General features: G+C 66.1%; 80 protein-coding genes and 1 pseudogene (1 of these 81 running past the window's edge). 58 read left to right on the top strand and 23 right to left on the bottom strand.

Going from position 1 to position 115,343, the window contains the following annotated elements; translation table 11 throughout:
- Together ACIBW7_RS38535 and ACIBW7_RS38530 are read left to right on the top strand one after the other, a co-directional pair.
- Positions 1-1,613, top strand: the 3' portion of a protein-coding gene (locus ACIBW7_RS38535) for an ABC transporter ATP-binding protein (RefSeq protein WP_397055293.1). The gene continues 274 nt to the left of window position 1, outside the view; only the last 1,613 of its 1,887 coding nucleotides appear in the window; the start codon falls outside the window, past its left edge; the stop codon is at positions 1,611-1,613.
- Entirely contained in the window at positions 1,610-3,346 is a 1,737-nt protein-coding gene (locus ACIBW7_RS38530) for an ABC transporter ATP-binding protein (RefSeq protein ID WP_397055290.1), read from the top strand. Before ACIBW7_RS38535 ends, ACIBW7_RS38530 begins: the two co-directional genes overlap by 4 nt.
- Positions 3,347-3,398: 52 nt before the next feature.
- On the opposite strand, the gene ACIBW7_RS38525 is transcribed toward ACIBW7_RS38530, so the two are convergent.
- Positions 3,399-4,106 carry a siderophore-interacting protein gene (locus ACIBW7_RS38525; RefSeq protein ID WP_397055288.1) on the bottom strand — a complete coding sequence of 236 codons (708 nt, stop codon included), beginning with the start codon at positions 4,104-4,106 and terminating at the stop codon, positions 3,399-3,401.
- Positions 4,107-4,214: 108 nt separating this feature from the next.
- On the bottom strand, positions 4,215-4,685 hold the full coding sequence (locus ACIBW7_RS38520; protein WP_397055286.1) for a hypothetical protein: 471 nt from the start codon (positions 4,683-4,685) through the stop codon (positions 4,215-4,217).
- Positions 4,686-4,835: 150 nt separating this feature from the next.
- Here ACIBW7_RS38520 and ACIBW7_RS38515 point away from each other — a divergent pair, with 150 nt between their 5' ends.
- From ACIBW7_RS38515 to ACIBW7_RS38480, 8 genes are all read left to right on the top strand, one after another.
- Positions 4,836-6,143, top strand: coding sequence for a SidA/IucD/PvdA family monooxygenase (locus ACIBW7_RS38515; RefSeq protein WP_397055284.1), 1,308 nt, complete (start codon positions 4,836-4,838; stop codon positions 6,141-6,143).
- Positions 6,144-6,174: 31 nt separating this feature from the next.
- Positions 6,175-7,110: a methionyl-tRNA formyltransferase gene (locus tag ACIBW7_RS38510; RefSeq protein WP_397055282.1), complete on the top strand. Its 936-nt coding sequence runs from the start codon at positions 6,175-6,177 to the stop codon at positions 7,108-7,110.
- Between the two features lie 45 nt (positions 7,111-7,155).
- Positions 7,156-12,264 (top strand): amino acid adenylation domain-containing protein, encoded by a 5,109-nt coding sequence (locus ACIBW7_RS38505; protein ID WP_397055280.1) that lies wholly within the window; start codon positions 7,156-7,158, stop codon positions 12,262-12,264.
- Positions 12,264-16,808 carry an amino acid adenylation domain-containing protein gene (locus ACIBW7_RS38500; protein WP_397055278.1) on the top strand — a complete coding sequence of 1,515 codons (4,545 nt, stop codon included), beginning with the start codon at positions 12,264-12,266 and terminating at the stop codon, positions 16,806-16,808. Before ACIBW7_RS38505 ends, ACIBW7_RS38500 begins: the two co-directional genes overlap by 1 nt.
- A gap of 39 nt (positions 16,809-16,847) precedes the next feature.
- On the top strand, positions 16,848-17,594 hold the full coding sequence (locus tag ACIBW7_RS38495; protein WP_397055276.1) for a thioesterase II family protein: 747 nt from the start codon (positions 16,848-16,850) through the stop codon (positions 17,592-17,594).
- Between the two features lie 8 nt (positions 17,595-17,602).
- Complete coding sequence (locus tag ACIBW7_RS38490; protein WP_397055337.1) at positions 17,603-18,913, top strand: polyketide synthase; 1,311 nt, start codon at positions 17,603-17,605, stop codon at positions 18,911-18,913.
- Complete coding sequence (gene nbtC / locus ACIBW7_RS38485) at positions 18,861-23,174, top strand: nocobactin polyketide synthase NbtC (protein ID WP_397055274.1); 4,314 nt, start codon at positions 18,861-18,863, stop codon at positions 23,172-23,174. The genes ACIBW7_RS38490 and nbtC overlap by 53 nt, the downstream gene beginning before the upstream one ends.
- A 73-nt stretch (positions 23,175-23,247) precedes the next feature.
- The gene (locus tag ACIBW7_RS38480; RefSeq protein ID WP_397055272.1) at positions 23,248-24,321 is read left to right on the top strand and encodes an MAB_1171c family putative transporter; all 1,074 of its coding nucleotides are present in this window, start codon (positions 23,248-23,250) and stop codon (positions 24,319-24,321) included.
- Here ACIBW7_RS38480 and ACIBW7_RS38475 read toward each other — a convergent pair.
- On the bottom strand, positions 24,293-25,669 hold the full coding sequence (locus tag ACIBW7_RS38475; RefSeq protein ID WP_397055270.1) for a SagB family peptide dehydrogenase: 1,377 nt from the start codon (positions 25,667-25,669) through the stop codon (positions 24,293-24,295). The two genes, ACIBW7_RS38480 and ACIBW7_RS38475, sit on opposite strands and share 29 nt — an antisense overlap.
- Before the next feature lie 10 nt (positions 25,670-25,679).
- Entirely contained in the window at positions 25,680-26,660 is a 981-nt protein-coding gene (locus tag ACIBW7_RS38470) for an ABC transporter substrate-binding protein (RefSeq protein WP_397055268.1), read from the bottom strand.
- A 176-nt stretch (positions 26,661-26,836) separates the two neighbouring features.
- On the opposite strand from ACIBW7_RS38470, the gene ACIBW7_RS38465 reads away from it, so the two are divergent.
- The 4 genes from ACIBW7_RS38465 to ACIBW7_RS38450 all read left to right on the top strand — a co-directional run bounded on the left by ACIBW7_RS38465 (position 26,837) and on the right by ACIBW7_RS38450 (position 30,631).
- A complete protein-coding gene (locus ACIBW7_RS38465) occupies positions 26,837-28,606 on the top strand; it encodes an MFS transporter (protein ID WP_397055266.1) in 1,770 nt (589 codons plus the stop codon).
- A 45-nt stretch (positions 28,607-28,651) separates the two neighbouring features.
- Positions 28,652-29,713 (top strand): MAB_1171c family putative transporter, encoded by a 1,062-nt coding sequence (locus ACIBW7_RS38460; protein ID WP_397055264.1) that lies wholly within the window; start codon positions 28,652-28,654, stop codon positions 29,711-29,713.
- 244 nt (positions 29,714-29,957) lie between these two features.
- Positions 29,958-30,296: a hypothetical protein gene (locus ACIBW7_RS38455; RefSeq protein WP_397055262.1), complete on the top strand. Its 339-nt coding sequence runs from the start codon at positions 29,958-29,960 to the stop codon at positions 30,294-30,296.
- A 41-nt stretch (positions 30,297-30,337) separates the two neighbouring features.
- The gene (locus ACIBW7_RS38450) at positions 30,338-30,631 is read left to right on the top strand and encodes a Uma2 family endonuclease (RefSeq protein WP_397055260.1); all 294 of its coding nucleotides are present in this window, start codon (positions 30,338-30,340) and stop codon (positions 30,629-30,631) included.
- Between the two features lie 21 nt (positions 30,632-30,652).
- Here ACIBW7_RS38450 and ACIBW7_RS38445 read toward each other — a convergent pair whose 3' ends face one another.
- Positions 30,653-32,689, bottom strand: coding sequence for a M13 family metallopeptidase (locus ACIBW7_RS38445; protein ID WP_397055258.1), 2,037 nt, complete (start codon positions 32,687-32,689; stop codon positions 30,653-30,655).
- 98 nt (positions 32,690-32,787) lie between these two features.
- On the bottom strand, positions 32,788-34,833 hold the full coding sequence (locus tag ACIBW7_RS38440) for a M13 family metallopeptidase (RefSeq protein ID WP_397055256.1): 2,046 nt from the start codon (positions 34,831-34,833) through the stop codon (positions 32,788-32,790).
- Between the two features lie 346 nt (positions 34,834-35,179).
- On the opposite strand from ACIBW7_RS38440, the gene rplN reads away from it, so the two are divergent.
- The 4 genes from rplN to ACIBW7_RS38420 are packed head-to-tail and all read left to right on the top strand — an operon-like array spanning position 35,180 to position 36,622.
- Positions 35,180-35,548, top strand: coding sequence for a 50S ribosomal protein L14 (rplN, locus tag ACIBW7_RS38435; RefSeq protein WP_209884040.1), 369 nt, complete (start codon positions 35,180-35,182; stop codon positions 35,546-35,548).
- Between the two features lies 1 nt (position 35,549).
- On the top strand, positions 35,550-35,867 hold the full coding sequence (rplX, locus tag ACIBW7_RS38430) for a 50S ribosomal protein L24 (RefSeq protein ID WP_397055253.1): 318 nt from the start codon (positions 35,550-35,552) through the stop codon (positions 35,865-35,867).
- Position 35,868: 1 nt separating this feature from the next.
- The gene (gene rplE, locus ACIBW7_RS38425; RefSeq protein WP_397055251.1) at positions 35,869-36,432 is read left to right on the top strand and encodes a 50S ribosomal protein L5; all 564 of its coding nucleotides are present in this window, start codon (positions 35,869-35,871) and stop codon (positions 36,430-36,432) included.
- Positions 36,433-36,436: 4 nt separating this feature from the next.
- Complete coding sequence (locus tag ACIBW7_RS38420; protein ID WP_062983162.1) at positions 36,437-36,622, top strand: type Z 30S ribosomal protein S14; 186 nt, start codon at positions 36,437-36,439, stop codon at positions 36,620-36,622.
- Positions 36,623-36,907: 285 nt separating this feature from the next.
- On the opposite strand, the gene ACIBW7_RS38415 is transcribed toward ACIBW7_RS38420, so the two are convergent.
- Positions 36,908-37,123, bottom strand: a complete 216-nt coding sequence (locus ACIBW7_RS38415) for a hypothetical protein (protein WP_397055248.1) — start codon at positions 37,121-37,123, stop codon at positions 36,908-36,910.
- 81 nt (positions 37,124-37,204) lie between these two features.
- The gene (locus tag ACIBW7_RS38410) at positions 37,205-39,976 is read right to left on the bottom strand and encodes an ATP-binding protein (RefSeq protein WP_397055246.1); all 2,772 of its coding nucleotides are present in this window, start codon (positions 39,974-39,976) and stop codon (positions 37,205-37,207) included.
- Between the two features lie 275 nt (positions 39,977-40,251).
- Between ACIBW7_RS38410 and rpsH the strand changes: the two genes are divergently transcribed.
- The 9 genes from rpsH (at position 40,252) to map (ending at position 45,742) form a co-directional block, all read left to right on the top strand.
- Positions 40,252-40,650 carry a 30S ribosomal protein S8 gene (rpsH, locus tag ACIBW7_RS38405; protein WP_062983150.1) on the top strand — a complete coding sequence of 133 codons (399 nt, stop codon included), beginning with the start codon at positions 40,252-40,254 and terminating at the stop codon, positions 40,648-40,650.
- 14 nt (positions 40,651-40,664) lie between these two features.
- Positions 40,665-41,204, top strand: coding sequence for a 50S ribosomal protein L6 (rplF, locus tag ACIBW7_RS38400; protein WP_397055244.1), 540 nt, complete (start codon positions 40,665-40,667; stop codon positions 41,202-41,204).
- Between the two features lie 2 nt (positions 41,205-41,206).
- Positions 41,207-41,614 carry a 50S ribosomal protein L18 gene (rplR, locus tag ACIBW7_RS38395; RefSeq protein ID WP_397055242.1) on the top strand — a complete coding sequence of 136 codons (408 nt, stop codon included), beginning with the start codon at positions 41,207-41,209 and terminating at the stop codon, positions 41,612-41,614.
- 31 nt (positions 41,615-41,645) lie between these two features.
- Complete coding sequence (rpsE, locus tag ACIBW7_RS38390; protein ID WP_063046902.1) at positions 41,646-42,308, top strand: 30S ribosomal protein S5; 663 nt, start codon at positions 41,646-41,648, stop codon at positions 42,306-42,308.
- A gap of 2 nt (positions 42,309-42,310) precedes the next feature.
- Positions 42,311-42,490: a 50S ribosomal protein L30 gene (gene rpmD, locus ACIBW7_RS38385; RefSeq protein WP_397055240.1), complete on the top strand. Its 180-nt coding sequence runs from the start codon at positions 42,311-42,313 to the stop codon at positions 42,488-42,490.
- Position 42,491: 1 nt separating this feature from the next.
- Complete coding sequence (gene rplO / locus ACIBW7_RS38380) at positions 42,492-42,935, top strand: 50S ribosomal protein L15 (RefSeq protein ID WP_063046903.1); 444 nt, start codon at positions 42,492-42,494, stop codon at positions 42,933-42,935.
- A 138-nt stretch (positions 42,936-43,073) separates the two neighbouring features.
- The gene (secY, locus tag ACIBW7_RS38375) at positions 43,074-44,396 is read left to right on the top strand and encodes a preprotein translocase subunit SecY (RefSeq protein WP_397055237.1); all 1,323 of its coding nucleotides are present in this window, start codon (positions 43,074-43,076) and stop codon (positions 44,394-44,396) included.
- Positions 44,393-44,938 (top strand): adenylate kinase, encoded by a 546-nt coding sequence (locus ACIBW7_RS38370; protein ID WP_397055235.1) that lies wholly within the window; start codon positions 44,393-44,395, stop codon positions 44,936-44,938. Before secY ends, ACIBW7_RS38370 begins: the two co-directional genes overlap by 4 nt.
- 6 nt (positions 44,939-44,944) lie before the next feature.
- Complete coding sequence (map, locus tag ACIBW7_RS38365; protein WP_397055233.1) at positions 44,945-45,742, top strand: type I methionyl aminopeptidase; 798 nt, start codon at positions 44,945-44,947, stop codon at positions 45,740-45,742.
- 845 nt (positions 45,743-46,587) lie between these two features.
- Here map and ACIBW7_RS38360 read toward each other — a convergent pair.
- The gene (locus tag ACIBW7_RS38360) at positions 46,588-47,409 is read right to left on the bottom strand and encodes a class I SAM-dependent methyltransferase (protein WP_397055231.1); all 822 of its coding nucleotides are present in this window, start codon (positions 47,407-47,409) and stop codon (positions 46,588-46,590) included.
- A 119-nt stretch (positions 47,410-47,528) separates the two neighbouring features.
- Between ACIBW7_RS38360 and ACIBW7_RS38355 the strand changes: the two are divergent.
- Positions 47,529-47,717 (top strand): annotated as a pseudogene (locus ACIBW7_RS38355) (zinc ribbon domain-containing protein); the annotation flags it as partial.
- Between the two features lie 301 nt (positions 47,718-48,018).
- On the opposite strand, the gene ACIBW7_RS38350 reads toward ACIBW7_RS38355, so the two are convergent.
- Both ACIBW7_RS38350 and ACIBW7_RS38345 read right to left on the bottom strand, forming a co-directional pair.
- A complete protein-coding gene (locus ACIBW7_RS38350; protein WP_397055229.1) occupies positions 48,019-49,245 on the bottom strand; it encodes a fatty acid desaturase family protein in 1,227 nt (408 codons plus the stop codon).
- A gap of 20 nt (positions 49,246-49,265) precedes the next feature.
- Complete coding sequence (locus ACIBW7_RS38345; RefSeq protein ID WP_397055227.1) at positions 49,266-49,439, bottom strand: hypothetical protein; 174 nt, start codon at positions 49,437-49,439, stop codon at positions 49,266-49,268.
- A 263-nt stretch (positions 49,440-49,702) separates the two neighbouring features.
- On the opposite strand from ACIBW7_RS38345, the gene ACIBW7_RS38340 reads away from it, so the two are divergent.
- Positions 49,703-50,425, top strand: coding sequence for a TetR/AcrR family transcriptional regulator C-terminal domain-containing protein (locus ACIBW7_RS38340; RefSeq protein WP_397055335.1), 723 nt, complete (start codon positions 49,703-49,705; stop codon positions 50,423-50,425).
- Positions 50,426-50,436: 11 nt separating this feature from the next.
- Here the strand turns inward: ACIBW7_RS38340 and ACIBW7_RS38335 are convergent, their stop codons facing one another.
- Positions 50,437-51,153 (bottom strand): TetR/AcrR family transcriptional regulator C-terminal domain-containing protein, encoded by a 717-nt coding sequence (locus ACIBW7_RS38335; protein WP_397055225.1) that lies wholly within the window; start codon positions 51,151-51,153, stop codon positions 50,437-50,439.
- A 343-nt stretch (positions 51,154-51,496) separates the two neighbouring features.
- On the opposite strand from ACIBW7_RS38335, the gene ACIBW7_RS38330 reads away from it, so the two are divergent.
- Together ACIBW7_RS38330 and ACIBW7_RS38325 are read left to right on the top strand one after the other, a co-directional pair.
- Complete coding sequence (locus ACIBW7_RS38330; RefSeq protein ID WP_397055223.1) at positions 51,497-51,880, top strand: DUF5994 family protein; 384 nt, start codon at positions 51,497-51,499, stop codon at positions 51,878-51,880.
- Complete coding sequence (locus ACIBW7_RS38325) at positions 51,877-52,371, top strand: DUF5994 family protein (protein WP_397055221.1); 495 nt, start codon at positions 51,877-51,879, stop codon at positions 52,369-52,371. Before ACIBW7_RS38330 ends, ACIBW7_RS38325 begins: the two co-directional genes overlap by 4 nt.
- 17 nt (positions 52,372-52,388) lie before the next feature.
- Here the strand turns inward: ACIBW7_RS38325 and ACIBW7_RS38320 are convergent, their stop codons facing one another.
- On the bottom strand, positions 52,389-53,480 hold the full coding sequence (locus ACIBW7_RS38320; protein WP_397055219.1) for a glycosyltransferase family 4 protein: 1,092 nt from the start codon (positions 53,478-53,480) through the stop codon (positions 52,389-52,391).
- A 246-nt stretch (positions 53,481-53,726) separates the two neighbouring features.
- Between ACIBW7_RS38320 and ACIBW7_RS38315 the strand changes: the two genes are divergently transcribed.
- From ACIBW7_RS38315 to ACIBW7_RS38305, 3 genes are read left to right on the top strand one after another with little or no spacing between them, the layout of a single operon-like run.
- Positions 53,727-54,908, top strand: a complete 1,182-nt coding sequence (locus ACIBW7_RS38315) for a glycosyltransferase (protein ID WP_397055217.1) — start codon at positions 53,727-53,729, stop codon at positions 54,906-54,908.
- Positions 54,905-55,915 carry a glycosyltransferase gene (locus ACIBW7_RS38310; protein WP_397055215.1) on the top strand — a complete coding sequence of 337 codons (1,011 nt, stop codon included), beginning with the start codon at positions 54,905-54,907 and terminating at the stop codon, positions 55,913-55,915. Before ACIBW7_RS38315 ends, ACIBW7_RS38310 begins: the two co-directional genes overlap by 4 nt.
- Positions 55,915-57,207, top strand: coding sequence for a glycoside hydrolase family 130 protein (locus ACIBW7_RS38305; protein WP_397055213.1), 1,293 nt, complete (start codon positions 55,915-55,917; stop codon positions 57,205-57,207). Before ACIBW7_RS38310 ends, ACIBW7_RS38305 begins: the two co-directional genes overlap by 1 nt.
- A gap of 63 nt (positions 57,208-57,270) precedes the next feature.
- Here ACIBW7_RS38305 and ACIBW7_RS38300 read toward each other — a convergent pair whose 3' ends face one another.
- From ACIBW7_RS38300 to ACIBW7_RS38290, 3 genes are all read right to left on the bottom strand, one after another.
- Complete coding sequence (locus ACIBW7_RS38300; RefSeq protein WP_397055211.1) at positions 57,271-58,773, bottom strand: hypothetical protein; 1,503 nt, start codon at positions 58,771-58,773, stop codon at positions 57,271-57,273.
- Positions 58,774-59,029: 256 nt separating this feature from the next.
- Entirely contained in the window at positions 59,030-59,461 is a 432-nt protein-coding gene (gene dtd / locus ACIBW7_RS38295) for a D-aminoacyl-tRNA deacylase (protein WP_397055209.1), read from the bottom strand.
- A gap of 53 nt (positions 59,462-59,514) precedes the next feature.
- Positions 59,515-61,272, bottom strand: coding sequence for a hypothetical protein (locus ACIBW7_RS38290; RefSeq protein ID WP_397055207.1), 1,758 nt, complete (start codon positions 61,270-61,272; stop codon positions 59,515-59,517).
- A gap of 239 nt (positions 61,273-61,511) precedes the next feature.
- On the opposite strand from ACIBW7_RS38290, the gene ACIBW7_RS38285 reads away from it, so the two are divergent.
- From ACIBW7_RS38285 to ACIBW7_RS38260, 6 genes are all read left to right on the top strand, one after another.
- A complete protein-coding gene (locus ACIBW7_RS38285; protein ID WP_397055205.1) occupies positions 61,512-62,423 on the top strand; it encodes a cupin-like domain-containing protein in 912 nt (303 codons plus the stop codon).
- A gap of 150 nt (positions 62,424-62,573) precedes the next feature.
- Positions 62,574-62,888, top strand: a complete 315-nt coding sequence (locus tag ACIBW7_RS38280) for a hypothetical protein (protein ID WP_397055203.1) — start codon at positions 62,574-62,576, stop codon at positions 62,886-62,888.
- Positions 62,889-62,898: 10 nt separating this feature from the next.
- On the top strand, positions 62,899-63,414 hold the full coding sequence (locus tag ACIBW7_RS38275; protein ID WP_397055201.1) for a YbaB/EbfC family nucleoid-associated protein: 516 nt from the start codon (positions 62,899-62,901) through the stop codon (positions 63,412-63,414).
- A gap of 16 nt (positions 63,415-63,430) precedes the next feature.
- The gene (locus ACIBW7_RS38270) at positions 63,431-84,730 is read left to right on the top strand and encodes a hypothetical protein (protein ID WP_397055199.1); all 21,300 of its coding nucleotides are present in this window, start codon (positions 63,431-63,433) and stop codon (positions 84,728-84,730) included.
- Between the two features lie 186 nt (positions 84,731-84,916).
- Positions 84,917-85,570 (top strand): hypothetical protein, encoded by a 654-nt coding sequence (locus tag ACIBW7_RS38265; RefSeq protein WP_397055197.1) that lies wholly within the window; start codon positions 84,917-84,919, stop codon positions 85,568-85,570.
- Between the two features lie 178 nt (positions 85,571-85,748).
- Positions 85,749-87,356, top strand: coding sequence for a hypothetical protein (locus ACIBW7_RS38260; protein ID WP_397055195.1), 1,608 nt, complete (start codon positions 85,749-85,751; stop codon positions 87,354-87,356).
- On the opposite strand, the gene ACIBW7_RS38255 is transcribed toward ACIBW7_RS38260, so the two are convergent.
- On the bottom strand, positions 87,353-88,018 hold the full coding sequence (locus tag ACIBW7_RS38255) for a response regulator transcription factor (RefSeq protein ID WP_397055193.1): 666 nt from the start codon (positions 88,016-88,018) through the stop codon (positions 87,353-87,355). The two genes, ACIBW7_RS38260 and ACIBW7_RS38255, sit on opposite strands and share 4 nt — an antisense overlap.
- A gap of 553 nt (positions 88,019-88,571) precedes the next feature.
- Between ACIBW7_RS38255 and ACIBW7_RS38250 the strand changes: the two genes are divergently transcribed.
- From ACIBW7_RS38250 to ACIBW7_RS38195, 12 genes are all read left to right on the top strand, one after another.
- Positions 88,572-89,843, top strand: coding sequence for a hypothetical protein (locus ACIBW7_RS38250; RefSeq protein WP_397055191.1), 1,272 nt, complete (start codon positions 88,572-88,574; stop codon positions 89,841-89,843).
- Positions 89,844-90,325: 482 nt separating this feature from the next.
- Complete coding sequence (locus tag ACIBW7_RS38245; protein ID WP_397055189.1) at positions 90,326-92,146, top strand: hypothetical protein; 1,821 nt, start codon at positions 90,326-90,328, stop codon at positions 92,144-92,146.
- The gene (locus tag ACIBW7_RS38240; protein ID WP_397055187.1) at positions 92,143-92,922 is read left to right on the top strand and encodes an ESX secretion-associated protein EspG; all 780 of its coding nucleotides are present in this window, start codon (positions 92,143-92,145) and stop codon (positions 92,920-92,922) included. The genes ACIBW7_RS38245 and ACIBW7_RS38240 overlap by 4 nt, the downstream gene beginning before the upstream one ends.
- An 18-nt stretch (positions 92,923-92,940) precedes the next feature.
- Complete coding sequence (locus ACIBW7_RS38235; RefSeq protein WP_397055185.1) at positions 92,941-93,282, top strand: hypothetical protein; 342 nt, start codon at positions 92,941-92,943, stop codon at positions 93,280-93,282.
- A 28-nt stretch (positions 93,283-93,310) separates the two neighbouring features.
- Complete coding sequence (locus ACIBW7_RS38230) at positions 93,311-93,610, top strand: YbaB/EbfC family nucleoid-associated protein (RefSeq protein WP_397055183.1); 300 nt, start codon at positions 93,311-93,313, stop codon at positions 93,608-93,610.
- Between the two features lie 138 nt (positions 93,611-93,748).
- Positions 93,749-94,060 carry a type VII secretion target gene (locus ACIBW7_RS38225; RefSeq protein ID WP_397055181.1) on the top strand — a complete coding sequence of 104 codons (312 nt, stop codon included), beginning with the start codon at positions 93,749-93,751 and terminating at the stop codon, positions 94,058-94,060.
- A 2-nt stretch (positions 94,061-94,062) separates the two neighbouring features.
- Positions 94,063-95,346 (top strand): hypothetical protein, encoded by a 1,284-nt coding sequence (locus ACIBW7_RS38220; protein ID WP_397055179.1) that lies wholly within the window; start codon positions 94,063-94,065, stop codon positions 95,344-95,346.
- Between the two features lie 26 nt (positions 95,347-95,372).
- On the top strand, positions 95,373-95,705 hold the full coding sequence (locus ACIBW7_RS38215) for a PE family protein (protein WP_397055177.1): 333 nt from the start codon (positions 95,373-95,375) through the stop codon (positions 95,703-95,705).
- Positions 95,706-95,734: 29 nt separating this feature from the next.
- Positions 95,735-96,715: a PPE domain-containing protein gene (locus ACIBW7_RS38210; RefSeq protein WP_397055175.1), complete on the top strand. Its 981-nt coding sequence runs from the start codon at positions 95,735-95,737 to the stop codon at positions 96,713-96,715.
- Complete coding sequence (locus ACIBW7_RS38205; protein ID WP_397055173.1) at positions 96,712-97,518, top strand: ESX secretion-associated protein EspG; 807 nt, start codon at positions 96,712-96,714, stop codon at positions 97,516-97,518. Before ACIBW7_RS38210 ends, ACIBW7_RS38205 begins: the two co-directional genes overlap by 4 nt.
- 130 nt (positions 97,519-97,648) lie before the next feature.
- Entirely contained in the window at positions 97,649-97,951 is a 303-nt protein-coding gene (locus tag ACIBW7_RS38200) for a WXG100 family type VII secretion target (protein WP_329415619.1), read from the top strand.
- Positions 97,952-97,999: 48 nt separating this feature from the next.
- Positions 98,000-98,290 carry a type VII secretion protein EsxR gene (locus tag ACIBW7_RS38195; RefSeq protein WP_397055171.1) on the top strand — a complete coding sequence of 97 codons (291 nt, stop codon included), beginning with the start codon at positions 98,000-98,002 and terminating at the stop codon, positions 98,288-98,290.
- Positions 98,291-98,386: 96 nt separating this feature from the next.
- Here the strand turns inward: ACIBW7_RS38195 and eccE are convergent, their stop codons facing one another.
- Positions 98,387-100,117: a type VII secretion protein EccE gene (gene eccE, locus ACIBW7_RS38190; RefSeq protein WP_397055169.1), complete on the bottom strand. Its 1,731-nt coding sequence runs from the start codon at positions 100,115-100,117 to the stop codon at positions 98,387-98,389.
- A 223-nt stretch (positions 100,118-100,340) separates the two neighbouring features.
- On the opposite strand from eccE, the gene eccB reads away from it, so the two are divergent.
- The gene (gene eccB / locus ACIBW7_RS38185; RefSeq protein ID WP_397055167.1) at positions 100,341-101,846 is read left to right on the top strand and encodes a type VII secretion protein EccB; all 1,506 of its coding nucleotides are present in this window, start codon (positions 100,341-100,343) and stop codon (positions 101,844-101,846) included.
- Between the two features lie 4 nt (positions 101,847-101,850).
- On the opposite strand, the gene eccA is transcribed toward eccB, so the two are convergent.
- Positions 101,851-103,671, bottom strand: coding sequence for a type VII secretion AAA-ATPase EccA (eccA, locus tag ACIBW7_RS38180; RefSeq protein ID WP_397055333.1), 1,821 nt, complete (start codon positions 103,669-103,671; stop codon positions 101,851-101,853).
- Positions 103,672-103,941: 270 nt separating this feature from the next.
- On the opposite strand from eccA, the gene eccD reads away from it, so the two are divergent.
- Genes eccD through eccCa form a run of 3 tightly spaced genes read left to right on the top strand, consistent with a single transcriptional unit; the run spans position 103,942 to position 110,911 of the window.
- Positions 103,942-105,417: a type VII secretion integral membrane protein EccD gene (gene eccD, locus ACIBW7_RS38175; protein ID WP_397055165.1), complete on the top strand. Its 1,476-nt coding sequence runs from the start codon at positions 103,942-103,944 to the stop codon at positions 105,415-105,417.
- A complete protein-coding gene (gene mycP / locus ACIBW7_RS38170; protein WP_397055163.1) occupies positions 105,414-106,847 on the top strand; it encodes a type VII secretion-associated serine protease mycosin in 1,434 nt (477 codons plus the stop codon). The genes eccD and mycP overlap by 4 nt, the downstream gene beginning before the upstream one ends.
- A gap of 8 nt (positions 106,848-106,855) precedes the next feature.
- Positions 106,856-110,911 carry a type VII secretion protein EccCa gene (gene eccCa / locus ACIBW7_RS38165; RefSeq protein ID WP_397055161.1) on the top strand — a complete coding sequence of 1,352 codons (4,056 nt, stop codon included), beginning with the start codon at positions 106,856-106,858 and terminating at the stop codon, positions 110,909-110,911.
- On the opposite strand, the gene ACIBW7_RS38160 is transcribed toward eccCa, so the two are convergent.
- Together ACIBW7_RS38160 and ACIBW7_RS38155 are read right to left on the bottom strand one after the other, a co-directional pair.
- Positions 110,893-111,489 (bottom strand): GNAT family N-acetyltransferase, encoded by a 597-nt coding sequence (locus tag ACIBW7_RS38160; RefSeq protein WP_397055159.1) that lies wholly within the window; start codon positions 111,487-111,489, stop codon positions 110,893-110,895. The genes eccCa and ACIBW7_RS38160 overlap by 19 nt on opposite strands.
- Before the next feature lie 30 nt (positions 111,490-111,519).
- Entirely contained in the window at positions 111,520-112,329 is an 810-nt protein-coding gene (locus tag ACIBW7_RS38155; RefSeq protein WP_397055157.1) for a GntR family transcriptional regulator, read from the bottom strand.
- 174 nt (positions 112,330-112,503) lie between these two features.
- On the opposite strand from ACIBW7_RS38155, the gene ACIBW7_RS38150 reads away from it, so the two are divergent.
- On the top strand, positions 112,504-113,004 hold the full coding sequence (locus ACIBW7_RS38150) for a DUF4254 domain-containing protein (RefSeq protein ID WP_063046526.1): 501 nt from the start codon (positions 112,504-112,506) through the stop codon (positions 113,002-113,004).
- Positions 113,005-113,078: 74 nt separating this feature from the next.
- On the opposite strand, the gene ACIBW7_RS38145 is transcribed toward ACIBW7_RS38150, so the two are convergent.
- Positions 113,079-113,345: a hypothetical protein gene (locus tag ACIBW7_RS38145; RefSeq protein WP_397055155.1), complete on the bottom strand. Its 267-nt coding sequence runs from the start codon at positions 113,343-113,345 to the stop codon at positions 113,079-113,081.
- Between the two features lie 224 nt (positions 113,346-113,569).
- Positions 113,570-114,001: a VOC family protein gene (locus ACIBW7_RS38140; protein ID WP_397055153.1), complete on the bottom strand. Its 432-nt coding sequence runs from the start codon at positions 113,999-114,001 to the stop codon at positions 113,570-113,572.
- A 100-nt stretch (positions 114,002-114,101) separates the two neighbouring features.
- Between ACIBW7_RS38140 and ACIBW7_RS38135 the strand changes: the two genes are divergently transcribed.
- Complete coding sequence (locus ACIBW7_RS38135; protein ID WP_397055151.1) at positions 114,102-115,076, top strand: GlxA family transcriptional regulator; 975 nt, start codon at positions 114,102-114,104, stop codon at positions 115,074-115,076.
- The last annotated feature ends 267 nt before the right edge of the window (positions 115,077-115,343 follow it).

Below are 115,343 nucleotides of genomic sequence, written 5' to 3'. Positions count from 1 at the left end.
TGTGGCGACTGCTGCTGATCGCGGTGGTGGTGCTCGTCGCGCGCGGCCTGCTGCAAGCGGCAGCGCTGACCTGGTCGCATCTGGTCGACGCCGACTACCAGCTGACCTTGCGGCGGCTGCTGGCGAGCAAGCTGACCCGGGTGCCGCTGGGCTGGTTCGGTGAGCGCACCTCGGGCGATGTCAAGCGGTATCTGCGCGACGATGTCGAAGCGCTGCACTACCTGGTGGCGCACGCACGGCTGGAATTCGTCGGTGCGCTCGTCGTTCCGCTGGTGACGCTCGGCTACCTCGGCACGGTCGACTGGCGGCTGACGCTGGTGCTGCTGATTCCGCTGGTCGCCTACGCGGGGCTGTTCAGCAGGATGGTCGATCAGGACGGCCGCGACCGGATCGCGGTCTACAACAACTGGGAGCGGCGCGCTCAGGAGACCGCCATCGAGTTCGTCGACGGTATCCAGGTGGTGCGGGCCTTCGGTCAGGCGGGCAAGGCGCACAACACCTTCCAGGAAGCGGTGGACGGATTGGCGCGCGCCGTACATCGGATGAAGATGCCGATCCTGCGGGTGCAGTCGGCCTCCGAGATCGTGCTGGCCCCGGTATTCGTCATGGTGGTAGTCGTCGTGGCCGGGCTGACCGCGGTCGGCCTCGACTGGCTTGCGCCGTTGGATGTTCTGCCCTTCCTGCTGGTCGGGCTCGGCATCGGTAGTTCGCTACTCGGTCTGTCCTACAGTGGTCAGGCGCTGCGGGCCGCGGGTGCCGCGGCGTTGCGGCTGTACGAACTGCAGGCGACCCCCGAACTGGCTACGTGTGCACTGGATTCCGGAGCCGTGGCCGAGGCGGGGGATCGGGGCGCGGTCCGCTTCGAAGGCGTTTCATTCGGCTACCGGACCGGTCACGATGTGCTGCGGGAGATCGATCTCGAACTGACGCCGGGCACCATTACGGCGCTGGTCGGCCCGAGCGGATCCGGCAAGTCGACGCTGGCCAAACTGCTGCCCCGGTTCTATGACGTCAACGCGGGCCGGATCACCATCGCGGCTCGCGATATCCGTGACTACTCGACCGAAGAGCTATACCGCACAGTCGGATTCGTATTTCAGGATGTGCGCCTGATCCGCGGCTCCATCCGGGACAACCTGTTGCTTGCCCGCTCCGGCGCCGACGATGCCGAACTGGAACGAGCGGCGCGCGCGGCCCAGATCCACGAACGGATCATGGCGTTGCCGCGTGCCTACGACTCCGAGATCGGTATCGACGCCACACTCTCCGGCGGTGAGGCACAACGACTTTCGATCGCCCGCGCACTGCTGGCCGACACTCCGGTGCTCGTCCTCGACGAAGCGACCGCCTATGCGGACCCGGAGTCCGAAGCCGCTGTGCAGGACGCGCTCGCGAAACTGGTAGCCGGCCGTACGGTGCTGGTGATCGCGCATCGATTGCACACCATCACCGGCGTCGACCGAATCCTGGTGCTGGAGAACGGCACCCTGGTCGAACAGGGTGACCACGCGAGCCTGCGCAATGCGGGCGGTACCTATCAACGACTGTTCGAGATCAACGAGGCCGCGCTCGATGTGCTCGCGTCCGTCGGAAGTTCGGAGGTTGCCCAATGATTCGCAAGGTACTCGGGCTCGTTCCCGACGAGTTCGGCCATCTCACCCCTCGGCTGCTGTTCGCGATCGTCGCGCAGGCGCTGGCGCAGGTCGTGGCCTATCTGCTGCTGGTGCCGGTGCTCGAGGCATTGTTCGCCGATGACCTCGGACGCGCCTGGACCTGGACAATGTGGATGCTGGTCGCCGTCGCGGTGCTGATCGTCTTCGGCTATCGGCAGGCCGTGCTCGGATTGCGGATCGGTGTCGGTATGCAGCGCGGACTGCAGACCCGCCTGGGGGACCACTTGAACGCATTGCCGCTCGGCTGGTTCGAATCGCATGAAGCCGGGCCGATTTCGCGAATCGTCGTAGAGAACGTCCGTGAGTTGCAAGGTCTGGTCGCCTATCTGCTGACCAAGGTATTGACCAGCATCATCGTGCCGCTCGGTGTCGCTGTCGGCATGTTGTTCATCGACTGGCGGATCTCGCTGGCCATGCTGCTCGCCGCGCCGGTGCTGTTCGCGGTCAACGGTCTGGGCGGCCGCGCGTACACGCGCTCGGACGAGCGGATGCACCAAGCTGCGGCCGAAGCCGATTCGCGGGTGGTCGAATTCGCGCAGGCACAGCCGGTGCTGCGGGCCTTCGGTGCGGTCGGCGCGGGCAACCGGGCGCTGGACGGCGCACTGGCCCGGCAGCGTTCTGCCATCACCAAGATGATGTTCGGCTCGGTACCTGGCCTGATCGTGTTCTCGCTGTTCGTGCAGGCCGTCTTCCTGGTGCTGGTTTACGTGGTGGTGGGGCGGGTGACCGACGGGGCCGTCTCCGCCGCGGCCGCCATTGCACTGATCGCGGTGAGCTCGCGCTTCATCGAACCGCTGAACCAGGCGGCGCAGTTGGGCAATGCGCTGCGCTCGGCCGCGGCCGCCGCCGATCGGATCACCGGCTTGTTGGCCGAGCCCACACTGCCGGAGGCGGATATGCCGGTCGCACCGGGCGCGGCGGCGGTCGTCTTCGACAAGGTGTCCTTCGGCTATCAAATCGATGCGCCGGTGCTTTCCGACCTTTCGTTCACCGTTGCGGCAGGTACCACGACGGCAATCGTCGGGCCGAGTGGGGCGGGCAAGTCGACACTGTTGCGGCTGGCGGCGCGGTTCCACGACGTGGATTCGGGCCGCGTCGAGGTCGGCGGGCACGATGTGCGCGAGCAGCCCTCGGAGACGTTGCTGAACCAGCTGTCACTGGTCTTCCAGAATGTCTACCTGTTCAATCGCTCTGTCGCGGACAACATTCGGCTCGGCAGGCCGGACGCCACCGACGCCGAGGTACAGCGCGTCGCCGAGGCGGCAAGGGTGGACGAGATCATCGAGCGGCTGCCCGACGGTTACGGCACGTTGGTGGGCGAGGGCGGTACGGCACTGTCCGGCGGTGAGCGGCAACGGGTTTCGATCGCTCGCGCCTTGCTCAAGGACGCGCCGATCGTGTTGTTGGACGAGGCGACCAGCGCGCTGGACCCGCACAGCGAAGCCGTCGTTGTCCGCGGCGTGCACCAATTGACCAGGAATAAGACGGTCATCGTTGTTGCACACCGGTTGACCACCATCGCGCACGCCGATCAGATTCTGTTCATCGACGGCGGCCGCATAGTCGAACGTGGTACGCACCAGGAGCTGTTGGCGGTCGGCGGTCGCTATGCCGACTTCTGGAATGAACGTTCGCGCGCCAGCGGCTGGCGTTTGGAACCGGCGGCCGTTTAACGGGCTTACCGCCTGCCGCGGATTCCGAGCCGCGGCAGGCGAATCGCCGAATCTACTTCCAGTAGGCCTGGTACTTGATGGCCGTTTTGGGCAGATCGTGCGTCAGTTTGAGGGTCTTGACGATCGAGCGGGTGGTGGGGCCGTCGCAGGCGACCCACCCGAATGTGCCGGGAGCACAGGTGATTTCCTGGGCCGTTTCGCGCAGCAGCCGCCCGTCGTCGACCCGTTGCAGCCAGGTCACCTGATGGTGCGGCTTATTGCGCAGCGGTAGAGTCCGATCGGATTCGTACTGCCATTCCAGCCATACCCGGGCCGGCGTATCGCCGATGGCGTCGAGCAGCGAGTTGATCGCGGGCAGTGAAGCCGTGTCCCCGAACATTACGTACTCGCTCGGCGCGGGCTGTGGCAGCTCGAATTTGGAGCCGAGCACCGAAGCATCGAGTACGTCACCGACGGCGGCGTTCTTCGCCCACCGGGTTCCCGGCCCTTCGTGTAGCGCGAATTCGATCGTGCAGCGGTCGCCCGCCGGATCCTGGTCGATCAGGGTGTAGGCCCTATGGTGCAGCTTGTCGCTGTCCGGTTCGGGAATCCACACTCGAATGAACTGTGTGGGATGCATCGGGTGATCCGCGAAGAGCCCGCCGGCGGTGAAGCCCAGCCGCACGTAATTGTCGGTAATGAAGTCGGTCGATGTCACCGTGAGTCGGTAGTCCTGCCCGCCCCACGCCTTGACGATGACGCCGTTGAATCCTCTGCCCATGCGAATTAGGTTAGCCTAAGAATACTTGAGCGTCACGCGTAATCCGCCGTCGCTCAGCCGATGGCCCCCGTCGTCGGCGGGGGCCATCGCGGATAATCCGGTTGCGAATCAGCAGCCTGCGCCGACGAAATTCCCGATGGTGCAGACGGATTCCTGGGTCAGCTTCCAGCTGCCGCCGATCAGTTTCCAGGACAGGTCGAAGGTCCACGGCTCGTAACCATCGGTCGAGGTGAACAGCTTGGCGTTGAGCAGATCGCCGTCCACGCTCACCGGACCGACGATGTCCCAGCGCCAGCTCGGCGGAGCGATCGCGATCAAGGTGGCGGCCCGGTCGAACGCGGGCAGTCCGGCCTCGCCGGTCTCGAGTTCGGCGGCGCGCGCGGATCGCGATGCGCCCGTGTTGAACAGCACTGCCACCTTCGTGCGCAGCTCGCCGGTGCTAGGGGTGGCGACCTGGCGCGGCGCGATGGACGGTGCGGCGTTGGCAACGGGCGCGGTGGTGACGGCGCCGAAGGTGCCGACCAAGGTGGCGGCCGCAATAGCCAGAGCGCTCACCGTCTTTCGGGCGGTTCCGATCATGAGTTCATCCAATCGTTCGTATGCGCGTGCCGACCGATAGCTGTTCCGGCACGTTCGAACATTGTAAGGTAAGCCTATGCAAAGTTAGGGTAGGCACTACTTTGTGCCCACGATAGCGGATACGGCGCAGGCCAGAGAGTTGGAGAACCGGTGGAGACACTTGCAGTGGTCGGCGCGGGGCCCAAGGCGTTGGCCGTGGCGGCCAAAGCACACGTATTGCGCTCGCTGAATCTGCCCGCGCCGCGCGTGGTAGTGATGGAATCCCATGCGGTAGGCGGAAATTGGTTGCCGAGTGGCGGCTGGACCGACGGGCAGCACCGGCTCGGCACCAGTCCGGAGAAGGACATCGGCTTCCCGTATCACTCGACTTTGGTGCGTGGCCGCAATCAGGCCATCAACAAGGCGATGATGGCTTATAGCTGGACCTCGTTCCTGGTCGAGCACGGTACCTACGCCGAGTGGATCGACCGCGGTCGCCCGAGTCCGCAACATCACGTCTGGGCCAAGTACCTGCAGTGGGTATCGGCCAAGATCGAACTCGAATTGGTCTACGGCACTGTGCGATCGATCGCGGCGGCCGCCGACGGATGGTTGGTGACCGCGAGCGATGCGGATGGCACGCCGACCGAGATCGACGCCGACGGGCTGATGATCACCGGACCGGGACGCAGCGGCAAGGCGCTGGCCAGACATCCGAAAGTGCTCAGCATTGCGGAATTCTGGAACCTCGCCGGGAGACGAGAGTTGCCGGTCTCTTCCCGGGTGGCGGTCATCGGCGGCGGCGAGACGGCGGGCTCGGCGCTGGATGAACTCGTCCAGCACGGGATGCTATCGATCTCGGTGATCTCGCCGATGGCGACGATCTACACCCGCGGCGAAAGTTACTTCGAGAATTCGCTTTTCAGCGATCCGATCAAGTGGGCCGCGCTGAGTGCCGCGGAGCGCAGGGATGTCATTCGGCGTACCGATCGCGGCGTCTTCTCGGTGCGGGTACAGGAGAGCCTGCTCGGCGACAATCGCGTGCATCACATGCAGGGCCGTGTGGTGCGCGTGACGGACCAGGGGGACGGTGTCGCGCTAACGCTGCGCAACGAGCTGCGACCTGACCAGGTGCACACCTTCGATCTGGTGATCGATGCCACCGGCGGGCAGCCGCTGTGGTTCCTCGAACTGTTCGATGCGAACGCCGCGGACCTGGTGGAACTCGCGGTCGGCGGCGAGCTCACCCAGGCTCGGATCGAGGCATCGATCGGTTACGACCTCGCGGTATCCGGTTTGGACGCGAAGCTCTACCTGCCCAATTCGGCAGCGCTCGCGCAGGGGCCGGGCTTTCCGAATCTCAGTTGCCTCGGCGAACTCTCGGACCGCGTGCTGCGCTCGGGCCTCTCGTCGTCGGCAGGTGGCGTAGCGGTAACCCAGGGCGTAGTTCCCGCCGGAGCAACAGTTAGGCTAGGCTAGCCTAATTAGAGTTCGGAATGAGGTTCGTTTCATGCGCATTGTGTCGTTCGGCTTTCAGACCTGGGGTCGCAAAACCCTGCAAGCCCTGATCGATTCGGAGCATGAGGTCGTGCTCGCGGTGACCCATCCGGCGAGCGAACAGTCGTACAAGGCGATTTGGTCGGATTCGGTCGAGGAGCTCGCGCGTGCGCACGGTATTCCGCTACATCTGACCGAGCGGGCCGACGCCGAAACCATCGATCTGGTCAAGCGCGCCGAGCCGGACGTCATCGTGGTGAACAGCTGGTACACCTGGATGCCCGCCGAGCTGTACAACCTGCCCCCGCACGGGACGCTGAACCTGCACGATTCGCTGCTGCCCGCGTTCACCGGATTCTCCCCGGTGCTGTGGGCGCTGATCAGCGGCGCGACAGAAACCGGCCTGACCGTGCACCGGATGGACGAAGGCCTGGACACCGGCGACATTCTCGTGCAGCGCTCGATTCCCATCGGCCCCAACGACACCGGCACCGAGCTGGTGCTGCGCGGTATGGAGCTGATCCCGGCCGCGATCAACGAGGCGTTGGCCGCGCTGGAATCCGGTACCGCGGTGTGGCGGCCGCAGAACAGAGCTGAACGCACCTACTTCCACAAGCGTGCCGAGCGCGACAGCCGGATCGACTGGACCTGGTCCGCGGTCGACCTCGAGCGCTTCGTCCGCGCGCTGTCCGAGCCGTACCCGCGCGCGTTCACCCACTACCGGGGTGAGCGCGTAGAAGTGCTGTCCGCACACGTGTCGGAGGCTCGCTACGGCGGCACGCCTGGGCGCGTCATCGTGCAGGAGGGCGGCGGTGCCGTGGTGACCGGCCCGGATGCCATGCGCGGCAACAATCACGGGCTAGTGATCACCCGCGTGCGCACGCCGGACGGCCGCGAGCGCGACGGCGCGGAATTCTTCGTCCGCGGCGGCTACCTCGGCGATCTGTGAGCCGATCCGAACCGCTTGCCCGATTGACGATTTCGAAGGATTGACATGGCAGACGACATTCTGGAGCGCCGCAAGCAGCTGCTGCAAAGACGGATGCGCGAGCAAGGCGTGCAGGCGACGGTCCAGCAGCCCGCCGCGCAGGCCCGCGGCGCCGGCGAACCTGCCCCGCTGTCGGCGGCACAGCAGCGAATGTGGTTCCTACAGAGGCTCGATCCGAGTGACACCACGCTCAACATCTGTGTGGCGTACCGGCTCGACGGACCTCTCGATGCGGAGCGGTTGCGGCATGCGGTCGGCGTCGTCATCGCTCGCCACGAGGTCCTCCGCACCACTTACCACCCGGGCGACAGCGGTGAGCCATATCAGGTATCCCGCGCTGACGCCGAGATTTCCTGGCAGCAGCACGATCTCACCGATCTGGCGGCGGCTGTCCAGGAGCGGCGGGTGGAAGTGCTGGCGCGGCGCGAATTTGCCCGGCCCTTCGATCTGACGGCCGATCTTCCGTTGCGGGCAACCTTGATTCGCACCGGCGCCGAGTCACACGTGCTCGTCCTGGTGATTCATCACATCGGCTGGGATGACGATTCGTGGCCGGTATTCTTCGCCGAGCTCAACGCCGCCTACCGCGGTGCAGGCGAATTGCCCGAGGTCCGAGCACAGTACGTCGACGTCGAGGTACTCGGCGAAACCGGCCGTGATGACAGTGCGGCACTGGAGTTCTGGCGTTCCGCGCTGACCCCGCTGCCGGAGCGCCTGGAACTGCCGAGCCGGCGAACGGGCGGCGCGATGTCCAACAGCGCGGCCCGGTCCGTCCATGCGCTGCCGCAGGAACTCATGGACCTGGTCGCGGCGGTCGGGCGGGAGCAGTCGGCGACACCGTTCATTGTGCTGCTCGCCGGTTTCCAGGCGCTGGTCCAGCGCTACACGGCTGCAACGGATTTCCTGGTCTCGGTGCCGGTGACCGAGCGCCGCGGCGCGAGCGCGGCGGCGTTGATCGGCTACTTCGGCAACACATTGCTGATCCGCGCGACCGGTGACGGCGATGGCACCTTCGCCGAACTTCTCGACCGGACAAAGCAAGCCTGTGTCGGGGCGTTCATGCACCAGCACGTCGGCGTCGATCGGGTGATCCAGGCGGTGAGCCCGGAGCGGGTGGCGGGCAGTGATGCGATGGCGCAGCTGGTCCAGCTCAGCTTCAGTGTGCGCCGCGTGGCGAATGGTTTCGACCTACCCGGGATCACGGCGCACGAACTGTTGCTCGGCAGCGCGGTCGCGCAGGAACCGCTCGGCCTGATGGTCGTGCTCGACGAGGCGGGCGCGCGAGTCGAAGCGACCTATCTTGTCGACCAGTTCGAGCAGGCACTGGTCGCCCAGCTCCTGGACCACTACGTGCAGTTGCTCGGCAGCGCGCTACAGAATCCGCACCTGCGGGTCCGTGAGCTCGATCTGCTCGGTGACGCCGACCGGAAGCACCTGCTCGCCCTATCGCATGGCGCGCTCGTCGATGAGGAGCCGACCACCATGGTCGCCCTGTTCGAGCGACAGGTCACCGTCGCGCCCGAACACATCGCGCTGGCCTCCGATGCGGTCGAGCTGACATACCTGGGGTTGAACGAACGCGCGAACCGGTTGGCGCACTGGCTGATTCGGCGCGGTGCCGGTCCCGAGGAGCTGGTTGCGCTCCGCATGGCCACCTCGGTCGGATTCGTCGTCGCCACCCTGGCCGTGCTGAAGGCGGGCGCCGCGTACCTGCCTATTGATCCCGCCTACCCTGCCGACCGGATCGAATATCTGCTCGGCGATGCCCGCCCGAAGCTGGTTCTGGACGACACGGCGCTGGCCGCGGCCGAGCGGGAAGCGGCGGCTCTGCCGGCGGCGAACCCGGTCGACGCCGATCGCATCGCGCTGCTGCGTCCGTCGAATACCGCGTACGTCATCTACACGTCAGGATCCACCGGCAAGCCGAAAGGCGTTCCGGTGCCGCATTGTGCGATCGCCGAGCACCTGTCGGGTTTCGTCGCGGAATGGGCGGTTACGCCGCAGGACCGAGTGCTGCAATCGACCTCGGTGAGCTTCGACGCCTCCCTGCTCGACATCTACGTGACACTGACCGCCGGTGCGCGCGTGGTGATCCCGAAGCCGAATGCCTACCGCGACATTCCTTATGTCGCGGATCTGGTCACCCGCCAAGGCATCACAGTGCTGCACATGGTGCCGTCCATGCTGGCGACCTTCCTGGTGCTGCCCGAGGTGAACGACTGGCGCACACTGCGGCACGTCCCGGTCGGCGGCGAGGCGCTGCCGGGCGAGGTGGCCGACCGGTTCGCCACCCAATTCGACGCGGAACTGCGCAACCACTACGGTCCCACCGAGGCGGTGGTGAGCTCGACCCACATGCGGGTCGACGGTCCCCAGGGCACCGGAATCGTGCCGATCGGCCTGCCGAACCGCAATGTGCACCTCTACTTGCTCGACGATGCCCTGCAACTGGTGCCGTCGGGTGTGGTCGGCGAGATCTACCTCGGCGGCCGCCAGCTGGCCCGTGGCTACCTACACCGGCCCGGTCTCACGGCGGAGCGCTTCGTCGCCGATCCGTTCCTGCCCGGCGGGCGGCTGTACCGCACCGGTGACCTGGCCCGCCGCAACGCCGCCGGCGCGATCGAATTCATCGGCCGCGCAGACGAACAGGTCAAGGTGCGCGGCCACCGGATCGAGCTGGGCGAGGTCGAGGCCACTCTCACCGATCATCCCGCGGTCGCGCACAGCGTGGTGATCGTCGCCGAGCACGAGACCCTTGGGCCGATCTTGGCGGCCTACGTCGTTGCGGTCCACGGCGCGGAGGTCGACCTCGACCATCTCCGCGACCATGTCGCCGCAGCGCTGCCCGAATACATGGTGCCCGCCACCTTTGTCGTCATCGACGAGATACCGCTCACCGCGCACGGCAAGCTGGACAAGCGGGCCCTGCCCGCACCGGTGCTCGCCGAAGCGCGTGACTACCGGGAACCCCAGACCCCCACCGAGATCCGGATCGCCGGGCTGTTCGGCACGCTGTTCGACCGCGACCGGGTCGGCGCCGACGATTCGTTCTTCGAGCTCGGCGGGCATTCACTGCTCGCGGCGCGGTTGCTCACCATGATCCGGGCCGAATTCGGCGTCGAGATCGAGATGCGGGTGCCGTTCGACAAGCCGACGGTCACCGAACTCGCCGCCCATCTGGTCGCGGCTTTCCGCGATGAGTTCGACATCGACCTCGACGAGATCGACTCGCCTGAGCCGACCGACGAGCAGGCCGATGCGAAGATCGAGGCTGCACCGGTCACCGAAACTCGCGCCACCAAGCCGGATCTGGTACGTAGGCCACGGCCGCAGCGCATTCCGCTGTCCTACTCGCAGCGCGTCTACTGGCTGCAGCGGCGGCTGGAGGGCCCCATCGAGGGCGAGAACGTCAGCTACCCGGTGCGTTTCGACGGCCCTCTCGATATCGCCGCGCTGCGCGCCGCTATCGACGATGTGGTCGCCCGTCACGAATCACTGCGTACCACCTTCCCCGAGCACGAGGACACGCCGTACCAGCTGGTGCACCCGCCCGCGCCGGTGCCGCTGCCGATCGTGCGGCTCACCGGGGACGTCGAGACCGGAGTCGCCGAAGCGCTTGCGGCGGACTGGGATTACGTATTCGACCTGCGGTCCGAACCTATGGTCCGGCTGCGGCTGCTCGAACTCGGCCCGGATACGCATGTGCTTTCGGTGCTGATGCACCACATCATCGCCGATATGCGGTCCTGCCAGATCTTCGTCGACGATCTGCGGGTGGCCTACCAGGCCAGATCGGCAGGCGCCGCGCCGGGGTGGTCCGAATTCGATATCCAGTTCGCCGATTTCGCGATGTGGCAGCGCGACATCTTCGATCGCGGCGCGAACCGCGAAGTCAGCGCCTATGGCCAGGCGCAGCTGGATTACTGGCGCGACGCACTAGCCGGACTGCCCGACGAGATCGCTGTCGCACACGACCATCCCCGTCCGCGGGTGCTCGGCCGCAACGGCCACAGCGCGACGCGGGTGCTGCCCGCCGCGACGTGGAATGCGTTGCGAGCCAGGGCCGAAGCGGTCGGCGCGACCGAATTCACGCTCTGCCAGGCAGTCAGCGCAGTGGTGGTCAACGCACTCGGCGGCGGCGACGACTTCGCTATCGGCGCCGCGGTCGCCAACCGCATCGGTCAGACCACCGATGAACTCATCGGCCTGTTCGCCAATGTGGTGGTGATGCGACATGACGTATCGGGCGATCCGACGCCGCGCACGATGCTCAACCGGGTGCGGGAGACGGCGCTGGACGCGATCAGCCACCAGGGCGTGCCGTTCGAGCGGCTGGTCGAGGCGATCAATCCGGCCCGCACACTGTCCCGAAACCCGTTGTTCCAGGTGATGATGCACTTCCGGCATCGTCCGAAGCCGGAGCTGTTCACCGCGGATGGTGCGACGACGATCAGCGGTATCGCGGGGTACTACGACGTCTCGTTCATGGACTTCCATCTCGACTACTCGGTGGAGACCAACGGTGATCTGATCGCGCGCGTCGTGGTCAACCCTGATCTGTACGAGGCCGCGACCGGTCAGGTGTTCGCCGATGTGCTTGTTGCCGTGCTGCAAGCGTTCGCCGACGAGCCGGATCGTTCCGTCGGCGAGCTCGACGTGCTGCCCGCGGGCTGGGACAAGAGCCGTTCGGTGGTCCGGCAGGCCGCACCTGTACCCGTACCGGCCGAATTCGAAAGCGGCGCACCGCGGACCGATACCGAACGCACGCTGGCGGCGATCCTCGAGGAACTGCTGGAGATCACCGATATCGACCGCGAGGACGGGTTCTTCGGGCTCGGCGGCGACAGCGTCATCGCGATCAAATGGGCGACCAGGGCCGCGGAGGCGGGCCTGCCGCTGACTCCGCAACTGATCTTCGAGTACTTCACCATCGCCGAATTGGCTGCCGCGGTGGACGAGGCCATCGCGAATCCGGCCGCGGCGTCCGGCGAGCACTGGGGGATGGCCGGAGGCGAAGCGGACGGGGCGGGTAAAAACGAGCACGCGCCGATGTCGGTCTCCGGGCTGGACGCGGATGCGCTTGCCGCGCTCCAGAGTTCGTGGGCGCAACGCTGATGAGTGGCGTTCCGGAGATCGACGATGTGCTCGCGCTCAGCCCATTACAAGAGGGGCTGTTTTCGCTGGCGCAACTGGCCGGTGCTGGCGAAGACGTCTACACGGTTCCGTTCGTGGTGGATATCGTTGGGCCACTGGACGTGTCACTGCTGCGGCGCTGCCTGGAGAGTTTGCTGGTACGCCATCCGAATCTGCGTGCCGTGTTCTGGGATCGCGACGTGCCCAAGCCCGTGCAGATCGTGCCGCGACAGGTCGAGTTGCCGTGGACCGAACGTGCGGCGCGCCCCGATGAACTCGACGCCATCGAGGCCGAGGACCGCATTCGCCCGTTCGACCTGAGCCGGGGTCCGGCGCTGCGGGCCACGCTGGTTACGCTGCCACCGGAAGCCGACGGAACCGCGCGGTCGCGGTTGATCCTGATGATCCACCACATCCTCGTGGACGGGTGGTCGCTCGGTGTGCTGTTCGGTGAGCTGCGCGCGTTGTACCGGGCGGGCGGCGCGGTCGATGCGCTGCCGCCGGTTCGGCCCTATCGCGACTACATCGGCTGGCTCGGCGCGAAAGATATGTCGGCGGCGCGGAATTGGTGGGCCGCGCAGTTGGCCGGGCTGAGCGGGCCGTTGATGGTCGCCGACGGCGTGAGCATGGGCATCGCCCGGAGCGGATCGGCGACGGCCGAGGTCATCCGCTTTGTACTGCCCGCCGAGGACACCGCCCGGTTGCGCGCGTGGGCGCGCGAGCACGGACTGACGCTCAACTCGGCGGTGCAGTTCGCCTGGACGATCCTGCTATCCCGGCTGACCGACCGCCGCGACGTCGTGTACGGCACAATCGTCACCGGGCGGCCGGAGCAGATCTCGGGCGTGGAACGCATGATCGGCCTGTTCCTGAACACCATCCCGGTGTTCTTCGAGGTGGACCCTGCGGCCTCCGTCGCGGCCGAATGCGCCCGTCTGCAACGCGAATCGGCGGCCATGCGGGAAAACGGCTATCTGAGCCTCTCATCGGTGCAGCGCGCGGCCGGGTACAGCTCCCTGTTCGACACGATGTTCGTCTTCCAGAACGCTCCGATGGAGGACGCACTCGCGACGAACACCGTCGGTGACGTCACGTTCCGGGCCCTGATGGCCAAGAACCTCACGCACTATCCGCTCACCGTGGTATCGCACGTTCTCGGTGACGAACTGGCCGTGGTGGTGGAGGCGGTGCGTGCGACGGTGCCGTTCATACCGGAGGATATCGGCGCCTGCATGCTCGCCGTACTACGCCGAATGCCGGACAGCGCGCTGACGCACACCGACGACCTCGCGGTTCTCCCGGAACAGGAACTCGCTGAACAGGTCCCGTCCGCCACACCGGGACGTCCCGGATGGGATTCGCAGGCAACGATCTTCGAGCTGTTCGAGCGCCAGGTGGCCGCTACCCCCGACGCGGTTGCGCTCACCACCGACAACTCGAGCCTGAACTATCGCGAATTGCACGATGCGGTGGTACGGCTGGCCGGTGTGCTCATCGCGCACGATGTCGGCCCGGAAGATGTTGTGGCCCTCTATCTTCCGCGCAGTTCGCGGGCGATCATCGCCGTCTTGGCGACGTTCGCCGCCGGCGCGGCCTATGTGCCTGTCGACGTGTCCTTGCCGAGGGCGCGCATCGAGTTGATCCTGCGGCAGTCGCGGCCGAAGCTGGTATTGACCGCGGACGGCTATGGCGCAGGCATCGATTCGGCGATCGACCTCGATGATCCGGCGCTCGCCGCCGCCGGGTCCGCCGCGGTACTGCCGCAGATCGTGCGGCACCCCGCGCACAGCGCCTACATCATCTTCACCTCTGGCTCGACCGGCGAACCGAAGGGTGTCGTCAATTGCCACGCGGCCCTTGTCGGTTACTTCGCCGATCACCGCGAACGGGTCTACCGCCCCGTCACGGCGCGGCTCGGCCGCAAACTGCGGATCGCACATGCCTGGTCGTTGAGCTTCGACGCCTCCTGGCAGCCGTTGGTCGGGCTGCTCGACGGCCACCGCATCCATCTGTTCGACGACGCGGCCATGCGCGACGCACACCGGCTCGTCGACGGCCTCGGCAGGCACAGCATCGACATGATCGATACCACGCCATCGATGTTTCGGCAGCTGGCTGCGGCGGGCCTGCTCGACCAGGGGCTGTCCGTCTTGGCGCTCGGTGGCGAGGCCATCGATACCCAGCTGTGGAACCGCTTGCGCGCCATGGACATCGCGGTGCACAACTGCTACGGCCCGACGGAGACGACCGTCGAGGCGGTGGTGGCCGACGTGACCGCGCCAGGGGCTGTCGGCCAGGACGTGCCGACGATCGGCAGGCCGACCGTCGGAATGTCGGCCTACGTCCTGGATTCCAGGTTGCGGCCGGTGCCGACCGGTGTGCTCGGGGAGCTGTACCTCGCGGGTCCGCAGCTCGCCCGGGGCTACGCCGATCGCCCAGGAATCACGGCGGACCGTTTCGTCGCCGACCCTTTCCACGGCGGCAGGCGGATGTACCGCACCGGCGATCTGGTCCGCAGGCTGCCCGGCGGCGGGCTCGCCTACCTCGGCCGCGCCGACGATCAGGTGAAGATCCGCGGCTACCGCATCGAAATCGGTGAGGTGGAAACGGCTTTGCGAGCGCTGCCTGGTATCACCGCGGCGGCGGCGACGGTGGTGCGCCGCGGTGACTCGGTGAGCCTGATCGGTTTCGTGGTATGCGTGCCTGGCCGGGACGCCGATCCGGTCGGCTTGCGGTCCGCGCTCGCAAATCACCTGCCCTCCTACATGATTCCGGCGCGGCTGGTGAAGTTGCCGCGACTCCCGGTGAACGCCAACGGCAAGCTCGACATACGCGAACTCACGGAGCTCGCGGAGCAGGCACTCAACGGTGCGACTCCGGACGCCGCCGGGCCGAGCACGGCGACCGAGCACACCCTCGCCGCGGTGCTCACCGAGGTCTTCGACGGTCGCACGCCCGGCGTCGCCGAGGATTTCTTCGCCATGGGTATGGACAGCATCGTTGCGATCTCGCTGGTGAACAAGGCACGGCGGCAGGAACTACCGATCGACGTTCGAATGGTCTTGGCCGCACCCACGATTCGCGATCTTGCCGCGCTGATCGACAGCCGTGGGGCAGCCGGATCTGCCCCAACCGCCGGCGACTACGGACCGGTGCCGCCCCTGCCGATCGTGTCGTGGATGTACCGGCAACCGCACTTTCGCCGGATGGCCCAGCACATGCTGCTCACCCTGCCCGACGGCATCGCCGCCGCCGATCTTGCCGCGGCGTTGCAGACGATGCTCGATGGGCACGACACTTTGCGCTCTCGGTTGGTCGACACTGCCGACGGTCCGCGCCTGGTCACCCATGAACCCGGCTCTGTGCGCGCCGACGACATCCTCACGCAGCTCGAATTCGACAGCACCGCAGGCGGGTTCGAGAAGTGGCTGAGCTCTGCCTGCCGCGCCGCGATCGACGGGCTGGATCCGATGGCCGGAAATCTGGTGCGCGCTGCGTGGTTGCGGGATACACCGAACGGCGACCTGCTCTTGCTGGCCATTCATCACCTGGCTGTGGATGTGGTGTCGTGGAACATGCTGCTGTCCGATCTGGCCGAGGCATGGGAGCAGATCGTCGCCGGCGCGGTGCCGAAGGTCGTCGCGGAAACCATCTCGTATCGCCGATGGTGCCAGCTCATGTGGCAGCGAGCCGAAACACCCGAGGTGCTGACACAGCTCGACTACTGGGCCGCGCAGGTGCACGGCCCGGATCCCGCCGTTGGCAGTCGCAAGCCCCGCCCGACCGATACCTGGTCGACGCTGCGACTCACCCCGGCCGTCGTGCCGGTCGACACGACCGCGCGAATCCTCGGCCCGCTGTCCAAGACGGATGGAGTTCGTGAATTCCTGTTGACGGCGTTGACGATGACGTTGGTGTCCTGGCGGCGCGAGCGCGGCCAGGAGCACACCGGCGGTGCGCTCATCGGATTGGAAAGTCATGGCCGCGCTGATGCGGTGATAGGCGCGGATACTTCCGGCACTGTCGGCTGGTTCTCGACCACCTATCCGGCGCGGCTCGGCGCGGGCACATACGCGATCGACGTGGAGCGAGCCGAGGCGGACCCGCACTCGGTGCGTGTCCTGTTCGATTCCGTTGTCGCGCATATGGCTTCGGTGCCCGAACAGGGCCTCGACTTCGGACTGTTGCAGTCGGTGCGTGCGGTTCCCGAGCTCACCGATGCTCCCGAACCCCAGGTCGAATTCAACTATCTGGGCCGTATCGATCTCGGCGGATCCAGCGACCGGGCGTGGTCGATGATCACCGATCCGGCCCTGACCGAAGCCATGCCGATCGCGCCGGAACCCGATCTGCCACTGCGCTATTCGCTCGGCCTCATCGCCGCGGTGCACACCACGGCGGCGGGTCCGCAGTTGATGGCCACCTGGCGATGGAGCGCGGCGCTGTTCGCCCCATCCGAGGTGGACCGGCTGGTCGAACTCTGGGATCGCAGTATCGCGGCGCTCGCGGCCGCACTGGATCAGTGATCCGGACATGGATTTCAAGCAAGTGAAAGTGAGATGCAGATGCAGATGCAGCACGGATGGATCAGAAAGTTCCACAAGCCGGATTCGCCTGACCGACTGCCGCTGTTGATCTTTCCGCACGCGGGCGCCGGAGCTTCGGCCTACCGCACCCTCTCCAAGGCGTTCAGTGAAAATTTCGATGTAGTCGTCTTCCAGTACCCCGGCCGCCAGGACCGCGCGAAGGAACCGGCATTGACTTCACTGCCGGACATCGCGGCGGGCGCGTTCACCGAATTCCGGCTCTCCGAATACAACCGCGGCGTGCCGATCATCGCGTTCGGGCACAGTATGGGCGCACTGGTCAGCTTCGAGTTCGTCCGGCTCGCCGCCGCGGCGGGAATCGATGTGCGGCAGTTGACGGTTTCGGCGGCGGTCGCCCCGTCCAGGGCCGCGTATCGGAAGCCGACGCCGGAGGACGATGATGAGCTGCTCGACCACCTCATCAAGCTCGAGGGCATCAATTCCGATGTGCTCGCCAGCCGCGAAATCATGCGGATGTCGTTGCCCGCCATCAAAGCCGACCACAAGGCCGCCGAAGCCTACCGGTGCCCGGAAACGGTTCGGATCGGTACCCGGATCCACGCGATCGGCGGTGACCGGGATCCGATCGTCACCATGGGGGATCTGCACGGCTGGCGGCAGCACAGCGACGATGTCGAGGTCACGATGTTCGACGGCGGACATTTCTATCTGCACAGTCACGTCGATGGCATCGCGGAATTGCTTGCGAAGCAGGCGCAGCCGTGACCGCGGCGATGGCACGGGATGTCGACCACATCGTCATCTCCGGGATGGCCGTCGAGGCGCCGGGCGGTATCGACAGCCCCGGCTCGTTCTGGTCCGCCCTCGCGGCAGCGGCGGAATTGGTCGGGCCGTTTCCACGGGATCGCGGCTGGCCGGTCGACGACCTGCTGTCGTTGTCCCGGCTGGAGGGCTGGCCAGAGGTTCGCGATGCCGGCGGATTCCTTACCGACGCGGCCGAATTCGATCCGGCCTTCTTCGGTATCGGGCAGCGCGAGGCACTGGCGACGGATCCACAGCAGCGGGTGATCCTGCGTGTGGCCTGGAAGGCGCTGGAAAACGCCGGCATCAACCCGGGGGAACTCGGTGGGGAGGACGGCGGCTGCTTCATCGGGGCGTCACCGATGGAATACGGTCCGCGCGGCGACGAGGTGAACGAGTACACCGGGCTCAGGATCATCGGCTACGGCACGCTGAGCGTGGCCGGACGGGTATCGCACAGCCTCGGCTTGACCGGCCCGTCGACGACCATCGACGCGGCCTGTGCCTCCTCGTTGACGGCTTTGCACCTGGCCGCGGCGGCGGTGCGCGACGGCGACTGCGAATGGGCGCTGGCCGGTGCGGTGTGTGTGATGGGCTCGCCGATCGCCTTCTATGAATTCGCTAAACACAACGCCCTTTCGGCAGACGGGCATTGCCGGTCCTACGCCGACGACGCCAGCGGCACGCTGTGGGGTGAAGGCGCCGGAATCGTTCTGGTGGAACGCGAGTCGCGCGCACGACGGCTCGGGCACCGGATCTACGGTCACGTCCTCGGCTCCAGCTACAACCACAACGGCAAGGGCAAACCGATCCTGGTGCCCCGCACCGATGCGCAGGAACGGTTGATCCGCAAGACTATCGCGAAGGCCGGAATCGATCCGGCCCTGATCGGCATGATCGAGGGCCACGGAACGGCCACCCGCGCAGGTGATCCGGTCGAACTCACCGCATTGCAGAACACCTACGGCGCCGTGGGTGCCGACGCACTGCTCGGCTCGGTGAAATCGAATGTCGGCCACGCGCAGGCCGCCGCGGGCATGCTCGGCCTGGTCAAACTGCTGCTGGCGGGCAGGCACGGCCGGATTCCGGCCACGCTGTTCGCCGAGAATCCCACCAAACGAGTGGATTGGGAGCGGTCGAGTCTACGACTGGCCACGACAGCGCAACCATGGGAGCCAACGAACGGCGTCCGCTACGGAGCCGTTTCCTCGTTCGGTGCCGGGGGATCCAATGCACACGCGATCATCGCGATGCCCGCTCCTGAGGAGAACGACGATTACTAGCCATCTACTACCCGATGGATCGATTCCGGTTCTGTTGTCGGCGGAAACCCCGGGCCTGCTGCGTGCCGAAGCCGCGGCGATTCTTTCCTATGTCTCGCAGCATCCCGCGGTGCCGCCGGATCGCGTGGCCGACATGCTGTTTCGGACCCGCGTCGCGCGGCGGCATCGCGCACTCGCGATGGTCACCGACCGAGACGAGCTCGTAGCCGCGCTGCGCTCGGTGGCGAACGACCATGAGCACCCGTCGGTGATCCGCACGAACGCGCCCGCGGCGGCGCGCAAGCTCGCCTATGTCCTGCCCGGCCAGGGCAGCCAGCGTCCCGGTATGGGCAAGCTGTTCTATGACCTTTCGCCCGCGTTCCGTGCCGAAGTGGACCGCTGCGATGCGATCTTCCGCGAGCAGTTCGATGCTTCGCCGCTGCCGTATCTGCTCGATGCCGACGCCGATGCGGACGACCGGGCCGAGATCGTGCAACCCGCGTTGTTCACGCAGATGGCCGGGCTCGGAGCGCTGTGGCGCTCGGTCGGCATCACGCCGGGCGCCGTAGTCGGGCACAGCCAGGGCGAGATCGCCGCGGCGTACCTCGCGGGCGCGATGACCCTGGCCGACGCGATCGTCGTCGTCGGAACGAGGGCTCGCGCGGTCGACAAGATCTCATCCGATCGGTATGCGATGGCCGTCGTCGCCGCCGACCGCGACGAGTGCGAGGAATTGCTGGCGCGCCAGTCCGGTTGGGCCGAGGTGTCGGTAGTGAATTCGCCGCGGATGGTCGGTATCTCCGGCGATCGCGAAACCGTACAGGCCATCGTGGACGGGCTCGCTCGACGGGATCGGTTCGCGCGCGTGATCCGGGTTCGCTACCCCGCGCACACCAGCCTGCTCAACGAGTTCCGCGATGTGATTCGCGATGCGGCACACAGCAGGCTGGCGAACTCACATTTCCTCGACACCGACATCGATTGCCTCGGTGGCACTCTCGGCACCGCGGCCGATTCGACCCCGCCGCTGGAGGAGTACTGGTTCTGGAATCTGCGCAATACCGTCCGCTTCGACAAGGCGATCGCCGCGGCGCTCGCGCGCGAGGTCGACACCTTCGTCGAGCTCGCCGAGCATCCGACACTGCAGCTGGCGGTCGAGCAGAGTGTCGCCGAATTCGCCCCGGAGCAGGCCATTTCGGTATCCGGCACAACTAGCCGGACGGCGACCGATCTGGCCGAATTCACCAGGTACCTCGCGGTCCTCGCGGTCAATGATCTCAACTACCGATGGGATCGGCTGCGTAGTGCATCCGATGCTCCGCCTCGGCTGCCGCTGTCGGACTTCCCGAATGTCCGGATGAACGAGACGAGGCTGTGGCTGTCGCACGAATCCTCGCGAACCCGGTCCGTCACCGTCGACCCGATCCAGCAGCCGACGCCGCCCGCGAACACGACCCCGCAACTGGTGGTCGAGAACTGGGCGCGATTGGTACAGCGCTCGATGACGCCGGCACGCGCCATCGGCATCGTCGACTACACCGGGGACTGCGCGGATTTCGCCGCCGCCTTGTGCGAGCACGCGACAAGTCAGGGGCTCACCGTACGAACCGTCGATATCGAAGCGGACGGTGACGGCGAGGTCGAGACCTACGTGGTGCTGATGCCCGCCCTACCGGAGATGGCGGGATCCGACGCCGTCGCCGCGGCGGCCGAGTTTTTCGGCGCCCGGCGCTGGTGGGTGAAACCCGGTGCCGCGGTGGCCGAGTACTGGCTGGTGACGGTCGGCGGGGAGACGGTAGTGCCCGAGGACCCCGCGCCGCATCCGGTGCATGCTGCGGCCGCCGCGGGATTCCGGTCGGCGGGCACCGAGTATCCGGGCATCGCCTTCCGGCACCTGGATCTGTCACCGGGCCAACCGGATTCGGACGACGTGCCCGCGATCATCGCGGCGTTGCATACGGCCGAGGAACCGGAATTGGCGTTGCGTGAGGGCAATCTGTACGCCAAACGGCTGGTCGAAGCCGACCGGTCCGCCCTCGCCGGCCCGATCGCACCGGAGCATGCCCTCATCACCGGGGGCACCGGCAACCTCGGCCTGGAATTCTGCGAGCACCTGGTCCGGCAGGGCGCACGGCGGGTCACGCTGGTCAGCCGGTCGGGCGAGAGCGCGGCGGTCGCCGATCGACTGCGGTGGATTCGCACGTTGGGCGTCGCCGAGATCCGGGTCGTGTCATGCGATATCGCCGATGACACGGCCGTTCGGCGACTCGCGGCGGAGTTCGAGAACCGGCCGACGCAGCTCATCATTCATGCCGCGGCCGACAATTCGGCCATCGGCAATGTCGAACTGGCAGAAATCACGCCGGACCTGATCGACAACGCACTGCGCGGAAAGATCGTCGGCCTCGAGCATGTGCTGAATTCGGTTGCCAGGACCGATGATTGCCGTGTGGTCGTGTGTTCTTCGCTGGCGGCGACGCTCGGCGGACGCGGCACGATCGTGTACACAGCGGCCAACCGTATGCTCGACGCCTTCGCGCACCACCGTCGTGCCGAAGGACTGCACTGCGTTTCGGTGCAATGGGGGCAATGGGGGGTCCATCGGAGCCGGAGCGGTGCCGCCGATATCGCGAAACTGGCCGAGGTGGGCTACCTGCCGATGAGTTCCGTGGATGCCATCGCGCTCGGGCTCGGCGGATTGCGGCAGAACGCGATGGTCGCGGCGTTCGACTGGGCGCGTGGGCGTTCGGTCCTCGGCGCCTTCGGCTACGGTCCGCTGCTGTCGGATCTGGTAGTGCCGACCGCACTCGATGCCGCGCCTGCTCCGGGTACGGATGCCGGAACAGAGGTACCGCGGCGGATGGTGCGGTTGCTCGCCGAGGTCATCGGTGCCGATGATCTCGACGCGGTTGACAGCGGGCGGCCGCTGGTGGCGATCGGCCTGGATTCCCTACAGGCGCTGGAACTGCGTCGGCGGGTCAAGAGCGAGTTCAGGTACGACGTGCCTGTCGCGGATCTCATCGGGGGCGCATCACTCGACGATGTGATCCGGTTGATCGGCGATCGCTCGCCTACCTCGGCGGGATCGGCGGTCACCGCGCCGGTGCGGTCGGCGCCCACTGTCGAATCGCTGGTCGCGTCGGCGGTGCCGGAGCGGGCCGATCTCACCGAACGGGCACGGCTGGCCGCCGAGCGTGCCGTTCCCGGTGATTTCGATGTCGATCGGTTCCGTTCCGCGCGAAGTGATATGGACGTATTCGGCTTGCGTGCCATGTCGGCGGCACTGGCACCGGCGTTGTCCGGCGACGAACCCCGCTCCGTGGCCGAAATCGCGACGCGACTGGACTTCGCACCGCGGCACCAGTGGCTGCTGCGGCAGTGGCTACAGGAACTTACCCGGCACGGTTGCCTCGCTCATGATCCGGAGCGCGGCTACCGGCATCTGCGCCCCGTGCCGTCGCCGGTGCGGGCTGATCTGTACCAGGTGTGTACCGACCTCGGTTACGCACCGGCTCTCGCCACCTTCCTCACCGCTGCCGACGAACACCTGATCGAACTCGCTCAGGACCGAATTCGCGTGCAGGAGTTGCTATTTCCCGATGGCGACATGCTGACCGCCGAGGCCGCCTATCGCGAAAACCTGATGAGTCGATACCTGAACATCGCCGCGGGGCAGGCGGTCGCCGATATCGTGCGGCGGTTGCGCGACGACCGATCGCCGGTTCGCATCCTGGAACTGGGCGCAGGCATCGGTGGCACCACCGATAATGTCGCTGCCGCAGTGTCCGGACTGCCGGTCGACTACCACTTCACCGACGTCTCCACCTTCTTCCTCGACGCCGCCCAGCAGCGCTTCGCCGAATATCCATGGATGCGATACGGCATCGTGGATATGAATGCGGACCTGCGACAGCAGCCGCGCTACGACATTGTGATCGCCGCCAACGTGCTGCACAACGCGCACGACATCGGTGACACGCTGCGTCAATTGCACGACCTGCTCAATCCGGGTGGGGCGGTGGTCATCATCGAAACCTGCCACGCGCACGCTCAGCTGTTGACCTCGGTGCACTTCCTCATGTCGCCGCGTCCGGGTGAACCGCATGCCGGTCTTACCGACGTGCGGGCGGGATCCGACCGGATCTTCCTCACCGAGCGCGAATGGCAGGACCAGCTCGTGGCCTCAGGGCTGACGCCGGAACTCACGCTGCCCGCTGCTGATCATCCACTGCTGGCACTCGACCAGCGCGTCTTCATCGGAGTACGTGACCTGGAACCCTGATCCGAGCGATTCGCCGCCGACCGGCCGACCCGTTATTGTCGGCGGCGATGAACTCCCTTGGGGTGGTTGACCGATGACCGGCCCGGTGTCGATGTGGTTCGCGGTGCCGGTAATCGTGTTGCTGTGCCTGGTCGCTGTCGCGCGCTGGTTCCTCGTCGATGAAACCGCCGCCGACCGGCTCATCAATTGGGCGTTGAGTTGGTCCGCGATCGGCGTCCTCGCCGAGGTCGGCGGTGCGGACTCCGAATTCGCCTGGCTGACCCACGGCATCTTCATCGTCAGCGGCCCACTGACATTGGCCGCCGTCTACGGTCTTGCTCGGTTGTTCGACGGTGCCGATCCGCGCACGGCGGGCGAACGGCAGCGGGTCTACAACGCCGTGGCGGGCAGTGGTGCGGTGCTGATCGTGCTCACCGATGAGGGGCCCGGTGGATGGTGGCACACGGCGTGCTGGTTGCTGATCCTCAACCTGCCGATGACGCTGGCCGGGCTGCATACCGTGCGCGCCGCTGGGCGGGAACTGCGCGGTGCCGCCCTGTCCGCCCGGGCGCGGCTCGCGAACACCGGTCTACTACTCGTCGCGGCCTACTGGTGCTTTGCCGCCGTCGCCGGAGCGGTTTCGGCCGCCGCGGGAGGTGCGGACGGTATCGGCGCAGGCCGATGGACCGTGGCATCCTGCGGGGTCTGTCTCGTCGTCACGGCGTTGGCCGCGATTCCCCTGATCACGGTGTTGGTCGCGCGCGGCGGGCTGGACCGCACCGGACGCGACCTGCGCCGACTCCGCCCGCTGTGGCGTGATCTCACCACGGTGGTGCCGGAAATCGTATTGCGCCAAGGCGATCCCGGTGGTGATGCCGACTCCAGGCTGTACCGGATGGTTGTCGAGACCAGGGATGCGCTACAGCATCTGCGCAGATACGTGCCCCCTGGTGAATCTCGTGAGAACAGCATAGAAAGCTATGCGCGGCAGCTGGCGCGGGCCGCGCATGCCAAGGCGTCGGGCAGTACGCCTCCCGCTGGGACAGCCGATGGGTACCTGCACGATGCCCGTGATGTGATGGCTGAACTCGGCCACCTGCTCGACCTCGCGCGGGTATGGCCGATGGCTCGCGCCGCGCTCAATGAGCCGCGGGCGAGCCGACGATAATGCTGCCGACATTGCACTCCTGCAGTTCGTCGACGCCGGCAGCTTCGACGAATGCCGAGGTATCACTGAATCCCTGGGCACAGACGCCCAGCCCCATTGCGGCTCCGGCCAGATACACGTTCTGCATGAGCACGCCGACGTGTTTGAGAATGCTGGCGTAGGCGACCTGTTCGTAGGTCCACATCACCCGCCCGACGCGCGCGGCCATGACGATCACCACCTGGGGTTCGGCGCCGTTGGCCAGCGTCGCCGAGGTCGAGCGCACAAGGCGTTGCACCGCAGCGGAATCCGCGTCGGCGACCGGACGCAGCACGTGGTCGAACGAGTCGTAGTGATACATACCGGGTGCCAGTCCGTCGACATGCCGCACGATCGGGTAGAGCTCCAACTCGTAGACGCTGCCGCCCGAAGGATAGGGACGCGAGGCCAGCTCTTCGCCCTCGCCCGCCGATCGCACGCCGCGGGTACGGGCGGTGCGAAACAGTAGTTCGGCCAGTTGGTCGCGGGTGATCGGATGCGTGTCGTCGAAGGCTCGGCACGAGTACCGGTCTTCGATCACTGTGCTGAGACTCGGATCGTTGGCGCGCAGGGCCGCCAGATCAGGAACCCGCAGTGGCACCGGTTCGCCCGGGTAGTCCGGCCTGCGCGCGGGCGGCTGCTGGAACGAGCCCTTCGCCCATTTCGTGGGGCCGAAGTGCTCCCAGGTGATGGTGCGCGCGCCCAGCGTGCTGCGACGGTGGAACCACAGATCTGGTGCGCTCCAACTGCGCCCGGTGAACTCCCGTTCCTCGTCGAACGGATCCGCGACGAGGAAACCGCACCAATGTAGGTCCGCGGCCAGCTGTGTCTTGATCCCGATCGGCAGTGCGACATCGCCCGCGCCCAGACCGTCGAGCAGTGCGAGCAGCCGTGGATCGTGAATCCGCACATCGCACCAGGACATCGGGTGTTCGAGCACGAAGCCATCCGAATCCCGGTGCAGCACGGCGAATTTCGACAAGGTGGCGGACCAGGGCAGCGGGCTGGCCGGCCGGCCGGGTGGCTTCGTGAACGGCCGGATGCTGTATAGATTGCGGCCGCCGTCGCGGACGGTGACCGCGAGCCAACCTTCGTCGGTCAACCGATCGAGCAGCTCACCGACCTCGGCGCCGTCCTGCGGCGTCATCTCGCCCAAGGTGGACGGGCCTCGGTTGAGCGTCTTCAGCGCATGCAACTGTGCGGCGCCGAGTCCGGTCAGTTTTTCCTTGTGCGGTGGATTCAACAGGACCGCACCCGTGGGCACGGTAAGACAGGTGACGCCCTCGCGCAGCGAGAACCGGGTCTGGTCGGGATAGGTACGGACGGACAACCTGGAACTCCTATTTTGCGGCGTTGGCCAGGACCGGCGTCAGCTTGTCCAGCAGGTAGGGGATCGACAGCGCGGTCGGCTGGTTCACCGCAGTGATCTCCTGGGTGTTCAGCGCAACCACCGCGTTCTTCCGCACCGCGGGTAGATCGGCGTATCCGGGCAGGTGCCGGTACTTTTCGTCCATTCCGGACCCGGCGCCCGCGAGCAACAGATCGGCCGTCAGCTCATCGAGCCGTTCCGGCGACAGCGCCACCCGGCCCTGGTTGGCGGGTAGCGCGGCGAGGTTCTTCGGGATCCCGAGGCCGAGCTGTGCGAAGAGCTTGGCGGATCCGTCGTTCGCGTCGGTGAGCACCATCAGCTGGGTATTGCTGAACAGGAACGTGCTGGCGAATGTTTTGCCCTGCAGGCCGGGATTGGCCTGGGTGATCGCGGTGACCCTGTCGTTCACACCGCCGATGATCTTCTCGGCCTGGTCCGTTCTGTGCAGCACCTTGCCGAGCGTCGTCACCAAATCCTGCCAGGGAGTGACGATTTCCTTGCTGAGGCCGGGCAACGTCGGGGCCACCTTGCTGAAATCGTCGTAGTTCTTCTGGTCGGCGATGAAGGCGTCGACCAGGATCAGGTCGGGTTCGAGCGCTGCCACCTGCTCGGCCAGATTGCCGGTGGTGTTCAACGGCTTCGCGGCCTCGGGCATCTTCGGCTGCCAGGGCGGCGCGTCCTTGGACAGCACGGCGACATTGTCGACATAGCCGACCGGTGTCACGCCGAACGCGAGTGCCGTGTCCAGCCACTGGTTGCCCAGCGCGACGATCTTTTTCGGGGTACCGGTGATCGTGGTCTCGCCCCGGGCGTGTGCGATCGTGACGGACTCGCTTCCGGAAGTCCCGTCGTCGTCAGACGATCCGCATGCGGCCGTCCCCAGCGTGAGCGCACCGGCGAGCACGGCGATCGCCGCCCGCGCCCAGATGCGTGAGGTCCGGACAGACTTCATCGTTGCACCCTCTTTCATCGAGGTCTTCTCGATCGGCTCGTCCGAGCCGCACTCGACAGATCAGCTAAGGCTAACCTATGTCAGCCCAAATCCGATCGAGCGAGAGTGGAACCGGCTTGATAGTTACATCGGCTAACTATATAGTTTCCTGAGGTAACAATCAGCAAGGGGCTACCGTGACGATTCCATCTGCCGATCTCGATCTGGGTGATGTCCAGACCATTCGCCGCCGCCTGCGCTACGACCGGGATCACCCGCACTACAAATGGATTGTCCTGACCAACACCACCATTGGTGTGCTGCTCAGTGCGGTCAATGCCTCGATCGTGCTGATCTCGCTGCCCGCGATCTTCCGCGGTATCGGGCTGAATCCACTGGAAGCGGGCAATGTCGGCTATCTGCTGTGGATGTTGATGGGCTATCTGCTCGTCACCGCGGTGCTCGTGGTGATGTTCGGGCGGCTCGGCGATATCTTCGGCCGCGTCCGGATCTACAACCTCGGCTTCGCGGTCTTCGCGGTGACCTCGGTCGCGCTGTCTTTCGATCCGTTCCAGGGTGGTTCGGGCGCGATGTGGATCATCGTCTGGCGCGTGCTGCAGGGCATCGGCGGCGCCATGCTGACGGCCAATTCGACGGCCATCCTCACCGATGCCTTCCCGGCCAAACAGCGTGGTACCGCACTCGGCATCAATATGGTCGCCGCGGTCGCGGGCTCCTTCCTCGGACTGATCATCGGCGGCGTGCTCTCGGAATGGGATTGGCGCGCGGTGTTCTGGGTCAGCGTGCCGATCGCCGTGATCGGTTCGATCTGGTCCTACCGCTCACTACACGAGGTGGGCGTGCGCACCAAGGGCAAGGTCGACTGGGCGGGCACCATCACCTTCGGCCTGGGCCTGACCGCACTGCTCACCGGCATCACCTACGGCATCCAGCCGCATGGCGGACATCCCACCGGCTGGTCCAACCCATGGGTGCTCGGTGCGGTGTTCGGCGGCATCGCGCTGCTCGCGGCGTTCTGCGTGGTGGAGACCAAGGTCGCCGAGCCGATGTTCCATCTGTCGCTGTTCCGCAACCGTGCGTTCGGCCTCGGCAATTTCGCCAATCTGATGGTCTCGATCGGCCGCGGCGGCATGCAGTTCATGCTGATCATCTGGCTGCAGGGCATCTGGTTGCCGCTGCACGGCTACGACTACGAATCGACGCCGCTGTGGGCCGGTATCTATCTGTTGCCGCTGACCGTGGGATTCCTTGCCGCCGGACCGGTTTCGGGTTGGCTGTCGGACCGCTACGGATCGCGCCGGTTCACCACCGGCGGCGCGACACTGGCCGGGCTCACCTTCCTGCTGCTGCTCGTCATCCCGGTCGACTTCAACTACTGGGTATTCGCCACGGTCGTGCTGCTCAACGGCATCGGCTGCGGACTGTTCTTCTCCCCGAACACCGCCGCCATCATGTCGAGCGTGCCCGCGTCCCAGCGCGGCGCGGCCTCCGGCATGCGCGGCACCCTGTTCAACGGCGGCAATGCGCTGTCGATGGGAATCTTCTTCTCGCTCATGGTCGTCGGCCTCGCCGCGAGCCTGCCCTCGGCACTCGACAGTGGTCTGCGCGCCCAGGGCGTATCCGCGGGCGCCGCGTCCCAACTCGCCGATCTGCCGCCCGTCGCGAGCATGTTCGCCGCCTTCCTCGGGTACAACCCGATCCAGGAATTGCTCGGCCCCAGCGGCGAATTGGCCAAGCCGGGCGTCAATGCGGACACCCTCACCGGTCAGGAGTTCTTCCCGCATCTGCTCACCGGACCGTTCCACTCGGGTCTGATCGTGGTGTTCGTCTCGGCCGCGCTGATGATGTTCCTGGCCGCCGCGGCCTCGTACTTCGCGGGCGATAAGTACGTCGAGGAGGAACTGGCCGAACTCGCCGAGGCCGACGAACTCGTCGCCGTGCGCTGAGTCACGGTTGGTGCGTGCCGCGCTCGGACTCTACTGTCTGGAGCCATGAACTCGGTGCCGGTCGCGCCCGTCGTGGTGATCGTCGGATTCGTCGCGGCGATCACCATCGGCCGGTGGTTCCTGGTCGACGAGACCCTCAGCGACCGGCTCATCAATCGTGCACTGGCCTGGGATCTGGTCGGTCTGCTCGTCTTCATCTGCGTCGGCCGGCTCGGCCGGGCTCATCTCGCGCTCGATCTGTTCACGATCTTCGGTGCGCTGGCGGTGGCGAATGTCTTCGGATTCGCACGATTGCTCGATGGCACAGACGCGCGGACCGCGGCGCGGCGGCAGCGCACCTATGACGGGATCGCCGCAGCGGCCGGATGTGTTGTGCTGGTCGGCATGTTGGCAGGCCGCGAGGATTGGGGGCCGACGGTCTGGTCGCTGACCGCGGTGCCGACCGCTTGGTCCGGCCTCCTGATGACGCGGGCCTGCGTGCGGGAATTACGCACCGCCGAGACCCCCGTGAAGGAACGCTTGACCTACGGTGCACTGTTATTCGTCGCCGTGTATGCCGTGGTTTCGACGGTGGTCTCGCTCGTGCGGACGGCCAACGGCACCCGACCCGATGAGCCAGGGTTGATCTGGGCGATCGGAACATACGCGACATTGGTCCTGCTCACCGCGCTGATCGCGATCCCGCTCTGGAATGCGTTGCTGGCTCGGGCGGAATTGGATCGGGCCGGGCACTGCTGTCGCCGACTGCGTCCGCTGTGGCAGGCGCTGACGGATGCCGTACCGGAGGTGGTGCTGGCCCCGCCGAGTAGCGGCTCCGCGTCGCTGCTTTATCGGATGACGGTCGAAATCCGCGACGCCCTGGTGCAATTGCGGCCGTACGCACCGGATGTCGAGGCGCACACCGATATACGCGAATACGCGCGGTGTATCGCATGGGCAGTGCAGGCCAAAGCTGCTGGTGGGCCTCCCGTGCGGGCCTCCGGCCGCGCCACTGCGTTCGCCCTGCGTGACCGGGCCGATGAACTCAGGCACCTGCTGGACCTGGCTGCGGAATGGCCGAGGGCCCGCGCGCTGGCGCATGCGAGCCTCGAAGCTCCAGCGCGTTGAAACCTATTTCGCCGCGTTGGCGGAGGCGGGCTCTCCGGGTTGTGCAGCAGCGTTGAGTTCCTCGCCACCCCAGCCCGCTGGTTGCTGTCATGTCATCTATTGCGAACCTATTGAACGTGCCGCTATCTAGCGGTACGTTAAATGACGTCAATAATGATCCTCTCGTCCGGGAGGCATCGACGTCGAACCCGTGAGCACGCGGGTCTTCGCACGACTGACGCATACCGAATTGAGGTTAGTTCCGATGAATCAAAAGAGTTCCGCCGGACGCGTCCGCCCCATGGTCGCCCGCATCGCCATCACCTCCGCCCTGGCGTTGGCCCCGATCGCCGCGGTCGCGGGCCCTGCGCTCGCCGATACGACCGACACCCAGGGTCCGGCGATCGTGCAGGTGGATCAGGTCGAAGACATCCACGGCCACCATGGCCATGGCGGTTTCGGCGGCTGGGGTGGCTTCGGCGGCTGGGGCAACGGTGGCTGGGGCCACCGCAGCTACCCCGGCTACCCGAGCTACCCCGGCTACCCGAGCTACCCCGGCTGGCCCGGCTTCTTCCCCCGCCCCTCCACCGGCAGTGCCTTCTGACCCGAGTCGACGCGGCGGCGAAAGCCCATAAGCGGTTCCCTATGGATAAGCCCGGCACTGCAGCCGGGCTTATCGCACACCCATCTATCGAGGTTTCCTCGGCATCCGCCGCCGCTGTGGATCTGCTCGACAAGAAGGCGCAATACGCCCGCGCAGGCATCCCGCTCTATCTTGTCGTCGCACTCGATACCAAGTACGACATCGAAGAGGTCCATGAGTTCCGGCTAGACGCCCACGCCGCCGAATACCGCCTGCACCGGTTGCATCGCGACGGAATCGTACGACGGGAGCACGTGGTGCTGGGCGATATCAGCTTCGCGGACTTGGTCCGATAACGAAGAAGGTCGGCCTCCGGCTCAGAGGGTGATGCGCTGGTTTTCGGGGAGGAAGAGCTTGTCGCCTTCCTTGACGGTGAAGGTGTTGTAGAACTGGGCGATATTGCGGACGATCTGGTTGCAGCGGAATTCGTTTGGGGCGTGGACGTCCTGGAGCAGGCTGATGGTCGATTCCTCGGTCTGCTTTTCGCGCCAGCTGCGGGCGTAAGAGAAGAACATCTGCTGGTAGTCGGGGTCGATGCCGTCGCGCTTGGCGGCGATGCGGTAGGCCTCGACGGCGATTTGCAGGCCGCGCAGATCGGCGAGGTTTTCGCCGACCGTGAGTGCGCCGTCGACGTGGTATTTGGGATCGAGGCCCTCGGGGACCAGCACGTCGAATTGATCGATCAGCTGTTTGGTCTTGGCCTCGAATGCGGCCAGGTCCTCGGGTGTCCACCAGTCGCTGCGGTTACCGCTGGCGTCGTATTTACGGCCCTGATCGTCGAAGCCGTGGCCGATCTCGTGACCGATGGTCGCGCCGACCGCACCGTAATTGACCGCGGTCGTCGCGTCCTTGTCGAAGAACGGCGGCTGCAGATACGCGGCGGGGAAGGTGATCTGGTTGCTGGTGGGTGAGTAGTAGGCATTGACGGTCTGCGGCGACATACCCCATTCGGACTTGTCCACCGGAGTGCCGAGCCGGTTGAACGCCTTCTTGGACTCGAAAGCATTGACGGCGCGCAGGGATTCGATCAGCTTGCCCCGGGTGATCTTCAGCGCGGAGTAGTCGTCCCACTTATCCGGGTATCCGATCCTGGCCTCGATCTTGTCCAGTTTGCCGATCGAGGCATCCCTGGTCGGCTTGGACATCCAGGTCGAATTGGTGAAGTTCTCCCGATAGGCGGCCATGAGGTCGGCCACCATCTCCTTGGCCCGATCCTTGGCGGCCGGCGGAAAGTGCTTGTCCACATACAGTTTGCCGAGTTGGTCACCGAGATTGTCGTCGACGACGCCGACGCCGGACTTCCAGGTCTCCGGCCGCTCCTCGAGTCCGCTGAGCACCTTGCCGACGAAATCGAACCGCGCGTCGCGGATCGCCTTGGGCAGGAATCGGGCGAACTCCGCGACCACATTGGCCCGCAGATACTCTCGCCACAGCGCGATATCGGTATCGGCCCACAGTTGCGCGGCCGCGGTCACGAACGACGGCTGCGCCACCACGATCTTGTCGAACAGCGAGCGCGGCCGGTCGGTATTGCCCGCCATCCACGGATCCCAATCGAATTGCGGTCCGAGCGCGACCAGATCGTGCCAGCCCATCACGTTGTAGGTGGCATCGGTGTTGCGATTGCGCACGCTGTCCCAATGCGCCGCCGCGATCTTGGTCTCCAGATCGACGATGCGCTGCGCGATCCCCGCCGGATCGGCGAACCCGGCGCCCGCGGACATCTGCTCGAGGTAGGTCTTGTAGCCCGCGAGCTGCTTGGCGTATTCCGGCTTGCGGTAGTACTGCTCGCTCAGCGTGATACCCGACTGGCTGATGGTGGGGATATAGGCATTGGAGTCCTTGCGATCGATGCCGACTCCGATACCGATCAGCCCGGCGATCGGCAGCTCCGCCATCACCTTGGCCAGATCCGGTTTGGTCGCCGCGCCATCGATCTTGGCGAAGAGATCGGTCAGCGGTGTCAGGCCGAGCGTTTCGAAGGCGGCCTCATCGAGGCGCGCATCGTAGAGATCGCGAATCTGCTGCGCCTCCGAACCCGGCTTCGGATCCTTGATGCCCTCGATGATCTCGCGCAGCTGATCCAGCGTCCGATCGCTCGCATCGCTGATCGCGCCGACCGCGGCCTTATCTGGCGGCAGCTGGTACTCCCGCAGCCACCTGCCGTTGACATGCCGGTACAGATCGTCCTGCGGCCGGATCACCTCGTCCGCGCCGCCCATATCGACCCCGGTCAGCCGCACCTGATGCTCATCCTTCGAGCAGGAGACCAGGGCGACGGCCGCGGGCACCACCCCGAGCGCGATCAGGAAGGCACGACGGTCCAGCTGACCGAGACGACCGGTTGATGTCACGAGGATTTCCTCTCCCGATGCGGTCCCGGCCGCATCCTCGTCAGGCGCGATAGTGCTGGTCCGAGGCTACCTGTCTCCGGCGTTGCCAGCCCGTCGGATCAGAGCGAGACGCGCTGGTCCACGGCCAGGTACAACTTGTCGCTCGGCTCGACGGCGAAGGTGGTGTAGAACTCGTCGATATTGCGGACCACCTGGTTGCAACGGAACTCGTTGGGCGCGTGCGGATCCATGGCCAGTCGCAGTTCCATGTGCTGCTTCGTCGATTTCTCCCGCCAGATCCGGGCCCAGGACAGGAACAGCGTGCGGTTGTCCGGATCGCCCTTGCCGTCACGTTTATCGGCGATGCCGAGGGCGGCCACGGCGATACCGAGACCACGCAGATCCGCGAGATTCTCCCCGACCGTGAGCGCGCCGTCGACGTGCTTGCTCGGGTCGAGACCGGCCGGGACCAGCGCGTTGTACTGGTCGATGAGCTGCTTGGTCTTGGCCTCGAATGCGGTCCGGTCATCGGGCGTCCACCAGTCGCGCAGATTGCCGTCACCGTCGTAGCGCGAACCCTGATCGTCGAAGCCATGTCCGATCTCATGACCGATAACGGCTCCGATCGCGCCGTAATTGACCGCGGTCGCGGCATCGGAGTCGAAGAACGGCGGCTGCAGAATGGCGGCCGGAAACGAGATCGAATTGGCATTCGGGTTGTACTGGGCATTCACCAGCTGCGGCGGCATATGCCATTCGGACTTGTCGACCGGGGTACCGAGCCGCGCGAAACCGCGCTTGGTCTCGAAACGCTGTGCGGCGCGGACGGATTCGATCAACTTGCCGCGGGTGATCGTCAATCCCGAGTAGTCGATCCAGTTGTCCGGATAGCCGATCTTGGTGACGATCTTGTCGAGCTTCGCGATGGCGGCCTGTCTGGTCGGCGGCGACATCCAGGTCGAATCGGTGAAGTCGGCCCGGTAGGCGGATATGAGATCGGCGACCATCGCCAAGGCGCGCTCTTTGGCCGCGGGCGGAAAGTGTTCGTCCACATAGAGTTTCCCGAGCGGCTGGCTCAGGTTCGCATTGACGGTCGCGATGCCGTCCTTCCACAGCTCCGGACGCTCCTGCGACCCTTGCAGTACCTTGCCGACGAAATCGAATTCGGCGTCGGCAATGGCCTTGGGTAGCAGCGAGGCGAACTGTTTGACAACGGCCAGGCGCAGATACTCCCGCCAGGCCGCGATATCGACCTCGGCCCAGAGCTTTCCGGCGGTCGTCACGAACGACGGCTGACCGACCACCACGCGATCGAGCAGTGCGCGCGGTCGGTCGGTATTGCCCGCCAGCCACGGCTCCCAATCGAATTGCGGTGCGAGCGCGGTCAATTGGGCCCAGCTCATCGGGTTGTAGGCGGCATCGGGATCGCGCAGTCGAACGTCGTCCCAGAAATCGGCGGCGATCTTGGTCTCCAGGTCGAACACTCGCTGGGCGGTGCCCGCCGGATCGGGAAAGCCCGCGCCCGCGGCGATGCGTTGCAGATAGGTCTGATAGGCGGCGCGCTGCTCTGCGTATTCGGGCTTGCGGTAATACTGCTCGCCCATATTCGGGTCGATACCGGACTGGGAGATGTTCGCGACGTATTCGGCCGAATTCTTCTGATCGACCCCGACGGACAAACCGATGAGCCCGCCGATCGGCAGCCCGCCCATCACCTTGGCCAGATCCGGTTTGGTCGTCGCGCCGTCGATTGCCGCGAACAGATCCGCCAGCGGGGTCACGCCGAGCCGCTCGATTTCGGCCAGATCGACCCGGGCGTCGTAGAGATCGCGGATCTGCTGCTCTGCCGTTCCGGCCTTCGGGTCGTGGATGCCCTCGATGATCTCCCGAAGCTGCTGTTCCACCCGGTCGCCGACCTCGTCGAAGGTGGTGTGAGACGGCTTGTCCGGCGGCAGCTGATAATCCCGCAGCCAGCCGCCATTGACGTAGCGGAACAGATCGTCCTGCGGACGAATCGCCGGGTCCTCGCCCCGCATATCGACCCCGGTGAGCCGCACCGACTGCTCCCGCGAGCAGGAGACCAGCGCGGTGGTGGCCGGAATCACACCGAGTGCGATCAGAAAGGTGCGACGACCGAGCCGGGTGGAACGCGCAGACGAACTCAACGAAACCCCCTATTCAGCGATGATATGGAATGTGCACAGTTCATCCGGTGATCTTGCTTGTTTCGAGGGTAGTAACGGGACGGCCCGAGAGCACTGATCCACGCGGGTTTCACAGCGGAAGTTCAGCCTGTGCCTGCGGGACCCGATTTGGGACCGACCTGGGGATTCCCCTACACTGAACCGGTTGCCTGCGGGAGCTGTGCCCGCAATCCAGCCGCGAACCCCCGGTGGTTGATCGATCTGATCGAGAAAACCGCTGGCAGGCGCGCGTTTCGGGTGGTGACACGACCATGCCCGTCGGGTCGGCAATCCGGCGTGCGTATACATCCAGGTCAAGGAGGCTGAAGTGATTCAGCAGGAGTCGCGACTGCGCGTCGCCGACAACACGGGTGCGAAGGAAATCCTCTGCATCCGAGTTCTCGGTGGTTCGTCGCGTCGCTATGCCGGCATCGGCGACATCATCGTCGCCACCGTCAAGGACGCTGTCCCCGGCGGCAACGTCAAGAAGGGCGAGGTCGTCAAGGCCGTCGTCGTGCGCACCGTCAAGGAGCGTCGTCGCCCGGACGGTTCGTACATCAAGTTCGACGAGAACGCGGCCGTGCTGATCAAGCCGGACAACGACCCGCGTGGCACCCGTATCTTCGGCCCGGTCGGCCGCGAGCTGCGCGAGAAGAAGTTCATGAAGATCGTTTCGCTGGCTCCGGAGGTGCTCTGACATGAAGGTGCACAAGGGCGACACGGTGCTCGTCATCTCGGGTAAGGACAAGGGCGCCAAGGGCAAGGTCATCCAGGCCTACCCGCAGGAGAACCGGGTCCTGGTCGAGGGCGTGAACCGGATCAAGAAGCACGTTGCCAACTCCACCAACCAGCGTGGTGCCTCCTCGGGCGGCATCGTGACCCAGGAAGCTCCGATCCACGTGTCCAACGTGATGGTCGTCGACTCCGACGGCAAGCCGACCCGCGTCGGCTACCGGACGGACGAGGAGAGCGGCAAGCGGGTCCGGATCTCCCGTAAGAACGGGAAGGACATCTGATATGACCACCTCTGAGCAGACTCAGCCGCGTCTGAAGGCGCGCTACCGTGCCGAGATCAAGGACGCGCTGAACAGCGAGTTCGACTACGCCAACGTGATGCAGATCCCGGGCGTGGTCAAGGTTGTCGTGAACATGGGTGTCGGTGACGCCGCGCGCGACGCCAAGCTCATCAACGGCGCGGTCCGTGATCTGGAACTGATCACCGGTCAGAAGCCCGAGATCCGCAAGGCCACCAAGTCGATCGCGCAGTTCAAGCTGCGTGAGGGCATGCCGATCGGCGCGAAGGTCACCCTGCGCGGCGACCGCATGTGGGAGTTCCTGGACCGCCTGGTCTCCATCGCGCTGCCCCGTATCCGCGACTTCCGCGGTCTGTCGCCGAAGCAGTTCGACGGCAACGGCAACTACACGTTCGGCCTGAGCGAGCAGTCGATGTTCCACGAGATCGATGTGGACTCCATCGACCGCCCGCGCGGTATGGACATCACCGTGGTGACCACGGCGACCAACAACGAAGAAGGCCGTGCCCTGCTCAAGCACCTCGGCTTCCCGTTCAAGGAGAACTGAGCACATGGCTAAGAAAGCACTGGTCAACAAGGCCAACAGCAAGCCGAAGTTCGCCGTTCGCGCCTACACCCGCTGCCAGCGCTGCGGCCGCCCGCACGCGGTGTACCGCAAGTTCGGCCTGTGCCGCGTGTGCCTGCGCGAAATGGCGCACCGCGGTGAGCTCCCGGGCGTGCACAAGAGCTCCTGGTGAGCCCGCGCTCCCTGTGAGCGCACAACACTGAATACTGGCCGAAGGCACGGACTCATCCGAGTCCGTGCCTTCGGCGCGCTCACCGCGCGTAGTCAAATTGCGGGGCGATCTCTATCGCCACGGAAACGACCGGACCCAGTTGATGCTGTCGACTAGGTGCTCGGGCCATTCCTCGTCGAATTGCCGGAGCCGCGTTCCGCCAAGGAATTCGAGGCCCGAGTTCGACTCCCGCCGCTCAATCGATAGCGCATCCGGTTGCGAGGCTGTCGATTCCCGTGCTGCGGTTCAGAATTCGAGTTCAGACCAGGGGATGTGTATGGGGAACGGGAAGTCCGTGGTGATCGCGTCGGAGTCCTTCGGCGTCCACGAGCCGGTCAGCAGGTAGTTGGCAGGGTAGAGCGGGCGTACGCCAGCGGGGAGCTCACCATGTGTGGTTTCCAGCGCATAGGCGTGAACGACCGAGATCGCGCTCTTCTCACGCTCCAAAGTGACCCGCGTCAACCTCGCAGAGCTTGTGAGCCATGCGGGATGCGCATCGGCTCTGCGAGAACCTCGAAAGGGTTGGGCACGATGACGCCGGAGTCAGTGGGGTCGGGGCATGGCGGTGGGGATTTCGCGGCGGGAGTGGAGGTCCAGTTTGGCCAGGATGTTCGAGACGTGGGATTGAATTGTCCTGCGGGACAAGAACATTTGGGCGGCGATATCCGCATTGGACAGGCCTTCGGCGACTTGGGTGGCGACCTTGCGTTCGGTGTCGGTCAGTGCCGCCCAGCCGGTTTTGGGGCGGTTGCGAGGGCCGCGGACGCCGCGGCGGATTCCGTATCGCCGCACGCGCGCCACCGCGCGGGCGGAATCCCAGGATGCGCCGAGGCCGGAATACAGTTCGACGGCGGCGTCCAATGCGGTGCGGGATTCGGCGCCTCGACCCGCGGCGGCCAATAGGACGGCGGCGCTTTCGTGCGCCTGGGCCTCGAACAGGGGGCGGCCCGATTGCTGGAAGGCGTGCGCTGCGGCGACGAGGCCGTCGGGATCGGAGTCGGCGAGGCCACGGCACAGCAGGGCCGTTCCGGTGCGCGATGCGGTCGGCTGTCGGGTCAGCAGCAGATCCGCGCTGGCCGCTACCGACCGGGCCGCGTGCGCGTCGCCGATTTCCGCGGCCAACCGCGCGATATCCGGGAAGATGTAATGCAGTGTGGCGGAGGCCAATCCATCGGCGAGTCGGTTTTGTGCTTCGACGAGTAGTTCCAGTGCCAGGTCGGGGCGGCCGCGCGCCTCGGCAGTCAGCGCCTTGACCCATGGATGGAAATGCGCGTAGCCGATATTGCCCGGGCGATTGTCCGGCGCGGGCAGGCCGTCCGGGTCCGGCAGGAAGGTGCCGCGGCGAATTCCGATGAGCGTCGCGACGGTGTGCGCGACCGTCGGATAACCGAGCACATCGGGGGTCTGCATACTCGCCGCGCATTCGGCCAGCGCATCGTCCCAGCGCCCACCCACCAGGTACATCCGCGCCTTTGCGACCAGGTTGGAGGACAGATAGACGCCGCGGAATCGCCGATTGCGCCCGATTGCCGTTTTCAAAACCTCCTCGGCGTCGTCCAGCCGATCGAGTTCGATCAAGCAGTGGGCATAGAGCGCGTATGGATCGAATTGGTCGGGGCCGGTCCCGTCTTCGAAGAGGGCCGGGATACGAGCGCTCAGGTCCAGCGCCTCATCGAGATGGCCCTGGGTGTAGCGGACCGCGCCCACCGCTGTGAGTCCGTACCCGGTGGCCAGCGGATTTCCGGCGGTTTCGCCGAGTAGAACGGCCCGCTGACCGGCCCGCTCGGCCGCCGCGAACCGCTCGAGGAAGAAATTGCCGAGTCCGGACATGCCGAGAAAGCGGGCGGCGTCCTCAGCGACGAGCTCCCTCGTGGACAGCACCTCCTCGGCCACAGCGACGGCATCGGCCAACCGCGCCTGGGCTTGATAGATCTGGGCGAGCAGCCAGCGCAATTCGAGGTTGTCCCCCGGTTGGGTGAGCAGCGCCTCACGCACCACGGATTCGGCCTCGGCGGTATTCCCATCCCAGAGCAGGGCGTGAATTCTCAGTCGGATCAGTACCGAACGCATTGCCACGTCGAGATCAGGCGCAGTGGCGACGCGGTGCAATAGTCGTTTCGCCAATTCGGGTGCGCGAACGATCAGCTTCTCGGCAACACCGATCAGCCAATCGAGGCTGGCCCGGTCCAATTCACGGTCGGCGACAGATAGGTAGTAGGCAACCCGCTCGATCGGCGCATCGGTCGACTGGAGCGCCCGTCCGGCTTGCTGGAGCAGATCCGACCGCAATGATGCAGGCAGCCGATCGGCCAGTGCGTGCCGGATCAGATCGTGCCGAAATACCAACTCGGATTCCACGCGGATGAGCAGCCCGCCGTCCAGCGCCTCCGTGACTGCGCTCCAAGCATCAAGAATTGGGATCTTCAACACCACTGCCAGGTCCGCGACATCAATGGTCGGACCGAGGGCCGCGGCCATCGGCAGCACATCGCGCGTCGGACGGGACAGGAAGTCCAGCCGCTGCGTAATCGCCTCCGCCAACGACGCGGACGGGTTCGTCACAGGATCGGCAGTGTCGGCGATCACCCTGATCGCCCCGTCACGCACCAAGGCGGCCACCAACTCCGTGACATGCAGCGGATTCCCACCGGCCTCGGCCACCTTTTCCAACAACCGAGGTCCCGGTTCGGCACCGACCAGATGACGCACGAGCTCCGCGGCATCCGCGTCGAGCAGAGCGCCGAGCCGCAGCACCGGAGCCTGCCGTGCCACCAGTTCGGCCGACAGTGCGGCGAAGTCCGGATCGCGCGGCAGTGGTCGGGCCGCGAGCACCAGCAGCAACGGCAGTTCGCCGACGAGTTTGCAGAGCCGGTGCAGCAGCGCCAGGCTCGAACGATCCGCCCAGTGCACATCGTCCATGACCAGTGCAATCGGGCCCGCCGCGCACCAGGTATCGATCTGATCGAGAATCGCCTCGGCGATGGCGAGTTCATGGGTTGCCGCCACATCGCCCACGCGGTCTCCGCTGCGCAGCGCGTCGATCGGGGAGGTCGTACCCGCGTCGTTCAGCCAGGAGCGCACCCCGGCGAACGGCACACCCTGCCGCAACTCCGCGGCTGCGCCGACACGGATGTGAAGGCCCGCTGCCGCCAATGGAATTCGCGCCGCTTCCAGCAGCGCCGATTTGCCGATCCCCGCAGCGCCCTCGATCAAAACGACGCACCCACGACCAGCGGCCGTACGCTGACCGAGTGCCGCCAGACTCGCTAGTTCGGCATCGCGGCCCACGAATGCGGTCGCGAGACAATCCTGCACGCGGGTGAGTGTAAGGGGCCGGACCCGGATTTTGTCCTGGTAGCGACCTTGCCTACACTAGAGCGGTTGCTCGGGCACCTCTGTGTCCGCATGTTCTTGATGCGATGTTGCATCGACGTGTGGACGGCCCTCGCACCGAGAGCTCATATGAGAACTCAATCCGGTCGGCAAATGTCGGCCGGACCGCCGAATTGCTATAGGCCCACGGCTGGCGTGCCGATGCGTACGCCGGTGTTGCATGGGAACCGTAGCGAGAAAGGTGTCAAGGTCGAACCATGACCATGACTGATCCGATCGCAGACTTCCTGACACGTCTGCGCAACGCCAACTCGGCGTACCACGATCAGGTGAAGGCTCCGCACTCGAAGCTCAAGGCGAATATCGCCGAGATCCTCAAGCGCGAGGGCTACATCGCCGACTACCGGACCGAGGACGCGACCGTGGGCAAGACCCTCGTCGTCGACCTCAAGTACGGCCCCAGCCGTGAGCGCAGCCTGCAGGGCCTGCGCCGCGTGTCGAAGCCGGGTCTGCGTGTGTACGCGAAGTCCACCAACCTGCCCAAGGTCCTGGGCGGCCTCGGCGTGGCGATCATCTCCACGTCGACCGGTCTGCTCACCGATCGTCAGGCGGCCAAGCAGGGCGTGGGCGGCGAAGTCCTCGCCTACGTCTGGTAAGGGAGGTAGGACAAATGTCGCGTATTGGTAAGAAGCCCATCGCCATTCCTGCCGGTGTCGAGGTCGCCATCGACGGCCAGAGCGTGTCGGTGAAGGGTCCCAAGGGCACCCTGACCCACGTCGTCGCCGAGCCGATCATCGTCACCAAGGGTGAGGACGGCCAGCTCGAGGTTGCCCGCCCGGACGACCAGCGCCAGAACCGCTCGCTGCACGGCCTGACCCGCACCCTGGTCTCGAACATGATCGAGGGTGTGACCAAGGGCTACGAGAAGAAGATGGAAATCTTCGGCGTCGGTTACCGTGTCGCGGCCAAGGGCTCGAACCTGGAGTTCGCCCTCGGCTACTCGCACCCGGTGCCGATCGAGGCCCCGGAGGGCATCACCTTCGCGGTGGAATCGCCCACCAAGTTCTCCGTGTCCGGAATCGACAAGCAGAAGGTCGGCCAGATCTCCGCTGTCATCCACGGACTGCGTAAGCCCGATCCCTACAAGGGCAAGGGCATCCGCTACGCCGGCGAGGTCGTTCGCCGCAAGGTCGGAAAGACGGGTAAGTGATCATGGCGCAAACCGAAAATCAGAAGGTCAAGCGCATTCCGCGTGGCAAGGACGTGTCGACGACGCGTCGTCTGTCGAAGACCCGCCGCCACTTCCGTCTGCGCAAGAAGGTCGTCGGCACCACCGAGCGTCCGCGCCTGGTGGTCAACCGCTCCTCGCGTCACCTGCACGCACAGCTCATCGACGACTCGCTCGGCAAGACCATTGCCGCCGCGTCCTCGATCGAGGCCGATGTGCGCGCGGTGGACGGCGACAAGTCGGCCAAGGGCAAGAAGGTCGGTCAGCTGATCGCCGAGCGTGCCAAGGCCGCGGGCATCGAGGCTGTCGTATTCGACCGTGGTGGCCACGACTACCACGGCCGCATCGCGGCGCTCGCCGATGCCGCTCGCGAAGGTGGGTTGAAGTTCTGATGACTGCAAACATTTACGGAAGGAACGTCTGATGCCGGGACGTCAGAGGCGTGACGGCGGCAACGGACCCGCCGGACAGCAGAATGGTGCCGCCGGTGGCGGTGACAGCCGGGACGGCCGCGGCGGTGGCCGCGATCGCCGCGGCGGTGGTGACCGTCGTGACCAGCAGGCCGACAAGAACCAGCTCGAGCGCGTCGTCGCGATCAACCGCGTCTCCAAGGTCGTGAAGGGTGGTCGTCGCTTCAGCTTCACCGCCCTGGTGATCGTCGGTGACGGCAACGGTCTGGTCGGCGTCGGCTACGGCAAGGCCAAGGAAGTTCCTGCGGCCATCCAAAAGGGTGTCGAGGAGGCTCGCAAGGGCTTCTTCCGCGTCCCGATGATCGGCTCGACCATCACCCACCCGGTGCAGGGTGAGGCGGCGGCCGGTGTGGTCATGCTGCGTCCGGCCTCGCCCGGTACCGGTGTGATCGCCGGTGGTGCGGCGCGCGCGGTGCTGGAATGCGCTGGTATCCATGACATTCTGGCGAAGTCGCTTGGTAGCGACAACGCCATCAACGTCGTGCACGCGACGGTTGCGGCACTCAAGATGCTGCAGCGTCCGGAAGAGGTCGCGGCCCGTCGTGGTCTGCCCCTCGAGGATGTTGCCCCTGCGGGCATGCTGCGCGCACGCGCTCAGGCAGCGGGAGGTCGGTAGTAATGGCAGATCTCAAGGTGACCCAGATCAAGTCGTCGATCGGCGCCAAGGCGAACCAGCGGGAGAGCCTTCGTACGCTCGGCCTGCGCAAGATCCGCCAGACCGTGGTTCGTGAGGACAATTCTCAGAACCGTGGGCTGATCAACGTCGTGCGCCACCTCGTAACAGTTGAGGAGGTCTGACATGACCATCAAGTTGCATCACCTGCGTCCGGCCCCCGGCGCCAAGACCGAGAAGACCCGTGTGGGTCGCGGTGAGGGCTCCAAGGGCAAGACCGCGGGCCGCGGTACCAAGGGCACCAAGGCTCGCAAGAACGTCCCCGCCGCCTTCGAGGGTGGGCAGATGCCGATTCACATGCGGCTGCCCAAGCTCAAGGGCTTCACGAACCGGTTCCGCACGGAATACCAGGTCGTGAATGTCGGCGCGATCGCCAAGCTGTTCCCCGAGGGCGGCGCGATCGGCAAGGCGGAGCTGGTGGCCGCCGGCGCGGTTCGCAAGAACCAGCTGGTCAAGGTTCTCGGCGATGGCGAGATCGGCGTTGCGGTCCAGGTGACCGTCGACAAGGTGACCGGCGCCGCCAAGGAGAAGATCACCGCGGCCGGTGGCACTGTCACCGAGCTGGGCTGACGGTACTCTGCAGATAGTGGCACCGGACGAGTGAAGAGCTCGTCCGGTGCCACTGTTAGAGTTCAATTGTTGTCTGCCAAGCCTCGTCATGGGTTTTCTATATCCGTGGCATGACCATGTCGTTCGCCAGGAGGATCTGTGCTTTCCGCCTTCGTATCGGCCTTCCGGACTCCGGACTTACGGCGGAAGATTCTCTTCACGCTGGGGTTGATTGCGCTGTACCGCTTGGGTGCGTCGCTGCCGTCCCCCGGTGTCGATTACAAGAGCGTTCAGGAATGTATCGACCTGGTCTCCGGCGGTGACTCCGCCGGCATCTATCAGCTGATCAACCTGTTCTCCGGTGGTGCGCTGCTACAGCTGTCGGTTTTCGCGATCGGCATCATGCCCTACATCACCGCGAGCATCATTATCCAGCTGCTCACCGTCGTCATCCCGCGCTTCGAAGAACTGCGCAAAGAAGGCCAATCGGGCCAGAACAAGATGACGCAGTACACCCGGTATCTCTCGATTGCGTTGGCGATCCTGCAGGCCACCGGTCTGGTCGCGCTCGCCGCCCGCGGTCAGCTGCTACAGGGCTGCCAGAAGGACATCCTGGCCGATACCAGCATCTTCGGCATGATCATCATCGTGCTCGTGATGACCGCCGGTGCCGCACTGGTCATGTGGTTCGGCGAGCAGATCACCGAGCGCGGCATCGGCAACGGCATGTCGCTGCTGATCTTCGCCGGTATCGCCGCACGTATCCCGAACGAGGGCAACAACATCCTGCAGAACCGCGGCGGACTGGTCTTCGGTCTGGTCTGTGTCGCCGCGTTTGCCATCGTCAGCGGGGTCATCTTCGTCGAGCAGGGCCAGCGCCGGATCCCGGTGCAGTACGCCAAGCGCGTGGTCGGCCGCAAGATGTACGGCGGTTCCTCGACCTATCTGCCGCTCAAGGTCAACCAAGCGGGCGTCATCCCCGTGATCTTCGCCTCATCGCTGCTGTACCTGCCGAACTTGGTCGCGCAGCTGACATCCTCGAAGGGTGCCACCGACCAGAGTTGGTGGCAGGAGGCCATCCAGAAATACTTGGTGAACCCCGGCAACCCGGCGTACATCGCGATCTACTTCGGTTTGATCGTTTTCTTCACCTACTTCTATGTCGCGATCACCTTCAATCCGGAGGAGCGCGCCGACGAGATGAAGAAGTTCGGTGGTTTCATCCCGGGGTATCGCCCCGGTAAGCCGACCGCCGATTACCTCAATTTCGTATTGAGCCGCATCACTCTCCCCGGCTCGATCTACCTCGGTCTCGTGGCCGTCCTGCCGAATCTGTTCCTCGATATCGGCGCCTCCGGTGGCACCCAGAACCTTCCGTTCGGTGGCACCTCGGTGCTGATCATGGTGAGCGTCGGCTTGGACACCGTGAAGCAGATCGAAAGCCAGCTGATGAATCGAAATTACGAAGGGTTCCTCAAGTGAGACTTGTACTGCTCGGACCGCCGGGAGCCGGCAAGGGCACCCAGGCCGACCTACTGTCGGACAAACTGGGCGTCCCGCACATCTCCACCGGGGACCTGTTCCGCACCAATATCACCGCCCAGACGCCGCTGGGCCGGGAGGCGCAGAAGTACATCGACGCAGGCGATCTGGTACCGAGCGATGTGACGAACCGCATGGTCGAGGCTCGGGTCGCCGAGCCGGATGCCGCGAATGGCTTTGTGTTGGACGGCTACCCGCGCACGGTCGATCAGGCCGACGCGCTGGAGAAGATCCTCGCGGATATGGACAAGAAGCTCGACGCGGTGCTCTGTTTCGTCGTGCCCGAGGAGACCGTGGTCGCCCGGATGATGGCGCGCGGTCGCAACGACGACAACGAGGACGTGATCCGCAACCGGCTCCGGGTATACCGCGAGGAGACCGAGCCGCTGCTGGAGCATTACGACGGTCTGGTCGTCTCGGTCGACGGTGTCGGTGAGATCGACGAGGTCAACGCACGCGCGCTGCGCGCCCTGGGACACTGAGGCCGGATGGTCTTCAACCGCAAGAAGAAGGTCGTGCCGTTCCGGACGGCAGGCGAACTGGATGCGATGGCGGCGGCCGGTGCGATTGTCGGCCGCGCACTCGTCGCGGCGCGCGCGGCGGCCAAACCCGGTGTTTCCACCCTGGAGCTGGACGAGATAGCCGAGCAGGTGATCCGCGATGCGGGTGCAGTGCCGTCGTTCAAGGGGTACCACGGCTTTCCGGGTTCGATCTGCGCATCGGTGAACGACCGTGTGGTGCACGGGATTCCGACCTCGTCCGAGATCCTGACCGAAGGTGATCTGGTCTCGATCGACTGTGGCGCGATTCTCGATGGCTGGCACGGTGATTCGGCCTGGACCTTCGGCGTGGGCACGATCATCGAGGCCGATCAGCTGCTCAGCGATGCCACCAAGATGTCGATGGAGGCGGGTATCGCGGCCATGCTCCCCGGTAACCGGCTGACCGACATCTCGCATGCCATCGAAATGGGTACGCGCGCGGCCGAAAAGGAGCACGGCCGGTCCTACGGAATCGTCGACGGTTACGGTGGGCATGCCATCGGCCGGGAGATGCATATGGATCCGTTCCTGGCCAACGAGGGTGCGCCGGGTAAAGGGCCGAAACTCGTGGTCGGATCGGTGCTCGCGATCGAGCCGATGTTGACGTTGGGCACTACGCAGACGAAGGTGCTCGACGATGACTGGACCGTGGTGACGTTGGACGGAAGTCGGGCGGCGCACTGGGAGCATTCGGTCGCGGTTACCGAGGATGGGCCGCGGATTCTTACGGTTCGTCCGGAGTAGACACCGGACGCTGGTCGGTACCGGCCATTCTCGGTACCGAACATTGCTGGGTACCTGACCTTGGCTGGTGCAGTACATTTCTCGGCACCATGGGTGCCGTACTTTTGGCGGCACCATACGTCGGGGGTGCCGTACGTTATCGGTCTCGAATTCATAGCGCCGCACATTTCGGCACCACAGTTCGAGCGCGCCGTACACTTCCGGCGCTGTGCTTCGCCACTTGTACGACACCGTACTTTGTCGGCGTCGTCCGTGGCATCGGCACCGTAGTTTGTCGGCACCGAATAGCCGTCCGCGCGAACGAATTTCGCATCGCCGGAGTATCGGGCCCGGCGGACATTACCTCGAATGTGTCGTGGATCGGCGACTCTGTCCGCCTCCGAGTTCGGTGACTTCGCGCGGCGAGGAGCCGAGCCGCACCGACGCCCGCAGGACGTAAATGTCTGGTACGCAACGGCTTCGGACACAATGCGTCCGCTACCTGCCCTGACGTTACCCAGCTCACGCTGGATCGGTGTCGTCGTTCCTTGCACCCGCGCTCATGCGTCTTACCGCAACTCGGGGGTCATCCAGGGGATCGACCGCAACCACAATGGCGATGATTTCTCCTCCGATTCGTGCTGAACTTCAACGATGGGAGAAGCGTATGGCCGGGGGAGAGGTGCTCACCCGAGTAGATAGCTACTCGAATTCCCTTGCGGGATTGCGTAATTCTGCGGCGAACGGTGATCGTTCGATGGGCGCTTCAGGAGCGGCGATTCGGGTCTCCGTACAGCTCAGGGGTGGTGCTGCGGGGTGCGTGGCGCACTGAGTAGGTAGCGACTTCCGCTAGACCGCCGCGCGGCTCAATTCGGCTGCGGTGTTCGGGTATCGACCGGGCGGCGTACGGCGCGGATGACGTCGGTGCGGATGGGGAAGTCGAATTCGCCGGCCGCTGTCTCGGGCCTGCCGCGCAGGTAGTCGGAGATTCGTTCGAGCAGCTCGTTGCGTGCCTGTGTGGGGATAACCAGGGTGTGCGAATGCGTTCCGATTGTCGCGGTGAGGGATTCGGCGGTGCGGCGCTGGCGGTGGGGAAAGTCGGCCCGCTCGAAGTTCTCGAACGATGGATGTGCGGGCAGTTGCGCGGGCAGCAGTTCCTGTGACGGTAAGGATGCGGCGGTCCGAGTTACCTTGTGCAACTCCGCAACCCATTCGATGTCGAGGTCATCCTCATTCCACAGCGCGGCGAAGACTCCGCCCTCACGCAGTACCCGCGCGATCTCCGGAAATGCCCGCTCCTTGTCGAACCAGTGGAATGCCTGCCCGGCGAGTACCGCGTCCACCGAGCCGTCGGCCAATGGAATCGCCTCTGCCGCACCGGCCGACGCGTTCACCTCGGGGAAGCGGCGGGCCAGTTCGGCGCGCATCGCGGCATCGGGTTCGACGGCGATCACTTCCGCGCCGACGGCAAGGAGCCCCTCGGTGAGTTTGCCGGTGCCTGCGCCCAGATCGAGGACGACCGGTGTCTTGGTACCAACGGGCTCCAGCGCCCAGCGAATGCTCTCGATGGGATAGCCGGGGCGATGCTCGGCATATGCCGCGGCATGTGCGCCGAATGAGGAGGCGCGCACGGCTCGGAGTTGGGCCCGATCCGTTGTTTCGTCAGCAGATTGCGCGAAATCCGACACACGACGACGGTACCGCGCCCGCCCGCGCCGACGCAGGCCATTTACTGCGCGGATGCTGGAAAAACCGTTGAGGGCCAACGGATGAGCCGTAAAGCAGCTCGCGGCCAAGTTCAACTTGCTCGCGGTGCGGGCACACTTCGCGGAAGAACCGGCCCGACCAGGCCACCTTTGTTTGCACGTCGTGCGGTTTCGCTGAACACGCTGACGTGAACGCAGTCCGCAACATCGCCGCACGCGCTGTTGCGGGCTGGGCAGTGAGTCACGCTGCCGAGGACGCGGCCGAGCCCACGCCAGCCAGGCGCGGGTGAGAGCTGCAAGCTCGGTCCTTCAAGGCCGGGAAGTTGACTGATAAGAACAGCCGGGCCAACAGCACACTGCTGCTGCCCTTCTCGTTCACCAGTCGGACGCGATGGCACGACGACTATTGAGAGCGAGAAGTTCGACACCTGAGAGCGACTGCGGGCCACCGCTGACGGATCCATCCGCGATGTACTCGAAACCTACGCGCGCCGGAGTTCGTCGTGGTCGAGTCACAGCGCGCCGGTAGTAGTCGACGAGACCCGCTGCCGGATGGGCGTTTTCGCGGTCTATAACCACGGGACATGCCCGTTAGCGGACGAGCGCACGATTGCCGGCCAGTCGTCGCAACGCCGTGCGCAACCCGCGGCGTCCCGGCGTCCGGTCGGCGTCGACGGCCGTGCACGAATCGATTCCCTTGAACTTATGTTCGGATGCGGTTTCGGGTGCGTCGTCGGAGGTGGCGATCAGGAGGCTGTCGGGCAGCGCCAGTTTGTGGATGGTGCGCAGCGTCAGCAGATATTGGCGCAGTAGTGGACCGGTGGTGTACGGCAGGTCGTATTTGTCGCACAGTGCCCGCACGCGCAGGGCGATCTCGGCGTAGCGGTTGCTCGGCAGGTCGGGGAAGAGGTGGTGTTCGATCTGGTAGCAGAGGTTGCCGCTGAGGAAGGCCAGTATCGGGCCCGCGTCGAAATTCGCGGTGCCGAGCATCTGGCGCAGATACCACTCCGGTTTGGTCTCGTGTTCCAGGACGGTCGGCGCGAATTTCTCTGCGCCGTCCGGGAAATGCCCGCAGAAGATCACCAGATAGGCCCATAGGTTGCGCAGGACATTGGCGCTGGTGTTCGCGGCCAAGGTGCGCCGCCAGCGCCGCCCGCTGAACGCGGGGAACAGCAGATAGTCCTTGCCGGTTTGCCGGGCGATCTTGCCGAGGAGCGCTCTGGTCTGCATCGCCTTCTGGGCCGGGGTCACCGCTCGGAGGTGTTCGGAGTCGAGGCCGTGCAGCGCGATACCCCACTCGAAGGTGGCCGCCAGCAATAGATTCAGCAACGGCTGCAGCAGATTCCCCGGGTGCCAACGGTCGTCGCGGGTCACGCGTATGACACCGAATCCGATGTCCTCGTCCATGCCGAGCACGTTCGTGAAGACGTGATGGCGATAGTTGTGCGAATACCGCCACTGCGACGACAGACCCGCCATATCCCATTGCCAAGTGCTGGAATGGATTTCCGGGTCGTTCATCCAATCCCATTGGCCGTGGCCGACGTTGTGGCCGATCTCCATATTCTCGATGCACTTCGCCATCGCCAACCCGGTGGTTCCCAAGATCCAACCGGTCCGCTTGCGACTGAGACCGATCATCAGCCGTGACGCGGCATCCAGTGTCCGTTGGAAGGCGATCGTGCGGCGGATGTATGCCGCATCCCGCGCACCGCGCTGATCAGTGATGTCGCGGCGAATCGCATCGAGCTCGTCACCGAGTGCCTCGATATCGGCCGCTGTCAGATGCGCGTAGACCGCGACCTGTGTGATTGCCATTCCTCATGCCCCCGATCGGGTCAGCGTTTGAATGCGTCCCGCAGCGATTTCGAGATGCGTTCGACCACGTCGTTGGGGCGCTTGCCGCCGATGTCGGTCCGACGCCGACTGTCTTCGTCCGGCTTGGCGAGCAGCTTCTGCAAGCTTGTGCGGACTGCCCGAACCTGCTGCGTGACCTTTTCTTCGATCGTCATCGGAATATTCCTGTCTCCGGATAGCGCGGTATCGGTCGCGGACAGCCCAAACCGGCTGACCGGCCCCTGCGGAATCCGATATATCCACAGCTTATGCCCTATCTACGCGCCATGTCTACGGCGTAGGCTAACACCGTTGACAGTTGCGCTGTTTCCATCGAGAGGCGCTGAATCAGATGAACCGAATCAGGGAAGGCCCCATCAGTTCCCCCAAGAATCCGTCAGGTCGTACGCACGGGAACTCGCCATTGACCCGGGCCGCGATGCTGGCGGCCGCGCTCGAGATCATCGACCGCGACAGCGTCGACCGGCTATCGATGCGACGCCTCGGCGCGGCCCTCGGCCGGGACCCCATGGTGCTCTACCGGCATGCCGCGAATAAGGCGGCACTGCTCGACGGTGTCGCCGAGATCGTGTTCGAGCAGCTGACCGTCGACACCACCGACCTCGACTGGCGCCACCAACTGCGCAGCATCGCGCGGAACTTCCGCCGTCTCGCGGTCGAGCACCCGAATGTCGTTCCGCTGCTGGTCACCCACCCGCTGGCCACCCCGCTCGGGCTCCGGCCGGCAGGCACGCTGCGTCCACTGGAGGAGATCCTCCTGCTACTGACCCGCGCCGAATTCAGCGGCACCGATGCGCTGCACATTTATCGTGCGCTGTTCGGGTTTCTCTATGGCCACATCCTCAACGAGCGACAGGAGCTCGTCGAACGCCCTGAAGAGACAACCGACCTGCTGCGCCTGGGCTTGCACCGCCTTCCGATCGGCGAATTCCCGCTGCTGCGCAGCCTCGCCACCGACCTGGCCGCCTACGACGGTGTCGCCGAACTCGAACAGGGCCTGGACATCCTGCTCACCGGCCTCACCGCCACTATGACCCGGCCGCCACGTGGTCGAGAGAGGGGTTTCGATCACGTGGCGGCCGATGCCGAAATGATTGCGGCACAGCAACGCTGGGACTTCGAAGGCGGAGCGGGTGCCTGAGCGGCAAAAGATCATCGCCCCGGGCCGGACAGTGTCTCCGCGAGTCCGGTGAGCAGGATGTCCAGGCCTCGTTCGAGTTCGGTCGCGCCGTCGTAGGCGGCCAGCACCGGAGCGAGCACGCGCAGCAATGGGAACTCCGCGAGGGGCAGCCGATGCAGCCCTAGGCGCAGCACCTCGTCGGTTTCCTCGGGACGCTCCACGATCTCCTGCAATTCGTTGAGCACGTGACCGTAGAGAAAGCCGAACAGCGCACGGTAGATGTGCAGGGCATCCGCACCGGAAAATCCGGCACCGGTGAGCAGCGCGAGGATGTCCTCGAGCGGACGGACCACTGCCTGGGGGCGCAGCCCCAACGGAGTCGCCAACGGTCGGGTCACCAGCAGCGGTACCGCCTTCGGGTGGGCCAGTGCCAAGCGCCGGAAATCGCGTGCGACCACTCGCAATTGAGCGGCCCAGTCCGCTGCGGAGGCATCGACCGACAACTGTGCGAAGACGACCTCGGCGACGCCGTCGAGCACCGCGGCTTTGTTGGCCACATGCCGGTAGACGACCATCGGATCCCGGCCCACCGCGTCGGCCAGCCGCCGCATCGAGAGTCCGTCGACCCCGTCTCGATCGATGATCTCGAGTGCCGCGTGCAGCACCGTCGCCCTGGTCACCGGACCGTCGCCGCGACCGGCGGTGGCCGGGTCGGACCGTCCGGACCGGGCGTTCCTGTGATCGGTCATATCGGAAGAATTCTCCATCTCAAGGCGTCTCTGTGGGTGTTATTAGCGTAGACCTACAACGTTGACATAGCGGCATAATCGGCGTCTACTGGAAGTACCAACAGATCTGAGGATCGTCGTCGTCATCGGATCGGTGCTCATGCTCGCAGGCACCGACGGTCGCCCATCCGCGGCGCCGCCACTTTCTACTGACCGTCCAGACGGCACGCGACACCATCGCGCATCCCCACGACGCCCGTCGATCGGCGGGCGCCACAGCCGAAACAGGAGCACCGTCATGTCACCGAAAAAGATCCGCTCACCGGCCGCTCGACATCGCGTCCCGCCGGAGTACACGCCTCGATTGAGACTGAAGCCGAAGGCCGAACGCGACGGATATATCGATGGCGCCTGGTGGCCCCGATCCGGCGATCTGACCGCCGAACTGCCAGATCTGCTGGCGGTCCTATCGGTGGGGCTCGGTCCGGTCTGGCGCGTTGTCTATGACCCCGCGTGCTGGTCACGCGCACCCCAGCAAATGACCGTCGACAACCGCGCGGTCCGGCTCGATCCCTATCGCTTCGAGCGGTGGAACACGATGTTCGTCTTCGGCCGTGACAGCGGCTTGATCGTGCTCCGGGTAATCCCGTCGGCCACCGCCGAGGACACCGCGCATACGGCCCTGATGGCCGCCGTCAACCCCGAACCGGCGACCCTGGCCGCCAGTGGAATCGAGACCAGATCATGACTCACATCAAGGCGCACCGCCCGATAACCAATCACCGGGACATGACCGGGAACATCGGCCCGCCCCTACGCAACCTGCAACCGTTCCGGTCACCTACCCGCACGCCACGCCTGCTACTGCGCGCAAGCGGCTCCCGCTCGGGGCAGGTCGACGGTGCATGGTGGCCGTGGACGGCCAATCTCACCGCCGAACTGCACGATCTGATCAGCGTCCTCACCCCACGCCTCGGCTCGACCGTGCGAATCGGCTTCGGCTGGAACGCGGTCAGCCTCGCGCAACGCCGCATCGACCACGACGACGGCATCCGACTGCACGGACCAGGCGCTGCCCAACCAGACGATGTCATGCATCTGGTGGGCGCCGGCGGCACTCATCTGGCCCTGCTGGTCATCCCCGCCGACACCCCGCCCGATCAAGCGAACAGTCGGATGCAGTGGGTGTCACGAACCGGAACACCGCACCAAGGCGGCACCCGGTCCGGGACCCGATAGCGCTGAGGCGCTGTCGATTACAGTCCGGCGTGCGAGAACAGTCCGGGCGAGCCGATGGCCTGTTGCGGTACCGGCTCGGCCGCTTCGGTGCGATGTCCGGAATCTCGTACGACCCGCTCGAATAGCGCTAGGTAGGCATCGATCATGCGATCAGCGTTGAACCGTTCGAAGACATCGTCCCGGCAGGCGGCACGGTCGAGTCGCCCGAGGTCCGATACCGCCGCGACCGCACCCGCGACATCGGCGACGAGGAATCCGGTGCGACCGTGGCGGATGATCTCCGGCATCGAACCCAATGGTGTTGCGATGACCGGTGTCCCGGTGGCCATGGCTTCGACGACCGACAGGCCGAACGGCTCGGCGAAACCGATCAAATGCAGTAGTGCACGAGCACCCCCGAGTAGCGCGTCCCGCTCTGCCGGTCCGACCGGACCGAGATAGGTCACATCGGTGCCGGTGAGGTGCGGTTCGATCGCCGAGCGGAAGTATTCCTGGTCTTGGATCACGCCCGCGATGATCAACGGCAGTCCGGCCTGACGCGCCACCTCGATCGCCAGGTGCGTCCCTTTATCCGGATGAATTCTGCCCAGAAAGAGCAGATATTCGCCGTGCTCCGGCCGAAATGTGAACTGGGCGAGATCGATACCGTGATGAATCGTCGCGGAATAGCGCAGATCCGGGTCGCGATCGGCATCGGTGACCGCCACATAGTGGGCGATGTCACTGAATTCCCGATAAACCGGAACGATTTTCGGTGAAGAGAAGCCGTGAATCGTCGTCACCATCGGTGTGGACACCAGACTGCTGTAGGTCAGCGGCATGAAGTCGAAATGGTTGGCGAGTATGTCGAATTCCCCGGCCCGCGCGAATGCCATCGAATTATGCAGTGCTTCATAGACTTTCGCATCCGCATCGGCCGTCTCCTCGTATCCCGACGGAACGGCGGAGACCAGCCGTGCCGAGGTCTCGGAGTCCGCCGTTGCGAACAGTGTGACATCGTGCCCACGCGTGACGAACCCCTCGGCCAGCGTCGAAGCGATTTGCTCCCACGGGCCATAGTCTTTCGGAGGTGTACGGTGTGCGACCGACGCGATAACGCCGATTCTCATAAAGTCCTCGATTACTGGCGGCAATACCGCCGAGAGCCGCCCCAGATGTGGGCGAACATGATGCGGCGATCATATCACACTAATTTTCGCCGATCCGAGTGTTATGATCGGGACCTGGTTGCCGATCCCTTCGTGTCTTTTTCCCGGAGCGGATTCTCAAGCGCTTCAGCGCAACACGATCAGCCAATTGAGTGGCTGCAGACAGCGGCACCGTCGGCGCTGCCTCGAAGCAGAAAGGCTGGCGTAGTGTCGGCTCGGTCCTATGGCGTTCTGAGTACCTATTCACCGACCCAGTGCGGGCTGGCGACCTTCACCGGCGCACTCGTCGATGCGTTGACCGCGCCCGGCGAAATCGATTACGTACCGGTCGATTTCGGGCGCCGCCCGACCGTCGGCGTCGTTGCCGTGGTCGACGGTCCGGATCCGACACCGCCCCCCGAGGTGGCACATCAGTGGGAGCGCAGCGACCACCGCGGTGCCGCCGCCGCGGCCATCGCGCTCAACCGCTTCGATATTGCGATCATCCAGCACGAATATGGCATCTATAGTGGGCGCGACGGCGTCGATATTCTCGAAATCGTTCGGGCCCTTCGGGTTCCGGCCATCGTCGTGCTGCATACGGTGCTGGTCACCCCGACACCGCAGCAGCGGATGATCCTCGAGCAGCTCGCTTGCAATTGCGCGGCCGTCGTCACCATGACGAACACGGCTCGCCGACGACTCATCGACCACTACGCCGTCGATCCGGCCAAGGTCCGGGTGATTCCGCACGGTGCCGCCGACAATCGCTCCGGACAGTCCGGCGACCAACACCAGCCGATCTCCCGGACGCCGGTAATCCTGACCTGGGGACTGCTCGGCGAGGGGAAAGGCATCGAATGGGGCATCGACGCGATGGCCCACATTGCCGACTTGCGCCCGGCAGCACAGTACCGCGTGGTGGGACAGACGCATCCGAGAGTGCATGCGCGCCACGGTGAGTCCTATCGCACCGGCCTCGTCGAGCGCGCGCAGCGCCGCGGCGTTGCCAACGCCGTGCACTTCGACGCCCGCTACCTGTCCAATGTCGAGCTGTACCGGCTCATCAGGCAGGCCGATGTCGTTCTGCTGCCCTACGATTCGCGTGAGCAGGTGACATCCGGCGTGCTGATCGAGGCGGTCGCGGCGGGCAAACCGGTGATATCGACCGCCTTTCCGCATGCCGAAGAACTGCTATCGAGCGGCGCGGGCCTGCTGGTCGATCGAGAATCACCGACCGATATCGCCGCCGCGCTGCGCCGCGTGATCACCGAACCGGGCCTCGCGGCGAGAATGGGCGCCGAAGCGAAACGCATCGCCCCCGAACTGCTTTGGACTTCGGTAGGCCGAAAGTACCGTGACCTGGCCGCGGAAACGCTGCGAACCGATATGAGGCTGGCTACAGCATGAATACCATCAGCATCTCCTACGCGCACCTCTACCGACTCAGCGACGAGTGCGGCATCTTCGAACACGCGAAGTTCACCACGCCCCGCATCGAAAATGGTTACTGCGTCGACGATGTCGCGCGCGCACTCGTGGTGGCCGTCCGTGAGCCGGAGCCGACCGAACAACTACTCGACAATACCGGCGTATATCTGGACTTCATCGTCGCGGCGCTGAACGAAGACGGAAGCTGCCACAATCGTCGGGGCACGGACCGGAGTTGGCAGGACGAACCGAGCCTCGAAGATCACTGGGGCCGCGCCCTGTGGGCACTCGGCTCCGTCGTCGCGCGCCAACCCGAGCTGGCGCAGGTCGCGTTGGCGCACTTCACCATCGGAGCGCACCGGCGGTCCCCATTTCCCCGGGCAATGGCCTTCGCCGCACTCGGCGCCGCCGAGGTGCTGCGTGTCCAGCCGGGAAACACGCAAGCGCGTGAACTGCTGGCGGCCGCCGCCGCCCGGATCGGCCCGCCGACCCGCCGTCTCGACTGGCGCTGGCCCGAGCCGCGATTGCACTACGCCAACGCGGTGCTGGCCGAAGCGCTGCTCGCGGTCGGCACGCTGCTGCCCGGACAGGGCCGCGTCTATGCCGATGGACTCGCGATGCTGCGCTGGCTACTCGAGATCGAGACCTCGGGTGACCATTTATCGGTCACCCCGGTCGACGGCTGGGCGACCGGCGAAACCCGGCCCGGCTTCGACCAGCAGCCCATCGAGGTCGCGACGCTGGCGGACGCCTGCGCCCGCGCCTACGACGACACCCGCGACCAGCACTGGAAGGAAGCGGTATTGCTGTGTGAGGCGTGGTTCCGCGGCACGAACGACGTCGACACTCCCCTCATCGATCCGGTCAGCGGCGGCTGCTGCGACGGACTCGAGCACACCGGCCGAAACGAGAACCAGGGCGCCGAGTCGACGCTCGCGCTGATCTCCACGCAGCAACAGGCGCGCCGACTCACGCTTGCCGGGTAGTGGCCAACTCCGCCGGTCCCGCCGATCTCGTCCGGCGCAGTACCGTGGTGCTGCTGCCGGATGCCCGCAGAGTCTCGGCCAGGCTATTTCTGCCCGGCCAAGAGATTCTCGGACAGGGGACTTCACGCGCCGAGGCCATCATCGACCGGGTGCTCGCACTAACCGATGCGGATATGCTGGTCGGCCTGGCTGCCGTGCGCCGTCGGTTCGGCGACCGCCACCGCGATATCGACGCGACGTTCGCCACGCACGCGGCGCTCGTCGAGCATCTGCTGCCACGGCGGGGGACACTTACGCCCGCGCGCAGACAGCTCATCGGCGCGTACTTCACCCAGGAGTACGCGGTCGAAGCCGCGGCGCTGTTCAATCCGTCGATCGTCGCGCACCCGGACCAATCCGGCCTGGCGGCGGGCGAACTGCGGTTCGTCATGAGCGTGCGCGCACTCGGCGAGGGGCACCTTTCGAGCATCGAATTCCGGACCGGCACAGTCGCACAACACGATTCGGTCCGCCTCGACAAGCCGTCGCCCTTCCTGGACACCGGCCGGGTCGCTGCCTCGGCGGCAGGCAACTACACCGTGAACTTCCCCGCTGATCGTCCGCTATCGGGGCGGGTGTTATTTCCCGAGAGCCCCGACGAGAGCCGCGGCATCGAGGACGTGAGGCTGACCCGGTTCGCCGAGTCGGATGGGACGGTCGCCTACTACGGCACCTACACCGCCTTCGACGGCGCCCACATCGTGCCACGGCTGTTGCGCACCGACGATTTCGGCACGTTCGTCAGCACTCGGCTGGCCGGGTCCGGCGCCGAAGACAAAGGGATGGCACTGTTTCCGCGACGCGTCGGCGACCGCTACCTGATGCTCTCGCGGTGGGACCGGGAAAACATCAGTGTGGTCGGTTCGTCCGACACCCGTGTGTGGCGTGCGCCGGTCACCATCTATCGACCGACCCAACCCTGGGAGCTGATCCAACTCGGCAACTGCGGTCCACCGATCGAGACACCGGACGGCTGGCTGGTGTTGACCCACGGCGTCGGTCCGATGCGCACGTACGGCATCGGCGCGATCCTGCTCGATCTCGACGACCCGACTCGACTCATCGGCGCACTCCGCGAGCCGCTGCTGACCCCGAACGAAGACGAACGCGACGGCTACGTTCCCAACGTCGTGTACTCGTGCGGCGCGCTCGTCCACCGGAACACCCTGGTGCTGCCCTACGGCTGCGGTGACTCCGCTATCAGGTTCGCATTCGTCGACCTGTCCGCCCTACGCCGACAGCTCATCGCTTAGATCTGTCGGCGCCGGGATCTGGGGTGGCCCATCTCGATATGCACAAGGAGCCCGGGTAGTTCGTCAGCCCGCGCTCGACTTGCGGAAGAACAGGACGTTGTCGCCGTAGTCCGCGAGCGGAATGGCCAGTGCCGCTTGCCGGATGCCGCTGGCGGGCAGATGGGTGAGTTTCGCGAACATATCGGTGTTGCCGAAGGCGGCACGGACCTGGGTTTCGGACGCGTAGTCCGCGCCGTAGTCGGCCAGGGCCGCGAAGTCCAGGGGTGCCAATGGGGTATCGAGCGGGGCCTGTCCGCTCGGGCGGCCGAGTGCGGCGTATTGGGTGGCCACACCGTCCTCGTATCGGCACAGCTCGTAGGACATCTTCTCGTTCGCGGTAACGCTGATCACCGGCCAGCGCGCGGAAAGATGCTGTGCCAGTGGGTGTCTGCCGACCGGCGCTATTTCCCAGTTCAGGCTCATGACGACAACCGAACCACCGTATGGCTGTTCGATCAGCACTACGTCATCGCCGAGAGACTCGGTCGAGTTCAGTTCGGGATCGAAGGTATGCCAGTGGGTTTCGTGTGCGCCGCGCACGGCTGAACGATCCACCTGGCGCGCGTTGTCGGCGGCGTAGGCCGCGATGATCGCGGCACGAACCTGGGCGACGGCGTCGCGTGCGCTGCATCGGACACTCAACGCGCCGAAGGTGGCACCGATTTCCACCGGCCGGGACGGGGGATCGGGTAGGGCGCCCGCGGCCAGCGGCTTCAGGCCGACCAGCGCGAGCTTCCAGTTGATCTCCTCGATCGTGGCGAGATCGCCGGAGGTTTGGTACAGAATCTGCTGCTGCGTCAGATGTCCCGCGCGCTGCAAGGTCCGGGCTTCGAGTTTGGTGAGCGCGGTGAAGGTCTTGTTGGTGAGATCGATGTCCTCGATCCGGGTTTCGCGCAGCCGTGCCGTCATCTCCGGTGACGTCAGTGCCGCGTACCGCTCGCGGTACATCGCCACGGCCTGTTTGCGTTGGCGGCCGACCATCATCGTGCGCAGCAGCATATTCAGGCTGGCGAGATATTTTCCGGACTGATCCGGATTCGCCGCGAACAGCGCGCTGCGGATGCGCACGGCGTCCTCGCTGGCGGCGACGGCGGCCTTCGGGTCGAGTCGGCACAACCAGACGCCGCATTTCGACAGCCCGTCCGCGCAGACGGCGGCCACCTGCGGATGGGTCCGCGACACTTGGCGATAGGTATGGCAGGCATTGCGGATGGTGCTCGCCGCGAGCTCCCGATGGCCGATGTGCCGGGTCGCCTGCTCGAAGACACGTAGCGCATCCTGGACTTCGCCCGCGAACTCGGCGGTCACGCGACCGGCGGCGAGCCAGTGCAGCCGGATGCCGACAGACTCCTGCGATGGTGCCAGCGCCTCGGCCGTCCGGTCCCTGCCGGGGCCGTTCTTGGTCGCGACCAGGCCCTTTGCGAGGTCGCACAGCGACGTGGCCAGACGCAATTCGTTCTCGACCGTCCGGTCGATGGCTGCCCGGCGATCCTCGGCTACCCGACGCTCGAGTGCACTCAGATCCATCGCGACCTCAACTCCCGCTTACCCTTCCGCGTCACGGTCGTCGAGCGGCCGCATTCTGCTCGACCGAGTTTGCCATAGAAATGGCCGGAATGAGCAGGCAATCAACCGGCGACCGGTGCCGCCGCGATCGACCTGTTGACAGCTATGGCAACCGCGCTCGCGGACGCCGTGGCTGTTCCGCGTGGTTCGTGGGTGTGGCCGAGCAAACCAGCGGTGCGCGACGTTGTCAGGGGTGGTTGCGCTCGGGCGTTTGTGTTCAGCCCTCCAGCAGCAGTGTCACGGGACCGTCATTGACGAGTTCGACATGCATATGCGCGCCGAACCGCCCGGTGGCGACGGTTGCGCCCAACTCGCGCAGTGCTTGCGCGAAGGTCTCGACCAGCGGTTCGGCGACGCGGCCGGGCGCGGCGGCGGACCAGGACGGCCGCCGCCCCTTGGCGGTATCCGCGTAGAGGGTGAACTGGCTGACCACGAGAATGGGCGCATCCAGATCCGCGGCCGCGCGTTCGCCCTCCAGGATTCGCAACCGCCACACCTTGTCCGCCAATGCCTTCGCGGTGGATTCGGTGTCCTCATGCGTCACTCCGACCAGGGTGACCAGGCCCTGCGGGTTCGGTTCGATCCGGCCCACGGTCTGTCCGTCGACGGTCACTTGCGCGGCGGATACGCGCTGCACCAGTACTCGCATGCGTCGATCCTCGCACCTGGTCGATTGCGGAACCTGGGCGCACCGGACTGCCCTCAGGTCTCGTCCGGGTCGTCGGTCGTCTCGGTTTCGGTGATCGGGCGTGCCTCTTCGGTGTGTGATGACGCCAGGTCGCGCAAGATCGCCGGGTCGATCGCAAGGTCATCCCGCGGAGCCGGATCCATCGACGGGATCGGCGTATCACGCACTGCCAGAAAGGTATCGAGGAGGGCGAGTGCGTCGGGTGTGAGGCCGGGACCGGCGGACGACAGTTCGTCCTGCAGGATTTCCAGTCCGGATGCCGCCTCGATACCGGGTGATGTCGGATCGACCCGCCGCCAGTGCACCGCGACCGTCCACGACGGGTCGTGACAGGCCCACGCCCAGATGACATCGCGAACGACCTTGTGCCGCAGGGTGTATACGCGAAAGTGTTCCGAAGCGGATCCGGCCCGGTGCTCGATTTCGTAGACCCACTCGTGGCGGCGCGTTTGGATGTAGGTCTCGTCCGCGCGTGCGACGACCAGGAACGGGGCATCCGGGTCGGCGGCGGCGACCACGAAGTCCTCGAGCAGTGCGGGGGTGAGGTAGGGCAGTGACCGGCCGTCACCGACGGTCACGCGGACATCGATGTGGCCGCGGGGGTCGTAGAGGTGACCCGTCTCGACGTCTAGCACGGCGAGGTCGCGGTCCTTGGTCAGTTTCAGTACGGCGAGCAGGTGCCTGCCCCGGTTCGGTCCCCAGGTGCGCAGTACGGCGCCGCGCGAATCCGCGACGGCCGCAACAAATCCGACCGCGCCGCCGTTGCGGTCGATCTCGGCGACGAGTTCGTCGATGGCGGGTGGGGCCGCACTGTCGGCCGGTGCGGTGCACATCTGCTGGTACTGCTCCATCGCATCGAGCGCGGTATCGACCGCGTCGGCGGGCACCACCGCGAACTCGCAGGTCACCGCCAGGCTGGTCAGTAACGCCTCGAATTCCGGGGTCGGGCGCACCTCGACGTTGTGATCGGGATCGATCTCGGTGATGGCGGCCAGGCCGATCTCCCCGTCCCGCCACCAGTAGACCGCCGGACTGATCGGCTGCGGTTCGCTGCGATAGGTGTTGGCGGCCACCTTGCCCAGCAGAATCATCGCCGTCAGCGCATTCGGCCCGACAATCGGATGCGCGTAGACATTGCCCTCGTGCGAGATGACGAAAAGTGCTCCGTACGTGCCGATTACCGGATAGTCGCCGAGCCATTTCGAGTGGACACTCGCGGAGTCCGACCCGCTCAGAATGGCGAAATGCGCATCGTTGTAGTTCCGCCATTCGATCACCAGGCGGTCGGCGGCACGAGTGTTCGCCTCGGCCAGTTCGAAGAGTTCGGTGGTGTCGATCTGCCAGTGGGCGAGCTGGGCGGAAGTGACGGCCTCGGCGGTGCGGAGTTGCTCGATCACCACCACCTGAATGATGCCCGGCGCGACGTAGTGTCCGACAATGTCGACCCCCGCAATGGTGTCCGACGACGCGAATCGCGTCCTGAAAAGTCCACGCACTGTTGTGAATTCGTCGGTGTCGGGCGGATCGGTGTAATCGCGATCCACTTGCGCCAGGAACGTTTCCACATGATCCGCGATGAGCGCGGGCCAGTGATCGAATGGCTCCTCGCTCAGCCTGCGCCGCAGGTTGTCAAGCCACAGGAAATGCGGTCCTTCCCCACGCGGGCCCACCAACTGCACCTCGTCGGGTTCAGTTACCCGGCACGAATACCCCATATGTTCAGCCGCCACGGTCACCAGCGAAATCAATGGGTCCGAAGGCAAGTCGGCCACGACATCTCCTGAAATCGGCGTCCCCCGACCCTAGGCGAGCGCCCTGCCCCCCGTTGTCGCCGTCTGTGGGAGGTCCAACTGCTCGGGCCGTGAGTTGCGTCCCATCTTCCCAGCAGTGGGCACGGGCCGGGCGGTAGACTCGAGGTTGTCGATAGGGTCGGGATCACGGCGCGGTGGGGGTTGCTTCGAGCAACCGAAAGTCAAGGCAGTGCACCAATTCTCTTAGAAGACATGGGGATATGACTAAGGGTTACGATGAGAGGCCGGTCACGCTGGCTCCTATTTTCCTAGCCAGTTTCGTACTGTGGGCCGGTCGGAGTGTTCGCGATGTACTGAATCGGTCGACGGGTGGGCAGCAAGGGCTGGTCGTACCTGATCGGGATTTCCAACTCGAGGCAGTCTTCGATAAACAGACTCCGGTCGTATTCCGCGGTGTCGCAACAACTTGGCCGGTATTCGAGGATTTTCAGCCGGAAGCGCTGCGTGAGAAATACGGCGACCAGAAGGTCGCCGCGCTGACCAGTGCGACCAACGTCTTCACACAGGAGACGTCGCCGGTCGAGGTGCTCGAATACCGCGATGTCATGGCAGCGGTTTTCGACGAGCCGAAGCCGGGCAAGAACTACTACTCGCGTGCCGCCGCCGACCCGCAGCCGCTCGCCGATCAGCTGCCCTCGCGCGTCGGCACCCGGCAGCAGAGCCCGGCGGCGAGCAGTGTGTGGATCGGCCAGCAGGGCAATCTGACACCGCTGCACAATGATCCGTGGCACGGCCTGCTGATTCAGCTGCACGGCCGCAAGCGGGTCCGGCTGTTTCCGCCGAATGAGTACCGCAATGTGTACGGCCGGATTCCGCTGAAGGTTTCGGACCCCTACACCGGACTCCCCGACGAGTTCGACCCGGATGTGAGCAGCTTCGAGAAGCTGCAGGACGCGTCCTGCTACGACGTGGTCCTCGAGACCGGCGACATCCTCTACATCCCGATGTTCTGGTGGCACCAGGTCGAATCCGTGGATCCGGCGATCTCGTATGTCGCGCGCTACAACCCGAGCTACTTCGAGTTCATGAAGGCCGCCTTCTTCCCGATGGCGGTGCGCGGTGTGCTGCGCATCGTCGACGGCATCGTGGGTAGGTTCCGCAAGCCGAAGTGACCGCGAACCGAGGTCGGCGGGCGCTGTAACTGGCGCGGCACTTGCCGTTCATGTTCGAGCTACTGGCGAGTTGCCAAGCGCTGTCATCGTCGAATCAGAGGGATCCGATGGTGATGGTGCGGGGAACCGCTGGAGCTCGAGGAGTGCGCGATGTCGGACAAGTTGAGGCACGACGCGGATCTGTTCGAGCAGGCCGCGGAGCGGACCAGCGCCGTTCGGGATCGGGTCAACGGCGTGCTGAGCACGTTGGATGCCGCGCTTGCCGGCCGGGGTGCGCCGTGGGGGAACGACAAACTCGGGCGTCAGTTCGCCGAGGGCCCCGACGGATACAAGGTCGCGCGCGAGCAGATGACCGGGAATATCAAGACCACGGCGACGAATTTCGACAACTTCTACACCGGTCAGACCAAGACCGCCAAGGAACTGCGGCGGATGGACCAGTCCAACGGCGACGGCTTCCGGTGAGTTGTAGCCCATGACGAACGAATTCGCCAAGGCCGAGATGGCCGCCGTGCTCGATGAAGTCCAGCAACAGTTTCGGGCGATCGCACAGGTGCAGCAACAGCGCGCCGAACTGACCGCGAGCGCTACCGTGCGCAAGCGGATCACGGTCACCGTGAATGCCGACGGCACCATTATCGAAACCAAATTCGGTTCCGGCATCGACGAATTGAGCTACGGCGAGATCGCGAAGGCGGTGACCGAAGCGGCGCAGAAGGCGACCGCCGAGGTGATGCGCAAGGCGCGGGAGCTGATGACGCCCCTGCACGACCGTCGTGCGCGACTGCCCAAACTGTCGGATCTGATCGAGGGCATGCCCGATCTGAGCGCCGAAATGCCGAAGGCGCCGAAGATTTCGCCTGCACCGCCGAATTCCGAAGAGCGCCAGTCGGTTTCCGGTGACGACGGCGCGCCCATGGAATTCAGCAATGTCGAGGTCGTCTCGCGTCGATCGGCCACGGACCGCGGAGTCACCGATTCCAGCTGGTGACCGAGGGTGAGCGCAGATGGCTGAGCTGCCGGGTTATCTCAAATGGCTGGAATGGGTCGCCGGATCCGACTGGCCTGCGGGCGATCCCGATGGCATGTGGGGGTTGGCCGACGACTGGCGCGCAGCGGCCGCCGGACTGCGCGACATTCTGCCCGATATCCGTTATGCGAAAACGGCGTCGCTGAAGGCATATCAGGACGGCGACGGCATCGAGGCGATCATCGCCAACTTCGACAGCTATCTCGAAGGTCCGCAATCGCTCGAGATGCTGGCCCGCGATTTCGAGAAGCTGGCCGATTCGGCGACCAGCGTCGGCACCGAAATCGAATACGGCCAGCTCATGCTGATCACCTCCCTCGCGCTGCTTGCGGCCGAGATCGCGATCGCATGGATCTTTCCGCCGACCGCGCCCGCGGAGGAGGCGCTGGCGATTGCCGGAACGCGGGTGGCCATCCGGATAATCGCCAAGCGGATCATGGACAAGATCGTCGAGATCGTGGCCAAATTCCTCGGGCGTCGACTGGCGAATTTCCTGGTCCGTCACATTGCCATCGACACGGCCCTCGGTACCGTCCAGGACTGGGGAATTCAGCAGTACCAGGTGAATTCGGGGCATCGCAAGGAAGTCAACTGGGAGCAGGTCGGCATCACCGCGATCAGTTCGGCGGTCGGCGCCGGTTTCGCGAGCCCGATCGGTGAACGGCTCGGCAATAAGCTCGCCGAGACGGAGATGAAGGCCTGGCTGCGCGGACTACTCACCGGCGCGACGGCGGGCACGGTGGGCGCCATCGCCGGATTCGGCGGAAGTGTTGGCGCACAGTTCGCGTTCACCTGGGCAAAGTCCGGGCCGGAAGGGGGCTTGGACAAGGCCGTCGAAGGTCTGAAGAACACCGAATTCGACCTGCGCATGTTGACGGCGGGGGCCTCGAACGGCGCGATGTCCGGTGCGAATCGTGCGGCGGCCGAGAAGTTCTATCAGAATCGGCATCCGGATTGGTATCGGCCGAACGGTTCGCCGGTAAATCCGGATGACTTGTCCCGCATCGGTTTTCGCCCTGATGTTGATCCGGTTGGCGCCGATGCCGGTGGGCGCGCGGGTGCTGGTTCGGGAACCGGGCAGACCGGCGAAGGTGCGCCGCGTGCGGGGCATACGGGCGAGCCTGTTGCCGGTGGCGCTGGGGACGGTACGGCGGATGGTTCGACAGCGCATGCGGTGGACGATGGTTCGGCGGCTGGAGCTGACAGTTCTACGAACAGTCATGGCGCGGGCGCTGACTCGGCGCAGGCGCATGATGCTGATGACGGTATGTCGAAGGCGGGGGTCGCCGATGATGGTTCTACTGCGCGTGCTGGTGCTGACGGCGCGGCGGCGCATGCGGGTGATGATGGTGCGACCGGCCATGCTGGTGATGACGGTGCGGTTGCCCACGCGGGTGATGATGGTGCGGCGGCGCATGCGGGTGACGATGGTGCGGTTGCCCACGCGGGTGATGATGGTGCGGCGCATGCGGGTGATGATGGTGCGGCGGCTCACGCGGGTGATGTTGGTGCGGCGGCTCACGCGGGTGATGACGGTGCGGCTGCCCACGCGGGTGATGACGGTGCGACTGCGCGTGCTGGTGAGGATGGGACGACTGCTCGTGCGGAGGGTGACAGTTCCTCGACCGCGCGGGCCGACACGGATGCTTCCGCGAACACGCAGCGCGTCGGCGATGGAACTGCGGATGGTGGAGTCGACCAGTCGAGCACGCGGAATTCGGAGGCGGGAACCGGATCGGAAGGTGCCGTCCGACCCGCAGGAGAATCCACGACTCATTCGGATCCTTCTGCGGTACAGACGAATTCGCATGCCGACTCCAACGGTGCCGGCGACCGCACGGGGTCGGCCGACCACACGGGATCGTCGGCGCGTGAGGGACAGAGCCGGATCGATGCCGGTACCCGAGCCGACCTGACCCCCGCAGGCGCGGAACACACTTCGAACACGACTGCCGATGGTTCGCGCGTCTCCGGCGACAACACGGCCGCGCAAACCGGCGCCGCAGCATCGCCCCCACTCCAAACCGGGACTGCCCCTACACATCCCGGAACCGCGCCAACACACGCCGCACCCGACGCGCGCACCGGCGCAACACCATCCACACCGCGCACGACCTCGACCGCCGACATGCGCCCAGGCGCAACTTCCGACACCGAAACCTCACGCGGTGAACAGACCCGCCCGCAACCGACTGCCGAACCCCGCACCACAGACCCACGTGCCACAACCCCACCCACCGCGGACACCCGAACCACCGATGGCCGCCCCGGCCCGGACCGACTCCGCCCCGGCACCGGCGACACGCACAACGAAGCTGAATACCGCCGCGCTGCACCCGAAAACCGCGCGGGCGCAGCCCAATCCACACCTCGCCACCCCACCGCCGAACCCGTGGCAGGCCCACAGGCAGAACCAGCCCCTATCCGCGCCGAGACCCACACCGACGGCAATGCCACCGTCCGTCCCAACAGCGACCGCGCCGCACACCCAGACAGTGCCGGTGCCGTGCGGCCCAATGGGGATACCGCCGGGCGCTCCAATAGTGACGGTGCCGTGCCTCCTGTCAGCGACAGTGCTGTGCACCCCGACAATGACAGCGCGGCGCGTCCGCACAGCGACAGCGTGGTGCGCCCCGACAGCACCAGTGCGCTGCGGCCCGAGGGCGAGAGCCCGGTGCTGCCCGACAGCGACGGCGGTGTGCGCTCGGCGGGCGACGGTGCCACGCGGCCTGAGGGTGACGGTGCCACGCGGTCCGACGGTGACGGTCCCGCCCGTCCCGAGGGGGATGGCCCCGGACCCGACCGTGCCGTGCGTCCCCAGGCTGACGCCGCGGTGCGGCCTGATGATGCTGTGCGCGACAGCGACGGTGCCGTAGAGCCCGAGGGTGCCGGTGCCGTGCGGCCTGACGGCGGCGATGTTGCGCGACCTCAGGGTGATGGTGCTGTGCGGTCCGACGGCGACCGCGCCACGCCGCGCGATGGTGATACCGCCCCGCAGCACGAAGCCGACGATGTGGTTCGCCCCAACGGCGATGGTGCTGTGCGTCGCGAGGGCGACAGCGTTGTGCGGCCTGAGGGTGATGGTGCTGTGCGGTCCGATGGCGACCGCGCGGCGCTGCGCGATGGTGATATCGCCGCGCAGCGTGAAGGCGATGACGTGGTTCGCCCCAACGGCGATGGTGCTGTGCGTCGCGAGGGCGACAGCGTTGTGCGGCCTGAGGGTGCCGGTGCTGCGCGGCACGAGAGCGATGGTGCGGTGCGCCCGGATGGCGACCGTGCCGTTCGGCCTGAGGGTGACGGGATCGCGCGCGCCGAGGGGGACAGTGCGGTACGTCCCGAGAACGAAGGCGTCGTACGTCCTGACGGGGAGGATTCGGTTCGTCCACGCGATGAGGGGGCAGTACGCGCCGAGGGGGACGGCGTGGTGCGGGCAGAGGGTGACACCGTTGCGCGGCCGGACGATGCTGCGGGGCGCGACGGCGAGCGTGTCGCACGCGCCACCGACGACACTCCAGTCCGCTCCGAACCTTCCGAACCCCGGCATGCGACGGACCCGACGACGCGGGCGGACGGGGCGCATCGGGGTGTGGATGTCGAGCCGGCCAAGTCGTATCGTGCCGATGATTCGGCGCGGCGGGAGGAGCTCGAGTCGCGGCGGGAGGCGGCGCGGCAGCGGGCTGATTCTCTCGACCCTGCAGCGGCTTTCGTGCCACAGCCGGTGGCCGAACCGCATACGCATCGGAGCACGGGGGATGCGCCTGCGGACAGGTTACGCGACGGGGCGGATGTTCAGCAGCGGCAAGGGGGCGATGAGCCTCGGATTCCGGGGCGGAATCGTGGTCGGTGCGCGGAGTTGTCGCTGCGGTTGATCAAGGTGCTCACCGGGAATTCGGCGATCAGGTTGCCGGAGCGGGTGATCGGGCTGGACGGGATGACGGCGGCGGAGGTGCAGACGGCCGCGGGTGGGCAGTTGCGTTCGTATGAGGGTCATGCCGAGATCGCGCGGCTGTTGCTTTCCATGCCGGAGGGGTCTTCGGCGCTGGTTGTCGATGAATACAGCGGGCCGGTCGACAGATACAACGTCGGCGCGCACGCGTATGTGCTGGTGCACGAGAACGGCGGGATCGTGGTGCGCGACCCGGGTGCGGGCCGGGTGGAGGGCTTCCCGCCGACGGTGCCGCGCGAGCTCCGCGGCACCTATGCGATTGCCTTCGATCCGGCCGGAAATCCGCTGCACCCCATCGGTTCCGAGCATCCGCTCGCGACCGATCCCGGAGCACGCATCGGCCGTTCGCTGGATGCGCAGCCCGATCAGGTCCGTGAACTGTTGCGCCAGACCGAGACCGGGCGACGGATCGCGGCGAGCTTCGACAACAGTCCCCTACGCGACGGATTCGAGCCGTCCGCAGGTGACGGCCGAGCCGGTGAATTCCGGCGACGCGAGCTGACTGCGGTCGCCTTCACCTCGGGTGCCGACCATGTCCAGCAGGCACTCACCCTGGCCCATGAATCCGTGCACGCCGAACGGTACGTCCAGGGCCGAACCGGTGACGTCCGGGGGATGGCACGCGACGAATTCGTGCGCACGATGATCGACGAGGAGGCCGCGGCAACGGGCCGACGCTTCCAACTGGCCCAGGAATTCCGGGATCTCGGCCACGACATCGCCGTGCACCCGCTCGAAGAGACCTACACCGCCGCCTATGATCGTGCCGCCGCCGATCTGTCGGCGAGCGATTCGTCGCTGACCCCGGCCGAGATTCGCCAGGCCGCGCACGATGTCGCCGTCGATGCGCTACGCCAGGAAATCGCCACCCACGAGTGGCGAAACGGCAAGAACTACACCGATTACTACGGCGACGCCTGGGATCGCGTGCATGCCGCCGGCGCCGAACTCCCGTCGGGCGCGCGCATGCACGACACCACCGCGGATATCGCGGAAAACATGCGGACCGGGGCGCTGGACCGCGAGTCGGCCTTGCGCGACCTGCGCGACACCTCGGAAGAACTCGCAAGGCGCGCGGCCGCCCTCGGTCTCGATCCCACCCTCGCCCGACAGCCCCTGCAACGCCAGATCACCGACCGCCTGCAGCGCATCACGAATGAGCTTGCCGGACCGGATATTCCGCCCGAGCGGCAGGCCGAACTGCGTACCGAAGAACACGATCTGCGCACCCTCGCCGACCTGGCCGACCAGCGTCAGCATGCCCAGGCGACCTACGACCACCGCGCCGACCAGGTGGCAAATGCGGCGATCAAAGAGGTTCTCACCCAACACGTACGTGCGAACCCGGATGCGCGAATGCTCAACGAACACATCGTGCATATCCCCGGCGAACCCGACCGGCTGGTCATCGCGGCAGGCACCGATGACCACCAGCGCGTCCTACGCGATGCCCAGCAGCACCCGGAGATCCGCGAACTGCTCGACCGGCCCGAGGTCGTGCGCGAGCACCTGAACGTCGACGCCGACCAGGTCGGCCGCATCAGAGTCGAGCCCATCGACGAGCCGTCACCCGACCAGTTCGATCGCGCCACCGATCTCACTCCACTGGACCGGGCGGGTCAGGCGGCCCAGGAACGCATCGCCCGGATTCGAGAACAGCTGCGGGAGACCGAAATCGGCCGCTGGGCCGATGAGGTGCTCACCCGCCACGACGTCGATATCGTGCACGAGTCCGGCGCCGAGGACCGCTACTACCCGAGCCGCCGCACCCTCGCCCTGGATGTCGGTGCCTCCGATGCGGCGCAGATGGCCGCCCTGGTACATGGCGCCATCCACGTCGAATTGGCGCATATCCGTGAGACTCCCGGCGGTGCGCAGGAGCGCATGCGCCTGCCGCGCGAGGAATACATCGCGGGCATGCTCGATGAGGAAACCCGTGCCCATGCGCTGGAAATCGTCGCGGCGAAGCAACTCAGGGCCGCCGGACACGATCTCGCGGAAACTCCGCTGGAGCGCGCCTACACCGCGGCTTACGACGAAGCCCGAGCCCGAGCGCACCACGAGAATTCGGAAGCGTCCGCATCGGAACTGGACCGAATCGCCAATGATGCGGGCCTCGACGCCATCCGCCCCGACGTGGCTCAGCATCGCCCCGAGCATTCGACCGAAACCCATGCCGAGTTCTACGGCCACGCTTGGGATGACGCGCACGGCATCCGCTCGTTCGACGATATCGTCCGCTCCGCCATCGCATCCGGCGAACGTTCGGTCACGGTGCTCAGCGAGGGTTCCTCGGTGCATGCCGCGAGGAAGGTAGAGCTGGTCACCTTCAACGATGGCACCGAACTGATCCGCAAGACCGTCATGAACCCGCGTCACGCCGTCGCCGAGCGGCTGGCGTCGCTGCTCGGCCGCACCATCGGCGCGAATGTGCCCGAGGTGTTCCACGCCAAATCCAATGTCTTGTACCTGGAGAAGTTGGCGGGACGTGTTGCGGCCGAACGGCATCCGCAGTTCATCGATGTGCACGAGCTCGGTTACGCCGACACCGTCGCGGGTCGTGCGCTCGGTCTGCTGGACGCGCTGATCCGGATTCCGGACCGCGACGCACAGGGCTGGATGATCGGCCCGCAGCGCGAGGTGCTCGGTATCGACCACAGTCGTGGTTTCGAGGAAAGCGATGCCGCGCGAAACGCGTTGAGCCCGTTCGCCGAACACTTCTTGCGTCGCAACGGCGACAGCATCGAGGTCATCGACCACCATTTGCCGCGCGCGGTGGTCGACGCGATCACCGAACGCGTCGCCGCGCTGCGACCGGAGTTCGACAAGCACGGTCGCGGCCAGTGGCACGACACGGTGATGGCGCGCCTGGCCGAAATCCGCGCGCACGCCTCCGATCTGCCGTCCGGACACGGCGACATCGCAGTGCGGCCGGAGGACTCGAGCAGGCACGACGAGGATTTCGACGACCGCCCGAACGCCTACACCAACCGGTACGGCGGGGACAATCAGCACGGCATCCACGGTCGGGTCGATGCGGACGGCGTGCTGCGCGCGACGGTGCGTGTCGGTGACGGCACACCGACCGGGCGCGAAATGTTCCGGGACATGATGCGTGAGCTCGGACATCAGGTGACCGAGATCCGTGCCGAGTGGAATGCCGACGACCGGGTCCGGGACAACCTCGACACCTTCAATGCCGGTGTGCAGGAGCTGTACCTGACTCCGGAAGAAGCGGCGCGCAACACCTTCACCGGGAAACTGGCCGTCGAACTCGGCTTCACCGAGGTGAGCTTCGATCACGATGCGATGCGCGGTCGGCCGGGCGAATACGAGAAGGTCGTCGCGCATTTCAGCAGGCCGGAGACCTCGGTCCGCCCCGGAGCGCCGGGCGACGGGGCGGATTCGCCCGAGTTCCGGCCGGCCGACGACGGTCCCGAGCCGGACGCCGGGGCCTGGCAGGTCCGGCCGCGGGATATGACCGGTGCTCCGGTGTGGGAACTGCTGGGGCGCAGCGAAACCGGACGCGAAGCGGCCGACGCGCTGCGGGCCGCCGGTGTCGCGGTGCGCTTCGAAGATGGCCGGCGGGATTCGTTCAACGGCCGGACCATGGACGTGTCCGTCGACACCCATGACCGCAGCCAGCCCGCCCAGGCGGAGGCGCTGGTACGTGCGGCGGTACTCGCCGATGCCGTGTTGTCCGGTCGGGTCGAGGTGGATCCGGCCCGTATCCGCGCCATCGATCGCGCGGATTACGTTGACGCACAGCTACGTACGGAAGCGGAGGTGCTCGGCAGACAGGCCGAACTCCGCCGTGAGCTGGGTGCGGCCGGATATCCGGAGCCGGCCCCGACCACGCACGATATTGCGGATTCGGCCTACACCCGTGCCTTGCACGAGCAGTATCTGACCGCCCGCGACGCGGCCGTCGCCGCTGCGGATCCGGGCCTGGGCGAGCAGGAACTGCGCCGAATCGGTCGCGAGGCGGGCATCGAGGCGCTGCTGTCCGGCGATATGTTCGACTCGCCGCTGTACCCGAGCGAGGGCGCGAGTCTGCGAGATATCCACGGCGGCACCTGGGACGCCCATCAGCATCCCGACGGAATGCATGAGCCGACCTCCGCGGAGTCGGCACGGGAACTGCAGCGTCTGGTCCGCGAACATGCCGCGCTCACCCGGGAACTGCGTGCGGTCGAAGGTGATTGGGATCGTGCGGTCCGGCGGCTCGGGGCCTTCGATCCCGAAACTCACCGCGGCGACCGGGATCTCTTCGAGCACGGCCGACAGGCCGTGGCGGACAACAGGATCCGGCGAGCCATTAGTGCCGGAATGAATTCCGAGCGCACCGCGCAGGTGCGTGTGCTGGCCGAGGTGACCCGTCGGCACGGTGAGGTCGAGGCGCAGCGCAACCGCCTGCTCGATGAGATCGCGGCACGGGTCGGACGCGAAGTGCTCGGCCCGGAAGTCCTCGACGGGCATTGGGTCGACGACCGCGTTGCGGTACTGCCTGGTGAACCAGTGCGAGTGATCGTGGTCGATGCTCGAGGTGATCATGCCGCGATATCGCGCGCGGCGCCGGATCGAGGCAGCGATCTGCATCGCGCCATCCGCTACGGCGATGCCGTCGCAGAACGGGTCCGCGTCGGCGTCGACGGTTCCGGGGCCGTCCAGGTGCGCCGGGAGCCGGTGGATCTGCGCGCCGCCTGGGTCGACGCTGCCGCAGCGGATGTGCGTGCGGAGGTAGACCACCTGGTGGCACCGCGACCGCCGGACGAACCCGCCGCGGCATTGCCGGACCAGTCGATGGTCGACACCGCGCAGGTGGCGGCGGACCGGCTGCAGCGCATTCTCAGGGGCAACGAACTCGGACGGTGGGCGACCGAGGTACTGGCCAGACACGGGGTAGAGATCCGCTTCGGACTCGACGTGGATTCCAGCCGCTACGACGGCAGGCAGCAGCGCGGCGTCGATGCCGGTTACGACCCGGCCTCGAATACCGTGCTGCTCGGCCTGACCGATACACCGTCCCAGCATGCGGCGGAGGCGATTCGGGCGGCATATCTGGCCGAACAGCCCGGCGACGGTCCGCTCGAGCGATTCACGCTCGGCCGCGACGAATACGTCGATCTGATGCTCGATCGGGAGGCGGTGGCGCAGGCCAGAGCCTTCGAATTCGACAGGTGGCGGCAGTTCGGGACGGAAGCATCACCGGCTCCGGAAACGTCGTTGTCCAAGGCATATAAGGATGCCTTCAAACAGGCGGAGCAGCAGGCCTTGCGGGCCTACCGCGACAACCGTGAGGTCGCGGACAGCATGATCGATGCGGCCGCACATCATGCCGGTGCCCGTGAAGTGCGAAATCGGTTGGTGGAGTTGGGCCCGCGCGTCGACGGCGGTGACCTCGCCGCGTTCTACCGGGCGCAGTGGGACAGCGCGCACGGAATAACCCGTGCGCCCGGCGAGGGACCGCCTACCCACCGCACCGACACCCCGGCAATTCGGGATCAGCGCAGTCGTCAATACGCGGCGGAAATCGAATCTCTTCGGCTACTGCGTGATTCGGGCCGTTTCGTGCCGGTCGGTCCTGCCGAACGCGCCTATGTCGACGCCTACGACCGCGCCTATCAGCGCGCGGAGCGGGCCGCGGCTCGCTCGAATGATCCGGCGATCCGGCCGGAGCGGGCGGGTTACGAGGCCGGGCGCGAAGCGCTGCGCAAGTACATCGACAAGGTCGGTCTGGAACCCGCCGAGGTCGCCTTCGATGTCGCGCGGCACGCCGACGACAACGTCGACGACTATCGCCCGTGGTCGGATACGACCGAGCCCGAAACCGGGCGTCCGGCCGATCAGGACGCATCGCCGCGCCCGATGAGTTCGCAGGAAGCCGCGGACCGTGTACGTCGCGCTCTCGACGATGAACTGGCGCGGGATCCGGGTGGGACCCGGCTCACCGACCGGGTCGCCCAGTTTCCGGGTCACCAGCCGGTGGGACGCGGACGTCTGGTGGTGGCGGCACCCGAGGGCCGGCACATGGACGCGCTGCGGGAACTGGCCGCGACGCATCCGGAATACACCAGTGTGCTGTGGGACGGCACGCAACGGATCGAATACCTGCAAGTGGGGCCGGGTTCCGACGGTCTGCACGATGCCCGGTTCATCGACGCCGACATTGCCGAGGGGCCCTACCGTCGCCCGACCGAAGACGAGGCGGCCACCGAACTACTCGCGCACTACCTGCGCTACCGCGCCGCCGGACAGACCGATCTCGGGTTCGATGCCTGGGTGCGCCAGCTCGGCCCGGATGCCTTCAATACCAGGGAGAATGCGTCCCCGAACCTCGCGGGCAGACTGCGTCTGGACTTCATGGCCCGCGGTTACGAACTGGCCGAGGCGGATCCGTCCATCGGCGAACCGCATCCGGCGGAGGTGGCTCGTCGTCTGCTGACGCGACAGCTGGCCATGCCGGAATCCGCTGATGCGGCAGGGCGGGAACGTCGTTGGCCGCAGTTCAGTCGAACCGAGGTGCAGACCGGGGCGTGGGACTTCCCGGTCATACTGCAGTCCGACGGCAATGGCGGCTGGCGGGTGGCGCCGCCCACCGGAGATGGCAGTGCGGGCGATGTGCTGGCCAGGCAGTTCCAGGGCATGTCCGATGCCGATACCGGGCGGCTCGGGGAACGGATAACCCGAATCCTGCTCGACGGTTCGGCCGATCTGCACGAGCGCAGTGCAACGAAGGGCCTGCTGCGCAGGATCACCGACCGACTGTCGTTCGGAAACCGATCGGAACAGGGCGATTCAGCGCCGCGACCGATCGATCGGCCACGGCCCGGCGATGATTCGTTCGACGCACCGGAGTTCCCACCGGCACATCCCGACGATGGCGCACAGGAGCGACAGGCCCAGCAGCAGCGACAAGACGTGCTGGATCGGTTGGCGGCCGAGAATGCGGCGGCGGTGCGCGAGCGCGAAGACGCAAGGGCAGGAGGCGATCCGGAGCGCATCGCGCGGGCCGAGGAGCGGGTCGCACGGCTCGACGAGGCGATGGCGGTCGCACTGCAGCGCGATGCGTTGTTGCGGGCCGGCGCGATTCCGGTGACCGATCGGGTCGGTGTGGTGCCGGGTGAGCCGGCGCGCGTGTTCGTGGTCGGCTGGGGCGACGGTGATCCGGTTCGCGTGCTGGACGATGCGGCCGCCCGACATCCGCAGCTCGCGGCATTGCGCGCCGAACCCGGCACGGTCGTACGCGAGTTGCACATCGGCGCGCAGGGCGAGACGCGCGTGCTGCGCATCGATGATCCGGCGGCGCGGCAGGAGGTCGAACGGCCGACCGAGGCTGGTGGCGGTGGTAAGAAGCCGCCGTCCGAGCCTCCCGTCCCCGCCGGAATGCCCGACGATCCGGAGCCCTCGCGAAATGAGAACTCCGGCAACGGATCCGAGGAGTCGTCGGCAGGACGGCCGTACGCTCCGGCGAATCCGGACGAGCCGCGCCGCGTCGTCATCGATGCGAACGGCGAAGAGGTGCCGCTACAGGTGCGGCCCGACGACGAGGGGCACTGGCGGGTCGAAGCTCCCGAAGAGTCCGGAACACCCGCTCGCCCAGCAGATTCCGATCCGCCCGAGAAGAAGTCGCCACTGCGCCGAGCGTGGGAGCGGATTCGGGAGAAGATGCGCGTGCGTGGTTACGTGGGCGACTACCCGAAGTACCCGTCGGGTTCGGGTGAGGATCGCCGCGGCCAGAACGCGCTGAAGGATGGCGTCGAGCATGCGCCGGACCTCTTCGAATCGCATCCGCACGCGCCCCATCCGCAGCAGGCGACGCCCGGGCACGAGACCGTCGCTCGACCGGCCCCGGAGAGTGGAGGCGAGGGCCTCAATATGGCCCGAATCGCCAAGGAGGGCTGGACCGCGTGGCGCAACCGGGAGCATCTGCCGATCCTGAACAGGTTCTCCGGTCGGACCCAGGATGTGGCAGGCGATTTCGTGGTGCCACGCACACCCGATGGCGAGGAATACCGGTTCTGGGTCAGCGATGCCGATCCGGATCTGGTGCGCCAGACCGTCACCGAACTGCTCGAGGTCGAGGCCATCGCGCCGGAAGAGGCGCGGGCAGTGCTGGAAGAGGCACTGGCCGTTGCCGATCCGGAACAGCGGCAGCGGATCATCGATGACCTGGAGAACTTCGGTCTGATCTCCGACGAGGAGGCCAGGGCACTCGAGCACGAGCCGACGCATCCGGAGCCGACCACCGAACTCGACGGTCCGCCACCGGAAGACGAATCGCTCACCGATAAGGCACACCGACTCGGTTTCGACCTGCCCGACGAAAGTCCGGAGACCATTCGCCGGGTACTCGACGAGCAGGAATACCGGACGATGCGTGAGGCGGCCGCGATCGCGGGCCTCGCGGAGGCGGCCGATCGCTTCAACGAGGAGGTCACGCGTCCGTACGTCAATGCCGACCTGCTGGGCGACTCGGCTCGCGAACTGCACGGTCGAGAGCCGGTGGCGGGCGAAATCGAGGATCCCGATGCCCGGCGGGTCGACGAGGACGAGGACTACTACGACGAGGGCGAGCCGACCCGCGAGTCCGGCCCCGAATTGGGCGCGCCCGACGCCACGGGCCGTCCGGTGCCGCTGGCCGACCAGCTCAGCATCTTCGACGACAATCCGATGGGTCGCTTCCTCGAGGAGCTGATCAGCGCCTTCGACGGCCATCCGGGTCTGCAGAACTTCCGGCCGGTCGGCAACGGCGCCGACCCGCTGCGCGAATGGGGCGATATTGGGGACGGCCAGGAATTGGGCCGCGACCAGGGGCCCAGGGTGTTCTTCGAACATGCCCTGCGCCGCGACCAACTTCGCGACGAGGCGTCCACGTGGGCGCAGATGTTCGGCTTGGACCTCAATGATGTGAACCCGCGGAATCTCGATGCCACGCTGCGCGGGTTGTGGGCCGAGAACGATGCGCGCGCCGCCAGGGTCGCCGAATTCGCCGACGCCGCCGAACCGCATCTGCGTGCCGGAGAGCAGGAGCCGGTCGGAGAGATCCACGGCGATCAGGTCGCCCGGGTGCCCGTCGGGGAGGGCGCGCCGGACCGGCTGGTGGTGATCAATGGGCCGCTGGACCGGGCGGATGCGCTGGCCAGGGCGCTCGCCGCCGATCCGTCCTTGGCCGATGCGCTCGATCGTGGTGAGGTCGAACTCGATTACCGGAACGCGCGCACAGATCGCGCGGGGCAGATTCATCTGGATCCGGTCGAAACACCCGAGGTGTACCACCATCGGGAGACGATCGATGGCCGCGAGCTGGTCGTCACGATGGTGCGCGACAACGACGGTCAGTGGCGCGCAGTGCAGGCACCCGTCGAGGAGCCGACGAGCCATTCGCCCGGCCACGAGAGCGATGCGCCGCCGCGCACTCGGGCCGAGATGGTCGCCGAAATCGTCGATCTGGCCGACGAACTCGGACTCGGGCCAGCGGCGCTGCACCCGGATCGGCTGGCACAGACCATCGCGGAACTGAAGCTGGCCAATGCCCTGCGCGCCGGTCAGGTCGAGGCGCTGGCCGACTTCGCGCGCACGATGAACGAGATCGAGAACTTCAACGATATCGGCGATGCGCGTGGTCAACTCGCGCACCGGCTCGATATTCCGGAGTCGGAGCTCACGCCTCGGCGCGTCGCCGAGGCGCTGGCCGATCCACAATGGCGCAGCGCGCGGCGCGAACAGCAGTTCAAGGATCTGGCCGATTACGCCGAGCAGTTGCGCGATATCGATCTGGGCGCGGTCAATGCCGCCCGAGATCGCCTGGCCGCACGGCTCGGCCTGAATAGCTCGGAATCGTTGCAGCCGCCCAAGATCCGGATCGCCGATGACGGTGAGATCCTGCGCGGACTGGATGCGAACGGACTCGATCCGGCAAAGCTGCGCAAGGTGATCGCGGGCCTCGAAGGTGACGGTAAGCACGATCAGGTGGTCGACGCGCTCACCGAATATATGCGTGCGCTGATCGATGTCGATCCGTACTCCGATGTGCCTCGGGGGGATCTGTCCGCCGATCCGCGGGCCGCGGGCGAACCGCCTGTCCATGAACTGGCTTGCGTGCAGGCATTGCGTGAACTCCTCACTGAGGCAATGCAATCCGGTGATCCGCTCGATCTCGGAAGTGTGCTTGCGGACCATCCGGGCCGCGCCGACGACGCATCCGGCGAGGGGCGTGGACGGCCCGAACCGAATCGCGACTGGGCCCGGCTCGTCGGTGTCGATATCGCGGGTGCCGACGATGCGACCTTCCGCAAGGTGTACGAGGCCTACCGCGATGGAAAGATCGAGAAGCACGAGGGGCTCAGTCCGAGCGAGCTGACCGCGGAGCTCGGTCGGATACGCGCGGCGATCCGAACGCGTGCCGAGCAGATCAGGAACCTCGCGGCTCTGCTCGACGAGTTCTACACCGCCCCTGGTGAATTGACCGCGCCCGGATCTGGTACCGATCAGGCGCCGAGGGTGAGTGGGCCGGACGATGGCGGGCCCGATCCGGTTCGGCTCGATGACCCGGGATCGGGCGGTGGGGACGATCCACCGATCCGGCCCGGCTCCGAGCCGGACTCCCGCTCGGACTGGAAGCGGCAGATGGATGCTGAACAGGACGAGTGGAACGCGCGCATGCACGCGGAACTCGACGAGTGGGTCGCGCGGATGCGCGCGGAAGAGGATGCACCGCAGGGCAATTCCGATGATCCGAGGGCGCGGATCGACGAAGCGTTCCAGCGTGAGTCGGCGGCGGTGGAAGAGGATTTCCGGCGTCATGAGGAGGCTTCCGAGGCCGCGCATCAAGCGCTGATGGATCACCTCGATGAATTGGCGCGCCGGCTCGATGAGCGTTTCGGAGCTGTTGACGATTCACAAGAGCCTGTGCCGGAACCGGATTCGGCTGATTCCGAGTCGTCTGTCGATGAGGCGTCGACCCATGATTCGGGGGATGGCGAGGAGTCGGTCCATCATCAGGATGACGACGCCGAGTATCGAGCGTTGATAGACCAGCTCGATGAGATCGTGCGGCGCCTCGAAGGGGGTTCCGAGGAACCGCCGTGGTCGGATGAGGATGGTCCTGAGCCGACGGCATCGCCGTCCGGACCGCCACACGATCCGCCGGACAGTCCGGCTTCCGGTGCGAAACCGATCCCGGAGTCGTCCGAGCCGACGCGCGCCGAGGAGCCTGTTCTGGTCCGTTTCGACGACGATTCGGATGGCGTGGAGCCCGTTCGTCCAGAAGAGGCGGGTCCGGCCACCGAACCGGTCGCCGAAGCCGGTGGCGGGTCGAAGAAGCCACCCGCCGACCCGCCGACGTCCGACCCGGAGGAACCGTCGGGTGGGAACCAAGGTGGGGAAGAGCGCGGTGCGGATAACCGGCGGGATGACCCGCCCGCCCCGCCGACGTCCGAGCCGGAGGAACCGTCGGGTGGGAACCAAGGTGGGGAAGAGCGCGGCGCGGATAACCGGCGGGATGACACGGAAGCAGCCGGTAGCTCGGAGCCGGCGGCGGAAGCCCGGACCGGACCGGAGCATGAGGAGGCGGTGCGGGCGCATGCGGATGCAGTCGCGCGGCGGGATGCGCTGGCGGCCCGGATCGCGGAGCTGGCCGACCGACTTCCGGCGCAGGAGGATGCGGACGCGTGGACGCCGCGCCGAATTCGGTCGACCGTTGCCGAATTCGCCGGGCGGCGACTGCTCTCGGATGCTGATCGTGCCGTCGTTGCCGAATTGGAGCGGCTCGCACCGGAATTCGCACGGGTGGATGCCGAGGTGGGCGAGCTCGCGGCCCGCGTCGGACTGGTCGACGAGTACGACCGGCTGCTGCGGGAGCGACGTGATCTGGTGCGCGAGCGCGAGTTCGTCCGCGCCAAGGCCAATGAGCGCGCGGCCAATTTGGGGCTGGACGATTCGACCGAATGGGTGCGCCGGGACCCGGATGCGCGCGACGAGGCGATTCAAGCACTGCACGCCCACGCCCGGACCGATGTCGTCGACGTCCTCGGTGGCCTCGAGGAGGCGAACCGGCAGGTGCGCAGCCCGGTCGAGCCCGGCGAGCAGGGACGGCGCGAAGAGGTGCTGCGCAAACTCATCGCGGCGACCGAGGACTTCGAATCTCTCGACGATCAGGTCCGACGGGTGGATCAGCGGCTGTCCGAGCTGGAAGACCAGGGCGTCGCGCGGCACCGCCCGCCGTCGGAGGAGGGCGCCGCCGAGATCGATCGGATGGCGCGGGAGCGGGCTGAAGAGCTTCGGCAGATCAAGCCGCGGCGGACCATGCGTGATGATCTGGCTGTCCGGCTGGGTGTCGTCGATGAGGCGGGCAACCCGGATGAAACTGCGCTGCGACATGATCGGCTGCGGCGCACCATCACCGACCTGCGATTCCAGATAGATGACGACGCGCGCGATGGCACCCTGTCCCCGGATGAGGTAGAGGCTCGCCATCGTGAGATCGACGGTCTCTTCACCGCCGCCGACGATGTGAACCAGGCGCACAATCGGATCGGCCGACTCCAGGACGAAATGGCCGGAGCCGCGGGCGTATGGCGGCAGCAGGTCGAAGCCGAAGGCGGCCGTATGGTCACCGACCGGGTCGGCATCGTGGAGGGCGAGCGCCCCCGCATCATCGTGTACGGGCCGCGGCCCGATCCTGCGTCACCGCGCGCGGATCACGATCGGGCCCTCGCCGATGCGCTGCGCCGCGATCCCGCGGTCGCCCAGGCGATGGTGCGTCCGGAAACCCGCGTCGAATACCGCCAGGTGCTCGCGGATCGCGAGGGCAATACCCGGACGTTGCGAATGCCGCCACCCGAGATCCGACGACTGAGCACCGGCTGGCACAACGGCAGAGGTATGGATATGACGTCGTGGGTCGATGCCGAAGGCACTGTGCACCATGTCGATCCGACTCGCCCGGATTGGGTGGGCAACCGCGATGCCGGGACCGTGCCGAAGAAGTTCACGCCCAAGGATCCGCCGGACGGTGTCAGCGGCTGGGCCATGGAGGATGTCGTCAACGACATCACCCTGCCGACCGATCACGTTCCGCCGGGCGAGATCGCGGAGAGCACGCTGCCGGTCAATATGCCGCAGGCACCGTCACGCTACGACACGTCGTCCGTGCCGCCCGGCACTCCCATCTTCGAACAGCATTGGGGCGGTGACGCTTACAACATCACCCGGCTGATTCTGATGGCCGCGCAGACGCCGAAGCATCCGGCGGTGAAGGCCTGGATCCAGGCGCATCCGGAGATCGGTGAGTGGGTGCAGGCCCGGCCGTGGCTGCAGAAGATTCCGCCGTTCGGCACCGTCTTCCGCAACTATGAGTGGTTCGCGGGACCGGAGCGCAATATTCAGCCCATGCATCGGCCGTGGGATCCGGCCGAACACGGCACCCCCGCGGATCGGGTAGATATTTCCGAAGGGCTGCAACGGGAATGGGATCGCGACGTCGCGAACTGGCGTCGCGTGCAGGACTGGGCCGATGCCGAGTACGAGCGGTTCCTCACCGATGACAGCGATATCGATCGGATCATGGACGGGCTCGACGCGCACCGCCGTGCCCAGCAGGTGGCGGCGGCACGGGATGTGGTCGGGACAGTGCAGGACAGGCTGGTGACCGCGGATCGAGGTATCGATCCGACCCGCGATGTCGATGCACAGTTGCTGCGGATGCAAGACGAAAACGATCGTGTCGCAGACGATTTGGCTGATCGCTTCCAGATCGACGATCGGGATGCGGTGCGCGACACCATCGCCGATATTCGTGAACTCCTGCGCGCTGGCGCGGATCCGGACGCCATTGCCGAGATCTTGGCCCAGCACATGCGCCACGATGTACCGGATTTCACGCGCGCCGAGATCGAACAGATCAAGAACCACCTGATGGTCGATGAGCATCTGGTGCGCGATTACAGCGATCCCAACGGCGCGTATGTCCGTCGCCCGATGGATCGGCTCGCCGATGTCGCCGAGGCTTGGAACCGGTTGATGGCGGGCGAACCGCTGCCCCAGGACCTGGTCCTGTTGCAGGATGCGCGCGCCGAATCCGACTTCCTGCGCGCCAATCCCGGTGCCACCTGGCGTGCCGCCAACACCCACGCCATCGGCCTAGGCTTCCATTGGGACGCCGACCGTCCGCCGCTCACCGACTGGCGTGCGGGCATTCCCTACGCCGTCGACATCCTCGCGCCGGACGCGTCCTGGTCGCCACCCGACCAGCACTCCGGCCCCGAACTGGCACCGCCGCCGGATACGCCGCAGTTGGGTGCCACCCCGCCGGATACGCCGAACTCCGGTGGGAGTGCGCGACCCGGTGCGGAGCCGGAATCCGTGCCGGAGGTTCGACCGGAAGGCGCTGGGCCCGGGCGTGATCCCGACGCGGCCGCTCGACAGGCCGAAATCGAGCGCATCGCGGACGAATGGGCAGCCGCGTTCGTCGCCCGCGAAGACGCGCGCGCCGCCCTCGACGAGGCTATGGCCGACCCGAGACCGGAACGCGCGGAGGAACAACAGGCCGCCACCCACCGATTGGACGAGGCCGATGCCGAACTGACGCGGCTGAACGAGGAACTGAGCCGTGCGGTTGCCAACGATGTCGCGGAAACCGGAGCGAATCAACATGATTCGGGACATCGTCATTCGGACGCGTCTGCACGGCAGGATGATTCGGGCACCGATACCTCGCCCGATGCGACCGGCGACGGTGGCTCCGGGCGGCCGCCCCAAGATCCTGCGACCCCGGCATCTCCGGACGAACCCACTGACCCGGTGCGGCGAATCGAGCATGCCCGCCAGCGTGCCGAGGCGGGGTTCGATGAATTGCAGCACCGCATCGAGGCCTGGCACGAGGAAGCGCTGCGGGAGAATGAGCAGCGCCATGCGGAAGCACTCCGGTCACTCATGGATTCCGCTCCGCCGCCATTGCCGGACCCGCCGCTGGACGGCGCTGAGCCGACATCGGACCATGCTGTCGGACCGGATGATTCGCCGAGCCGACACACTGATGGCGAAACCCTGGACCCGGTGCAGCGAATCGAGCAGGCGCTCCAACGGGCCCAGGCCGGTTTCGATGAGTTGCAACGTCGTATCGATGCCTGGCATGCGGATGCGTTGCGGGAAAACGAGCGCCGCTATGCGGAGGCCATCAACTCGCTGAGCGAGCCGAAGCCGCCGGTGTGGCGCGACGATTCATCGACTCCGGTGCGGGAAGCGGCGCTTTCGGACGGTGTCGAGCAACTTGATTCAGCCACCCCGCAACATCCGGATGAGGTCAGCTCTGATCCGGTGCGGCGGATCGAGCAAACGTGGCAGCGTGCCGAGGCAGGATTCGACGAGCTACAGCGCCGGATCGATGCATGGCATGCGGAGGCGTTGGCAGAGAACGGGCGTCGCTTCGATGAGGCGATGCGTGCCTTGGCCGAGTCGCGACCGCCGAGTTCTGGTGCGCAGAGCGCGGACCCTGTGGCGCGGCAGAGTGATCCGGTGCGCGAGATCGAAGAGATCCGGCAGCGCACCGCGGCCGGATTCGATGAGTTGCAGCGGCGGATCGATGCGTGGCATGCGGAGGCGCTGGCGGCCAACCAGCGGCGGCATGAAGAAGCCCTCCGGGCACTGGCTGAGCGGCCGCGACCGGACGATGGCGCCGAGCAGAGCGATCTGCTGAGCAGGATCGACGAGCTTCGTCGGCGCGCCCAGGCCGGGCTGGATGAGTTGCAGCAGCGGATCGATGCCTGGCACGAAGAGGCATTGGCGGCGAATCAACACAGGTTCGACGAGTTCAACCGATGGTTGAACGCGACGGTGCCGGAGGGGGACAACTCCGACGCGAGTCGTCGTGCGCCGGAGCCCGGCCAGGCCGATTCGAGTCCGGCGGAGGCCCGGGAACCGCTCGGGGGGCGGCCGGGTGATTCGGCGTTGCCGGTGGACGGCGATTCGTCGCCCGGTTCGGTGCTGCGCTCCCATATCCCGCATCCGCCGAGGCTGAACCACGAGTACGAGATGCCCGATTCGCCGAGCAGGGCACCGTTCGATCCGACGTGGCCGCTGCCGAAGCACCCGCCGGAACCTCCGAAGCCACCACACCCACCAACGCCGCCGCAGCCTCCGGTGCCGCCGCATCAGCCGCATCAGCCGCAGCCTCCGCTACCGCCGAAACCGCCTGTGCCGCCGCATGAGCCGAAGCCGCCCAAACCGCCGGTCCCCCCGAAGCCCCCGATTCCACCTACACCACCAGTTCCACCTACTCCTCCGGTTCCGCCGCCGGTGCCACCGACCACGCCGGTGCCGCCGCTGCCGCCTTTCCCGCCGACGCCACCGGAGCCTCCGGTGCCACCGACCACGCCGACGCCACCGGTGCCGCCGACCACGCCGGTGCCGCCTTTCCCGCCGACGCCACCGGAGCCTCCGGTGCCACCGACCACGCCGACGCCACCGGTGCCGCCGACCACGCCGGTGCCGCCTTTCCCACCAACGCCACCGGAGCCTCCGGTGCCACCGACCACACCGACCACACCGACGCCACCGGAACCTCCGGTGCCACCTACGACGCCGCTGCCCCCGTTCCCCCCGACCACGCCGGAACCCCCAACGTTCCCACCCCACGACCCGACGACACCCCCGCACGACCGGGTACACCCACCGTCATCAGGCCACCCGTCGGAACCCCCGAACCGTCCGGGTACACCCGTGCCTTCGGACCCACCCGACCGGCACCACTCCGGTGCCCCACTGTCTCCCGGCCGGCCCGACGCATCCCACCACCAGATCAACCCCGTTGCACCGCAACAAGACCCGGCAACTCAATCAACTCCGCCGCCGATGTCACCCCCGCCCATCGGCGCACCACCACCCACCCGAAACCGCCCGGGTTCCAACGGCCACCGAAACCGCCCATCCCAGAACGGCAACAGCGCAACCCTTTTCGTCCAACCCTTCTCCGGCTTCGGCGTGCCCGCACACTTCGACCCGGAAACCGGCGCACTCCAAGCCGTCGGCGGCGGAATCGGCCCGCAACTCGGCGTATACGGCGATCTCGGTGACACACCGGTCGTCTTCTACCGCGATCCCGCCGGCCTCGCCCTACGCATCGGCGACAACACCGTCAACCTCGACACCCCCCTCGTCGCAATCGAATGGGAACCCGTAGAGAACCGCCAAACCCGCTTCGCCGTCACCGCCTCCGGCACCGTGGTCTGCCAACTCCTGTACCGCTCGCTCCCACCCGAACTCGACCTGGGCCGCCTGATCCACGACGTCTGCGCCACCCCGACCCGCCGCACCCAAATCTTCACCCGCTGACCCATGGCACAACGCATCCCACAACCGCGAAAGTCTCGGGAACTGCTCGCGCATCTGAACCAGGTCGGGCGCAAACGCCGCTGGTGAGTGCCCAGCTGCTCGACCAGGTATCCGCGTCGGTCCGCCAGCTAATTCGCCTGCCATACCACACAATTGGGTACAGATGAAGTTCTGCCGAAGGAAGTCATGAATACGCGCAAGCTCCTGCTGGTGTCATTGATGTCCGTTCCGCTGTTGACAGCCGGTTGCTCACACCAGAATTCGAAACCGATATCCCAGGCCGTGCCGCATCCGCCCGCCGCGCACGAGGCCGCACGGGTGCCGGTCGGTCCGGGCCCGTCGGGGACCTATACGGTTCAGCCGCAACCGGCCGAGGGCAGCTGCCATTTCGGCAAGTCCGTCAGCGGTCAGCCGCTACCGGATCCGGCGTGCACCCCGGGCGCGACCAACCCCAAGGTCACCGCCGACACCTTGGGCAGCACCATTTGCGCCAGCGGCTACACGTCCTCGATCCGCCCGCCGGCCAACATCACCAACCGGGAAAAGGACGCCAACGCCAAGTCCTACGGGTACACCGGCTCTCTGCACGACGCCGAATACGACCACCTGGTCTCGCTGGAACTCGGCGGCGACCCCAACGATCCGCGCAACCTGTGGGTGGAGCCACCTTCCCCAGACCACAAGCCCGGTGCCGGACCCAACAACCCGAAGGACACCGTCGAGAACCAGCTGCATTCGCTGGTGTGCTCGGGCAAGGTGGCACTGACCGACGCCCAGGACGCCATCGTCGCCGACTGGACCACCGCCCTTGCCACCGTCGGCCATCCCGACGGAAAGTAATGGCGCGCGGCCAGCAGCGAGTCGCACGCCGATGGAACTCTTCCTTCACGGGCGGTTGAGCGGTGGGCTTTCGTGAATCGCGTATCTCGGCGCTGTGCCAGGATAGGCACGGTAATAAGCTCGGGCACTGTGCGTGCGTTCCCATGCGCGGTGCGCAGATGAGGGAGATTGCGGCGACGTGACCACACCTGACGGCGAAGCACCCGGCGACAAGTCGAATGACGGGCCGACCCCGAATCACGAGCAGCGCACGGCCGTACCGGATGGCGATGCGGAGTTCATGGCCGAGTTCATGAAGGCCTTCGAGGCGGCCGACGACAGCCCGATCGAGGACGAGGAAGACGACGAGGACGCCCCCGATATCGGCTTCACCCTCGACGAACCGGTAGACGTCGCCGAGCAGGCCGAACAGCTCGTGCACCGGATCGCCCGCGCGCTTGCCGCCGGTGGCCCACCGGGCTGGCAGCGCCTGGAGGCCGTCTTCGCGATGACTACGAGCACCGAAATCGGGTTGGTGACCTTCGCCGATGACGAGCAGCGCGAAGCGCGGGTGCAGCCTGCCGATGAGGTGGTCGAACTGGTCCGCGAACAGCGGCATCTTTCGGCCCAATTGAGCGATGGCCCTTGGTGGCGGCTGTTGATCGAGTTGGCGAGCACCGGCGAGATCGAGGTCGATTACGACTACGGTGACGAGCCCTTCCCAGACGATCACCTATTCCTTCCCGAGGTCTATCTCGCGGATTTGCAGGCGTACCCGCGCGACCGACTGCCGGTTTGGCTCGCGGCCTACATCGGCCATAGTGACCGGCAATCGCGCCCGGCGGCCGCGGCGGCCGCGCAGGCCAGGGCGGACCGGGAGACCGGCGCGCGTCCGGTGCCGTCCGAGCGCGACTTTCCGGCCTTCCCGGTGATGTCGGCCCGCTGGGCGATTATCGCGGCTGCCTTCGTGGCCGCCGGATCACAGTGGGGGCCAAGGGTTTTGCCCGCTCTCGGCTGGTTCGAAGGTTCGAAGCGCAGCGGGTCGACCCTGTATGCCCTGCCGGGTGGTCGCGCGGTGCTGTCCGGTGGCGTGTGGAATGCGCCCGAACTCGATGCCGTCTACAACGGCGCGGCGCCGATGCCCGCACTGTATGCAGGCGCTCCGGAGTGGGTCGCGAATCCGGTGCTGAATCCGCGTGCGGCCAGCGGACTGTTGTCGTTCTGCTATTGGTGGGACGGTGGTCGGTGGTATCGCGGCGAGTCGCCGACCGCCGACCGGCTCAGCGAAGCGGTGCCCGGCATCTGGACCTCCGATACGGTGGCCGGCGTGGTCGCGGGATTGGTCGCGGAGCAGCCGAGCGATGGGCAGCGCGCTGCGGTGGCGAATCTGGTGTCGGCGGCGGAAATCGGTGTGGTGACCCGGGATACGCTCGTCGAGGTCTTCGGCGACGACGGCACCTTCGATATCGACAGCGCTCTCTTTCAGCTGACGCTGGCCGGTGTGACGATCACCTTGCCGGAGCCGATCTCGCGGGACGCCGCGATGGCCCAGGTCCGCCAGTTCATCCTGGATCAGAATATGGACACCACCGGCTATCCGCTGGAAGATCTGCGCGCAGACCGGATCAGCGTCGGCTGGATGGTGTACGTGCCGACCGAACCCGGTGATATCTCGATCGGGCGCGCGATCTTCTATGTCGCCGATGACGGTGTGCTGGAACAATCTTCGTCATCGGTGGCGCCGTCGGTCTATGCCGCGGAGTTCGAGCAGCGCTTCCAGCAGCGGCACGGTTCGGTGCAGACCTAGGATCCGTCGCTGCGCCAGCAATAGCCGAAGCCGCGGATGGTGGTGATCAAACCGGGCCGGTCGAGTTTCGCGCGCAATCCCGCCATATGCACATCCAGTGCCCGCGATACCGAGGCCGATGAGTCGCCCCAGATGCGGTCCATCAGCTCTTGCCTGCTGACGGCGGTATCGGGTCGCTCCGCCAGGATCCGGACCAGCTGGAACTCCTTGTGGGTCAGCATGATCGGCACCCCGTCCACTTCGACCTGCCGAGCAATCAGATCCACCCGGACATCTTGGGAGACAACCGCTTCCACGGGCGAGGTGTGGATCACGACGCGACGGGTGACCGTCTCGAGCCGCGCGACCAGCTCCCCGATTCGCGGCGGTTTCACCAGGTAGTCGTCCGCGCCGGAGCGCAGCGCGAGCACCACGGTGCGCTCACCGGCCCGTGCGGTGAGGATCAGCACGGGGACCGTGCTGACCTCACGCAGCCGCCGCAACACCTCCAACCCGTCCATATCCGGCAGTCCGAGATCGAGGATCACCGCGTCGTAGTCGCGGTGGGTACGTAGTAGGTCTGCGCCGCGCCGCTTGCGGTCGACGAGGTAGCCGCGAGCGGTGAGCGCGGCCTGCAGCGCTTCCCCGACTCCGTCATCGTCTTCCACCAGCACAAGCCGCACGCGCCGATCCTTGCAAAGCGAAGGTTCGACGCGCAGCCGTTTGCGGATAGCCATGCTCGACGAAAAGTGAGCAGCGTGCGTCGGCCGATGCGGTCGGACAGCGCCCCTGCCGGCGGCTGCAGCACACGAATGCCAACTCGGCGCGACCAGCGTGACGTACTGGCGGCTGGAGCAGAACCCGCGCTTACCCGGCGATGTGTCGTAGTCATTGTGAATTTCCTTCTGGCGCCGCACTTACCCGCCGTAAAGGCAACTGTGAGTGCAGTCACAACATATTGCCAGGGGTCCGCCGATGTTCTGACGGTCCCTCTGGAAAAAAAGTCCCAGCCGAATTCAGCGCCCGATAATTCGGCCATCGATGTGGCAGATGCCCTGGTAGGAGGCGGGATCGAATTCTTAACAGTCTCTTTAGCTAGTCACCATCGGTAACGGGATACGAGTGGCGATCTGCGTGCCACTATCGGAAAAGACACCGATGGCGACTATGTGGCCTGCACTCGAAACAACAGCACGCGGTCGGTGAATCGGTTGTGTTGGAACAGGAACGAGAGCAATGACTCGAGCATCGCGTAGTGATTCCGTGAGGGGTGGTGGTCCGGCGACGGGTGGGCCCGACGGACAGATCGGTACGAGTACCGTCGTCGCCGACCACGGCCGATCCGCCGACACGCTGGTTTCGCGCATCGCGAGCGAGTTGGGGGAACTCGGCCCACTCGGTTGGCAACGTCTGAACGCGGTGTTCGCATTGACCGTGACCGTCGAGTCGGCGCGCGTCGAGTTCACCGGCGAGCATCGGCCGGTGCGCCTGGAAGTGCCGGAGTCGGTGGTGGCGCTGGTGCGGCAGTATCGTGCCGAGATCGCCGCGTCCGGCACCGAGCCGTGGTGGCGACTGTTGTTGTGGGCCAACGCATATGGTGATCTCGAGGTCGATTACGACTACGGCGACGAGCCGTTCCCTGCCGATCAACTCTTCCGCCCGGAGGCGTATCGCGCCGATGTGGCGGCGTATCCGCGGCCGCGACTGCCGGTGTGGTTGGCGGCCTACATGAGTCACCGTGACCGGCAGTGTCGCCGCCCGCGCCGCGCCGTGGCCGCCGCGCTCGTCGATCGGGCGCACGGGGTGACCGGGCGGCCGGTGGACCCGGAACTTCCGTCGTTTCCGCAGTTGTGGGCCCGCTGGGCGGTGATTTCGGCCGCGCACGTTGCCGTTTCATCCGACCGGGGACCACGGGTCGTGCCGTCGAACGGCTGGTTCGAAAGCGGCGGGAACGGCAGCAGCGGCTGCACGCTGTACGCCGTGCCGGGCGGCCGAGCCGTGCTCTCGGGCGGCGTATGGGACGCACCGGCGTTGAACGCGGCCTATAACGGCGGCGTCGATCTGCCGAATCTCTATGCGGGAGCGCCGGATTGGGTGACCAACGCGGTGCTGAGCCCGCGCGCGGCCGTCGGCTTGCTCTCGTTCTGCTTCTGGTGGGACGGTGAGCGGTGGTACTGCGGGGAATCGCCTTCGGTGCAGCAGTGCGGTGTGGCGATGCCGGAAATCTGGCAGTCGCACACCGTGATCGAGACGGTGGCCCGGTTACTGTCGGGGGATCCGGGCACCCGGACACGAACCGCGGTGGCGCGCTTGCTGACTGCCGCAGAGCGCGGGGAGGTCACCCGAGAGCTATTGGTGGACGCCTTCGGTCGCGACGGCGACCTCGAAGCCGCGACGCGTCAGCTGTCGGCGGCCGAGTTGCTCGCGCCGCGGCCGAATCGAGTCCACACGATGGGAGTTCACCTTTTGGACGCCAGACGTCCATGCGATGATCGAATTGTGCTATAGCCCGAGGTCCGAGGCGGGTTCGAGATGAGTGAGAGCATCTGACGCGACCGACGTCGAAGTCCGAGCCGGGTGTAGGGGTACCGGGGTCCCTTTGTCGACACCCCGGTGGCGTAGCTCGAAGGTGCGATGGTGGCGGAGCCATTCGACACCCAGTCCGAGCGGTGGCGAGATGCGCTGTGGCACAGCGAAATCGAGGTCCGCCACCCGCCGACCCGGCGCCGTCGTCCGGTTTGTTCACCAAATGCTTTCAGTCAATTGTCTGCTCGGGCTCGCGAGACACTCCGACAGGCGTACGTGCGGGAGGCTCCCAGCGAATCCGGTCGGCCGTCGGTCGAACCGCTCGGCGCATGATTCACGGTGAGGTCACCGACCGTTCATGCAGCTCATGGGATGATCGGTGTCATATGTACGCGGATGAGGGGCGACGCGAGGGGGCGCACACCGCGCGTCGAGGCAGCGCCGAGCAGGACAGGAGTTGACCAATGGCGCCGACAGATGACAAGCCCAATCCATGGCAGCTCTCCGGGGACGATATCGGCAAGGATTCGCAGAATCTGACGGTCAAGCAGAAGAGTCTGCAAACCCTGGCCAAATACGCGATCGACCTGTACGACGTCTTCGACACCATCGAGGGTTGGACACACTTCGTCGAGAAGGTCGATGGATTCGGGAATCTCCCCTCCGGCATTGCGTTACAGGGCAAGTTCCAGCGTGCGGGCCGCGACTTGAACGATCGAGCCAAGAGCCACAAGACCATCCTCCAGGATCTGGCACAGCAGTTCATTACCGCGGGCAAGCTGTACACCGCCGCCGAGGAGGCCAATACCTCCGGATTCGATCGGCTCAGGAATGCCCGCTCCGCCGAACGCCACGGAAGTTGGAGTCTGCCCGCCGACGGCACCACCAAGATCCCGGATTGGGGCGGGAAGACCGGCCGAACCGATAAATACGGAGGACCACCGGCCGACCTGAAGCAATATGCCAACGAGAAGGACGGACGCGATACCGAACCGGTTCGTCCGGAGCCATCGAGTGTCCTGGACTACCCGACCGCCTACTCCTGGCACCAATCGTTGATCAACGGGATGGGGCACACCTCCGACGCCTCCGGCATCTGGAGCGATATGGCCGAACACGTGACGGGGCCGGCCGCGAATCTGGGCAACCAGATGACTGCGATGCAGACCTCGGATGACTGGAACAGCGACGCCGCCGTGAAGGCGGGCGGCGCGGTTCAGGCCTATGTGTCCGGTGTGCAGAACATGGTCGACGGCATGCGCATGGTCGCGAGCAACCTGCTGAACACCTCGGGCTGGCTATGGGCGGTGCAGGCGAATACCCCCAATATCCCGCCGGATACGGTCGGGACCCAGTATGCGCGTGATGAAGTCGACAAGGCCAAGCGGATCTTCAACGACTGGTACGTACCCGGACTCGCGGCATCCAGCAATGCGATTCCGCTCATGGTTCAGCCGGTGAGTCCGGTGGTGCAGCCGACGTCGCCGTCGCCCACGCAGACCCAGCAGACCGGACCCGGTGGCGGCACCAGCGGGACCGGCAGCGGAAAAGGTGGGACCTCGGCCGCCCAATCGCAGGCAGCTCAGCAGGCGCTCGCCGATCAGCGCAGGGCGACTCAGCAGGCCGAGAAGACCGCGACCGAGCAACGGCAGCAGGCCGAACAGCAGCGTCAGCAGGCCGAGCGGGAAGCCGCGCAGCGCGCGGCCGCGCAGCAGCAGGCCGCGCAGCAGCAGGCCGCACAGCAGCAATCGGCCCAACAGGCCGCGCAGCAAGCCGCCCAACAAGCCAGTCAGGCCGCGCAACAGGGCATGGATGGCGTGAAGCAGGCAATGGACCAGGCCGCACAGGCGGCGGCGCAGCAAGCGCAGGCCGCGGCGGCCAAGGATATGCAGTCGGCAGGCCTCGCCGGTCTGCCTTCCACGCTGTCGGCGTTGGGCAAGGACGCGCTCGAGGCAGGCGGCGGTAGTGGCGCAGGCAAGGGCGGCGGCGCGGCCGGCAGCGCGGGTAGCGGTGCCGGAGCCAATCTTTCACCCAATAGCCTGCAGAATTCGAAGCTGTTCCCGCGGGCGGCGGCTGCCGAGATGGCCGGGGCCGCGACGGCGAGCCGCGCGGGCATCGCGAGCACCGGCCAGCCGGGTTCGCCCGGCGGTATGGGCCCCGCGGGCCACGGTGCCGGTGGCCAGAACAAGGAACACAAGCGGGCCGCGTACCTGGATTCGGTCGAGCACATCGGAGAGGCGCTCGGCGACGCGCCGGTTGTCGTCAAACCCGTTGTCGAGCAATGAATCGCACCTGGAAGTTCACCGACCTGGAATTCATCGTCCAGTGGGAGGCGTTGAAGCAGGACTACCTGCCGGAACCATTCGTGTACACCTGTCGCACCTGGGTGAACGAGGATTATGTCCGGGAACAACAGGATGCGCTGGCCCGGCTGCGGCACTCTGGTGATCGGTCGTTCGACGATGTGCTGGACGTGCTGGCTTTCCCGGATCTGCGCATCGTCGCGGAAGGCTACGACCCGGCGGAACCCTGGAAGCCGGACGTGCCGGTGCGGCTGCACGGTGTCCGCCGAGGTGACCGCGGCTATGTTCTCGCCGAACTGTCCGGCGAAACATACTGGCATTCCGGTGGTTTCACGATCACCGAATGCGATGCGGTCGATCTTGCCGGTGCGATCGTGCGAGCGCTGCCGCAGGTCGAGCCGGGACGCCGCGCCACCGTGGTGCTGTCCACCCAGGACGACGGCGACGGACTGGATTACTCGCTCGGCCGATCGGTGGTGCACGATTCCTTCGACGATACGATCGCCGATCGCTCCGCGGAATTCTTGGCACTACCGACATCCTGTTCCGGGACGATCGATGTGATCCAGGGGCGGTCGCGTTTCGGCCCGCGCGGGATCACTCGACATCAGCTGCAGTGGCGCGATATTCGCGACGACGGCCGCTATGCGATCGATGACCAGAATCCTCCGGTGGCGCGTGCCATCGATGCGAAACACCTCACCGCGATGATCAATACGCGAGTCGCCGCGGTAGTCCGTGCGATCAAGGACGAGTGAGTCTGAAAGGTGGCCGCCATGGACGAAACACAACCGGGTATTCCCGAATGGACCGCGACCTCGCGTAGCGGCACGATCTCGGTGCGCACCACCGAACAGGGTCTGCCACTTGGTATTTCGGTCGAACCGGCCGAGTTGAAGCGCGATCCGCAAGCATTGGCGGCCGAGGTGTTGCGGCTGTGCAGGCAGGCGGCCAATCGGGCCGGGATGGCGCGGAGGGCGGAGTTGGCGGCGGCGGGGGTGCCCGCGGAGATGTTGGCGCTGAGCGGGTTGCCGACCGCCGAAGATGTTGCACGCCAAGAATTAGCTGAGGAGCAGGAGTACGGGACCGAGCCGGATAGCTGGTTGCGTCAGCTGTAGTGCCCGTTGTCCGAGAGGAGTTTTCATCGTGTACGAGACCATGGACGAACTGATGGCCGGCGTGCAGCGCCGGCTGTACCGGATCCGGGATCTGACCGACGATATGGCCGCGGTGCGTGGGCGGGAGACCGCGCAGGACGGTTCGATCACCGTGGAGGTCGACGGCAACGGAACGTTGCTGGATCTGCAGTTCTCCCAGGCTGTTTCGCGGATGACACCGGCGGAATTCGAGTCGGCGCTGGTATCGGCAGCGGCCGCCGCGGTGCGACAGGCATTCGAGCGACGTAGCGAATTGGTCACTGCCTTCAATGAGGAAGTTGCCGAGTAGACACCCGACGTTCACGCTGTCCCCGTAGAACTTTTGTCAAGAACCTTGAGTTTGTGCAAATTTGCTCTCGAGCTTTGCAGTTCGATCGATAGGTTCTACGAAGAGTCGGTCAATTCCATTACGGGATGGGGGATCACGATGAGCGAACTCGTGGCAACGCCTGATGCGATTCGTGCGTACGGGGACTCGGCGGTGGTCATGGCCACCGGTGTCGCGACGGCCGGTGCGTTCGACCAGGTGGCAACCGTGGCGGCGGCCGCGCCGGTATTCGGCTTGATCGGCCAGGATTTTCTGATGGCGTTCGCCTATGCGCAGTCCAATCACGTGAGTTCGATGTTCGAATTGGCCGGTGTGCACGCGGGTACGGCGCTGACCGCGCATCAGGGCGCCGCTGCCTATGAGGCGGCCGAGGCGGCATCCGGCACCGAATTCGGCGCTGCCGGCGTCTAGCAATGACAGCGCCGCTCGACCCGTCGATCGTGGATCTACTGCGCGGCAGTGCCCTTGCACCGCTGATCGATCGACCGGTCAACGACATCCTGAAGGATATGGGCCTCGGGCCCCTGCCCGAAATCTCGGGGCTGCCACCGCTGCCCGAACTGCCGCCGCTGCCGGTCATTGATCTGGCCGCACTGGCCAGGCCGCTCACCGATATGGCGAGCGGTTTCGGCACCGGAAATCTCGGCGCGCCCGCGGGCGGCGGACCGGACCCGACCAAGGTGCTCTCCGATACCGCGCAGGCCGCGCAGACCGCGATCCAACTCGGTACCCAGGCGCTGCAGACCGTGATGTCGCTGTGGCAGGGCCTGGCCGCGATGCAGGCCGCGAACAAGTCCGGACAGGCCGCGGAGAACGGCGCGGAACTCGCCACGCAGAGCGCGCAGGAGAAGGCGTCGCTAGCCGGTGGCGCGACCTCGGTGGCGACCGGCGGCGCGCTGATGGCGTCGGTCATCGCCAAGTACATGGCCACGGTGGCCGCGGCGACGCCGTGGCTGGCAACCGGTGGCGGACAAGCGTTTATCGCGGCGGCGACGGTGGAGGCGATCACCGAGGGCATCGCGGTGGTGACCAAAACCCGGGTCGAAATGACCGCGCATTCGGCGAATATGACCGCGGTCGGCAAGAAGGTCAAGGTCACCGATGCCCCCAAGGGCGTCGACTCGATGCAGCAGGTGATGCAGCTGCTCACCCCGCTGATGACCATGGCGCAGACCGGCGCGCAGACGCTCACCCAGGTGGCGACCCAGAACGCGACGCAGGTTCAGAAACTGCAGGCCGACGCCATCGCGAAGGAACAGCGCGAGGCTACGGAAAAGGACGAGGCCGAGCACGGCGCGGCGGGTGGTGGCGCGGGCGGCGGTGGTGGCGGTGTGGGCGGTATCGGCGCGGCCCCGATATCGACACCACTGAGCCCGTGGAGCGGACCGCGCACCGCCGGACTCAGCGGTATGCCCGGCTTCAATGCCACCGGAACCGGTTCCGCGGCAGTGGAACCCGCCGCCGCGGTGCGTGGCGCCACCGGTGCGCCGGGCAGCCCGGGCATGATGCCCTACGGCGCGGCGGGCGCGGCAGGTGCGCGCGGGGCGGGGGATGCTGGCGGCGATATGCCCGGTTTCCTGGTCAACGCCGAACATGGCGAAGAGGTCGTCGGACCGATCGAGGGAGTCTCGCTGCCGGTGGTCGGCGCGACCGAACAGATCTCGCAGCCACCACCCGATAAGGAACTCACCCTCTAAGGGTTCGTTTGATTCAGGAGGTTGCGATGGCCAGCGGCAGTACGGATTTCGATGGAGTGATGTTCGATCCGGCAGCGGCCCGGGACGCGGCCACCCGGCTCGACGGACTCGCGGTCCGACTGGAAGCGGAACTGCGCGAGGGCTCGCCCGCGTTGACGGTGCCGCCGGCCGGCGTCGACGAGGTTTCGGGGCGCGCGGCGCAGACGATGAACGATGTCGCGGCTTCCTACGGCCAGAGCGCGACCGCCGCAATCGTGGAATTGCGCAAGCTGGCGGCGACGCTGCGCGCGCAGGCCGCACAGTTCGATCGCGCCGAGAACGACAGCGTCGCCGACTTCGGCGTCCCCGGCGCGGCCTGACACCACAGCGAATACGACACGGAGCCACCATGATCGAACCACCGCAGCCCGGTTTCACCGGTGTGGTCTGGGGCGCGCGCGAGCCGGAGCGGCTGGCGCGTGAACTGTCCACCGGGCCCGGCGCGGTACCGATGGCCGAGGCCGGTGCCGCGTGGACCCGGTTGGCCGCCGGATTCGGTACGGCGGTCGCCGAATACGAACTGATCGTCGCGTCGATGCGCGGTGCCTGGCAATCCACCACGAGTGGCCCGGTGCTGGACCGGATTTCGCGGTTGCGCGATTGGCTCGCCGATGCCGCGACGGCTGCGGGCAATAATGCGGTGCGCGCCGAAACCCAAGCCGCCGCTTATGAATTGGCCCGGCTGACCATGCCGCATACCGCCGAGATCCAGGCCATCCAGGCGGTGCAGCGGATGCTCGAATCGATCGGCGGCGCGCTCGGCGCACCGATCGAAGCGGTGGCCGCCCAAGCCGACACCGACGCCGATATGGCGAAGGCGGCGGCCGCGCGGGTGATGCAGACCTATGAGGCGGCGACCGAACCGCTTGCGACACCATGGATTCAGCAGGAGCCGCCGGTAATCGCCTCGCCCGCCGCACTGGCGGTCGAGGAAGCGAGCGCGCCTGCGACGGCCGCGACTTCGGCCATGCCCGCGCTGTCCGCGATCACACCCGGGATGTTCATGCCGGGCGGAATCGGTGCGGTCCCGACACTCACGAAGTTGCAGCCGTATCGGGCACCGGTCTTCACCGAAGCACCCGCGCCGGTGGAAGTGACCACGCCACCACCGGTTCCGACCGCCACGGCGAGTTCCAGTGCGCTGCCGATGGTTCCCGGCGCGATGGCGGCGGGCACCGGTGCGGAGGAACAGGAGTACGCGCCGCGCGCGGCGGCGGTGACCGGCGACGCCATCGGTGCCGATCTCGGTATCGCCGCCGCCCCGGCGGTACTCGGCGCTCCAGACGCACCCGCGGCCACCGGCCGGACGGCATCGGGAGGCGCCGAATGACGACCATGACCAATGACGGGCTGCTCGCGGTCGCCGAGCGACTCGGTGTCCAGACCTTGCCGCTGGTACTTTCCGTTGGACCGCAACAGGATTCGATCGACGCGTGGGTCGAGGCGCAACAGCGCGCGGTGACCGAACTGGTCGGCGCGGGTGTGCTCGACGCCGAGGGCGATGTCGACTCCGAACTGGCCGATGCCATGTTCACGCTGGCCCAACCCGATCGCGAGCTGGTCGCCCGCAGCTATGCGACCGAGCCCGACGCAACGCCGGCGGTGACCCGGATCTGCCTGGCCCGCCGCGGCGAACAGCATGCCATCGCGGTGCGCACCGGCGACACCTTCGATGTGCGGACGGTCTGGGCGGACGGGTCGGGCGAGGCGCTGGCGCGCCCGCTGCTCGCGGCGCTCGGCGCCGGAAGGCCGGCGGAGGTGGTCAATTTCAGCGCGCTGTCGAGCGAATTGAGCGAGCGGCTCACCTCCGCGCAGACGTCGGAGGACTACGCGGACGCCGTATACGCGTTGGGCGTCGCCGATCGTGACGCCACCGCCTACGGGCTGGCCTTCGCCTCCTGCCATACCTTCGCCGAGATCGTTGCCTACGCCCATCTCGACGGTACGACCACCCGGCCGCCCGGTGCGGTCGCGGTCTACGACACCGGACGCGGTCGCATTGTGGCCGCGCCCGGGATTGCTGCGGATCAGCAGGTTTGGTCCACGGTGACACCGGGCACCGATCACCGTATCGCGCAAGCGATTTCGGCACTGATCGAACTATTGCCCGGGGGAAGGTGGCTTCCGCAGTAGACCCTGAGGGCGTGCTGACCTTTTTCGAGCGACCCGCAAGCGATCGCTGCGGGAAGCTCGCCGACCTTCCGGCGATGTCACCCGACATCGTTTCCGGGCATTGGAATCACTACACGAGAGGGTGTCCACGATGAGTGGTGAAGGTGTACACGTAGACGAGGCGACCGCGAAGAAGGCCGAGGAGTTCATGGCCGCCGCGGTCGACAACATGCAGCGCACGCTGAAGAAGATCGATGACGAGGTCGCCGCGGCGACCCACTGGGAAGGCGATGCGAAGGCGGCGTTCGTCGCGGCCTCGACCAACTGGGCCCAGCACTCCCAGGAGCTGCACAAGAAGCTCAACGCCATTACCGAGCAGGTCGGTCACGGTACTCGGCAGTACATCCAGATGGAGCAGGAAAACCGCGAAGGTTTCGAGCACATCAGCCTGTAATCACCTGGGCCGACACACTATTCAGTCTTCGATTCGGAGGTAATCACCATGACTATGGCATACGCCAAGGGCCCGATGATGGCTCTGTACAACGATCTGGTCACCCTGCACGGCGACTTGATCAAATACGGCAGCGATATGGAGGACGCGGGCGGCGTGCTCAAGGTGGCGTGGGAGGGCAACGTCGCCCACGCCAGCTTCAAGCAGGTCTACGACGCCTGGCACTCCGAGTACGGTGACACGCTCACCTCGCTCGACAATGTCGCCGCGGCGGTGGAGAACTCGCTGCACCGCGCGCTCGGCACCGACGGCAAGATCGGTGACGGCTTCGGGGCCTGAAGCGCCGTAGCGATCGATTGCGGGTCGCGCGAAAAGGTCAGCTATTACACGGCCGGTCCGGAGCGTCACGCTTGCGGACCGGCCGTATTCGTTCGATTACCGTGCCGCGGCGAGGGATTCGCCGATGTACCACATCTCGTCGGGGGTGGTGACCATATTGACCGTCGCGCTGGCCGTCGAGGTCCGCACCGTGATCCGGTTGGGAGCCGAAATATCCTGCACCAGAACGATATCGGCATCGAACTGTGCATCGGGCTGCTCGGGCGCGCGAACGTGCACGATGGTCGCGCCACCGGCCGGCGCGGTGGGGGCGATGCCGTCGAAGACCACGACGGTGGCGGCGGGAATGGGGCCGCCGGGCTGCGGTGGGGCGAGGTGATGCCCGGTGCCGGCGAACCGCGGTGCCAGCGAGAGCGAATGCGGCGCATCGACATTGGCGACCATGGACTGCCAGGCCTCGGGCCGGTCGGTGTGCACGATGGTGTGCGCACCGAGGGCGATGGCCCGCAGGATCACCTGCTGGGCCAGATCCAGTCGGCCGATCACCTCGAGATGTCTGGTGCCGTCACCGATCAGCGGCACCGCGATGCCCTGTCCCGCATTGTCGGCGCCGATCAGCTGACCGCAACCGGCGGTCGGTACGACGATGCCGTCGAGCGCGGCGAGCGGACCGCGGTAGTCACCGGCGTTGTCGCCGTCGCGACGAGCGGCGCGGGCGGGCAGGCAATCCAGCAGCGCGCGGAATTGCTCACCCGGCAGGGTACGCAGGCCGGGCACGGGCGGCTCGACCGGTTCAACAGGGGTATCGAAGCGGACCAGGGCGCCCAGCCTGATCGGCGGGGAACCGGGTTCGCGTCCATCGCCGGGCCGTTGCGCGCCTGGTCGCAGTCGCACGGTGACCGTGGTGGTCAAGCTCGGGGTGGCCCAGATATCGGCGAAGCCGCGCGATCCGATCAGCTCCGGGCCGATCTCGTAACTGGTGAGGTACAGGCCCTGGTGCACCAGCGATTTCGGGGTTTCGACGAATCCGTCCAGTGCGATACCACGGGTGAGCTGGCGCACCGCGGTGTTCATCTCACCCGCGGTGAGCACCGATACCGAGATGCCACGGCCGGCGAGTCGATTGGCCACCCGGCGGGTCGCGATGATCGCGGTTCGCAGCGCACCCGCGCCGCCTCCGCCGCGGTTGTCCACGGCCTCGGCATTGGTGAGCGGATCCAGCCGCAGCACCAGCCAGACCGTGCGATGCGCGATGGCGGGCAGTGGGCCGAGGATGCGGTCGTAGAGCTGGGCTACCGGGCCGCCGCCCGCGGTCCGCGCACCGGTGCTGATCACATCGATCGAGGCCAGGTTGATATCGAACTGACTGAGGCAGCGACCGATTTCGATGAGCGGAAGCACTTGGTCGGTGGACAGCGAACCGCGCCGCAGCAGCGTCAGCGCATCCGGCGGCGGATCGATGCGCAGCATGGTGAGCAGCAGATCGCCGTCCCAGCGCACGCCGTAACTGCCGCCCTCGGGCAGCGGCACATCGAAGGCGGCCTGGCCGGCATCGGCGGGGCCGGGCCGGGTCCGCCGCCAGCGAAATGCGATCGCGCGCGCCAGTATGCCGACGATATTGCGTGGCTCGTGCCGACGCACCGGTACCGCGCCGGCAATGAGAACGACCGCGGCAACCGCGATGACGGCGACCGTCGGCGCGTGCAGCGCCGTTGCGATCCAGGCCGCGATCGCGGCATTCAGCGAGAGCGGAATCATGAGTCGCAAAGGCATTTGACGCAGCAGCCAGAATTCCGGATCACGTAACGTTGTGTGCGTCGCGTTCACGGAGTTTTCGTTTCCGGTTAATTCACGCGCGTTCGCTCCGGAGTCGGTATCGCGTTTGTTCACAGCCCGTCCCCGATAATCAGACCAGTATTGCGATAACAGTACCGCGCCACACCAGTGTTCGCGGATGGGAAAGAGTTTGCTCAATTGTCGCTGGATTGACACCGTGGCACCGGACGATACTGTAATTATCCTGTCCTTCCCGTAGTTCGATGGAGACCATGTGCCGGCTCAGCTGACCACCAAGGCTCAGGTCAACGGCTACCGTTTTCTGCTGCGCCGACTCGATCACGCACTGGTCCGACGCGATGTGCGGATGCTGCACGACCCCATGCGATCTCAGTTGCGTTCGATGCTCGTCGGCGCCACCCTCGGTCTGCTCGTGGTGGCCGGCGCGGCCATCCTGGCCTTCCTGCGGCCGCAGGGCGCGATCGGCGACGCGAATATCGTGATCGGCAAGGACAGCGGCGCGCTGTATGTGGTGGTGGCCCAATCCGAGGACAAGAAGGACGACAAACGCCTGCATCCGGTGCTCAACCTGGCCTCGGCCCGGCTGATCAGCGGCAGCAACGAATCGCCCAAATCGGTAAAGGATTCCAAGCTTTCGTCGATGCCGCGCGGTCCGATGCTCGGCATCCCGGGTGCGCCCGCGGCACTGCCCGGTTCGACGCAGGGCGGTCGCTCGGACTGGTCGCTGTGCGAAACGGTGCAGCTCTCGATCACCGGCAGCGCGGCCGCGGCGACCGGCGTGGAAACCGCCGTTTTCGCGGGCAAACCCCAACTGGACGAACGCATTCGGACCCTCGGCCCATCGGATGCGTTGCTGGTGCGGCGGGCCGATAAGACCTACCTGATCTACGACGGCAAGCGCGCGGAAGTCGATACCGGCAACTCGGTGCTGGCCCGTGCGCTGAACCTGGCCGGGCACAAGCCGCGGCCGGTCGGCACCGGCCTGCTGGATGCCGCCATCGCGGTTCCGCCGCTGGCCGTGCCGGATATTCCGAAGGCCGGACAGCCCGGTCCGGCAAAGCTTTCCGATGTGCCGATCGGCGGGGTCATCGCGGTCGGCGGCACGGGCCGCACCGATCAGTCCCAGCTGTATGTGGTGCTCGCCGACGGTGTGCAGCCGGTCACCGATTTCGCCGCGCAGGTCATCCGCACCGCGAATTCCCAGGGCATGCGCGAGATCAAGGCCGAACCGCCGGACGTGCTGACCAATATGCCGGTACTACACCAGCTTTCCCTCGACCACTTCCCGGCGACCACCCCGAAGATCGTCTCCGCCGAGGATGCTCCGGTCACCTGCCTCAGCTGGGCAAAGGGGCCTGAACCCGGCAACGACGCGACCGAAAGCCCCACCGACCGCGCCGCTATCACCCTGCTCGCGGGCAACCGTCTGCCGCTGTCGAGTTCGGCTGAACCGGTGAGTCTGGCCACCTCCGACGGCACCGGCGATCGGGTCGATTCCGCCTACATCCCGCCGGCTTCGGGGGAGTTCGTGCAGGTAACCGGAACCGAGTCGGGCAGTTTGCGGCGCGGTGGCCTGTTCTATGTGGCGGACAACGGAATCCGCTACGGCATCCCGGATGTCGCCACCGCCCAGGTGCTCGGACTCGGCAGCGAACCGCGCCTGGCCCCCTGGTCGATCATCGGTCAGCTGGTGCCGGGACCGACGCTGTCCAAGAACGATGCGCTGGTCGAGCACGATATCTTGCCTGTCGGAAACTGAGGTTTCAGACGCCCAGCGAAGCCAGCACACCGGTGAGCGCGGCCTGCATATCCGGCGCCTCGATGCGCATGAGCACCGTCTCGTCCACCGCGCTCAGATCCAGCGATTCGTCATTGGCCAGGCGGAATTCACGTTCCTCCTCGGCGGATTCGATGATGTTGCGCACGAATCGACCGTTGCCCGCGAGATCGATGCCCCGACGCGGCCGTCCGCTCTGGTCGACGCGCTCGGTCTCGTACAGCCGCCCGCATGCCTCGATCAGCAGTTCCATTGCCCCCTCGGACAACTCGGAATCGCGCGAGCGGGCGATCAGGCTGCCGATCTGGCCGAGTTCGGTCGGGGTGTAGGACGGGAACTGCAGGCGTTTGGCGAAACGTGAAGCCAGACCGTCGTTCGCGGCGAGCAGCCGGTCGATCTCGCCGTCGTAGCCCGCGATGATGACGACGAGCCGGTCGCGGTCGTTTTCCATCCTGGCCAGCAGCGTATCCACCGCCTCGCGGCCGAAGGCGTCACCACCCTGCAGACCGGTCTGGATCAGCGTGTATGCCTCGTCGATGAACAGCACACCGTCCATCGCGGTATCGATCAGTTTGTCGGTCTTGATCGCGGTGCCGCCGAGATTCTGGCTGACGAAGTCCACCCGCTTGGCCTCGACGACCTTATCGGTCTTGAGAAGACCCACGCCGCAATAGATTTTGGCCACCACCCGGGCAATCGTGGTCTTGCCGGTGCCGGGTGGACCGGTGAAGGCCAGGTGGTTGCCGCGGGCCATGCTGGCCATACCCTTCTCGGCTCGGATCTTGGCCAGCTGCGCAGTCGCCTGCAACTTCGCGACCTGCGTTTTCACCGATTCGAGGCCGATCTGGGAATCCAGTTCGGCGCGCGCGTCGGCCAGGATCTTCTTGGCGCGGTCCTCGGCGTCGGAGGTCTGCATCGCCTCCACCGAGGGCGCCGACGCCGGATCCCAGCGGTCGGTGCGCGCGTCGATCGACTCCTTGGTGGTCACCGTGAGCCGGTAGGTGCGATCGCGCATTGCTGCGGTATTCGCGGCGAAATCCGGTGCCTGCGAATACACCTTCTCGAAAAGGGCTTGGGCCTCGGCCTCTTTGCCGGTCTCGCGCAGGCACAGGCCGCGGCAGAACATGGCGGTGGTCCGGGCTGCCGGGATCGGGCCCGCCTCGGCCTGTTCCAAGCGCCGGATGGCCTCGCCGAACAGGCCGAGCTGGGCACAGGCCGAGCCGACCATCACATGTGCGCCAGCCGCCAGATACGGGTCGTCCCATTCGGCGGATCCGGCGAGCACAGCCATCACATCGGGCCAGCGTTGGGTGTTGAAGTGCAGTACGCCACGGATATACCCGCAGATCCGGTCGTCGATCTCCCGATCGGTATCCGAGAGCATCGAGGCGCGATGGGTGGCGAGTTCGTCGAGCACCCGTTCGGCCTCGTCGTACTCCTTCTCGGAAATCAACTGCGCCGCTTGGGCCAGCCAGATTTCGGTGTAACCGGCCAGCGGGTAGTCGATGTAAAGCCCGGCCAGGAAGCGTCCGGCCAATGCCCGCGGCGCCAGCCCCAACCGGCGTTGCTCACGGAAAAGTGTTGTCCCACTGTTCTTGTACAGGTTGTAGAGCACCTCGGTGGTGACCTCACCCGCCGCGGCCCGGCCCAGCCAGGCGTCGCACATCGTCGGATCCCACTCGGTGGCACGCTGAAACGCCAGTTTCGCGTACTCGAGATCGCGAGCCGATTCCTGTCCGTCGATGGTCAGGCCCAGCGACAGGATTCCGGCGTCGAAGGCCCGTTGTGCTTGGCGGTTGCCGGTCATTGCTGTCAAACCCCGAAGTGTTGGTTGGAGCTATTTTTTTGTTGCGCGATTGTCCGCGTGCATCTTCCGACCAGCTTAGCGATCGCGTCGGATCGGCTCGTCCGATACATTATGTTTTGCTACCGATAGGTTGCAAAGTGTGCGACGACCACATGCGACGGGGGGAACGTTCGTGCGAGAGTGGATCCGAGTCGTAGAGTTGGTTCGACAGGTAGGAAACCGGGCGCAAGTGTTTGGATCGTTTCGTAAAGAGCTGGGGTCGGTGCGCAATTGACCGAACCATTGAGCAGCGGCACTCGCGCCGCCGAACCCGAACTGTGCCGAGTCTCCGTCATCGGGGGAAATACCCAGCTCGATGTCGGGCTTCCGGCGACCGTGCCGATCGCCACATTTATCGGTGATCTCGTCGCCCTGATCGAATCGCGCAATCCCGATGTGGTGGAGAGCGACGACGGCGGCACCCCACTGCATACCGAACACTGGACCCTGGCCCGGCTGGGCCGTGACGCCATCGCACCGAGCCGCAGCCTCACCGAGGCCGAGGTGTTCGACGGCGAACTGCTGATGCTGCGCTCGGTCACCGCGAAGGAATCGCCCGCGCTCTTCGACGATGTCATCGATGCGGTATCTCGGCTCACCAGTGTCGATTTCCGCGGCTGGTCGCCCACTGCGGCCCGGTGGACCGGTTTGGTCGCCGCGATGTCGGCGGTCCTGCTCGCGCTGCTGTTGCTCGCCGCTGGGCGTGCGCACGGCGGTGGTCTGGCCGCGCCTTTCCTCGCGACCGGTGTCGCGATCATCGCTGCCGTCGCCGCGGGCATCGCGGCGCGTAAGTACGCGGATCAATTGACGGCTACCTGGTTGTCACTGTGTGCGCTGCTGTTGTTCTTCGGCGGCGCAGCATTATTCGTGCCAGGCGATCTCGGCAGTCCGCACCTGCTGCTCGGCTGTTCGGTCACGCTGGTGGCCGCGGCTGTGATCTATCGCGCCACCGCGACCGGTGCCGCGCTCGCCGCGTCCGCGGTGACCGTCGCACTGTTCGGCGGAATCGCCGCATCGGTACGGATGATCTGGGATTTCGACCTGCCCAAGATCTCCGCCGCCATCTTGGTGGTCGCCATCACACTGATCTCCGGGGTGCCGCGGCTGGCGGCGGCGCTGGCCCGGCTGCCGATCCCACCGGTGCCGACCGCGGGCGGCGCGATCGATCCGGCCGATCACGAACCGCGCCCCACCATCGAAGGCATCGGCGCGATCGGCGCGACGGCACTGCCCTCGGCCGCCGGACTCGGTGAGCGGGCCAGGGCCGCCAACCAGTACCAGACCGGCATGCTCATCGCCTGCGCCATTGCCGCGGTCGTCGGTGCGCTCGGTGCCGCCGATCCGCTGGGATCCGCACGCTGGCAAGGGATTACGCTCGCCGTCATCGCAGCGGTGGTCATCGGTCTGCGCGGCCGTTCCTTCGCCGACCTTGTGCAGGCCGGTGCGCTGATCGCGGGCGGCTGCGTCATCGTCGTCGGTCTGATCACGGGACTTGCCCTCGGCGATTCGGATCTGCTGCTGCTCGCGGGTGTGCTGCTGCTGGCCTTCGCGGCGGGTGTGCTGGTGTTCGGCGTGACCGGTCCGCATCTCGAGGTGACGCCGGTGACCCGCCGAGCCATGGAGATCACCGAATATCTGCTGATCGTCGCGGTGATCCCGCTGGTGCTGTGGATCATGGGAGTTTATTCGATGGCCAGGAACATATGACTGCTCGGGCGAGCAAGCCCGGCTGGCGGCGCAGGACCGGAATCATCTGCGCTGCAGCGGTTCTCGGCGCATCGGTGTTCGGTTGGTCCGCTCCGGCAGGTGCTGTCCCGCCACCGGCCATCGATCCCGGTGCGCTCGGCCCGGCCCAGGCGCTCAGCGGTCGGCCCGCGCCCTTGGGGCCGACCGAGCAGAAGGTCGTCTGCGCCGAACTGTCGCTCATCGGTGGCCCGCCCGCGGAGCCGCCGCTGCCGCAGCGTGTGCTCGATCTGCCGGCGGCTTGGCAATTCAGTCGTGGTGCGGGACAAAAGGTTGCGGTCATCGACACCGGCGTGAACCGGCATCCGCGACTGCCCGCACTGCAAGCCGGCGGCGACTATGTCTCGGACTCCGATGGCACCGTCGACTGCGACGGCCACGGCACCCTCGTCGCCGGCATTATCGCCGCGCGCCCAAGCCCGGGCGATGCCTTCGTCGGTGTCGCGCCCGATGCCGAGATCCTCACCATCCGCCAGTTGAGCACGCACTATGAGCGAAAGGATCGCGCGGGCGGCGATCAGCCGCCGGATGCCATGGTGCGCTCCGGTTACGGCAGTGTGCTCGCCCTGGCCGCCTCGGTGGTTCGCGCCGTCGATATGGGTGCCACGGTTATCAATATTTCCGAAGTCTCTTGCAGCGCAGCCGGAACCGACACCGCCGACGTTCCGCTCGGTGCCGCGGTGAAGTACGCCTACGACCACAACGTCGTGGTAGTCGCCGCGGCGGGCAATGTGGAGAACGGCGGCGCATGCGAGAAGCAGAACGATGGTGACGGCTGGGACAACGTGCAGACGATCGCCAGTCCGGCCTGGTTCCAGCCCTACGTCCTGACCGTGGCCTCGATCGATCCGAACGGCTCGCCATCGGCGCTTTCGCTGCACGGGCCGTGGGTCGGCGCGGCCGCCATCGGCCGCAATATCGTCTCGCTCGACAATAAGCCGGGCGGTACCGGACTGGTCAACGGCGCGGTCACCCAGGAGGGCACCGGAACCATCCAGGGCACCAGTTTCGCCGCACCCTATGTCGCCGGACTCGCCGCACTGGTCCGGTCCCGATTCCCGGAACTCACTGCCGGACAGGTGATCGATCGAATTACCCGCACCGCACAAGCGCCCGGCCCGGGCCGCGACGATCGGGTCGGCCACGGCCTGATCGATCCGCTGGCCGCACTCACCGCGCAACTTCCGGATAAACCGGTGAGCGTCGGCGCCGATACCCCACGTGTCATGGCGGCCCCGGTCCATCCTGCGGGACCCGATCCGCTGCCGCGCCGCATCGCGATCATCGGCTCGGTCACCTGTCTGATCGTGCTGGGACTCGGTGCGGCACTGTCGATTCCGTTCCGGCGCGCTCGCGGTTCCGCCGATCTCGAGTCCGAAGTAACAGAGCAGTAGAGGGACCCATGGCTACCGAAGGTTTCGTGCGCCGCCCCCGCATCGCCCCGCCACGCGCACCGGGCGGTGAGGTGGCGTTGAATTCACCGCCGGAAATCCAGCGCGCTCTGCCAGGACCACTGATCATGAAGTTGATGCCGGTGATCATGGTGGTCGCCGTCGTCGGCATGATCGCGATGATGGTGATGATGGGTCGCAACCTGCTCGCCAACCCGTTCATGATGATGTTCCCGATGATGATGCTCATGTCGATGGGCGGCATCATGCTCGGCATGCGGGGCAACGGCCCCAAGGGTGCGGGCGAACTCAACGAGGAGCGCAAGGACTACCTCCGCTACCTGGACCAGATGCGCAAGGACGTCCGCCGTACCGGCATTAAGCAGCTGGAATCGCTGATCTGGAGTCATCCGGAACCGATCGATCTGCCGTCGGTGGTCGGCACCCGCCGGATGTGGGAGCGCAGGCCGAACGATCCGGACTTCGGACATGTGCGCGTCGGGGTGGGCAGCCACCGTTTGGCGACCAAGTTGGCGCGTCCGGAAACCGGCCCGCTGGAGGATCTGGAGCCGGTCTCCACCGTGGCGTTGCGCCGTTTCGTACGAACCCATTCGGTGGTGCACCAGCTGCCGACCGCCGTGTCGCTGCGGGCCTTCCCGGCCATAAATATCGGTGGCAACACCGAGGAAGCCAGGATGCTGGCGCGCGCGATGCTGATGGAGCTCACCGCATTTCACGGACCGGACCACGTCGCGGTCGCCATCGTCTGCGCCGATCCGGACGGTCCGGCCTGGGATTGGGCGAAATGGCTGCCGCACCTGCAACATCCGACCGTCCGCGATGGCATGGGCTCGGCCAGGATGATGTACGGCTCGCTGGCCGAACTCGAAACCGCACTCGCCTCCGAACTGCTCGAACGCGGCCGCTTCATGCGCAATCCGCAACCGACACAGGGCCGTTTGCATCTGGTGGTCGTCATCGATGACGGCTACGTCAACGGCTCCGAACGCCTGATCAGCGAATCCGGTCTGGATTCGGTCACGGTGCTGGATCTGACCGCGCCCGAGAACGGCCTGGCCGCCCGGCGCGGTCTGCAATTGGTCGTCGGCGACGGTGCGGTGAGTGCGAAAAGCGCTGCGGGAACCGAGAAATTCGCCACGGCCGACGAGGTGAGCGCGGCGGAATCCGCCTCTTTCGCCCGCAGCCTGGCCCGGTTCCGTATCGCGACCGCCGCACAGATCGTCAGCCTCGGCGACGACACCAGGACCGATCCGGGACTGATGGCGCTGCTGAAGATTCCGGACGCGGCGCAGATCGAACCGTCGCGGGTTTGGCGTCCGCGCACCGCGCGTGAGCGGCTGCGGGTTCCGATCGGCGTCACCCCGGACGGCACCCCGGTCGAAATCGATATCAAGGAATCCGCCGAGAGCGGTATGGGTCCGCACGGATTGTGCATCGGCGCAACGGGTTCGGGCAAATCCGAATTCCTGCGCACCCTGGTGCTTGCCATGGTGACCACACACTCGCCGGACGCGCTGAACCTGGTGCTCGTCGACTTCAAGGGCGGCGCGACCTTCCTCGGCCTCGACTCGCTGCCACACGTCGCCGCGGTCATCACCAACCTCGAGGAAGAACTCTCGATGGTGGACCGCATGAAGGACGCGCTGGCCGGTGAGATGAACCGCCGCCAGGAATTGCTGCGCGCCGCAGGCAATTTCGCCAACGTCACCGACTACGAGAAGGCACGCGCGGCGGGCGTCGCACTCGACCCGCTGCCCGCACTGTTCGTCATCGTCGACGAGTTCTCCGAATTGCTTTCGCAGAAGCCGGATTTCGCGGATCTGTTCGTGATGATCGGTCGCCTCGGCCGCTCGCTGCACGTCCATCTGCTGCTGGCTTCGCAGCGACTCGAGGAGAACAAGCTGCGCGGACTGGACTCGCACCTGTCCTACCGAATCGGTCTGCGCACCTTCTCCGCCAATGAATCCCGCGCCGTACTCGGTATCACCGACGCTTACCACCTGCCAGGCATTCCGGGCTCCGGCTATCTCAAGAGCGATGCCGACGATCCGCTGCGGTTCAACGCGACCTATGTGTCCGGGCCGTATGTGTCACCGAGCGGCAGCCGACAGGTGGACGGCCGGGTGGTCGGCGGTCAGTCGCTGACGGTGTTCACCGCAGGACCCGTCGAGGCCAAGGCGCGGCCCGAACCGGTGCGGATGGAACTGCCCGATCTGCCGCCGCCTCCCGGTGCAGAGCCGGAAGAGGAGGAGCCGCAGGGCGGCGGCGTTCCGGAGACGCTGCTCGAGGTGGTCGTGAAGCGCCTTACCGGACACGGCCGTCCGGCGCACGAGGTGTGGTTGCCGCCGCTGGACGAATCGCCGACAGTGGATATGCTGCTGCCCGATCCGGATTGGCGCTCCCCGGTCAACCGGCACGGCCAGCTGTGGATGCCGATCGGCATCATCGACAAGCCCTACGAACAGCGCCGCGATGTGCTGACCATCCAATTGGCCGGTGCCCAAGGCAATGTCGCGGTCGTCGGCGGTCCGCAGTCGGGTAAGTCGACCGCCATTCGCACGATCGTCATGGCCGCCGCGGCGACGCACAGCCCCGAACAGGTCCAGTTCTACTGCCTCGATTTCGGTGGCGGCAGCCTCGCCGGTCTGTCCGGTCTGCCGCATGTCGGTTCGGTCGCGGGCCGCCTGGACGGCGATCGGGTGCGCCGCACCGTCGCCGAATTGACCACGCTGATGCGCCAGCGTGAGGAGCGCTTCGCCGCACTCGGCATCGAATCCATGGTGGACTTCCGGCGCCGCAAGTACTCCCAGATGGAGGCCCGGCTCATCAACGGGACCGAGGCCGATCCCAACGATCCGCTCGCCGCCGACCAGTTCGGCGATGTCTTCCTGGTCATCGATGGCTGGGCGGCCATGCGCGAGGAGTTCGAGGCCGTCGAGCCGCAGATCACCGCCATTGCGGCACAGGGTCTTTCGTACGGTATCCACTTGATCATCGGCGCCGCGCGCTGGGGCGAGATCCGGCCCAATGTGAAGGATCAGATCGGCACCCGCGTCGAGCTGCGGCTCGGCGACCCGACGGATTCCGAAATGGGCAGGCGCACCGCCGCTCTGGTGCCGGTCGGTCGTCCCGGTCGCGGCCTCACGCGCGATGAACTGCATATGCTCATCGCGCTGCCTCGGCTGGATTCCGATTCCGATCCGCAGACCCTGGCCGAGGGCGCCGCCCAGGCCAGAGACCAGATGCAGCAGCTCTATCCGGGCCGCCGCGCCCCCGAGGTGCGCATGCTGCCATTGCAGATCAGTCGCGACGAGGTCGTGGCGATCGCGCGCAAACACGAGGTCGAACTCGGCCCGACCAAGGTGCTCGTCGGGCTCGGCGAGAACGAATTGGACCCGTTCGTCCTGGATTTCGGCAAGGAGCCGCACTTCATGGCCTTCGCCGACGTCGAATGCGGCAAGACGACACTGCTGCGCAATATCGCCATGGGCATTACCGAGAACGCGACACCGGAGCAGGCCAAGATCATCTTGATCGACTACCGCCGCAGCCTGCTCGGCGTCGTCGACGAGGCCCATCTCGGCGGCTACTCCACCTCATCGCAGACCTGTGGACCGATGGTCAACGAACTCGCCCGCTACATGTCCAAGCGCATCCCGGGCTCCGACATCACCCCGCAGCAGTTGCGCGAGCGCAGCTGGTGGTCCGGACCCGAAATCTATTTGCTGATCGACGATTACGACATGATCACCGCGGGCATCAATCCGCTGCTGCCACTGCTGGAGTACCTGCCGCAGGCCCGCGATATCGGTCTGCACGTGGTCGTCACCCGACGTACCGGCGGCGTTTCGCGCGCGCTCTACGACAACGTGCTCGGCGGTATGAAGAACCTCTCCGTCGACGCGCTGATCATGAGTGGCCCCAAGGACGAGGGCAAGCTGATCGGTGACGTCCGTCCGATGAAGCTGCCGCCAGGGCGCGGCATCCTGGTGTCACGCAACCGCGGTCAGGAGATGGTACAGATCGCCTATCTGCCGCCGCTGTGAGCCTCTGGCGCCGGTTGTTGCTGCACCTGGGTCAGCACCTGCGTCATCGGCTCGAAGGTCCAACTGTCGGAGCGGCGTTGGAACAGCGCGCGGGACGGTCCCGAGGTGGCCGGGCCCGCGATCCTGGCCAGGTGGAAGCCTTCCCCGCGGTAGTAGTCGTGTAGATCGGTATTGGTGGTCCAGGCATCGAGCCGGACCCAATGGCGTTGTCGTTGGCGCGCAAGCGATGCGGCGTGCGCCAACAGCCGGTGGCCGATGCGCTGTCCGGCGAAGCGGACGTCGACGATCATGTAATGGATGACCACCGCGTCGGCTAGCTCCCATGGCGACCACAGCCCCGGGTCCGAGCGGTCGTTGACGGTGATCGTCCCGGCCGGTTCCCCTGTCACCTCGGCAATCCAGGTTTCGCCCGCGTCCAGCGCTTCGCCGACCGCCTGTGCGAAGATCTCGATGGGCAGGCCGCGGCCCGCGACGGTCCACTGATCGGATCCGCGCGCGGAGAGCCACGCGGTGCGCTGGATCCGGAGTCGACAGATGGTGCGGAGATCGCTCAGAGTCGCCCGGCGGATGGTTTTCATGACTGCACCGTATTCATGGCGGAACGTTTTTCAAGGCAATGAGATACCCGGCCGGTAGGAGATGCCGAGTGTATGTCGGATCACGTTGCTGCCCTCGTCGTCGCCGAGTTCATAGGCCAGCCGGTTGCGGGTGGCGATCGACCGATGTCGGGTGGCCCTGGTGATGCGCTCGTGGTTGGCGCCGATGCGTAAATGGTCCAGCAGAATGGTGCCGGTCGCGACGCCGAGAACGATGGCTTCCTCGGCGCTGGCCGGGCGGGCGGCGAGCGTGTCGCGATGCGCGGTCTCGGCGTGGCCGCGGTCGGCCAGTCGGCGTGTCGTGCCCTCCGGAATATCGTGTGGCGAGTCGATACCGGTAGCCTCGGCCAAGTCCCGTGGATAGAAACTGACCTCCCACGACCACGGCTCGTTGTCCAGGAACTGGACGACCGTCCTGGCCAGCACCCAGGAATCCTCCGGCACGCCCAGCCAGTGCGCCACCTCCGGATTCGCGGGTTCCATCTTCGCGCTGAACTCCTTGGTCGGTTCGCGACGTGCGGCGCGCGCGATCTCCTCGAAGATATCGTGGGCCGATTGCGGACGATCCGGACGAATGTGATCGGTGACAACCGATTCCAGGACTTCTTGGTTTCGGACGATGGTGCCACGGGAAGTAGCTGTGTAGACCAGATTTTCGGTTACCAACACCTGAATGGCATTGCGCGCGGTAGTGATCGAAACCTGCATTTGATCGGCCAGCTCGGTATGGCTGGGCAACCGATCACCCGGATTCCACTTGCCTGCGCGGATCTCCTCACGGAGGAGGTCTGCGATCCGGAGATACGTCGGACCGTCCGCCATCTTGCTCCTCGGTCAGTCGTGCAGGTAACGAAGTGTACTCTTCGTTACACCCTACGGCCGGGTAACGCTTGACAGGTGCCTTCAGAGGTTTATTGTAATGAACGTCCTGATCCAGGTGTTGTGCGGCGATGACGGCGAGGCAACGTGGCAGGTTCGGATTCATCAACGGTTGTGATGGCTCTTCCAGGCACACCGAGGTGTGTCGATTCGACGGTGCAGTCCTTGACTCCCGGACTACTTCCCACGTCGGATCTACTTGTTAGGGCGTGTCGCGGTCACCGAGTTGTCGGTGGTCCGCTGCTCTGGTTCGCCCGTGACCTGGCGATTCTGCATGAGAAACGGCTCGTCGGTCGTGGCGGATCGGTATCGACCGATCCTGCGACGATCCTCGAAATCGAGCGTCGCAGAATCGAATTGGTCATGGCGATCGACGATTGGGTGGCGCGCAGCGTCCCGCAGCACCGGCTCGGTGCGACGCTACACACCGAAACCGTCGGCTCGGTCATCGACCGGATCGCGGAGTCCTCGGTGCGCGCCCACCACGCGTTGATGACCCTGGACGCCCACGACGAACAGCTACATGTCGCGTGGCATCATCTGGCCGAATTGGCTGATGCCTATGACGATTTGGTGCGCGATGTGCTCGCGGGACGGCGGCGACTCCCGGAGTGGTGACGACCCGGGTTGGCGAGGGGCCGTGGCTTCCCCACCGGGTAGCCACGGCTTCTTGCCGATGCGCGGTGGTCGGCTCACCGGTGTCTGGTGTTGGGTGATAGGCACCAGCGCCCGTCCTCGGCCTCGCGGACCAAATCGCCGTAGGCGATCGACAATTCGGCCAGTCGCGTCCATGCCACGTGCATATGTTCGCCGGTCAGATCATCGGTCATCAGCAGGTGGAAGGCGCGGTCGGCCGTGGCCGCGATGCGATCGATGATGTCGCCGAGTTCGGTATCGTGCCGGTCGGCGGTGCGTAGCGTCAGGTGCTCGGTTGCCCAGGTGTTGATATTGGCAACCAATTCTATTCGGAGACAGTCGATTACGGCAGCGCACCGGGGATGCTCGCGTCTTATGCGGTGCAACCGGACCAGATCCCGCGACCATCGGCAGACATGTCCGCGGACCTGTTTCCCGCTCAGCGCGCACAGCAGTTCGCTCGTGCTCGGCAATGCGGAGCCGACATTCGTGCGCACCAGCGTCGGAGGCCGACGAAATGTCGGATTACTACAGTGCGCCGGCGCGTTCACAGCGGTGCGGTGAGCTCGAGGTGGATACCGTCGGGATCGCTGAAGGACAGGATCGCGATACCGAGCCCGTCCAGCGGCGTGACCTCGCCGTGTTCGATTCCGGCCTCGGCCAAACGGGCGGCGGTACGGGTCAGATCGTCGACCGAGGGCACGGTGAAGCTGAGATGGTCCAGTCCGACGCGTTCGGAATCGAATTTATCGGTCGGTTCGGCCACCGGGCGTAGTCCGAACAGCATTCCGTTCGTTTGGAATACGACGCCGCCGTAGAACTGGGCCGGATCGGTGCGGACCTGCGGATCCTCGGGACGGCCCGGCGACTCCACCGCGATCTCGAAACCGAGCACGTCGCGGTAGAACGCCTTGGAGCGGTCGATATCGGTCACGGTCAGGCGGATGTGGTGGATACCGGTGGTTTCGATGATCGTCATATGAACTCCGCAGGGCAGGCCGGGTAAGTAGTACGAACAGTAAGCCGCTTATTCCACAGTTCCGAGTGTCGGAAACGACATATTCAGTACTGTTTGCGACATGGATGTTGCGGTCTTCGTGCAGGACGGCGTCGCCGACCTCGGACTCACCGCCGTACTGGAGACCTTCGCGACCGCCAATGGTCTACGCGAGGAACTGGATGCGGCTCCCGATCCATGGCGGGTGCACATCGTCGCCGATGGCGAACAAGTGCTTACGGCGCACGGGTTCCGCGCGCAGACGACGCCGATAACCGAACTGCCCGACGATGTCGGTCTGATCGTCGTCCCCGCAACGCGCGTCCTGGATGCGGATGGGCTGATCGGCGTGGTCTCCGCACCCGCGAATCGGCCGGTGCTGCAACTGATGACGCGGGCCTACGAATCCGGCGCGCACCTCGCCGCGGCCTGTACCGGCACCTTCTACTTGGCCGAGGCAGGTGTGCTGGACGGTGTGGTGGCGACGACGAGTTGGTGGCTCGGCCCGGCCTTTCGGCGCCGATATCCGCGCATCGACCTGGACGAGAGTCGAATCCTGTGCCGGGCCGATCGTCTCACCACCGCGGCGGCCTCGCTATCGCATATCGACCTCGCGCTGGCGCTGATCGCCGCGCAGAGTCCGACCCTGGCCGAGCTGACCGCCCGATATCTGGTGGTCGGCGATCGCCGCATGCAGAGCGACTCCGCGATTCCCGAGGTGATCGCCCGCAACGACTCCCTGGTCGCCGCATTCGAGCGCTGGGTGCGCGACCACGTCGCCGACCAGTTCCGCATCGCCGACGCGGCGCATCTGCTCGGCGTCACCGAACGCACGCTACAGCGCGCCACCCAAGCCGAAATCGGAATGTCGCCACGGGATTTCGTGCACGAGGTCCGGTTGGAACGCGCCACCCAACTGCTGCGGACCACAACCCTGACCATCGACGCGATAGCGGTCAAGGTCGGCTACCTGAACGCGGGCACACTGCGCGGACTGTTCCGCCGCCGTCGCGGGCGGTCGATCGCGGAGGTACGCGCGTCCAGGTTGTCTTGGTGAGTCGCCTGATTACGGCATCGGTGACCAGGACGGAGTGTGTTTTAGGGGTGAGGGGTTGGCGGCTGGTGTTGTGTTCGAGTCGTTGAGGCGTATGTGTCGCAGGGGTGGGTCTCGGCGAGCTGAGGTGCGTGCGTGGGGTGCCGACGGACTCGCCACCAGTAACCACCATGGAGCGAGTCTTACGAGCGAGGAGTTCGCGGCCCGTCTCGCGTCCGAGTCGTCGAAGCGCATGCGACGAAGTCGCGAGTCTCGACGGCTCGGACGCGA

Source organism: Nocardia sp. NPDC049526 (assembly GCF_044465765.1).
In the GTDB taxonomy this organism is placed as follows: domain Bacteria; phylum Actinomycetota; class Actinomycetes; order Mycobacteriales; family Mycobacteriaceae; genus Nocardia.
Note: the sequence above shows the minus strand (reverse complement) of the source record. Positions and strands in the feature narration are given on the sequence as shown.

Excerpts from the sequence above, each read along its gene's own strand:
- ACIBW7_RS38530 (WP_397055290.1), top strand. The coding sequence starts at position 1,610 with ATGATTCGCAAGGTACTCGGGCTCGTTCCCGACGAGTTCGGCCATCTC.
- ACIBW7_RS38525 (WP_397055288.1), bottom strand. The coding sequence starts at position 4,106 with ATGGGCAGAGGATTCAACGGCGTCATCGTCAAGGCGTGGGGCGGGCAG.
- ACIBW7_RS38520 (WP_397055286.1), bottom strand. The coding sequence starts at position 4,685 with ATGATCGGAACCGCCCGAAAGACGGTGAGCGCTCTGGCTATTGCGGCC.
- ACIBW7_RS38510 (WP_397055282.1), top strand. The coding sequence starts at position 6,175 with ATGCGCATTGTGTCGTTCGGCTTTCAGACCTGGGGTCGCAAAACCCTG.
- ACIBW7_RS38505 (WP_397055280.1), top strand. The coding sequence starts at position 7,156 with ATGGCAGACGACATTCTGGAGCGCCGCAAGCAGCTGCTGCAAAGACGG.
- ACIBW7_RS38500 (WP_397055278.1), top strand. The coding sequence starts at position 12,264 with ATGAGTGGCGTTCCGGAGATCGACGATGTGCTCGCGCTCAGCCCATTA.
- ACIBW7_RS38495 (WP_397055276.1), top strand. The coding sequence starts at position 16,848 with ATGCAGATGCAGCACGGATGGATCAGAAAGTTCCACAAGCCGGATTCG.
- ACIBW7_RS38490 (WP_397055337.1), top strand. The coding sequence starts at position 17,603 with ATGGCACGGGATGTCGACCACATCGTCATCTCCGGGATGGCCGTCGAG.
- nbtC (WP_397055274.1), top strand. The coding sequence starts at position 18,861 with ATGCACACGCGATCATCGCGATGCCCGCTCCTGAGGAGAACGACGATT.
- ACIBW7_RS38480 (WP_397055272.1), top strand. The coding sequence starts at position 23,248 with ATGACCGGCCCGGTGTCGATGTGGTTCGCGGTGCCGGTAATCGTGTTG.
- ACIBW7_RS38470 (WP_397055268.1), bottom strand. The coding sequence starts at position 26,660 with ATGAAGTCTGTCCGGACCTCACGCATCTGGGCGCGGGCGGCGATCGCC.
- ACIBW7_RS38460 (WP_397055264.1), top strand. The coding sequence starts at position 28,652 with ATGAACTCGGTGCCGGTCGCGCCCGTCGTGGTGATCGTCGGATTCGTC.
- ACIBW7_RS38455 (WP_397055262.1), top strand. The coding sequence starts at position 29,958 with ATGAATCAAAAGAGTTCCGCCGGACGCGTCCGCCCCATGGTCGCCCGC.
- ACIBW7_RS38450 (WP_397055260.1), top strand. The coding sequence starts at position 30,338 with ATGGATAAGCCCGGCACTGCAGCCGGGCTTATCGCACACCCATCTATC.
- rplX (WP_397055253.1), top strand. The coding sequence starts at position 35,550 with ATGAAGGTGCACAAGGGCGACACGGTGCTCGTCATCTCGGGTAAGGAC.
- rplE (WP_397055251.1), top strand. The coding sequence starts at position 35,869 with ATGACCACCTCTGAGCAGACTCAGCCGCGTCTGAAGGCGCGCTACCGT.
- ACIBW7_RS38420 (WP_062983162.1), top strand. The coding sequence starts at position 36,437 with ATGGCTAAGAAAGCACTGGTCAACAAGGCCAACAGCAAGCCGAAGTTC.
- rpsH (WP_062983150.1), top strand. The coding sequence starts at position 40,252 with ATGACCATGACTGATCCGATCGCAGACTTCCTGACACGTCTGCGCAAC.
- rplF (WP_397055244.1), top strand. The coding sequence starts at position 40,665 with ATGTCGCGTATTGGTAAGAAGCCCATCGCCATTCCTGCCGGTGTCGAG.
- rplR (WP_397055242.1), top strand. The coding sequence starts at position 41,207 with ATGGCGCAAACCGAAAATCAGAAGGTCAAGCGCATTCCGCGTGGCAAG.
- rpsE (WP_063046902.1), top strand. The coding sequence starts at position 41,646 with ATGCCGGGACGTCAGAGGCGTGACGGCGGCAACGGACCCGCCGGACAG.
- rpmD (WP_397055240.1), top strand. The coding sequence starts at position 42,311 with ATGGCAGATCTCAAGGTGACCCAGATCAAGTCGTCGATCGGCGCCAAG.
- rplO (WP_063046903.1), top strand. The coding sequence starts at position 42,492 with ATGACCATCAAGTTGCATCACCTGCGTCCGGCCCCCGGCGCCAAGACC.
- map (WP_397055233.1), top strand. The coding sequence starts at position 44,945 with ATGGTCTTCAACCGCAAGAAGAAGGTCGTGCCGTTCCGGACGGCAGGC.
- ACIBW7_RS38350 (WP_397055229.1), bottom strand. The coding sequence starts at position 49,245 with ATGGCAATCACACAGGTCGCGGTCTACGCGCATCTGACAGCGGCCGAT.
- ACIBW7_RS38345 (WP_397055227.1), bottom strand. The coding sequence starts at position 49,439 with ATGACGATCGAAGAAAAGGTCACGCAGCAGGTTCGGGCAGTCCGCACA.
- ACIBW7_RS38340 (WP_397055335.1), top strand. The coding sequence starts at position 49,703 with ATGCTGGCGGCCGCGCTCGAGATCATCGACCGCGACAGCGTCGACCGG.
- ACIBW7_RS38335 (WP_397055225.1), bottom strand. The coding sequence starts at position 51,153 with ATGACCGATCACAGGAACGCCCGGTCCGGACGGTCCGACCCGGCCACC.
- ACIBW7_RS38325 (WP_397055221.1), top strand. The coding sequence starts at position 51,877 with ATGACTCACATCAAGGCGCACCGCCCGATAACCAATCACCGGGACATG.
- ACIBW7_RS38320 (WP_397055219.1), bottom strand. The coding sequence starts at position 53,480 with ATGAGAATCGGCGTTATCGCGTCGGTCGCACACCGTACACCTCCGAAA.
- ACIBW7_RS38310 (WP_397055215.1), top strand. The coding sequence starts at position 54,905 with ATGAATACCATCAGCATCTCCTACGCGCACCTCTACCGACTCAGCGAC.
- ACIBW7_RS38300 (WP_397055211.1), bottom strand. The coding sequence starts at position 58,773 with ATGGATCTGAGTGCACTCGAGCGTCGGGTAGCCGAGGATCGCCGGGCA.
- dtd (WP_397055209.1), bottom strand. The coding sequence starts at position 59,461 with ATGCGAGTACTGGTGCAGCGCGTATCCGCCGCGCAAGTGACCGTCGAC.
- ACIBW7_RS38285 (WP_397055205.1), top strand. The coding sequence starts at position 61,512 with ATGACTAAGGGTTACGATGAGAGGCCGGTCACGCTGGCTCCTATTTTC.
- ACIBW7_RS38280 (WP_397055203.1), top strand. The coding sequence starts at position 62,574 with ATGTCGGACAAGTTGAGGCACGACGCGGATCTGTTCGAGCAGGCCGCG.
- ACIBW7_RS38275 (WP_397055201.1), top strand. The coding sequence starts at position 62,899 with ATGACGAACGAATTCGCCAAGGCCGAGATGGCCGCCGTGCTCGATGAA.
- ACIBW7_RS38270 (WP_397055199.1), top strand. The coding sequence starts at position 63,431 with ATGGCTGAGCTGCCGGGTTATCTCAAATGGCTGGAATGGGTCGCCGGA.
- ACIBW7_RS38265 (WP_397055197.1), top strand. The coding sequence starts at position 84,917 with ATGAATACGCGCAAGCTCCTGCTGGTGTCATTGATGTCCGTTCCGCTG.
- ACIBW7_RS38250 (WP_397055191.1), top strand. The coding sequence starts at position 88,572 with ATGACTCGAGCATCGCGTAGTGATTCCGTGAGGGGTGGTGGTCCGGCG.
- ACIBW7_RS38245 (WP_397055189.1), top strand. The coding sequence starts at position 90,326 with ATGGCGCCGACAGATGACAAGCCCAATCCATGGCAGCTCTCCGGGGAC.
- ACIBW7_RS38240 (WP_397055187.1), top strand. The coding sequence starts at position 92,143 with ATGAATCGCACCTGGAAGTTCACCGACCTGGAATTCATCGTCCAGTGG.
- ACIBW7_RS38235 (WP_397055185.1), top strand. The coding sequence starts at position 92,941 with ATGGACGAAACACAACCGGGTATTCCCGAATGGACCGCGACCTCGCGT.
- ACIBW7_RS38225 (WP_397055181.1), top strand. The coding sequence starts at position 93,749 with ATGAGCGAACTCGTGGCAACGCCTGATGCGATTCGTGCGTACGGGGAC.
- ACIBW7_RS38220 (WP_397055179.1), top strand. The coding sequence starts at position 94,063 with ATGACAGCGCCGCTCGACCCGTCGATCGTGGATCTACTGCGCGGCAGT.
- ACIBW7_RS38215 (WP_397055177.1), top strand. The coding sequence starts at position 95,373 with ATGGCCAGCGGCAGTACGGATTTCGATGGAGTGATGTTCGATCCGGCA.
- ACIBW7_RS38210 (WP_397055175.1), top strand. The coding sequence starts at position 95,735 with ATGATCGAACCACCGCAGCCCGGTTTCACCGGTGTGGTCTGGGGCGCG.
- ACIBW7_RS38205 (WP_397055173.1), top strand. The coding sequence starts at position 96,712 with ATGACGACCATGACCAATGACGGGCTGCTCGCGGTCGCCGAGCGACTC.
- ACIBW7_RS38200 (WP_329415619.1), top strand. The coding sequence starts at position 97,649 with ATGAGTGGTGAAGGTGTACACGTAGACGAGGCGACCGCGAAGAAGGCC.
- ACIBW7_RS38195 (WP_397055171.1), top strand. The coding sequence starts at position 98,000 with ATGACTATGGCATACGCCAAGGGCCCGATGATGGCTCTGTACAACGAT.
- eccA (WP_397055333.1), bottom strand. The coding sequence starts at position 103,671 with ATGACCGGCAACCGCCAAGCACAACGGGCCTTCGACGCCGGAATCCTG.
- mycP (WP_397055163.1), top strand. The coding sequence starts at position 105,414 with ATGACTGCTCGGGCGAGCAAGCCCGGCTGGCGGCGCAGGACCGGAATC.
- eccCa (WP_397055161.1), top strand. The coding sequence starts at position 106,856 with ATGGCTACCGAAGGTTTCGTGCGCCGCCCCCGCATCGCCCCGCCACGC.
- ACIBW7_RS38160 (WP_397055159.1), bottom strand. The coding sequence starts at position 111,489 with ATGAAAACCATCCGCCGGGCGACTCTGAGCGATCTCCGCACCATCTGT.
- ACIBW7_RS38155 (WP_397055157.1), bottom strand. The coding sequence starts at position 112,329 with ATGGCGGACGGTCCGACGTATCTCCGGATCGCAGACCTCCTCCGTGAG.
- ACIBW7_RS38150 (WP_063046526.1), top strand. The coding sequence starts at position 112,504 with ATGGCTCTTCCAGGCACACCGAGGTGTGTCGATTCGACGGTGCAGTCC.
- ACIBW7_RS38140 (WP_397055153.1), bottom strand. The coding sequence starts at position 114,001 with ATGACGATCATCGAAACCACCGGTATCCACCACATCCGCCTGACCGTG.
- ACIBW7_RS38135 (WP_397055151.1), top strand. The coding sequence starts at position 114,102 with ATGGATGTTGCGGTCTTCGTGCAGGACGGCGTCGCCGACCTCGGACTC.